Consider the following 111087-nt stretch of genomic DNA (forward strand, 5'->3'; position numbering starts at 1 on the left):
GTCTCCGTCATTGGCTTGCCCTGCACTCAACATCGGCCGGAGATTGCTCCGGCGAAGCTGGCTCTGGCTTTGCCCTGCGCAAGGCAGCGGCCTTTTCAATCAGACCAATCAACCCGCCAGGTGCAAATAGCACGATCGCGATCAGCATCAGGCCGATCCAGAACAGCCAGAAGACGGGATCATCCTTGGCCAGCGCATCCTGGACGATCATGTAGGACGAAGCACCAACGAATGCGCCGTAGAGACGGCCACGGCCGCCTACAACAAGCATGATCAAGACGGCGCCGGCCATCTCCAACCCAAAAACCGAAAGGGAGACAAACTGCGACACCTGGGCCGAGAGCCCGCCTGCGACTCCGGCCAGCGCCGCGCTTATGGTGAACGCGATCAACTTCCGTCTCATCACAGGCACGCCGATCGCCTGCATTCTCACCGGATTGAGACGAATACCGACCAGCGACCTTCCGAACGGCGAACCAACCAACGTGCGCACAAAGAGCCACGACAGGAACAGGACGGAAATGCAGTAGACAGCGGCAACGTGCCCGAAGATATCGAACCCGAACATCCCGAAGAGCGGCGAGATCTCAATGCCCTGAAGACCGTCATGCCCGCCCGTGATATTCGCAAAACGGTTGGCAAGCTCTCCGAACAGCAAAGTCAAGGCGAGGCCGAGCATCAGAAGCGTAAGCCCTCGCGTGCGCAATATCACGATGCCGGATAACAAGCCGGCAATCGCTGCGGCAAGGCCGGCGCAAATCAATCCACTGATCGGTTCCGGCCATCCGTTCACGGCGAGCAGGCCGGCCATATAGGCCCCCACTCCGAAGAAGGCGGTATGGCCTAGAATGATAATGCCGGCGTAGCCCACCACGATGTCGTAGGAGAGCGTAAACAGAATCATCACGATCACCTGCGACGCGAAAGGCAGGTAGGTCGGGAATACAAGCCAGACGGCAGCGAAGGCGAGCCAAGGTGTTGCTTCCCAAAGTTTGAAGGGGTGCGACCGCACCACAAACGCGGTGGCCTGCTCCTTGCGCGGATCCATATCAGTGATCCTGTACGCGATTGAGCAATCCGCCGGGACGCAGCAGCAGAAAGCCGAAAAGCGAGAGATAGATGAAGAAAGCGCCGAATTGCGGCGCAATGATCTTGCATGCGCTGTCGCCGATCCCGAGCAACAGCGCCGCAACAAACGGACCACTCACGGTGCCCAATCCGCCGATCGATACGACAATGAGAAAGTAGGCGAGATTCTCCAGCGGATAACCTGGCGTGATCGCAATCATATCGCCGCCGAGACCGCCGCCGATCGCCGCCAGCGCACTTCCCGCGGCGAAGACGACGGAGAACAGTTTTTTGGTATCGATGCCGACTGCCTCGGCCATCGCACGATTGTCTACCGTCGCCCGTATGCGCATGCCTGTACTGGTTCGCTCGATGACGAGCAGCAAGGTGACGAAAATCACGATCCCCATCGCAATGAGAAAGACCCGGTACAACGGGAAGGCTCGCAGACCGAGGTCGAGTTTTCCGGTGAGAGCCGCCGGGACAGCCACGGTCTGCGGTATCGGGCCGTAGATGTAGTGTGCGACTGCGGACGCGACGAAGATGAGCCCCATGCTCAGCAGGACCTGATCGAATTCGCCCGCCCTGTAGACCTTGGCATACAGAACCCGTTCCAGAACGACGCTCGCCGCCGCCACGATCGCCGCAGTCAGGATAAGAGCCAGGGTAAAGGGAACAGCGAAGCGATTAAGAAAAGTAATGAGAAGATAACCTCCCGCCATCGCGAATGCCCCATGTGCGAGGTTGGCGATTCCCAAGAGCCCCATCGTGATCGATAGACCGACGGAGATGATATAGAGAACCATCGCATAAGCGGTTCCCGTAAAGAGGATGCTGAGCAGAATGTCTGACACGTGTCAGCAAGCTCCAGTAGCGGGAAGCGCCCGATGATCCAACAGCCGATAGCGCATCATTCGGGGTTAAAAGTTTTCCAGGGATCTTTCGACGGGGCCTCTTCTTCAAAAGTCACATTCGCTGGCTTGCCATTCACCATCTCAACCTTGTTCATCTTGATCGGCTGGACAATATCGCGGGTCTGCGGATCGATCGAAACATTGCCTCGCGGGCTGCTCGTGGCTTTCCAGTTGGAGAGCCATTTCAGGAGCGACGGGCCATCTGCGCTCGGTCCGAGTTCTTTGACGGCCGTATAGATCGCCGACATCGTATCCCACCCGGATACGGCCGTGACGTTCGGCAGCGAATTCTCGCCGTACTCGGCCTTCCAGGCCTTCACGAACTCGACATTGCCGGCATCCTTGTTGGCAGCCGCGTATGTCGCAGCGCTGATGAAGCCGACAACATCGGGAGGCATATGCGGTAACTCGTCATCCAGTGCATTATCACCGGGGCCAATCAGCTTAACGCCTGCGTCCCGCAAACCGGCGTCATTGAACGCCTTTGCAGCCGATGGCATGCGTCCGTTGTTAACAAAGATGAAGACGGCTTCAGGCTTCTCCGTCTTGAGGCGCTCCATGAATGGAAGATAGTCCGTTGTAACCATCGGGGCTCGAACCGCACCGACAACCTTGCCGCCGTTCTCCTCGAAACCTTTCTTGAAGGCAGCCTCTGAGTCGATACCGGCCGCGTAGTCGGCGACAAGAATCGCAGCGGTTTTGATGCTGTTCTTGGCGGCCCAGACTCCCATCGGGTAAGCCGTCTGCCACTGGGTATAGGAAAAGCGAACGAAATAAGGAGACGATCTCGTCAGGCTGGAGGTCGTTGCGTTCATCAAGGCCACGGGAACCTTGGCTTCCGTTGCAATCTTTGCCAGGGCGAACCCCTGCGGGGAGAGCGCAATACCTGTAATGATCTTGACGCCGTCGCGGACGATAAGCTCCTGCGCGATGCGCCGTGTGTTGTCCGGCACGCCGGCGTCGTCGCGCCGAATGACCTGTACAGAAGGCACTTCCTTTCCGTGCACCTTCTCGTAGAGTCGGGCGCCTCGATCAAGGCTATCGCCGAGAGCGGCGAACGGACCCGAGAGCGGCGCAAGCAAACCAACCTTGAGGACGCTTTCCGCGGCGGCAGGTGCCGCCGTTCCCAATGAAGCCGCAACGACGATCGCAGCGCTCACCAGAGCGGACAGTCGAACACGCATGAGCAGAGCTCCTCTGTTCCTCATTCCCGCCTGACTCGGTCGTCAGCGCATATTTAAAACTATCCGGAAGCGAACCACGAGGTGCAACCTAGAAAAAACTCACGAAGATGAATGCGAAAAATTCATCGTCGGAGCAGAAGAACTGCCGTTTCCGTAAGCTTCTTCCGCTCAATCGTCGAGCATTCCGCTCAACACGCAATCAATCTCGCTATAGCGTTCAGTCACGAGCATTCGTGATTTTTTTGGCGCTTATCGACCGCCTGAACTTGTATTACGCGTGTTCGATATCGATGCACGCGCGAGATCGGAAGTAGAATGCCATATGCTGGTCCCAATGACGCCTTGTATTATGAAGATGTCGGACACGGTCACCCGATCATTTTCATACCGGGCTTCGGCGGCGTGGGTTCGTTCTGGAGCAAGCAGACCGAATTCTTCAGAGAGCGGTTCAGGGTAATTACGGTCGATCAGCGCGGCGCCGGCGCCAGCGTACGCAGTCGGCAGAAATATTCACTCGATCAGATGACCGAGGATGTTCAGATCGTGATAGACGCCGCCGGGATCGATGCAGCCGTTCTGGTCGGCCATTCAACGGGAGGAGCCATCGCCCAGACATTGGCGGCGTGGACTCCGGATCGCGTGTCCGGACTTCTGCTCTCGTCAACATGGTGCAAGCCGGGCAACTATTTTCGCCGCGTGTTCGAGTTCCGGAGGTCCCTGCTTGAAATCGGTGCGACCGACTTATTTCACAAGGCCGGCATCTTCTTCCGCTATCCACCCGACTATGCCGAGGCGCACGACAACGCATTCGAGAATGGTGGCGCCGTCGATGTTGATATTACCATCGCCCGTATCAATGCGATTCTGGAGACAGACCAGACTCCCTTGATGGATCGAATCAAGGCGCCTACCGTTGTTGTTGCGGCGCACGATGACTGTCTCATCCCGCGTTACATGTCGGACGAAGTGGCTCGACGCATTCCGGGCTCCAAATACGTCGTTCTTGACCACGGCGGCCACTTTCTCCCCGAAACCCGCAGCAGCGACTACAATACCTTGCTCGATGACTTTCTTGGGAGTCTCGATCTGCAAACGTCCCCTAATACGGAGCGGAAGCGCTCCGCGAGCTAACCGGGGTAGCCACTCCTCATGAGGGCCGCATAATGCACGAGGTCACAAGCGATCAATCGTCAGAAGCCGCCCGCGAATTTCAATTTGATGAATTCGGCGAAGCCCGCGTACTTGGCAAATCCGATTTTATCGGCGTCAGCGATCAGATAGAGATCGCGCGCCTTTTTATCGGAGTATTGACCAAGCAATTTGACCAAGCGCCCGCTTTTGAGATCGTCGTTGACCAGGAATGCCGCGAGCCGGGCGATACCGAAACCATCGATCGCCCCCCTGTAGACGGCGCTGCCGAAACTGATGAAGCGGGATGGAGGAACGAGATTGAGCTCCTTGTCGTCGACGATGAATTGCCAGTGCGGATGCGTTCCAATGATGAGACAGTTGTGCGACTGGAGATCTTGCGGATGCTCGGGTGCTCCATGTTTCGCGATATAGCTCGGCGCCGCGCATACCGTCCATGGATTGGCGGCAAGCCTCATCGAAACCTTATTCTTGTCCGACGAGGGCAGCGATTGAACAGTAAAGTCGTAGTCGACATTGGAGCCGAGTTCGGACGGTATGAGCTCAATCCGCATCTGGGGATTGGCCTGCAGATATTCCGTGACGAAACCGACCAGCTTCCTTTCCAGAAGCGCGGCCGGCGCTCCGACCACAAGCTGGCCGACCGGAACCGGCGAGAATTGCCCAAGGTCATCGGCCGCCACGGCAATCGCCGACAGCAACGGCTTGATACGCTGAAAATACGCTTCTCCGGCGGCGGTCAGCTCGACCTTCCGAGTTGTCCTGGAGAGCAACTGAACGCCGAGTCTGTCTTCCAGCAGCGCGACCCGCCGGCTGATCGCCGAAGGCGTCAGGCGCAGCCGCCGAGCCGCACCAGCAAAGCCACCACTTTCGGCAACCAGAACGAAAACCTCAAGCTCCGACGCCATCCTTGACCCAGCCTTTCCTCTTCAATTTTTTCCGCTTATCGGGCTGTTTCACGAGGGAAGATGATGCGCTTTCCCAGAGACCCGAAGATTGCCTTGAAACAGGCGTTCACGACAATATCGAAACAAGAACACCGGTCCATTCCTCAGAGGCTGAATACCATGGCTAATCAAGAAAAAATCGCAATTTTGGGCGGCGGAATCTGTGGTCTCGCACTCGCCCTCAATCTGCATCGCCGGGGTCTTAGCTGCCGCGTCTATGAGCGCGTGGCGGAAATCAAACCTCTGGGCGTAGGCATCACGCTGCTGCCGCATGCGATGCGCGAAATGACCGCGCTGGGATTGGGCGATGAACTCTTCGCCGCTGGCATCGAAAATCACGAGAGCGCCTTCTTCAACCGCTTCGGACAACTGATCTACAAGGAACCGCGCGGAAAGTACGCAGGCTACGACGTTCCTGAGATCGGGATTCACAGAGGCCGATTGCACGTGATTCTTGCCAAGGCTGTGCGGGACAGGCTCGGCGCCGATGCGCTCCAGGTAAACCGCGAGGCCGTGAGCGTTGAGCAGGACGAGAACGGCGTAACCATCCACTTCAGAGAAACTTCAACCCGGCACCAACTCGAGAGCGTACGCGCCGATGTGGCGGTTGCTTGCGATGGCATCAATTCCGCGATCCGAAAGCAGTATTACCCAAACGAGACGCTCGCATTTGGAGGAATCAATAGCTGGCGCGGGGTCACGCGGCGAAAGCCCATCCTGGGAGGTCACACTTATATGCGCATCGGCTCGATACGCACCGGAAAGATAGTGATCTATCCGATTATCGATAATGTGGACGACCAAGGCAATCAGCTCATCAATTGGATGGCCGATATCAAACGTGACACATTCGAGCAAAACGATTGGAATCAGCCGGGCAATCTCGCAGACTTCCTGCCGGTCTATGCGAACTGGAATTTCGACTGGCTCGACATTCCACAAATGATCCGCGACTCGGAGCAGATCCTGGAATATCCAATGGTTGACAAGGAGCCGATCGACGTCTGGACCTTCAGTCGTGTAACGCTCGCCGGCGATGCCGCTCATCCGATGTATCCGCGCGGCTCCAATGGCGCTGCACAGTCGCTGATTGACGCACGCACGCTCGCCGACGCGTTGCTCAAATACTCCGACCCGATGCAGGCTTTCAAGGATTACGAAGCCGCGCGGGTCGTACCCGCCGCCAACGTCGTTCGCACGAACCGCGAATCTCCGCCGGATTTTATCAACACCACAGTCGAGAAGCTGGTCGGCGATAAACCGTTTGAGAATCTGGACGACTACATCAGCCAGGACGAGCTTCGAAAGCTGTCTGAAAACTACAAGCGTATAGCCGGCTTTACGATCTCCGATGTGGTCGCCCCACGATCTGATTCCTGAAAAATGGCTGCGCTGTTTCAATCCTGATCGACCACGCGGTGAGCACCTCTATGCCCTCACTCCCTCGACTAGCGTTCATCGGCTGGGGCGCCATCAACTCAAGAGTCGGCGAACTCCTGAGGGAACGCGAGTCTCCGGTTGACATCGTTGCCGTCGCGACCGGCAAATTTTCCGGCGCACGCGCCGCATGGCCCGACAGCGCAGCATTGCTATCAGCTCCAGACGACCTGATCGCACTCAAACCCGATCTGGTGATCGAGGCCGCGGGCCGTGCCGCGATCTCGCAATGGGGTCCTGCCGCGCTCGTCGCCGCACCTGCGGTCATTTTTGCATCGACCAGTGCATTCAGCGACGACGGCATACTTACATCGCTTTCCGATTTGGCGGAACGTCACGGCAGCAAAATCGAGTTGCCCTCAGGGGCGATCGGCGGCATGGATGCGCTGACAAGCGCCGCGATTCTTGGCCTGGATGATGTCGTGCATCAGATCATAAAGCCGCCCGATGCCTGGAGGGGAACGGCAACCGAGCAACTGATCAATCTAGACCGCCTGACGAAACGCACTGTCTTTTTTTCGGGGAACGCGCGGCAGGCGTCTGCGACCTATCCGCAGAACGCCAACGCGACAGTCGTCACGTCGCTGGCGGGTATCGGCCTGGACCGTACCCGCGTCGAAATGATCGCGGATCCCTCCACATCGACGAACGGTCACAGGATCGTTGCCCGTGGTGCGTTCGGTCAGATGGAGATAACCCTGGAAAACAAACCACTGGCAACCAATCCGAAGTCGTCAGAATTGACAGCACTTAGTTTGGTTCGGCTGATCGAGAATCGCGTCAGGAATTTCATCATACATTGAGAACGTCTAAGCTCTTTTAAGCATCGTCGTTGCCAGCTGCGTGTCGGCAAGGAGCAAGACTCTGGTTACGTCCAGCCCGTGGTAACAGCGGCGAGCGCATAGAGTGGTTGATCATTCTCGACCGAGGTAGGCTCATCGGCACAGGCCGCGCTGAGCATGAAACTGAAAAAGCAGAAAGATGCCTTGAAGCGCATATCGCCGCGCGTGGCATCTACATTACTGACCTACACATCCACGCCAGCATCAAGATGAAGATGTGCGATCTTCTCTAAATGCGCATCAACGGGATCAACCCCTGGGTCTGCAGTTTATGTAGAGTGAGTGATGCCCCCAGCTGGAGGGCGGGGCTTCTCGATCAATTGAAACCCCCTCACATCCGTGATGAGGAATGTTGATGGCATCATCGCAGTTTCTGCAAGCATAGATGAGCGAGGGGGCCGCTTTCCCGAACCGCACGGCCGTGGCGGTAACTCCATGGATCGTTATCCGTCTCAAAAAATAGATTTATCTTGAAGTTTGGAAATATGCACATTATGGTTTCCGCCTTCGACAGATGGTTCGCGGCCAATCCTTCAGGATTGCGCCGCTCTTTTGTTCAAGGCGCCGATGGGACCGCTCGCTCCTGAGACCGATCAAATCGCTCCAACAAAATGGAGCCCTACTGTAGTGGCAGAGCCATGTGCGGTGGTTTCCAACGAAGATGTGAACTCCGAATATCGGCTGTTGATTGTGAGCTGTGGTGAGGAGGCGGCCAGAGCCACGCCTGGGCAATTCTTCCAATTGCTTTGCCCTCACCCTTCGGCCGAGCAGCCATTCCTGCGGCGTCCCATGAGCGTTTATGGAGCCGACGTCGCGCGCCGTCAGGTGCAGTTTCTCTACAAGGTGACAGGTGCCGGCACGCGCGGGCTGAAAACTCTCAAGCCCGGTAACGAACTCGATATCATGGGGCCTCTAGGCCAGGGCTTCACGCTCGACCCTCGGTTTCGCAGCATAGTCGCGATCGGTCGTGGTGCCGGCTTGGCAACGTTAGCTCCACTGGCCGAGGCGGCGCGCGCGAAGGGCATTCGCGTGACGGCGATCCTAAGCGCGAGGACGCCAGACCTGCTCGTTTCGGTGAGACGCTTTCAGGAGCAAGGCGCAGAGGTCATCACCGTCACAGATTTTGAGGCGACGAGCGGTCCAGCGAACGTGGAACGGATACTTCGCGCGCTCATCACCGATGGCGCATGCGACGCATTCTACACGTGCGGATCAAACCGGCTGTTGCGGGTTCAACAGCGGCTTGCGGTCGAATTTAATCTAAACGGTCAGATCGCGATGGAGCAGCAAATGGCCTGCGGAATTGGGCTTTGTTACTGCTGTGTCCGAGATTTCAATGTCTCCGGAAAGCTGGTCAATCGCCGGGTCTGCTGGGATGGGCCGATCTTCAATATCTTGGAGGCGCTGCCGTGAGCATTGTTCCGCAGCCAGACCTGAGTGCGAAGGTTGGTGGCCTCCATTTGCGAAATCCGATCATGCCGGCATCAGGCACCTTCGCGGAAGGGCTGTCTAAAGTGATGGACTTCGACCGCTTGGGAGCAATTGTAACAAAAACGATCACGCGAGAACCCAGGTCTGGGAATCCTTTGCCTCGGGTCGTCGAACGGCCGGGAAGTCTGATCAATGCGATCGGCATCCCATCGAAAGGTGTGACTCAGTTCATCCGAGACGTCATTCCCTACTACGCCGGCTTTGATACACCGCTTGTAGTGAGCATTTCGGCGCCAACCGCTGAAGGCTTTGCCAGTTTGGCCGAGGAGCTTTCGCTGCCCGGCGTCGCCGCGATCGAAGCGAATATATCGTGTCCCAACATCGAAGAAGATGGCAAGGCGTTTGCCATGCGAGCGGCTTCAACCTCGACGGTGACGCGGTTGCTGCGTGACGCGACCAATCTTCCGCTTTGGGTCAAGCTAACGCCGAATACCGGCGACATCGCCGAAGTGGCAAAAGCTGCTGAGGATGCCGGCGCGGATGCTGTTGTTGTGGCCAATACCATTCTCAGCATGGCGATAGACCTGAAAACATTTAAGCCGGCACTCGGCAATATCATGGGCGGTTTGTCCGGGCCCGCCATCAAACCGATTGTCCTTCGCCAGGTTTTTCAATGTTCTCGGGCGGTCAAAATCCCGGTCATCGGGTGTGGTGGGATATCCACTGCAGATGACGTCGTAGAGTACATGCTGGCCGGCGCGACCGCGGTGCAAGTCGGTACGGCCACATTTATCCACCCTTCCGCGATGATGACGATAATCGACGACCTTTCAGCCTTTTGCCTCCATCGCGATATTCCGAGAGTATCGGAGCTTACAGGCAGGGTTCTCATCGAAGAAGCCGACGAGGCTGACCTCGCGTGGGTGGATCCGGTATGATTGTAAACACGTGCGATCCAGAGGTCGTGTCGGCTGATGCTGAACTTGCCAATGATATTTTCGACGAACTCCGTCGGCGAACATCGGATGGCATTGGCATATCAAGGGACAGTTACGGGGCCCGAGAATCCCTTGCGCTGGACATTGTGGAAAATAGAGCGCGGCATTTCGGGCTGGCAACCGAACGCGATGCCGCCGCAAACCTCGTTGTAACGCTTCATGGACAGGCTCCGAATCTTCCGTACATCGCCTGCGGTTCCCACCTCGATTCGGTTCCACAAGGCGGAAATTTCGATGGAGCTGCGGGTGTAATCGCAGGCCTCGCAATTCTAGCGGACCTCAAGAGAAGAAACGTTCGACCTCGCCGCACCGTGAAGTTGTTTGCGCTACGCGGAGAAGAAAGCGCCCGTTTTGGCAGAGCCTATATGGGATCCAGCGCCCTCTTCGGTAAGCTGCGAGAGGCTGATCTAACCACTCAGGATTCTGGCGGACGGACCCTATCCGAATGCATGGCCGATGTCGGAGTGGATATCGCGCGAGTATCCAGACAAGAGATGCTTGTTGATCCTTCAGAAATCGCTGCCTGGATTGAGCTTCACATCGAACAAGGCCCAGTTCTGCTGGCGAGAAATCTACCCGTTGGAATCGTAACTGGCATTCGCGGCAACATCAGGCATCGTGCGATTACCTGCATCGGCGAGGCCGGCCATTCGGGTGCCGTGCCTCGATGGTTACGGCACGACGCCGTGTTCGCCACTGCTGAGCTTGTGACTCATCTTGACCGCCACTGGCGAACCCTCCTGGAAAGGGGGCGCGACATCGTCGTTACATCCGGGATTGTCGAAACCGATGCTCGGGAGCACGCGATCGCCCGCATTCCGGGAACTGTGCGCTTTAGCCTGGATATTCGCAGTCAACACAAGGAAACGCTCGAAGCGTTTTACGATCTCTTCCTCTCCGAATGCGCGATGATATCCGAGGAACGCGGCGTCGAATTTCGGCTAGATCGGCGCATCGATTCCGCCCCGGCTGCCATGGATCAGGATTGGATCAAGCGCCTGAAGACGTCAGCAGACCGTCTTCAGCTTTCTAACGAAGAAATGGCGAGCGGAGCTGGTCACGATGCTGCGGTATTTGCGAGCGCGGGAGTACCGAGTGCGATGATTTTCGTCCGGAACGAGAATGGCTCGCACAACCCAAACGAAAAAATGGAAATGGCAGACTTTTTGGCAGCGGTTTCCCTGATGAGGTCCGCCATAGAGGAGGCGGCGCAATGAGCCTTCATCGACTTTTCGATACTGTATCTGCAGCTTCGCGCGCATCGAATTGCACAATAACCATCCGTCGTCCCGATGACTGGCACATTCATCTCAGGGATGGCGAAACCCTGAAAGCTGTCCTTCCCTTCACGACAGCACAGTTTGCCCGCGGCATTGTCATGCCTAACTTGATTCCGCCGGTCACAACCCCGAAAGAGGCTGCAGCTTACAGAGATCGCGTCCTAGCCGCGCGTCCAGGAGGCAACGACTTCACGCCCTTCATGACCTGCTATCTCACGGACGAAACCTCTTCCGACGACATTGAGCGGGGCTTTGCAGAACGGATCTGGATAGCGGCAAAGCTTTACCCCGCAGGCGCTACAACGAATTCGAGCCATGGGGTGACGTCACTGAAGCGCATTTCTGCCGTCCTGGAACGAATGGAGAGGATCGGTATGCCGGTCCTGATCCATGGCGAAACAATCGATCCGCAAGTCGACATCTTTGACCGAGAAGCAACATTCATCGAGCGGGATCTCCTGCCGTTGATGGCGCGGCATCAAGGATTGCGCATCGTTCTTGAACACGCGACAACGACCGAAGCGGTAGACGTGGTTCGGGCCAACGCCACGCGTATGGCGGCGACCATCACACCGCATCATCTTGTCATTAATCGCACATCTCTGTTCCAAGGGGGACTTCGCCCTCACCTGTATTGCCTTCCCGTCGCGAAGCATGAACGGCATCGTCTGGCGCTTCGACGAGCTGCGACGTCGGGCGATCGATGCTTCTTCATTGGCACCGATACAGCACCGCATTTTAGAAGCCGCAAGGAAGCAACCTGTTGCGCTGCGGGCATCTTTAGTGGCGCAACTGCCCTCCAAACCTACGTCCAGGTCTTCGATGAAGAAGAGGCACTCGACCGGTTCGAGGCCTTCGCGTCGCTAAATGGCGCCCTCTTCCACGGAATTCCGCCAAACACAGGGACAATCACCCTGGAGCGCAAACCGGGCAGAGTCATCGCCGAGGTGGGCATCGAGAACGAAGAAATCATGGTCTTTCGCGGCGGTGAAAATTTGCCTTGGTCGATCAGCAGGATTTCTCCATGACAGCAGAAGAAGTCGGTCGCCGCGTCAGCGAGCTTCTGTTCAAGGCGGGAGCAATTCACTGCAATCTTTCGCAGCCATATATGCTGGCTGGTGGATGGGCCAGCCCGGTGTATATCGACGTCCGCTTGCTGTTTGGTGAGCACGACATGCGCAATCAACTGGTGACCTTGGTCAGTGATTATCTCATTGCTCACTTTCCTGCTAACGCGTTTGATGCCGTCGTAGGAGCCGAGACTGCGGGAATTCCGCTCTCGGTATCCTTGGCTGACCGAAACGGCTTCGATCTCCGGTACGTGCGAAAGCGCCCGCTAGGCATTGGAAGAGACGCTCAAGTCGAGGGCGGGTCCGTCGATGGTCTACGCGTGCTTCTCGTGGATGACATCACGACCGATGGATCCAGCAAGCTTAACTTCGCCCGCGGGCTGCGCGCCGCCGGGGCTCACCTCGAACATGTCTTGAGTGTTTTCTTTCATGATGCATTCCCTGGTGCGAGAGATCGACTGGCCGAGGCCGGACTGAACCTGCACGCCCTCGCAGGATGGAACGATCTGCTTCGAGCGGATTCTGGCACTCTTCACGAGCACGAACGGGCGGAGATCGAGCGTTTTCTCGCTGACCCCGTGGTCTGGTCGGCCAGGCACGGGGGCCGTGTCAGCGCCAGCAACCGATGGTAAAAGAGAAGGGGGCAGCAGCTCGAACATTTGAGGACCGCTATGGTGACCGAACCAACCGTGCCGCCCTCCTCTAGCGAGCCAATTAAGGTTCCCGCGACCATAACCATCGAACGGGAACGTGTTCCCACGAGAAGCGAGCGAGATCTTCTCGGCGAGATGGATATTCCCTCGGACGTCTACTGGGGAATCCACTCACTTCGCGCAATTGAGAACTTCCCGATTACAGGAATAACTGTCGGACGCTTTGGCGAACTCGTCCGCGCTCTGGTCTATGTGAAGCAAGCGGCGGCACGTGCGAACTGTCGACTCACCATCTCTCGAAAACAAAAGCGAATGCGATCGAAGAGGCCTGCAAGCTGATCGTATCAGATGAAAAATATCTCGATCAGTTTGTCGTGGACGCCGTCCAAGGAGGAGCCGGCACGTTGGAAATCCTCGGCGAAAAGCGAGGGGACTACTCGTCGCTTCATCCGAATGACGACGTCAATATGTCGCAATCCACCAATGACGCCTATCCGACCGCTGTGCGTTTGGCGATCATTCTTGCAACAGATCCACTGATTGCAGCCTTGGATGAGCTGGCTTACGCTTTCAAGGCCAAGGCAGTTGAGACCGCGGACGTTGTTAAGATTGGGCGCACGCAGCTTCAAGACGCGGTACCGATGACCGTTGGCCAGGAGTTTGATGCCTTCTTCGCGACGATTAAAGAAGACGTTGGACGCCTCAACGACGTGGTGCGCTTGTTCTACGAAGTCAATCTGGGCGCGACAGCAATTGGCACAGGCATCAATGCCGATCCGCGATATGCGGCACTTGCTGTCGAGGAGCTTTCAAGGATAGCGCACCGGCCGTTGGTCCCCGCCTCCAATCTTATCGAAGCCACCTCCGATATGGGCGCATTCGTGCTGTTCTCCGGGGTCTTGAAGAGGATTGCCGTGAAGTTGTCCAAGATCTGCAATGATCTTCGACTGCTGTCGAGCGGCCCGCGCGCCGGCTTTGCTGAGATCAAGCTGCCGCCGGTCCAGGCGGGTTCGTCGATCATGCCTGGAAAGGTGAACCCCGTCATTCCAGAGGTTGTCAACCAGGTTGCGTTCATCGTCATCGGCCACGATCTGACGGTGACCATGTGCGCCGAGGGAGGCCAACTGCAACTCAACGCGTTCGAACCGACGATTGCGTACTGTCTGCTTTCGAGTCTCCGCCTGCTCACTGCGGCCATTACCACATTGACGACGAAATGCGTCGTTGGGATCGAAGTTGACCACGAGCGTTGCCAAGCGCTCGTTGAGCAATCCGTCGGTCTTGTGACCGCGCTCGGCCCGATCCTTGGTTACGACGTCGCGTCGAAGGTTGCGAAAAAAGCCCTGGCGGAGAAGCGAAAAGTGGCTGACGTCGTTCTCGGGGAGAAATTACTCACACGCGAACAGCTCGAAGCCTATTTGCGAATCGAGACGATGACAGCTCCGTCCAGAGTGAGCGCAAAGCCGGGACGTCGCCCCTCTTAGGACGCCCGTCGTACTGCACGGAGACCAACACCAGAACGACTTAGGACGGCGCGCAAGACACTGGCTGCTTCGCTTCCCTTGTGTGCACTCCGCCAGAGGTCAGTCACCAGCCTCTCGTACAAACGCACCGGCTCTTCGTCGCTCGTTAGCATCGCAAAACCGGTCCGGATGTTTGGCAGCTCGCCACCGAGCCTAAACGGACTAAGGCCGAGGAGTGTTCGCTCCGACGTTCGAAATAATTGGAACGTAACGTTGGGAAGAGCTTCCTCGATAAGGCCGATCTGAACTCCCATAGGGTCGCTTTCGATGAGCGAGATCAGATGCTCGACCTCGCGACGAGCAGCCACACGTCGCTTTGCTACTTCTTCCGCCGGGAGATTGAAGCGGCCGACGACCCCGAGTTTCAGCCACCTTTCAATTTCGGGCAAGTTCACAAGGTTGACTACGCTCAGGTGGCGTTTTTGCCTGCCGCTCTTTCGATCGTCGAGGATCCCAATGATCTGATCGATCTCCGCGATATATTTCTTTGACGCCTTCTCCGGCGCCGGCGCCGCCTCGATCAGAGTCTGCTTGAGGTGCTTGGAATAATCTTGGGAAGTCAGGAGATACGACATCGGCGGAAAGTGAGCGATCACCTGCTCGGACTTCTGCTCGATTTGCCTCATCCGTTCAAAATAGCTAACCGCGTTGGAATAGTACTCTACGCCGACGCCCAAAAGCGAAGCCACCGAAGTCTCGAGTACCGCCGCCAAACGATCGAGAGTCTCGATCTTGACGACGTCTCCGGCTTCTACGCGATAGACAGCAGCCCGTGAAATGCCGAGCTTTTCCGCGATTTGATCGGCATTCAGGCCCTTTCCCAAACGGTAGGCCCGAAGCCGCTCGCCGATTTCGATATAGCGAGCATCCATATTCAGCTCCGTCTCAGATTTGAGACGAAGCTATCCGAAAAGCTGTGCGGGACGAACAGTTTTCGGCACCTCTGCCTGGTTTTTGCGTGGATAGCCTAAACCAATTCGACCGAAGCTATTTCATTCAGCGCATTCATTCTGATATCAGGAGAGAGAGCGATCTTTGTCTCGGCATCCTCGACGACCCTTAGCAGTCGACGAAATGTTACCTCAGCCAGTTCGGTGGGAAGAGCCTCGCCGTTGTAAGTATCGATGAAGGGATCGACCATCGTCGATAGGAGCTTGTAGAAAGCTCGGTGCTCTCGATCGGACCCGGCCATGGCGTTGGTCCGCTCTTTGAAAGCTTTGTAGGTCCGCAAGCCCGGATGCTGTGCAGCGAGCCAATCGTGAAGTTCAGACACGGTACAGTCCCTCCTCATTCCGAGAAAAGAAACAATCAGGATATCACGGAATAGACGCGCGACAAGCGATAATAGTTTGCTCGACGTCAGTGACGCTGATGTGAATGCGCCTCCTTTAGTAAAGTTCTGCAGCGGCGATTTCATTCAAGACCGCCAATTGAGTTTCGATCGGTGATCCGAGTGAACGTTCTGCCTCGGCCACTAACGTAAGCAGCCTTTGGTAAGCGCGCTCAGCGAACTCAATCGGCAATGGTTCTTCATCAAACGTCGCTGCATATCCCGACGCCAGGTTGGACAGTAATCGATAGATTGCGCGATGGGTCGGATCGTCATTCGCTGCCTGCAACAGCTTCTCGTTAAGGGTCCGGTAAGTTCTTAACCCCGGATGCTGGTGACGGAGCCAGTCATGCAATTCACCCATTCGAGCCTCTCACAAGAAAGAAACGACTAGATTATCAAACGCGAGACTTTCATCAAATCATTTTTGAGACATGTCGCAATTATGACTTTTCGGTTGCGCTGGCGTTACTCTGGCGTTCTGCAACTGATCCTGAAATGTCTGGAAAAACTGATCCGCTTACTTTTTCGCCGTCCTCCCTGCCGGCAGGAAGCTCCATCTCACCGTCCATGTTGAATGCCATTGCCTTCCTCCAGTTTTGTTATGCTCAACGTTCGACAAACCAGCGAACGTCCGCGGATTGTTAACGCTTGGTCCCGCTGAGGGCTCTGGAGGCGGCTTGAACGGCATCGACAATCGCTTGATAGCCCGTGCAACGACAGTAATTGCCCGAAAGAACCTCACGGATCTCTTCGCGGGTCGGTGTCTCATTGCGCCGCAAGAACTCCGAGGCTTGCATGATCATGCCAGGAGTACAGAAGCCGCACTGCAACGCGGCGCGCTCGAAGAAGGCCTTCTGAAGAGCAGCGACTTCGGGACCAGGGCTTGCAGCGTCGATTGTCGTTATGTCCGCGCCATCCGCTTGAATGGCCAGCATGAGACATCCGCGAACCACGCTATCATCGACGATGATGTTGCAAGCTCCACAGACACCGTGCTCGCATCCAATGTGGCTTCCGGTAAGCGCCAATCCGTGGCGCAAGAAGTCAACCAGCGACTGGCGGGTGGTGGTTGATGCCGACCTCGGCTCGCCATTGACGCGGACCGAAATCGTAACAGTATCCTCCGCCTCGACTTTATCCATGTGTGACCTCGCTGAACGCTTTGGCGGCGCAATGAGTAAGAAGCTGCTTTGCAAGGTACAGCCGATATGTGGCGGGATATTCTTCACTGTCTGCGCAGTCGAGCACCGTGGAAAGGAGAGCGACAGCCTGATCGATCGCAGCAGTGTTGGAGAGCTTGGTCCCCACGATCGCGGACTCCACCGTTGCGATACGTCTGGGAAAGGATTCGATTCCCATGAAAACGACACGGCAGTCCGTCACCACTCCCTCCAAGCATCGAATGCCGAAAACAAGGCCCGCCATCGCGAAATCGCCATGCCGCCGCGCAATCTCGTGAAAGGTAAAGCGCCAGGATACGTCAGGAATTGGAATGTCGACGCGCACAATCAACTCGTTCGGCTGTCGATCCGTATCGTAAATTCCCTGAAAGAAGTCGGTGGCCGACACTGACCGCGTGCCGTCGTTCGAGCAAAGAACGATGTCGGCATCGAGACATACCATGCAGGCCGGCATCTCGGCAGCCGGGTCTGCCAGGGCCAGACTTCCGCCGAGCGTGCCCCGGTTGCGAACAGCCTCGTGCGCGACGTGGCGGAGAGCCTGAGTTAACACCGGAACATTTTGCTGAACCAGCTCAGATCGCAGAACCTTATTGTGACGCGCACGTGATCCAATGCTGAGGGTCGTGTCTTTGACAGTGACCGCATTCAGGTCCGGGACAGCATTGATATCGATCAACAGCTGTGGCGAGGCCACACGGAGATTCAGCATCGGCACGAGGGTTTGCCCCCCGCTCAAGACAGCTGCGTCATCGCCATGGTCGTGGAGAAGCGTCAACACCTCGCCGAGAGTTGTCGGCTTGGCATAAGCAAACTTAGCAGGCTTCATGAAACGGCGCCTTCCTCGAATGCTCCTAAGGCACCCAATATCGCGACGGGGGAAATAGGAAGAGTGTCGACGCGGCCGCCAAACTGATCGAGCACATTGTTCACTGCATTGAGTATCGCGGCTGTCGACGCGCAAGTGCCGGCCTCCCCCGCTCCCTTGGCACCAAGGATCGATCCGGAATACGGCGTCTCAACGTGCGCGATGACGATGTCCGGCGTATCAGCTGCCATCGGAAGGAGGTAGTCAGCAAGCGTGCCGCTCGCATACTGTCCGTCTTCGGTGTATCGGCAGTGTTCGTAAAGCGCCTCTCCGATACCCTGCACAACCCCTCCTCGGATCTGCTCATCAACAAGCAGCGGATTGATCACGCGGCCGCAGTCCTCGACGACCCAATGTTTGAGGACGGCCACCTTGCCGCTCATCTTATCGATCTCAACGAGCGCCGCCTGGACGCCATTGGTCGGGAGAAAGGTATCGCCATCGCGGCCACCCATATCGGAGACCGTAAGTTGTGGACGAACGTCCTTCGGAAAATCGTAGGGGCGAAATTGAATCGCGTCGGCAAGATCGGATACCTGCATCCGAACATGTCCGGTTTCCTTCTCGACGATCTCGCCGTTCGATAGATCGAGCTGATCCGGGTGAGCCTGAAGCAACGCGCCCGCTGCGGTGAGGAGTTCAGATTTGAGCTTGCGGCCCGCGCGCCAGGCGACCTCTCCTGTGATCGCGGCTCCGCGGGACGACCACGCGCCTCCACCATGCGGCGCAGATTGCGTGTCTCCAAGCTTGACCCTGATGCGACCGATCGGAAGGCCGAGTGCATCTGCAAGCACCTGTGCAATGCCTTGTTGAATCCCTTGCCCGATCTCCGCCGCCGAACACTGCGCGGTCACGGTACCTGAAGGGTCCATCGAGACAACAACCGTGTCGAGTGAAGATACCGGCACATTCGAACGGCCGTAGCCTTCCGGGCCCGTCGCTGTAAATTCGACAAAACTCGCCAGGCCGAATCCAACCAGCCGACCCTCCTCTCGCCACGTTGCGATCGACTGCTTCAAGTTCGTGTAGTTGCAAAGCGCAAGGAGCTTATCGAGACACTTTTCGTGTGACAGGTCGAGCATTCGCGCCCCGGTCGGGCTCATCCACGGCATCTCGCTGTCAGCAACGAAGTTGCGTCTCCGAAATTCGATTGGATCTTCACCGCGAACTTTCGCCGCTTCTTCGACGAGAGATTCTGTGATCGCGACCGCAATCGGATGCCCCACCGACCGATATTGACCGGTCATCACCTTGTTCTGCAGAAGCGACCTCAAGCAAGCACCGTATTGCTCGATCTTGTACGGTCCTCCCATGGCGCGAAGCGCGCTCATCCCCTCCGCCGTACTCGATCGCGGATAAACAGAATAAGCGCCAAGCCCCTGGATGTCGTCGACCTTCATAGCGGTGACGCGACCATTTGCATCGAGCGCGAGACTTGCTTCGACGATGTGTTCTCTGGCGTGGATGTCGGAGAGCATGCTTTCGATGCGATCCGCGATATATTTGACCGGCTTTCCGATGAGCTTAGAGGCCGCGCATACGGCCATTTCCTCGGGATAGATATGCATTTTCACGCCGAAGCCGCCGCCGACATCCGGACAGACAACCCGGACGTCGGTAATCTGCATCCTGAGAAGCCGAGCGATGATGAGCTGAAGCTGATGAGGCATCTGATGGGAGGCAAAGACCGTCATTGCCTCTTCGATCTTGTCGTATGAAGCAAGAATGGCTCTTGGCTCCAGCGGAACACCCGTCTTGCGGTTGAACGTCAAACGACGGCTCACGACTTGTGCAGCTTGCTCGAACGCCACATCTAATCCAGCGGTTGATTGCTTGAATTCGAAGGCCAGATTGGATTGTGCATTCGCATGAACGCGCGCAGCTCCAGACAACGCCTCTTCAAGCGAAGTTACGGCCGGAAGATCCTCAAATTCGATGGCGATCAGTTCGAGTGCGTCTTCGGCTTGTGCGCGGCTCTTGGCGAGCACCATTGCGATCGGCTCGCCTTGAAAAACGACATAGTCGCGCGCGAGAGCCCGTTGCTCGGGGGAGAACAGATTGGGGGCGTTTGAGAGAACGCACTGCCAGGGATCGATGGCCTTTTCAATTTCGTCACACGTCAATACGGCGACGACCCCGGCTGACAGTTGCGCATCAGCGATGTCGGTAATCTTGAATGATGCATGCGGGCGTGGGCTGCGCAGGAATGCCGCATGTAGTTCCCCACTTTGCGAAATATCATCAACGTAGCGACCGCGCCCCGCCACCAATCTGCGGGTAGCCTCTCGCGGCATAGGCCTTCCGATGAATGGGGGGGCGTTTGCTTCCTTGGATTCGCTCATCATTGCACACCCCAAAAAAGAAGAATCCGCAGCCTAAGCTGCGGATTCAATTGGTCTCGGCTCTTTAGATTGAAAGATCGGACCCTTTGGTTTCACGCAACAGAAGGAGCGCCACCAAAAACACCAAGCCGTAGGACGTTAGCGCAAAGACACTGATCGCACTCGACAATGTGGTCGTCGCGGCTAGCGCACCAACGAGATAAGGAAACAATCCGCCAACTGCACGACCCGCATTGTATGTAAAACCAACACCAGCTCCCCGAACCCGAGTGACAAACATTTCATTCAAGCAGGCCATAAGAGCTGAGTAGTATCCAACCGCGAAGAAGCCGAGCGGAAATCCGAGCAGCAACATTTCCGCGTCAGTCAACGGAAGGTGGGTATAGATGTATACAGAAGCGGCTGCGGCTGCGGAGAAGAATAGAAAGACATGCCGTCGGCCAAACTTGTCGGAAAGCCAGCCGCCCGCGATATATCCTATGAAGCAGCCCCCGATTAGGGTCATCAGGTAAGGGGTCGAAGCCAAGATGGAGATCTTCCGTTCACTCCGCAGGAATTGCGGCACCCAGGTCATCAGGGCGTAAAATCCCCCCTGCGCGCCAATCGTCAGAAAAGAACCAGTGAGCGTGGCGCGAATGTTCGCTGCATCGAAAATACGAAAGAACGAGACGGCCGGCTCCTTGCTTCGCGCCAAAATCGCGACTTGAGGCTCCTTGACGTTTCTCCGGATGAAGAAAATCAGAAGAGCTGGAGCCGCTCCGACGAAAAACATGACCCGCCATGCATACTCTGGGGTCAAAGTGGCGAAGCAAATGGCCTGTACGATGAGCGCAAGACCCCATCCAACTGCGTAGCTGGATTGGTAGAAGCCCATAGCTCGGCCACGGGATTTACTTGCAACAACTTCAGACAACGTGACAGCCGCTACAGCAGCCTCACCGCCAAAGCCGACGCCGAGGCATGCTCGAGCAATTGTAAGCTGATCGACGTTTTGGGCGAGCGCAGAAGCGAGACTTCCGATCGAAAATATCAGGATTGTGAGCTGCATAGTCCGAACACGGCCGATCCGGTCTGACAGAAACCCCGCTAGCCAGCCACCTACCGCGCTGCAAAGCACGGTCAATGACACGATTCCACCCAGCGCTTTCGGATCCGTGCCGAAAGCGGTAACCAGCGTGCCTATCGCCAACGGGAACAGCATGAAGTCCATGCCGTCGAGCGTCCAACCAGCGGTGCAGGCCCAGAAGGTTCTGCGGCCCTGCCCGTTCATGTCCCGATAAAATTGAAAAATCGAGTCCGGCTCGCTCACCGGTAAAATCCCCGCCTCATCGATATTCGCCATTACCTTCCCCCGTTTTGTCTCAGCCAGACCCCACAAATCCATTGGGCCGCAGGCCATGCCCATTGCTCGGTGGATACTTGGATGATATTATTCTTGTATCCAATGATACAGCAAGATGAAATTTGGGTCCAATTGCCGGCTTTGATGCACAACATTTCATCAGATCGGTGGATTTTGGCGCGTCCCGCCTAGAGCGGCCAGCGAACTGCGGTGCAAAAATCGTGCAATGTGGCAAGGTCGCCTTGGGAGGTGCAATGACAAAAGCTAAGACACACCAAGTACTAATCACTGGGAGATGCTACCGGTGAATCCTGCCAAGCCGACGTCCGTTGACGTCTCCGCAAATTGGGCAAGCGAACGAACGCTCTCGCCCTTGGAGCAGGCCTATAACTTCATCCTAGAGAGTATTCTCTCTGGGGAGCTCGCTCCTGGGATGCGCATCCCAACTGAAGCAGTCGCGGAGCGACTAGGCATCAGCCGAATGCCCGTGCGAGACGCACTGCGGAGGCTCGAAGGCGACGGAGCAATTACAATCTATGCCAATCGGGGCGCGACCGTGGCTGAGTACTCCAAAGACGAAGTGATCCAACTCGTAGAGATGCGAGCGGTACTCGAAGGCTTAGGTGCTCGCTTGGCAATTTCGAATGTTACTCAGCGGGAGCTCGAAGAGATTCGTCATCTTCAAAGCAGAATGGACCGCTCTGCTGACGATCTCAGTCAATGGATCGTGCACCATGACGCGTTTCACAATTACATTACGTCGCTCAGTGGTCGGCCACTGCTAACCCGGCAGACAAAGAAGATGCGACTGATGCTCCGGCCGTACTTCCGCGAACACCACGCCGCGAATCAGGAATTGGAGATCCCAGGTTTCGAGCATCAACGCATCGTCGATGTCTTAATCGGCGGACAGCCAGATGAAGTTGAGCAAGAAGTCAGAAACCACGGAATAGCCAACGTCGGCAAGGTTACAAAATTGATGGACCGCTGAAGATCGATTTAACGATCTCTTCCCACTAGGCAGTGGTCCGACGAAAGAAAATGCGAGAATGCTGAACGCAACGAGAAAAACCCTGATCAAGGGTGGGCGCCTACTCGATCTCGATGAAGACTTGGACCAACCCCCTCAACTCGATATTCTGGTTGATCAAGGAGCAATCTGCTCCGTGGGTCCTTCCGCAAGTACCGCGACCGGCGACGACATCCATGTCATTGATGCGACGGATCAGCTGCTCATTCCTGGCCTAGTGAACACTCACTATCATTCGCACGATACCTTGCTGAGGGGGATGTTCGAACAGCTGCCGTTGGACGCGTGGATGCTCTACAGCGGTCCGGGCCAGTTTCCACACTTCTCGCGTGAAATCATTGAGACGCGCACCCTGCTTGGCGCTGCGGAATGCCTGTTGAATGGCATCACGACTACTCAGGATATGGTTTCATTTTCAGGCAACGATCAGGGGCACGTCGAGCAGCTTCAACAAGCCTATGAAGCGGCGAAGATGCGGGCTGTTCTAGCGGTTCAGATATCTGATCGTGCTGGTTGTGACTGCGTAGCATTTTGGGATTCACTTCCTGATCGAACGCTTCGATGTTTACCTGCCGCACCAGATTCAATGGCGCAGCTTCGATTTGTGGAACACGCGCTCGAAAGGAGTTCGAATCTCGTGAGCTGGGGATTGGGCCCTTCGGCTCCCCAGCGATGCTCTGCCGAAATGCTCACGCGGATCGCTCAACTCTCTACCGCTAATAAGCTTCACGTCTTCACTCATACTTACGAAGCACGATCGCAGGCCGTTCTGGCACGATTGAAGTATCCGCAAGGTTCGTTGATCGAGCACTTGGACCGCAACGGATTACTCAACGAGCGGCTTACTATTGCCCATGGCGTATGGATCACGGAATCGGAGATCGCGCGACTTGGAAAAGCCAAAGCGAGTCTGGCGTGCAACCCAATCAGCAATCTAAAATTACTAAACGGTTTTGCACCGATAACCAGATACGCCACCTCTGGGGTAACGATCGGCCTTGGCTGCGACAACTGTAGTGGCAACGACTCCCAGAACCTTTTCGAAGCCATGAAAGTTTTCGCTCTCATGTGGGGCATGTATTCGGGCCACGATCAAACATCCGCCGCCAAAGAGTCTTTCAAAGCGGCCACTATCGGCGCAGCACGGGCAATCGGATTGGGGGATAAGATTGGTCTCATCCGACCGGGTTACCGAGCCGATCTTGTCGCGATCGATTCTTCACAGCCAAATTACAGACCGCTCAATAGCGCGATAAGGCAAATCGTTTACGGTGAGACTGGAAGATCGGTCAGCATGGTTATGGTCGACGGCGTCATCGTTGTCGACGGCGGACGACTGACGTCCTCAGTTCTCCAGGATCTCAAAATTCGAGCGGAGCGTGCGCGCGATGAGTTGGCTCCCCACATCAGAAACATCCAAGAGCGAAATGCCGCGCTGCTACCGGATCTCTTCGCGGCTTACGAACAAGCGAACTGTTATCCGCTTGAGTTCGATCGCTTCTCGCTCCGTACGGGTTCGAATCGAGATACATGAAGGAACCGGACCGGGACCAAACTCTCTCTCTGTCGAGCCCATCTGGGGCGATGGGAGGAAGATACCCAGCAGCAGCGACAATGGAGCTGGACTACATATAAATTCGACTGCCGACGATGTTTAATGACCGCGGCGGACATCACGATAATGCGTTCAGACAGCGCATCTGCTTCGGACGAGCCGCCGTTGAGCATTTGTATGAATGCGAATTCGTCACCTCCCAGCCCGGCGATGACGTCTGTTTCACGACAACAACGCGAATGCGCGACGTGACGGCTTGCGGCAGCGCATCGCCGACCGGATGGCCCCGCGCGTCGTTGACGTTCTTGAAGTGGTCCAAATCGAGAAATAGCACCACGTACGACTGATCCCGCGTCGCCAGGAGCGCCGCGGTTTCAAGCCGGTTGCGAACTCCGTCCGATTGTCCGGGCCAGTAAACCCATCATGCCGCGCCATGTGGGCGATCTGAGCCTCAGCGCGTCAGCGCTCGGTCGCGAACTCAGCCGCCCGTTCGAACTCGCCAGACATCAGTGCACATCAGTCGGACAACTGACTCCAGTTGTGCTCTTTCTTTATCAGTTGGCGGACTGACAGATCGATTGAAGGTCCCCACGAGGCGCCGATATGCTGATATACTTTGTCGACCCATCGATCGCCTCCACCAAAAATTCAAACTTCAAGAATCGTAACTCCAAGAACCAGAGATCAAGCAGCTCGACGCCGAGTGCGATCCAGAATGATGCGTCCGACCATATAAACGAGAGTTGCCACAACGACGGCCGTAGCGGAGAACAGGAACCATTGTCTCAGATAGAAAAAACCCCATTGGTCAACGCGAAATCTAGCCAACGGACTCGTGGTTGCGGTCGTATCGAGCACTAGCAACAAAAAGCCGGCCGGGGCCATTACGATAAAACTTCCGATCTCAGCCGGTGAGATCGGGCGAATGGGCGCGCTTAGACGTGCGTTCTTCCGAACCAAAGCTATCAGGATAATGACAGGCCACGTCCACAGCGCGGCGCACATGAATCCAAAGCTAGCGGCGTCTCCTGGGCCCGCGAATTTTCAGTACCAATTCATATTGAGGGAGTAAGGCAGGCCAGATCGGAGCTACTCTAGTGACCAGCCATTGCGACTGTTCGATATTCGGGGCCAACGCGTTCGATGAGCCTAGATACGCGAACAGCAAAGGAACGAAGACTCCCCAATAGAGAGTCTTCATACACGTTGGCCCGACCAAATCTTTGAGTGCAAGAGTACCGCGTATACCTTGATCCGCGCGATCGTGGGAAGGTGTCGCCGGAGATTTTGCAGGAGGCCGTTCAAGAGCATTGTTTTCATTCACAGACAGCATCCAACTGCAATAGCCAAGAAACAATCGCTCGAACTGAAAAAGCCTCTGGAGTTATTTCCGTCTCTGCTGAAGCAGCTCATTATAAACATCAGCGTCTGCGGCGCGCAATTGCGGGCGATTAGATGCTAGTCTCCGCATAACGCAAATGTTCTATACGCGTTGTCAGGACAACGGCATCGACTGACTCGGATTTGCAAAAGCCTTATCAATGGCGCCAACTGGATAGCTTTTACATATTTGCTTATCAGTGCGCCAACTGACTCCATTTGTACTATTTCTTTATAAGTCGGCGGACTGACTCCACATCTACTATTTCTTATCAGTTCGTCGAGCGTGGGAGCTCCGGAACCATCGGGGCGTCACGCACGAATGTCCGCTTGCAGTCGCCGCAACTGGTTTTTTAGCCGCCTCGGTGGCAGCGATACGCAACGTCGCAAGCTCGGCGATGAGCGCCGCATCTCCGTCATCGTCGGGAAACGGATGTCTCTCTCTTGGAGCCGACCTGCGAAATGAGAGATGCGGAGATCATTGCCCAAGCTCTAATAAAGAAAGTTGGAGAGATGCACGCCTCAGGCCGTTGAGGCGCTACAAATTCAGCAGAACAGCTTGCCCTGCTCCGCGGCTTCTACCAGGGCCGCAACTTCGGGCTTCGTCAAGCGACCGGCCAACGGCCCGTCCTCAAGAGGCCAATCAAGCAGTTGCTTGAGCCAACGCGCGCGAACACCTGCCAGCTTTTTTTCAACCTCTTTAGCCGAGATCTTGAAGACCTTCGCGCCGCCGTCAATCATCATGCCAAAGAAGGCTATCATCGCGGTATCGTTCGCGTTGTGCTTCCTCCAAAAGGGAAGCCACGCGACCGCTGGCTAACCCGCGACGAGGCGGCTCGCCTACTGCGCATATGCTGGCGCGCTCGTGAGTATCAGACGATCCATCGTGGTCCCAACAAGGGCACGCAGATTGAGACAGATCGCCGACCCCTTCGGCATCTGGCGCGATTCATTTTGATGGCGCTTTATACTGGCACGCGTTCCAACGCCGTAACGACTGCATCGATCACGCGCGGCGAAGGTAGATCGTTCGTCGATCTCGACAACGGCATCTTCTACCGACTTGCCGAAGGCCGTCGAGAAACGAAGAAGCGACAGCCCCCAGTACCAATCCCCCCTCGCCTACTCGCTCATTTACGTCGCTGGCGCGACAAGCGCATCGTTCGCGATTTTGTCGTGGAGTGGAACGGCGAGCCAATCACATCGTCGGTCAAGACGGCGTTCAACAGTGCTGCCGCGCAAGCCGGCCTCGCCGATGGCGTGACACCACATACTTTACGGCATACAGCCGCGACGTGGTTGATGCAGGCCGGCGTCGATAAATGGGAAGCTGCTGGCTTTCTTGGCATGTCGGTTGAGATGCTTGATCGAGTTTATGGGCATCATCACCCAAGTCACCTTCAACAGGCGGCAAGATCTATCGGCTATCGGCCAGCGGGCGTTTCGTTGGCGGTATCGTTGGCGAAGCGGGACACTTCCGCCGCCACCACCTCACAAGCCATTGAAATCGTTGGTGGGCCCGGCAGGACTCGAACCTGCAACCAGACCGTTATGAGCGGCAGGATAAAAGTGCGCTCCATTGATTTTGCTTGGTTTTCATCCCGCTTCGCGACTGTTTGTTAGCGCCATTTCAGATCGTTTCTGGTGCGAAACTGGTGCGTCAATTTAGATCATCTAATTCGTTGTAGCTGTCCCAAAGACCGTGGGTGACGGTATCTCCGCGCGTTGCGCTTCCGTCATCAAACATTGGCGTGTCCAACGACTCAGGCCCCCACTTATCGTGGCTATTTTGAAAATCGCGGTTCACGTATTTCTTTATCTTTGCCCGGATATCGGCAACCTTCAGGTTTCCCTCCATAACGTCCAGCATCACGGTCGCAGTGACATCGTCTTTCATGTCGCGAGACAAGTGACGGGGAAGGAGCAATTGAATTTCCGCCAAAATCTCTTCGGCCGTAGGACCACGCTTGGACAACTGCGTCGCATTGATTGATGGCGTATAATCGATGTTCTTAAGGTTTTTTCGGATTATACGCTTCCACCGTTTATCGATGTCAGGGTGCCCTCGACGAAATCTCCGAATTGAAGCGCTGGAAGCTATCTTCGGGTACTCTGAACTTAACTTCTTTCCCAGAATGTCGTTCATGCTGCGCCCGGCCAAAAGCGCTTCTTCCACTAGGAAGGCTGTTGATGCGGAAATCGTATTGGCCTTGGTTCTAGCACAAGCACGACAAAATCTTTCATCGCGAGGTCCAATTCGTAGATTTGCCCCCGAATATGGATGCCCTTTTGGACAATGAGACTTCTTCGGCCGAGGATTGGCCGTCGGCCCTCTAAGTTTACGCGCAGCGGAGCTAGCCCTCCTACATGCCCGGCAATCTCGAGCGCCTTTCGGCGTTATGTAGAGATTTTCCCCCGAATACGGATGTCCCTTTGGGCAGTGCGTTTTTGCTAGATTGATTTCGGTAAGGCGCTTGCGGCCCATGCCTTCACTCCGTCGTTAGCGGGTGTAATGCATGTCAAACGCTGCTGATGATTCGTGGCCAGTTTGAGTCAGGGATAAATCAGTGTCATTGCAATGGCGATCACTAGGAGCACCGCCATCGCTATCGCCGTCAACATGCCGCGTCGTTCGAGGTGTTTGGTCATTCGCACACCGCCGCTTCGTCAGGGCTGAAATCCTCCGTCGGGGACGTCCTCGTCGGCTGGTACAAGCGCCCGCCTCTGCTCCTCCGCCAATACGGCAGTTAGTTCGAGCTCCGACAGCCCCTCGATTCCATCCAAATGCGGGTTGAGCACGCGAATGGCTTCAATGACAGCATCTCTTTCCATGGTCAGATCTCCTCTCTGACGCATAAGACGTCCTGGACCTGCAATTTACAAATTGGAGTATCGCCTTCCCCAACAGCTACTAATTCTAGGGGCTTTTGTTCTCTATTTGTTCCGTGCTTTATTAGAGGAAATCCAGGGCAAAAAGAAGGATCGACCGCCATGACCCGCGAGGAATACGTCCGATCTTACGCCAAGGAAAATTGCCTCTCTGACGAATGGGCCTACGCGCTCGGCATCATCGAAGACAAAGGTAAAACCCTCATTGCGCTTCCGTGCGGATGTTGGACCCACGACTGTCCGGGTTGGACCATGGTGACGCCAGACATGGTGAACGGCCATCTTGAGGCCTTCGCGCCGAAGAAGCTTCGCGAGGTGTTTAGAGAGACTATGGATGAGATAGAGAAAGCCAAGGCATGATGATCGGCCGCGACCATGTCACCGCGCGTAATCTACATTCCGCTCTCGGGCGGCGACCGGAAGCATCAGAAGCGGGAGCTTGATAAGGCGCGCCGGTCGTATGCGGTTCTGAGCCAGCGAGAGGTCGAAGCGCGGACGGTCGGGGAAAGGATGCTGAAGGATGCACAAGAGCAGCTTCAGCTTGCCGACAAACTGAAATGCGAAGCCTGGAACGCCATCATGTTTTGCGGCGGCCCCGCTACGAATTCCCCGACGATCGCTCAAGCCATGAACGGCGGCTTTCCCCTGCTCCGGGTCAAATGCAATCGGTGCTCGGCGGAGCGTGATGTTGACCTTCGCAAGGTACGTCGGCCGCTCGACAGTCATGCTCACCTGATGGAAGCGGCCCTATTTTGCGAGACATGCACTGAGACGCGCGGGCGCCGTCAGCGGGCGCATATCCTGTGGTTGAGGGTTGAAAGTGACACAGAATGAAGATCACCTTCGGGGAAATGCGCGGGATGAATGTTACCGGCATCCTTGTCTATTGCGCCGATTACCACTGCAGCCATCTTGTCAAAATGGACGCATCTCAATGGCTGGATGATGTACGGTTGTCCGACATTGAGCCCAAGTTTATCTGTCGGTCCTGCGGCCACCGCGGGGCCGACGTCCGCCCAGACCATCCCACCGATCACAAACTCCACTCTTCCCGCTGAAACGAGCAAGCCGAAATGTGCAATCTCTATTCAATGACGAAAAACGTGGATGCGATCCGCAGGCTGTTTGGTGCACTGAACCATTCCGTCGGCAATCTTGCCTCTATGCCTGCGATCTTCCCGGACAACGAGGCTCCGGTCGTTCGCTACAACGACGCTGAGCGCGAGCTGGTCAAGATGCGCTGGGGCATGCCCTCGCCGCCGCAGTTTGGCGGGCCGCCGATCACGAACATCAGAAACACCAATTCGCCTCACTGGCGCCGCTGGCTGAAGCCGGAAAGCCGTTGCCTAGTGCCCTTCACGAGCTTCTCCGAATACAACGATGTCGCGAACCCTAAATCCATTAAAAACGCCGACGGATCACCGCATCCGATGGCTGGCAAAAAGGATGTGGTGTGGTTTGCGCTGAATGAGGAACGTCCGCTCGCGGCTTTCGCTGGCATCTGGACTCCATGGACCGGAACACGCGGCACGAAGGCCAATCCGATCGAGGGCGATCACCAAGTCTATGGCTTCCTGACCACCGAGCCGAACGCGATCGTCGCGCCGGTTCACGCTAAGGCCATGCCGGTCATTCTAACCACCCAGGAAGAATGCGACGTGTGGATGCGCGCGCCCTTTGATGAAGCCAAAGATCTACAACGCCCTCTCCCGGACGAACAGCTTATGATCGTTGCCCGTGGCGCGACGAAAAAGGACGGAGAACTTGAAGCCGCCTAACGCCGTCTACAAAGTTATCCCCAACCCGGATAAGGGCAATCCTTGGTTGGCCGTCGATGATGATGGGCTCATACAATGGTCGAGCAGCGACGAGCAGTTCATCCGGCGCTTCGCCAGAGACATAGGATTCCGGCATTGGGTGCTTGAGCAGTGCATCAAGGGTGAGCAACTGACGATGAAGCTAAGAGGACAGCAGACTTGACGTCCCTCGCCGGAATCGGGTCGAACTCCCGGCATGAAATACAAAGAAGAACGACCGTTCGCGAAGCCGGAAGCTGCTGCGTTGGAATTGCTGCGGATTGTCCGCGCGTTCATTGCGGCGAAGAACGACCCCGCGGTGAAACACACCTACGCAGGAATCACAAACGCTGAGTTCATCCAGAGATCAGGCGCATCGGTAGCAGAATGGTCTGCCGGCATTTCTTATGGCACAGAGCATGGCTGGTGGACCATGGATGGCGGCGGCCGGATATTCCCGAGCGATACCGCGCCCTGACTCGCAAAACCTCGTCTGAATCCCCATTTTATCAGCACCCTGTTTGAACTGCGTTTGGGGGGTGTTGATTGGCTTGGAACAAGGAATTTGACCGGCCTGTGAGGCTCAAGGACGGCAGCGAGTTGCGGACGCTGACGGACGCACGCAACTACATCCTAAGCCTGCCAGCAGATCAGCACCGCACGCCGGCTGTAGAGGCGGCCATCGAAGCGCTACTGATGGCCGCGACCAAAACCGGCCCCATCCTCCATGCTCAGATCGGCATGATCCAGCTCATCCACGGGAAGCCCGATGGTACACTGAAGCGCGAAAAAAAGGTCCTCAAGATCCGGAAGCGGCTGGCAACATGACCGACGACAAACCGAGCGATGCGATAGCTGCGGTGAAAGCCAAAGACCGAACAGGAACACAAAAACAAGATGCCGGTTGATCGGGATGGAGATTTTCTCATGAACAAAGACAAGCAAGGCATCACGCTGGACGAGAAAGCTCAAGAGCAGCCTGCTGATAAGGACCGCGCCCAGACGGCACACAAGACCGACAACGCGCCTAAAAAGGAGGAAGACCGGAAGGATCGGGAAGACGGATAGCCTGGATTTCAATCATGATGAAGGCTTATGACAAACCGAGCGACGGCATTCCGACGGGTTGCGAGCCGAAGGCTGATATGGAGCACTTCATGGAATGCCCCGTCTGCCAGAAGTTCTTCGACATGCGCCGGCTGGACAAAGTGATGGAACACGTCCATGGCGGGAAGATTGAAATGATTGAGACGTTCGGTCCGCCTACGCGGAGGAACTGATGGCATCACGCGAAAGAGATATCGCTAGTCGGTATACCAAAAAGACACTTGCTCACATCAAGTGGCTTCACTCTCTGCCGCCGCTGCAGTCCATCGCGGTCCGGCGGCGCGAAACCCTACGACATTGCCTTCGGTTGCGTGAAATGATCAGGGACGGTTACCGGTCACCTGACCTCCCAGCCGATGAGTTTCTTGAGAGTGCGCAAGAGAGCCTAGTTCTGCTTCGGAAGGCTCGCGCGTTCGCCAAGAAAGCCATGCATTGAAAAAACCGCGCCCCGGTTAAGGAGCGCGGCTTACGTCATGAAATAAGACAAGTAGGAAACAGCGACCCTGCGCCTTTGGCCGTGGATAAGCCACGCGACAAAAAGCCCCTATTTCAGCCGAACACCTGCTCCACCGGGCCGCGTGTCGCCTTCTTCAATAAAAAGGACCCCGGCCTTTGCGAAGGCGGCTTGAACCGCGTTGATAGTGCTCGACTTCGGATCACCGCCGCCTCGCTCGATGTTCTTGATCGTGATCAATGCGAGCCCTGTCCGCTCGGCCAGATCGCTCTGCTTCCAGCCGATCAGCGCGCGTGCAGCTCGAATCTGGCCTGGCGTAATCATTTCTAAGAGGTAGTCGGCAGCAGTCGCCACAGCAATCAAAACAGCCCCCAGGTATATTGAGCCCGCCAATCTTACTATATACCTCAGGTCTATTTGTCAAAACCTCAGGTACGCTGTAATTTCCCTAGTGTCGCCTTCGACAGACTCATAAAAAGCTGGGGTAATTCATGAGGAAGTTTTGCTTGGCCTTGAGCGCGTGCGTTCTGGCCATAACGCCGGCGGTTGCTGCTGATTTGCCGCGCGCTGCTCCCACCGTCACAAATTGGACTGGTGTTCATATCGGCATCAACGGTGGGTACGGCTGGGGTGACGTGCTCACCTCGAAGGGCTCGATCACCGGTGGCGGCGTAACTGCTCTCCTGCCCGACGCTACGGCGAAGATGTCCGGCGGGTTCGCTGGCGCCCAGCTTGGCTACGACCTGCAGATGGGGAATTTCGTCGTCGGCGTTGAAACGGACTTTCAAGGCGCCGCGATCAGTCACGTCGACACCGCTTCCGCTCTCGGCGTTACCGTCACCGAGAAGTACACCCTCGACGCATTCGGAACGACGCGTGCACGCGCTGGCGTCGCCTTCGATCAGTTGATGGTCTACGGAACGGCCGGCGTGATGTATGCCGCCGCATCGGCGAAGCTGACGATCCAGCCGCCGGCAGGCCAGGAGCTTGGCGCTACGAACTCGTCATGGCATGTCGGATACACCGTCGGCGCCGGTGCTGAGTGGGCATTCGCCCGAGATTGGACGGCGCGCGTCGAATATCTCTATGCGGATCTCGGCTCAGGTTCCTATGCGCTCGACACTCAGTCGATCCCAAACATCACGGCAAGCCTCGACGCGAAGATGCAAATCAACTTGGTCCGCTTCGGAATCAACGCGCGTTTTTGATCCCCCAGAAGCGCGAAAAGCCCGCTCTCGGTAAAACGAGGGCGGGCTTTTTCTTTGGTGCGGCGTCTTTCAGTAGCGACGCCAAATCAACCACTCGATGCCGTAAGCGATAACGCCACTGGCAATCAGCGATAAAACAAGTTGAGCAACCGGATTCATTCGACCAACACCCGGGCTGTCCCGCCCATGCCGAGGGCATTCGCGCCTGCCCGACCTAGATCAACGCAACGACCGCGCACGAATGGCCCGCGATCCGTGACCTTGGCGCTGATCGATCGACCGTTCGCGTGGTTCGTAATCGTGACGAATGAGCCTAGCGGTCGCGTCTTGTGTGCGACGGTGTAAGGGCTGTTGGCGTATGTGTTGAAGATCGCACCGGAAGCCGTGCGGCGACCGTGATATCCGTCCCCAACACCATACTGAGATGCGATGCAGGTTTCAGCATGGGCAAGCGACGGCGCGCACGGAAGTGCGACCGCAAGTGTGATGCGGAACATTCGATTTTCCTGTTGGTTTAGTAGTCGTGGGAATCCGCTGTTGGAACAGCCAGCGGACACACTGGCCGGTCAGGTCGTCACAACCCTTACTGGCCTCCTTGTTAGGGCGCGTATCTTTTGATATTCAGGTTCCGCCAACCCCTACTCGCATAGGGTGGCGCTCAACTTCGGCCCGGCCCGCATTGTTGATTGAGCGGTCGGGCCTTCTTTTTCCGACCTGGCCAGGGCACGCGCATAAGTGCGCCGCAAGAAGCAGTCTGATCATTTGAGATTCCTATTGGCTGAATGTAGGCTGGCGTGCCCGCCGTCGTTCCACGCACGGTCACGGGATGGCGGCAAAATGCCCGGCTGGCACGACGTGCTACCTGGATTTTTTGGGGAACTATTTTGACTGGAAGAGCGTTTTGAGGCCGTCGCTGAAACCTGAAAGCGGCGACATCGGCCCGGTCGGACCCCTGTGATGAAGGACTCCGCCGACCGGGCTCATTTAAACATTGGGCTTTGTCCGACGTTTAGGTGAGAGCTATGAAGCACGTTACCAGTCGAACGTGGATGCCGGACGACGAACGTCGATTGCTAGAAATGTCCAGAAGCGGAATTTCCGCGATGCGAGCAGCCGTCGCACTGCGACGGTCAACCGTAAGTGTCAAAGCCAGGGCGAAACAGTTAGGCGCGCCTTTCCCTGATGATCGAGTCTTGAAGCGTGAGCGCAGAGCACGCGAACGATCAGATAGCTCGATTGAGGTATAGCGCCCCACCGCTGGGACTGCTGTACTGAAAGGATGTTCGACGATCTGCTATTCAAAGTGTCTGTGACGCTTCTGGGAGCGCTTCCTGTCGTTCTGCTTGCTCTCGTGCTGTTCGCCTAGACTCGGCTAATACTGGCCTTCAACGCTCGCCCGCTGCGCAGTAATCCAGCCGTTACCCTTGCGCAATTCCCGAAAGTCGTCCTCCAGCGCGGTGACGCGGCGATCGGTATCAATCTGGCGTTGCTCGGCCACCCGGATCGAGCCGTTCATATTTGCCACTTCCTTCAGAACATCGACCAGCTTTGTGATCTCAGTTTGCATGGCCGTCATTCCCGTTTCGATTTTCGTGAGACGTCCAGATAATCCCCACCCCCCGCCGAACGCACGCATGACGACGTTGAAGGCGAGCGTAACCGTCGCCACAGTGACGACATTCCAAACCGGGTCCATCAGCCCAATCCTATCTTGAAGGTTTCTTTTTACGCTTCGCAGCTGCGCATGCTCGCGCAACGTCGCGATCACCGATCGATTGAACGGCCACTTGAGCTAGGGCACTGTTGGGCGCGGCCTCGATTTCAGCCGCGATCTGATTTTGAAACTCCTGCGTCCATGTGCGGACGGGAGGGCAAACCGCCGGCGGTGTCGTCGGCGGGATTTCGCAAGTCAGCATGGCGAACCCGAGCGCGAAGCCGGTGCATGTGATCGCTGTCATGCTGAGCCTTCTTTCAGCCGCTTGATTGCGTCCGCGGCGGACTGTGGAGCATCGGCCTGGGCCTGTAGCTCGGCCTGCTGCGCGTCGATGGTGGCTTGCTGGCTGTCGATCGTCGCGGTTGCTGTCGCCAGATCGGAGGTGTTCTTGTTGGCCGTGTATTTATCCCACGCGCTCAGCAGGAATTGAGACAGCCACCCGAGGAGTAGACTGGCCCCTTGCGAGGCCAGCCATGCCGTGATCGTCGCGCCCACGTTACGCGCTCGGTGCAGTCGCCGTCGTGGTGGTGTTCGCCACCTGCGGCAACAGAGCGAGGATCTTCTGAGCGATCGCATCCGGCGTCAGGCCGAAGTGAGCGACCGCGTCTGGCGCCGCCTTGAGAACGTAGTTGACGGCATCAGCAACGAACTGATTGCCGACATCGATCTTAGTTCCGGAAAGCTGGTTGCCGAGTTGGTTGAGCACGAGGCCGGCCGCGTTGGTCGCAGCAGTCTGCAAGCTGGCGCGCATGCTGTCGTCGATCGAGACGCCAAGCTTGGTCTTGAGCAGGTTCAGCACCCAGCCCACGAGGAAGGTGATGACGGCGCCGATCGTGGCGATGATATACGGCACGACGCCGGACCAGATGTCACCCACCGCGATGGTGGTATCGGCCATAGCGGACGAGATGAAGGCAGCAGTGAAGAGGACAGCGCAAAGCGCCGCCTTAACAGGACGGTTCATAGTTCACCTTTGATGTTGATTGCGCAAGGAACCCGCTTGCACTCGGGAACGTTGTTCAGCTCTCCGCGTTTAAGCGGAGGCTGAAGGAGATCGGGATGCGAGAAGAGTTCGGCGTTGGCCAGGTCCTCGGAGAAAATGAAAACAGTGAAGCGCGCCGAGTAATCGCTACGATTGAAGGGCTTACTTATTCAATCTTCGCGTTCACCATTCTGTGCCTCGTCTTCTACGTCGCCATTAGGCACTCGAGGCCAATGGCCCACCTTCTGTTTGGCTAAGCCATTAACGGCACGTAGGAACATCAAGAACAGTTGCGCGTCCGCTCTCCGAAACTTCTGGAGACATTCATGCAGGCGCGTAACAGAGTTTTAGTCGACGGCTTAATCTTTGGCAGTATCGCCGGATTTTCCGGTTTGATCATCCTGACTCTCATCGGATACTATTTCGATTTCGGCTCGATGCAGTCGTCCGTCGATCGCTTCATGCCGTAGCGATGAGCCCATGGTCTAGGAATGAGGAAGCTAAATATCGTTCTCAGCATTGCTCTCGCCGTGGCTGTCGCAATGCTGCTGGGTATCGTGATGATCGCTATACTGGTGTACTTCTTCCCTGACTTAATTGTCGGTATCGCTCCTCCGGCCTCCCGCTAACTCAAGCCTCGCTCGACACCGGATTCCCGGCGCTGGTCACGATCGGCAGATGCTTGACGCCGATGTTCGCCGGCAACGACGCACCCTTCGGCCAGTAGAAGCCGACAAACGCATCCTCGCGATAAGGCGAGACGTTCACCTCGTCGTTCTGGTTGCCGCCGCAGCAGGCCAGCGTGCCACCGCGCGTGCGGCCGGCGACAAACGTCACATGCCCACCGCCGTTGCGGGTCTTCACTGCGATTGCACCGAGCGCCGGACCGGCAAGCTTAACCACCGGCTCGCGTTTCGTGTCACTGTAGGATAGCGCCCAAAGCGGCACGCTCGAGGGTTTCTCACCCGCCTTGGCGAGACAGAACGAGACAAAGCCAGCGCACCAAGGCGTCGAATCGTGCTGATAATCTGAAGCTACCGATTTGATGTCAGCGACTAGCTCCGGGTTATCCTTGGCGCCAGGTCCTTCCTTGAGGCCAATCTGATTTAGAGCCACCGTCAACCAGAGTGGCGGAGCATCTGTGACCGCTTTCGGCGCCAAGGCATCAAGCACCTTTGCGGTCGCGAGGTCGATCACACCGGTGACCGGGAGACCGGCCTTCCGCTGGACCTCCTCGACGGCCGTATCCGTCGCCTGACCGAAATAACCGGTGCCGGTCAGCGGATACCCGGCCGCCTTCATGGCAAGCTGAGCTAATCGAACGGGATCGCCAGATGCACCCATGCGTAAGGGCAATCCGGCCACGAGAGTGGCAAGTGTCATAGTCTTCTCCGATTGTGAAAGGCTGGCTGTTAGAGGGCGCCAGCTGCCCGGAAGAAATCGTCGATCTGCGCTGCGGACATTTGCTGCGCCGTGCCGATCGCGATCGTCAGAGGATGGTCGCGCTCGAACACCGTCGCACCCGAGAGCAACATCTCTGCATTGAATTTATCAGCGGGCTCAAGCCCATCGACGAATGTCTGTAGCGCGGACGGGATAGCTCCGGTTTTCACCGCATCGAGCGCTTCTTGATTGGTGATGCGCCCCTCGATCGCGAGCTCCTGGAAGAATTGACGATCAGATATCGATCCAGGAACCGGCAGCGGCGCCGGCGGGGGATCGTAAGGAACGACCTGCCCGTCGGTGAACTTGCGATAGCCCTGATTCTCGACCAGTTCACGCCACTGCTCGTATGTAATTTCGACGGTTCTCTCTGGCTGCTGAGGAAACAGGTCCTCGATATAGAACGCCGTGGGGAAACCATCTGCGTTGAACGATGCCCAGATTTCCATGATGTCAGTTTCCTATCGCGAAGAAGTAGACGGTTTCACCTGTGTTGCCCGCACCCCCCGATGTGTAGAACCGAGGAGCTAGCGTAAAACCTGTCTTGCTCAGACCTGACTGAGAGGCGGAGTAAATGACGCCGGTGTCACTGCCACTCAGCATCAATTGCAGGTTGAAGCAGTTGTTCGGAAAAGCAGTTGCAAAGGTCTTTGCGCCCGCGCCTGCAGTCGTTCCCCATTGAAAGATGAGACCGTTCGGCAGCGTTAAGATCCCTGTCGACAGCAGGACGTTCCCGCTATCCCACGGCGTCTTTCCCTGGAACATCGCGGATCGAGCAGCCGCCTCGTTACCTGCCGTAAACAATGCATCACCAATGGATGTCGCGCCAAGGTTCGCTCTCGCAGTCGCCGCGTTCGCGAGATCGGACAGATTATTCCCTGCCTGAAGCGCGCTGCCTCCCGGAACGAACGCAAAACCGCCCGACCAATCAGCACTGGTGTTGGAAAGCTTGAAGTACAGCGTTGGAGTATTTCCGTGGGACGAGTCCGATTCCACCAGCACCGACGTGCCCTTGGCCGCACCGTCGAAGGTCGCTCGGCCCGCGAGGTTTGCAACGATTTCTTGAGGTGCAAAAGCTTCGCCATGGTCGCCCTGCGGTCCTTTGAGATTGGTCTCGACCGACCAAACGCCCGCCGCTTTCTTGTAGACGTCGCCACTCACGTTCTCGAGGTACTGATCGCCATCTTTTCCGAGACCTGGAGCAGGCGCGCCCGTGCCCGACAGAAAGCCCGCACCATCCTCACCGGGATCACCCTTCTCGCCGACAGCCGAATAGAAGATGACGTCATAACTGCCCTGGTCGTTCGCCCAGAGCCGGATGGCGGCATTAGAACGTACTTCATACGGATCGGCGCTCCCATCAATCAGCGAGGGTGACGTGATCGACACCGTGCCGGCCCCGATGTTCTTGATCCAGACAGCCCAGCCATCGACGAACTGACCATTCGCACCCGCCGCCGCGAGAGTTGCTGCCACCGCCGTCGCGCGGTTGTACCTGATGACGTTCTCACGATCGTCGACGCCGATCGCATCCGTCGCGTTGACAACTGTCCGCGTTCCGCGCACACCGCCCAAGGTGTAAAAGGCGATCAGGTCACGGACCTTGGCCTGGGTGATGGCAGGGTCATAGCGCAGCGGCGAACGCAGGTTGAGCACATAGGCGGCGCTGGCCTGGTCAGCGCCAGTCCAGGGCAGCGCGAGCTTCAATTGACCGTCGTCAATGACCCCTTTGACGAGAGCGCTGCGGTCATCGATCCAGATCTCGTCAAGCTGCTCGGCAACGGCGAGCCAGAACGTTCCCGTCCCGGTGACGACGTCGCTTCCAGCCGTGACCGATACCGTGCCGGCATCGTAGATGCCGCCAAGCACATCAACCATTTGAATGTCCTATTAGCTTTGAGTGGTGACAGCTAAGGCCGCTTGGATCAGCTCGATATCCGCCGGGGTCTTGGCAGCATCGACCGCCAATAAATGACGTTGCCGCTCTAATTCGCGCTGGCCCGACGAGTCCGGCTTGCTCAAGATCACATCGGCGAATTGATCGACGGTCATTGAGCGAAGCTTTGCCTCCGCCGCTAACGGATCGTCGTCACCCAACACCCGCCCCGCCTTCACGGCCGCCGCGGTCGATCGCTTGGCAGCGTGCGCCTGGTCGCGGTGAGCGTTGCGGAGCATGTCATCGTTGAAAGCCTTGTTGACGGCCGTCACAGCGTTCGCGCGAAGGATCGCCATCGGGTCGAACGTGAGCTTCATCCCTCGACACCTTCATATTGTTGCACCCAGTCCCGATACGGCCACTTCCGCAGGGTGACTCGATAGAGCCCCGGCGTCGGCGCCGGCAGCCACAGGCCAGGCCCGTCATATTGCTGCCGCGGCGTCAGCACGATCTGCTGACCAGCGAGGCTCGCGGTCACCTCGAGCTCACACTCTTTCGGGATGCCCGAGATCCGGACAAGATCGTTCCCACCGGCCTTCACACGCGGCCGGTCGATCTGGATCGGCAAGATCGGCCGATGGCCAACCGTGAAGGCGCCATCAACTTTCTGGACCCAGTGAAGATCAAGGTTCGCATAGCGCTGCGCGTTGTGTTGAACGAACTGATCGCCGCGATCCATCAGGATCTTGTCGTGGCCCTCGTGGTCATAAACCTTGCAGCTTTGCGTGATCTGACCGGTGTCGCGATCAAAGATGCTGAAAACATTTCCTCTGGTCATGAACCGTCCACCGGATTCTCAAAGATCGCGTACCAAATGCGGACATCGCCGGTCCACACGCGGGAGCCAACGGTCGCCGTGCCATAGACATTGCCGAGAAAGACAGAGGACGTTCCAGCGTTGCTGTATGTCCCTCGCAAGTAATCTGCGACGATATTGCCCGCGCCAACAAAATAGGTGAGCCGAGGCGGCGCGATCTTGACGTTCATGTCGTCGGGAACGCCGGCGGCATCCACGAACAACTTGCGCGCGGCGCTCAAGACATACGGGGACTTGGAGAACGCCCTGTTGTACGGAATATTGACTGTGGCCGGCAGGTTGATCGCGCCGCCGTTTTCATCGATCTGGCTTGTTCTGCCGACGAGATCCACAACACCTGTCTTGTGGATGCGCTGCGTTTCGTAACGGCTGTCCATTACGACACTGCCGTCCGGCGCGAATAGCAGCAACGTACCAGGCGGGTCATTGAACGAGAACGTCTTGACCTTTGTCACGATGGCAGCGGCCGATTGATAACCATGAAATGTTCACTCAAGGCGGGCCCGCTTCCAGACTGCTGAATGACGATCTGCCCCACCTGTGAGGTGATCTGCGAGTTCGTCCACGGGCCCCATGTATTATCGAACGGTCGCACGTAACCGAATCCTCCGCCGAGCAGGCCAGTCGATATCAGGTTCGGAAAAACGAGCGCCGCATATGGCAGCCCGTGGACAACAGTTTGCGGAAACGGCGGCGCGGCCACCCCTCGGAGTGCGATTTGAGGGAGTGCACCGGAGAGATTTAGCAGCAGCTGATCGGCGGAAGCGGTTCGGGCATCGACACCCAACGGAGACACGAACACACCAAATTCAGATCCTCGCGGCCCGAAGATGATCTGCGGGATCTTGGTCACGACGGCGTCCCGAGCGGATAGGCCCAGATCATATAGAGGCAGAGCGGCGAAACCGGTTTCGGCGGAAATGCCGGAAAACCGCCAGACCCTAAATTCTGATTAAACGGAGCTGAAACCTCAAGTAAGTAGGGCTCGACGATGATTGTATTCGGAACGGTCGTCGCGAAGTACGAACGAGACCCCGAAAAGGATGAGCCACTGCCAAGCTGCACCAGCTTGTCGTCGTAAATAATCTTGTTGCCCGAGTCGTAACGCCGCTCCTCCCATATCGGCATGTAATTGAGCCCGGTGGCCACCTGCGCCGGTACCCAATTCCATCCGCTAGTCCACGACTCCTGCCCTGCTCCCTGCGGCACGTGCGTCTGAAATTGAACGGAATCGGCCATCGCCACTCCGATCTTTTTCAACTTCAGCAGATTGAGCCAGTTCGAGTCGAAGCTGCGACGGGAGTTGTCGTTGTCGTCGGCGGTGTTCCGAACATCAAACGGATAAAGCGATGACTTAAGCCCGCGCCTTCCGTCCCCGTATGGACCTAGGAGAATGCGACCGACCAGTGCCATCAGACGTTTTGATACCCAATGAGAGCGCCGCCCGAATTGAGCTGCCACTCGATCATGCCGTCAGAACTGCGGATCGTGCCGGCGGTTACCGTGCCAAGGTTAGCGGTCAGAGCTTCGACGGAATCGATCTCGATATTATTGGCCTTGATGCCGCCGTCAGCGATCATGTCGCCGCGGAAAACGATGTTCGCGACGCCGCCCGAAGTGCCGATCGTGAAAACAGGGACCGGCTCGCCGCCGTTGATGCCAGGCGCAGCGACGAAGAAGTTCGTAGCGACCACCACGAAGTCACCCGTCTCGCCGTTGTTGTACTGGATCGTCCCGGTGACGAAACCATTGTTGTCGATCGTGTTGAAGACGGCGCCCGTCAGCTTGCCGTCGATCCCCAGCGCGATCTGTGCGGTTTCGGAGATGGTGACGCCTTGCGATGAAATCAGCGTCCGGACAACCCGGTTCGCCAGCTCGTTCGCGGCGTCTTGCTCAGCTGCAGATGCGGCGATCCGCTGATTGATGAAGCTGATGCCCTTGAGATCGCCGGGCACCTTATTGGCGACGTAGTCCTTAATGCCCTGCTTGAGACTTTCCTTGTCGACCGTATCCGGTGCGATGGTGATGGTCGGAGCCTCGACATCCTTGAAGGCGAACGCACCACTCCGCTGCGCTGTTGCCTGCACGCGCAAGCGTAGGTTCGCTCGATCGACAACGGACGAGAACTTGTTGGCGCTGTTTTCGTAAATCTCGGTCCAGGACGCGCCAGTGTCATAGGACACTTCAGCCGTGTAGTAGCGCGCGCCCGGAGCCGGATTCCAAGAAGCGTCCAGGATAGGCTCAGCCACGCCTTGCCTAAAGTTCGCATTGAGGAACACGACATCAGGCGCCCGCGAGTCCGCCGGGAATTGCGGCGTCGGCAGCGCAGGCGGCGTTCCGAGGTCCGTCTCGTCGTGAACGCGAGGATCGTCGACAACGAAGTTCAAGGTGCAATTGTCACCATTCGGCTGACCAGTGAGCAGCAGACAAACGCGGGACTGGTCTTCTCCGATGCCGAGCTCGAATGACGGATACTCGCCGCCGTCCTCCCGTGCCAGCGCCTGGTCGAGGGTGACGCCTTGTGTGCTTTCGACGTTCACCAGATCCTCGGCATCGATTACGGCGATGCTATCGTCGTCGCCCTTCCCGACCTTAAACGGTCCAATGAACTTTCCATTCGCACGACGCACGCGCATATATTGCTGGCCGTCATCAACCCACACGGGCACAGGATCAAGTGTCAGCTCAATACCGCTCCTCGCCAGCACAGCCCCGGCCTGCCCATAATCCTGCGGGAGTTCCGACTGGAGGCGGACCGTTGAGCCGAACGTTAGGGCGCGGCCTTCATATTCCGTGCCGATCTGCACATTTTCACGCCGATACAGCGCCGATCGGTAATAGAACGCGGCTTCGCGAAACGCATGGTCGCGATTGACGATGCCGTCGATCTGGATCGGCGTCGCATTGGCCGAGGTGAACGTTCCGCTATTCGGCGGATACTGGACCTGCGCCGGACGCCAGGTGTCCTCGTCGATATATTCGAGCACGACTGCGTCAGGATCATCTTCGCCGAGCATGGTCATGGAGATCTGCGTTGTCCCGCGCACGATCTCCCGATCGGTCAAAAGCATCGTCGGCACGTCCCGCCATTCATCGCGAACGGCGGACAGCACGTCACCCAGCCAACAATGTTTGCAGCGCGCCACCATCAAGGCCTTGTCGAAGGCCTCGGCCGGCGCCACGGCCGCATTGAATGTGTAGTCGAAATGATCCCCGCGCGCCTCTGACTGCTCAGCCAGACTTACGATCGTGTTGAAATCGACCTTCGGCAACGTGACGCCGGCGCCATATTGGGCATTGGTCGCCATGTCATAGAACGCCCAGATCGGGTTGCGCGATGGCTGGTTCACAAAAGCAGCCGTCTCACTGTCCCAAACCGGTAAGATCCGTGTGCGGAGCACGCCAAAGCGAAATGAGCCCTGCGTTGTTTCAGTCGCCTTGATCCTGATCGCGATGGTGCTGACGTCGGGAAACGAATTGTTGCCCTTCAAGAATGAGCGCAACCCGGCCCACACCACCTCGTTTGTTCCGGAATTGCCCCCGAGCGGGGCACTAGTGCGTTGGAAACGAACCTCGTAGCGACCATTGCCGACGTCGACTTTAACGCTGTCTCGGATCGGTGACCGGCTGTTATAGGTCCGTGCGGTCGAGAACAGCGTCGAGAAATCGCCGAGGGGCGCGCCGGCGTCATTAATTGGCCGATACTCCGCCACCAGGCCAACGGTCGACGCCCCAAGTTCACCCGTGTCCTGGTTGACGGTGAAGCACCCCGCCGGGAAAACGAAATCGACAGCGATCGACTGCGCCTGAGTGCCGGCCGGATTGGCGACAAAGGGACCAATCCACTGAGTGACGTTAGGGTCAGGCAAGCTCTGCCCGGTGACCTCGGCAGCCTGCGAGACGTTGATCGGGAAAAGAGTGACGTCCTCGCCAGGCCCGTAAAATGCCACCTGCAGGCTGGAGAACGTCGGCGAGACACCATCGGTCGGATTCCAGCAAGGTGTATCGTCGACGAACATCTCTTCGTAGGAGAAATCGCCCATGCCGACGCTGAGCAGGATGTTCTGATATTGGTCGTTCCCCACGAATTCAGCCCAGGGCGTCGCGGCGAAGTCGGGGAATACCTTTTCGCGGCCGTAAGGGACGGGCAACGGCTGACCAAGCTTGGCGGCATTGCCCTGCGCCAGTGCCGAATAGATTTGGCTGACGGTTGCATCCGGTGCGTTCGTTGCGCCCAGCTTCGGAGCCGTCAACGAATTGATCAGCAGCGAACCGCCGAGCGCAATTCCTGCCGTGGCGATGCCGCCGACGATCGTCGCCGCGGCGCCGGTGAGACCAAATGCCCCGGCCAATGCCGGGCCCGCCCACATGGCGAAAGCGGAGACCGCAACCAGCGCCACCAGGCCGAGAACCTGTTTGCCGCCGCTGTTCTGTCCGCCACCTAGAGGCTTAGAGATAAAGCGGACATTGTCGTTCGCCGCGATGCGTGTCTTGCGCCAGTCGCGACGCAGAACAGGTTGACCATTGATTTCGAGAATGGTCGGCAGGCCGTTGCGAAACTGCCATCCGTATCGAGCGTCTCTTACTGCCCAACCGTGCCGGCTAAGGAATGCAGCCACCGTCTCACGCGGCTTTGGCACCGCGCGCGCGATCTCGTATCCAGGCAGAGCAATATGCGTCACCGGCCGGCGCTGATTGTTCCGCTTCCGGCGATCGCGTGACCGCAGGGGCGGCGCCACGGGCTGCAGATGTGTCAATGGTGCGCGCATGATTTCCGTTCGTAAAATAGAAGCTGCTTCCAGCCGATCTGCCTAAGCGCGAGAGGTGTCTCGAAACACACGCCCCGCTTTTGATCGCAGTGAAGGACTCTGCCTTCAGGCCTCAGCCAAACACCCACATGGCCAGGACCCTGAAAACGCCCCATCAAGCACAACGCGCCATTACCGGCCGTGACCAGGCCGTGCGGACCGTCCGGCACGAGCTGCCAATTCACGTGCTCCGGATGGTTGCTGACCGTTCGCACCATCCACTTCCATGACCGCTCGTCCGGGACCTCGATGTGAGGGAGCACGAGGTCAAACAGCTCGCGCTGCACATGACCCGCGAAGTCCCAGCAATTACCACCCTTCCACGACCAGGGCTGGCCAATCAGCGGCGACAGAAACTCCGATCGCGTCATCCGGGCAACAGGCTCGAAAACTGGTTTGTGGTGTAGTTCTTGTCCTGCTTCGGAAAGCGCTTCGATGTCAGCATCGACACCACTACGTTCCCCGTAATGGTCGCCGCCACCGCTTGCACTTCCTTCAGGAGGAAGGCGACCGGACCATAAGCTGGAGACGTCAGGTCACTCGACAGGTACTGTCGATAGAGGATTGTGATGTACGCGCGGACCTGCAGCGCTTCACGGATCTTCGGCATCAGAAACCGGTTGACGTTGTCGATCGACACCTTTGACTGAGGCACTTGCCCTTGACGAACCTCCGGCCAGCCAACAGCAAGCGGACAAGCCGTGAAGAGAACGGACTGACCGGCATCAAACGGCGCACCGGCCTCGATCGAGAAGTTCATGTCGTCGCCAACGTTGGCGACGATCCGCACCGGAACGTCAAACGACGGATGCCAGATTTCCAGCGTGTCGTATTGCTTCACGCTTGGCGGGCACGACGCCTGTGCCTCTTCCCAGGCTTCAGTAAATGTCGGCATGGTCAGGAAGCGCAAGCTCGCGCTTCGACCGCTGGGTGCTTATCACAATGTCCCACGGACAACTCACTTTCATCCGAGCGATTGCTCGCTCGGTTTCGGATGAGACAATCAACAAAATTCAGCGGAAGTAACTCTCGTAGACATAATCATGATTGCCGACAGCTACGGCGTCATATTTGTCTTGCGCTCTTTGTTTAAGCAGGACGCGAGTTTTGAAGTTCGCTCGTATCGTGAAGTAACCAGCACGACTTCGCACTTTTTCAAAATTAAGAGATTTGGAGTTCGGATTGTTGATGAAGTTTTTTACGGCCTGCGTCGTGTCTTCGGCGTCAGCCCGAGACAAGCGTTTCAGGGTCCGCAGGAAGAGACCTGTAAAAGTCACCTCCATGATAGCTACACAAACTGCTTTCGAAGAAACTCTTCTGCGGAGTTACCATCGGTAAATGAGGGCCCTGTGCTCTCACGATCAAACTCGGATTGAAAGGCAAGGAGCGCATAGTAAACATCGATGCAGGCGTTGTATTGAGCAACGCGGATTTTTTCGACGCGTCGCATTAGTTTCCGAACGAATTTTCCAGCAGAAGACGAAAGCTTCGAAATTTCTTCGATCTTCGTCGCGAACTCGGGCTCAACGTGCATCGGGGTGCTGAAGTCCCTGATCATCCCTTCGAACAGATCATTAAGTGGAAAGAATAATCTTCTAACCACATCCAGTTTTTCTTCTTCCTGGATGTCCTTAATGCCGGCGTCCGCTTGGCTTAAGACCTTTCTAAGGCCAGCGACAAGGCCAATGCGCCACTCGAGAGCTTCCTGTTCGAAGCTGCCGACCCGCTTTTCCAAAGACTTCAAGTCACCGCTTACAACCGCAAACGCTAAATCCGCCTTCGGAGGCGGAATTAACATCAATGCAAAATCAATCTGCGCTGCCAAGGCGGTCATGGTACTCATGATCTTCAATATATATGGTCTGAACTCATTACTCAAATGGGCAAAAAGGAAGCTGAAGCGGTTTGCCCAGACGAGAGGGTTAGAAGTGCCGCTTCGGACTGGCTAGACATCGTACACGCGCAGCTTCATGGCAACTTTCACGGCGCCCGGCACATAGAAGGAATCCGTCGGGCGGCCATCGGCCATGAACTGGCAGACTTTCGTTGCAAAGTCTGTTCCCAACCAGACCGGCGCAGTGAAGCGAGCCGTCCCGAGGCTCAAGGTCTCTTTCCACCACGCGGTAAAGACTTCGAACTGAGCGGCGTACATAATGATGGTCTGCCCGAGCGTTCCGACGTTGTCGCCCGGCCGCGCGCGCTGGCGTTGATTGCCGCCTTCCATGTCAGTGACGATCGGCGCCAGGACGCGAGAGATCGGCTGAAAGCCGTCGACCATCGGCGCGAAAGGCACGCCATCGGGCCATGTTGGCAGGGGCATTATCGAGCTCCGAACGCTTTCGACTTGCTGGCGATGGCGTCGGCCAGTTTGCCTCCGCTCATGACATTCGCGCTCGCGGCCTCTACGACAGCGTTCGCGAAGTCGATCGTGATGTCTCGCCCACCACTGCCGTTGTCCTTCTGCGTAACCGTTGGCTGAGAGGACGCACCCTGAATATAGACGTTCGTGACCGGCGCCTGACCGCCACCCCGTGCCATCGCCATCGAGACATCGGCCGGGATGATCCGCGTGCCCTCGGGCAAGTCGAGAATTTCTCCGCCCTGCTCGTTCACGCGTGTGAGACCGCCGCGCCAGTTATCGGTGCCCGAAGCGTTAGCCCCGATGGTCGGTCCGATCGGTGAGCTGTAGCCGCCACCCACGAGCGCTGTCGAAGGCAAGGCGTTCCCGGGATTGAAGCCGAACATCGACATAAGGCTGCTTTCGATACCTCCGCCGACGCCGAATGAACTCATCGCGGCCTGCAGCGCGCGCATGACCGGCGTGACGATCGTCATCTTAATCAACATCTCCTCGAGCGCGCGGATGATGACGTTTTTCGTGTCGCTCATCGCTTGGCCCCACGATTTCGTATGGTCGGTGGCGTCAGCGAGACCGGTGACGAGATTGTTCTCCATCGCCGAGCCCACGCCCTTCATCGCATCGTTGAAGCGGATCGCCGCTGCCTCACTGCTGCCGAGAGCCGCCGGAACATCATTTCCGTAGATGGACTTCAGCTGTTGCGCGATCTGGACGTCTTCTGACGATAGGAGCGACGTATCACGATCAAATTTGATGCCTGACGCGACCTTCGCTCTTGCAAGCGCGTCCGCAGCTGCCGCGGCCTTGTCCCCCAGTCCGCTCATCTGTGCTTGTGCGGCCGCTGCGGCCGGGGTTAACCCGTCCTTTAACCCCGCCGCAGTCAGCTGCGCGATGGCACGGGCGCGTTCCTGTTCAGCCGCACTCTGCCCGACCGCCGAGGCCGAGGCCTTCGTTACTTCGATATATTTCAGAAGGGATTCTTCGGCCCGATCGTAGGCCGATATCGTTTCTTCGACGGCCTTTTTGTCAGGATCGCCGGACCTGTCCTTGAATACCGCATTCTGGACGGCATTGGTTTCGTCACGCGCCCGCATGAGATTGGCGGGATTGTTCATCTGCGCAGCCAGCTGCTGGCGTGCAACGTCCATCTGCCACTGCGGATCGTTCTTGTCGGTAACGACGCCATAGCTTGCAGCCGCAGCCGCCCGGCTCTCTGGCGTTGTGGTCAGATTGACGAACTTATCGATCAGTGAACTCGGAATGTTCGCGAGCTTGTCGACAAACTTGTTCAGCCAGTCGAACGCCGTGGCGATCGCTTCGACGATATTGACCCAGCCTTCCCTCATCTTGAGGCCGAGGCCGACCAAAATGTTCTGGATCGGATGCCATCGCTCCGAAAGGATCTTCTCCGCTGCGTCGAGGCGGTTCTGAAGCACAAGCGCGTTGCCGATGTCAGCCTGCGAAATCAGCTCGGTCGACTTGATGGCATCCGCCGATGCCAGCATCTTGTTCAGATAGTCCTGATCCTTCGCGAGAGCCGCCGTCGCCGCGTCGCCCAGGAACGTCTTGGACACATCAAGCGCGGCGAGTCTTTCGCCGTTCTGCATTGCCTGGTCGATCAGGCTGACGATGGCGCGAAATTTCTCTTCGGTCGTATTGGCGCCGGCAAACTGCGCCACGCCCGTATTGCCCTGAAAGTTTCCGGCTTTGGTCAGGGCATCGAGCCGGTTCTGACCGTCGCTACCGCCTAGCTTATCAGCGGAAACATCCGAAAGCTTTTTGAGCGCAGCCTGAAGGTCGTCAACCGGCAGCTTGGCGTCAGCCGCGGCCTTGCTGATGCGCTGGAAAAAGTCCGTCGACAGGTCCGATTTGCTCGCCTTATCGGCAAGCGCGACATATTCGGCGAGTTTTTGCCCGCTCAACGTCCAAGCATCGGTGACGAGGTCGATCGCCTCCTTGATCAGCTTGTAGGTGACATAGAGAGGAAAGAGCACCCGAGCCACAGCACCCAGGACGCTGACCACCGCGACGCCGATCGCGACCTTCTTGGCCCATGCCTCGGCAGCTTCGAGCGCGCCCTCTGCAAGTTGCTTCAGCCCTACGGTGACGTGACTGTTCTGTTCTGCTGCGTCCCGCGCGTTGTCGTTCGCGGACCGCATGCTTGTGGCCAAATTGTCGTTTGCCGCAATAGCTGCGGCTGCAGCCACCTGAGCAGCGGCCATCGCACGGGTGAAATCCACCGCACCGGTATTGTCCGAAGTAACGACCAGCTCTGTGATGACTGGAGCTTCATTCATCTGCGGGATCCGTGGCCGATCTTGCTTGTTCAACTCGATAGAGGTTATCGAGCATCTCGATGGTTTCGATTTCCCAAGGCGACAGACGGCTTCTCGTCAGCCGCATGAAAGCCTCGATATCTGCCCACGATATTGGATTGATCCCGAAACCGTTCGAGGTCCGACGATTGGCGAGGCGCTGGAAAGTCAACCAGAGGTAAGAAAGCGCTTCGGGAAACGGCGGGCAGTACAGTTCGGCCTGGTATTTCGCGCGCCGTTCCGCGTTTCTGGTGCGCTCGACGAGTCCGCGCAAGATCTCGCGATAGGAGACTCGGTTCTCATCGAGCTTGTCGAGAGCAAACGTCCGCTCCGCGAATGCCCTCAGGTCTTCGCGGAGGCCGGCATAAAAGCCCGTTCAGCGCCGAGATAGTCGACGATCTGCTGCAGATACGCTGACATCGTCGGTCGACTAAGCAGCGATACGGCGGCGTCGTCTGAGAACGAGATTGTTTCGCCGCCGATCTTTACGGGAGTCCATGTCACGATGCGTGAGACCACCCACTGGAACGTCTCTGCATCGGCTTCGGCTGGCGAACGTTCCTCGGCCTTGTATTTCCGGCCATTGACCTGGGCTTGTTCAATGGCGGCTTGCTTGTGGAGCTGCTCGCGCCGCATGCGCTCCTTGAAGGCGAGTGTCTTCGGATGCGCGGGGCCGGCCATCGTCAAAACCCAGCCATTCGGCGAGCCTGTGCCCGGTTTCATCATCTTGAGCTCAGCGGTATCGCCAGGAAGATCGCCGTCGAGATCTGCAACCATCGCGTCAGTCATTGCTTGTCCTTCGAGTTAAATAGGCCGATCAGGCGGCCGTGGTCTGGAACTTGATCATGGAATTGTCGCCTGACGCCGAAGTGTCGACACCGACCAGCGCGGCCGGCACGGCGATCGTTTGAGTGCGGCCACCGCCTTGCTTGGACAGCGCGGAGGTGTTGACGCCGCCGAGCGTGAAGTTCGGGACGGTGATCGAGATGAAGTCTCGCGGTTCGACCGTATTGTCGACGGCGAGGACATGAAGCGAATATTGGGTCTCGTCTGCGAAGTCCTCGAAGATGTTGAGATCCTTGCGCAGCATCGTCAGGTTCATGCTTACCTGAAGCGAACCGGTAAAGACGTCCGGCGCGTATTTGATCGCTCCCGAGCCGAACACGTCCGGCGCCTGTGGCTGGATATCGAGGGTCAGATCCCATGACGTCAGTTCAACCAGGTCCTGACCACCGAAGCGGATGGTCGCATCGACAACCGCCATCGGCTCAGTGTTGGTGGCTACCGGATTGAGGAAGAAAGGTGCTTCCGCACCCTTCTTGATATCGACGCGCCCGGTCCCGACACCGCCGGGATCGAACATGATGATCCCGTTCGGGCCCATCGAAAACTTGCCGTTGCCCCAGACGAAATCGCGGAGAATGATCGAGCCGTCGATATCCCGCTCGTGTTCCTCGATCGTGTCATAGTACGGCGTGAGGACTGCCGGATTGATCAGCCGCTTCCCGGGCCGGACAATGGAAAAAGCTGTGTCCGGCGTCGCGTTCACGGTCAGCGTGTCGGCCGTGGTGAGTGTGTCGTCAGTCACACCTGTGAGGCGAATGTTCCGACCGTTATTCTCCTGGTCAGCCAGGTTCGTTGCTCGAATGACGTCGCCGACCCGGAAACCTTCATCGAGCCAGGATCCGCCCCCGGCCACAATCGAGTTAGCCCCGATGGCGACGGAAGTCATTTCCGTGTTCGATACCGATAGCGCCGCAGAATCCCACGGACCGCGCATCAACGCTTGAAGGATGTCGTCGTGAGAGCCAAGCGAAAGCTCGGTGCTGTAGTCGTTCGCTGTCTTCTGCGTGCCATGTCGGCCGCGCGTGCTGAGGCCATCCTTCCGGATCTCAGCGGATGACGTCGACGCCTTCGTCAGCTGGGCGCCATTGCCGCCGGTTGTGCGAATGATTTTTGCGTCGGCGTTGGTGACTGTCTCGCCGAGCGCGGTCTGACGCTTGCGAGCGACATACGCATTAAAATTCGTCTGATAACCCATCTGCGTTGCTCCTATGCGGGCTCAGCCGCGGTAAAAAAATTCAAACGGGACGTAGCAGGTGACGCGAAACCAGTTTCCGTTGTCAGCGTCCGATGCGCCGCCGTCGCTGCGCGGCGACATCGAAACGACCTTCGATCCCTGCCCGTCCTCGTAAAAGGTCTTGGCTCGGAAGATCTCGCCCGCTTCAAAGGCCAACCGCTGCGCGTCTTCGGTGCCGTACCCCTCGGGCACGAACACATGGACGTAAATTCCGCCGCGATAGAGCCAGATATTGTCGCCAGGCGTGCCGGCTCCGCGCAGGCTGCTGTCGTTTCCGAGAACTTCGAAATAGACCCACGGCACTGGCACGCGCTCGCCATTCACCTCGTCATGAGGTGGCCACGGATTGATTGCGTGCCCATTGGCATCGCTCTTTGGCTCGTTCGGAAAGGCGATAGGCGTCTTGCGATTCCCGTCGTCGTCAATCCAAAACGAGATGAACCGCGCGCGAATCGCGGAAACGGCTCCTGCATAATCTGCCATGTGCTATCGCGCCGTGATCTGTAAAGCCGGTTGACGCGTCAACCATTCTGGACGCAGAGCCGGACTGCCGCCGCGTCGCGTCCCAGCTGCTTGGCCTGCCGGCGAATTTGCGTAAGCCTCTATCGATCCGAACCGGACCGGCATGTAGAGAAATGAGATACTTGCCGTGTTTCCATAGCGACCTTGGACAATCTGGGCCGCTTCATCGTAGGTGTATCCCGGCACGGTGAACCCGTCCTCGATCTTTCGAGCGTATGGGACAGGATTGCTGATGTGCACGACCTGCCCTGCGCGGAGGCCTGTCACGCTCGTCACCGCTTGGCCATCAACGAACACCATGTGGCTGTCACGATAGAGACCCGGATGCGGATCACTTCCGCTACCAACGGGCGACTTTTCCTTCAGCGTCTTCAAGGCAAACGCGACGACGTCATCCAGATAGGAGTATCGATATCGGATCACGCTGGCCTGACGGCGAGCGTTCTCCGCAAGGACCGCAACTTGATAGACCGTATACGCAAGGTCTGTGGCGGCGATCACCCCGTCGATGGTCCTGACAACCGACGACGGTCGGTAGGCCTGAACGATTTCCTGATTTTTCTTCTCGGCAGCGAGAAACATTTGCTTTTGAACGGTAGCAAGCGCCGTCTGCGTCGCCACGAGAAACTGATCGGCCACCGTCAGCCCTTCGCGTGAATATCGAGGGCTATCAGAACGCCAGCAACGCGGCGGGTATTATCATTGATGCCCTTAATCGACTTCTCCTCGCCACGGATGACGAGTTTATCGTCGACGCTCAACGGAAACAGCGAGCTAAGCGGCACCATCCCAGCCGGTACCTCGGCATCAGGATCGTTAAGCGCGATCACGTTGATATCGCCTTGCGCCACGGCTCCGATGATCTGGGAAGGCGTGTATCCCGAAACCCGCGCGCGAACCTGTGCCTGAACCTTTGTTCGACCGGGCCCTGTACCACTCCAGCGGCGAATGATGATGTCCTCGCCGATCTCGGCCAAGAACGACCGGTGTTGTTCGAGAGCCTCTGCCGCGTTCATGCGAACACTCGATATGACCCGAGCAAGGCGTCGACAGTGGCGTCGATCGCAGCCGCTGCATTACCGCCAACGACGTAATATTTCGATCCAACGCCGTCGACGGTGTCCTGACTGAGGAACAGATTGCGTGCCGACAAAGAGCGCAGGTTACTGACCATAAGGGTGATGGCCTGCCGGATAGGTTCGGGAACATCCTCCGGATCGTCGCCATAGCCTGCAGTAAACTCGATTTCGACGGCCCCAAGTTGGCAGCGCGTCGACGGCCATGAAAAGCCATGCGCCGGAACAAGCTCGGCCCTGTAGCCCTCGATTGTTCGGTAATTCTCTTCTGGGACCGTTTGCCATGCGCCGTTTGTGTCGACATATCGAACGCTGTCGACGCTGATCAGTGGCGGCAGCGGGATACTGATCGGTTCGCACGGGAAACGGCCGTCGATCGTCAGTTTCCATGATTGCTGCATCAGGCAGCGCTGAAGCCGCCCATCACGACCGTCCAAAGTCTGGCACGCGGCCGTGATGAAAGCCTCAATGACATCATCAGACACCTCTGAACCGATGCTGAGGCGAGATTTCACCTCAGTCGCGTTCAAAGGCTCCTCGGCCGGCGCCGTGACCAGGATAAGGGGCATCAGTCAACCAGGATGTGGATAGCGCCGTTCTTGGCCGCACCGCCCTGCGCAACCACGACCTTCACACGATCGCTTGCGAGCGCGATTTTATCGCTGACGGCGGTCCCGCTGGCTGCGTACAAGAGCGCGGCGCCGGACTGCGAATGCGTCGGAGCGCGTGGATAACGCACAGCGGATGCGTTGACGTTGGACTCCGCCCAGATGCTTTCGCCTGTGGCCTCGGCCGTAAGGGTGAAGTCAACACCATCCGTGAAGGCGTTGGTCCCGTCCTTCACGTACTGAACGCTATGGATCTTGCCGGCGATGCGCGGCGAAAAGGCAGTCGCGTTTCCGCTCCCGTCAGTGGTCAAAGGCACTTTAAAACGACGCATTGTCATTCTCCTGATTGGCGCGACGCGCCTGTGAGGGTTGAGGCTGACGACTTACTTGTCGCCCTTGCCTTTCTTTCCGTTGTCAGCCTTGTTCGCTGGCGCGTCCTCGGCCTTGTTTTGCGGAGCAGGCTCCGATTTCTGGTTTTCATCGCCTTCTGTCACGACGGCCTCCTCAGCCTCTGGAACGTCGAGGCGCTCGAACTTGCCGGCGTGCTTCTTCAGAAGCTCATGGCCGAACGAGTCGCTGACGTGAAACTCTTGCCCTGGCTTCAGCGTGTCAGCGCTGACGGAGCTGATGTGGAATTGGTCGAGTGCCTTGAGCTTCATTGTCTTGCTCCGATGAAATTGTCTGCCCTACCCTATGAACGAAAAAGCCCGCCGGTTTCCCGACGGGCTTTCGTTTTCGCTATTTGCTTCGCTGCTCAAGAGCCGAGCGCCGCGGTGAAGGTGCCCTTCACGAAGGCCTCAGGCCGATAGACAGCGAGAGCAAGGCGCTCTTCCGCGCGGATAGTGACAAGGTTCTTGCGGAAGTTGTCGCTATCTTCAGTGCTGAGTTCGACGTTCGCGTCTTCACGATCGAAGATCTGCGCACCAAGATTGAACGCGCCGGTAAGGAAGCGGTCCAGCGCCATCGCCTGGGTTTCCACGACAGGCAAACGCCACAAACGCGGATCGCTTCCGCCCTGTGGATTGGCAAAGAGATAAGCGCCCTCTTCCGTCTTGGTTAGTTCGATATCGGCCCAATCCGCCGGATTCAGCACGATGCCGTTTGACGGCAGTTCGGCCAAAAATCCCTGCAGGATCGAAAGCCGAATGACGTCAATCTTAGTCAGGTTTCCGGCCGAAGTCGGAATGATTGGAGCGACATAACTCGAAGCCTGGGTATAGATACCATTCAGATCAGTACCGGTGCCCGGGCCGTTCAAAAGCTGCCCCTCTTCGACATACTGCAGACCGTAGCGCAGGCGTCCGTCGATATAGGACTGCAGCTGCGGAACGTCGTCGAGGATCTGCTTCGTTGCGATCACCCAGTGAGCAATGGTCGAGACCACGCTCGTCATGATGTCGAACTTGATGCCGGACTGAGGCTTCGTGTCGCCTGCTGTTTCCGACACCGTCGCCGCGGCATTGGTGAAACCGGTTTCCTTCACGTACTGGATAGCATTCGAGGAGGTCCGGCCCGGCGTCAGGAGATCGCGGATCGTCATGCGGCGCTGAGGCGGCGCAATGATGCCCGGTTGACGCTGAGGAACGATCAAGTCGCCGGCTGAGCCGTCGGCATCTGTCGTCAAGGCAGAAATGATGGCCTTCAGCTTCACCGAGACACCGCCGCGGCTTGGCTTGGACTTAAGGAACGACTTGACGTCGTCGTTATCGGTGAACTGCTCGCCGATAGACTTCTTACGCTCCGGACCACCACCCATGCGAAGTGTGGTCATCTTCTGCTCGATTTCCTTGACCTGCGCACTCAGTTCGTTGTGCTTGATCAGGGCTTCATCGGCCGACTTCTTCGTCTCTTCGGTGACCTTGCCGAGATTTTTGACCTCGGTCTGGGTCGTTTCGGCCGACTTTTTCACCTCATCCGCAGCCGTTTTAAGCTGGGTGGCGAGGTCGGTGATCTGCTTCTCGAGTACAGCCATGCCGGCGGCACCCTCAGCCGCATACATGCTAAGATTGTGAGCATGCGCCGATGCGAACGACACATCAAAGGCGAGCACCGCGACAACGGCAATCGCCACGAGGACGGCAAAGCCCGCCCATGGAGCAAAACGTTTCATTGAATGATCCTTCAGGATTTGGAAGTGATGGCTTTGAGCGATGCGATCGCATCGCCCATTGACTTGACGATCGCCTCTGAACCTTCGGAATCACTCCGAACGGCTTTCGCATAACCGACAGAGGCGATCTGCACGGCCATGGCTTTCGGGACGCCTGCCTCGCGCAGGATGTCCTCAAATTCTTTGATTGATGGCGGATCGCCATCGCGCAGGCGCTGCGCAAAATCTGCGAACCGGCCTTCAGACTTCACACTGTCGACGCGCGCGCGCCGATTGGCTGGGAACGACACGATGGAAGCTTCGAGCAAATCCAGCTTCAGGAGCTTGCGTGGGTTGGTCGCGTCCGCTGGCGTCACGTCTACTTCACGGTAGCCGATCGACATACCCTGGATCGCGCCGGCCTTGAGCATGATCAAAGCCTCATCGGCGCGCTTCACGCCCTTTAGAAGCTGACCCTTTCCGTTCAGGCCCTTGCCATCGTCGCTGAGCTCGTTCCAAACGCCGATCGGCTCGTCCGGGTTATGCTGCCACAACATGAGCGGCTTGGTGCCTTCGCGCTTGTGCTTGGACAGGCTATCGGCGAAGGCGCCCGGCATTACCACTTCGTTGTAGCTGTCTCGCACGCCGAACACCGATACGTAGCCCTCGATTTGGCCTTCGTCGTCAGCCGCTTTGACCTGAAAGGCGAATGATTTCGTCTTCATGCCGCTTCGTCCTCATTCAAACGAGGGCCACCGTTGTGACCGATCATAGATTTCATCTTCGCCTCGATGATCGACTCGACGTCACCACCGAACAGCATGCTCATCAGCGCGGATCGAAGCTGCTGCTCCGGAGAACCCGTAGCTTTTCCGAGTTGATCGAGAGGAACGAGATTCGACTGAACTGTCAGAACGTCGCCACCTGGCATCGGTGGCTTGTTGTCCATGGCGCGTCCTTCGTTGCGCGTCATGTATCCATTCTGGCCAAGCGAAGCGAGCAACGCAGCCCGTCCAACGCTGTCGGCTCGGAACAGACCCTCGAACAGAAACTCAGCGTAAACCTTGCCCAGTAACTGCCGAGGCAGCAGACGCTTTTTGATCGCCTGCTCGATGCGCGTGAGATACGGGCGAAGGCCGAGGACGTACCAGCCGAGCATGATTTGCTCGATACCGGATCCCCACATCGTTTGACCTTGCGCGGCGTGGCCGACAAGAACCGGCGGGATACGAAGCCACCGGCAAAGATCCTCGATGCTGAAGCGCCACGTCAGGAGCATTTCAGCATCCTTTGGCGGCAAGCTCACTGATTTGACGTCGAATCCGTGCTCAAGGAGACCGGCGTTTAGACCTTCACCGCCGAGATAGGGATCGATGAACGCGGAACGGAAATCCTTCCGTTGGTCCGGTGTCATCGCCTTCCCGCCAGGAGGCTGAGTAAAGAAAATGGAATTTTTCATTCCATTTCGGAAATACGTGCCGGCGGATGCCGCTATCGCCTCCGAAAATCCCAAGCTCTGCCGAGCATAAGAGAGCGTTGACAGACCACCGCCCTCGCCGTCATCACCAAAGCCGCGGATGTGGAAGACATCGTCTTCCGTGAGGTCCGTATAACGCTTGCCCCGGAGCGTGAACGAATATCGGATTACGCCAAACTGATCGCGACGACGATTCATGACACCGGGATCGGCCGGGATCGGCGTCAGCGAGATGATTGATCCGTCGCTTCGCTTGTCCTTGAGGGAATAGGCATTGCCGTGAATGCAGAGGTCAACAACCTGGCCTTCCCAAAATTCGGGAGCGGTCTGGTCTTGGTTCGGGCTTTCGTGGACGATGTCATAAAGCCAATGGTCGGTTGTCGGCTTTTTGCTACCATCCGTTTGCCTCTCGTAAACAGCGCACGGCAAAGCCCCGATGGTTTCGCCATATAACCGGACACCGGACCACCACGCCGACATACGCATGGCCGAGTCTGGGCCCACGTCATAGCCCGTAAAGGTGTCACCCTTTCCGCGACGAGAGTTCTCCGGGTCCTGCACTTTGAGTGCAGGTTTCCTCCACAACCGAGAAAAGAAACTCATTTAGCGACTACTCGCCAAGGCGTCCCGAAGCCACTCGTCATAGTCAGGCCCCTTGTCTTCCGTCATGAATGCGGCGCCGACAACCATCGCGATGGTAACGATCCCGTCGATACGGCCGCGCGATCGCTTCTTGTCGAAACAGCGGTTATCCTGACCGTCGCTGTCGACCTTCGCGTTACCGGCGCACATGGTGGTGACCGGTGAACTGTCGATGACGATCTGCTTTTCAAGAATGACGTCCTCGAGCTTCTCGATCGACGTCGGCATCGTTAACTGCCGGTCCTCAAACATGCGCTTCTTGCCTTGCGCATGGGAAACGAGCTTAAGGCCTTCACCCTGCGGCTTGTCCTTGCCCTCGAACTTCCAAACCGCCAGCCCTATCTCTTCGCAGGCCGTCATGAAGTCCGCCATGCCGGCGGGGTCGAAGGCGAGGAATTGAACCTCGTGCTCTGCAGTCAATGCGTCGACTTGCTTGGCCGCGAAGGTCTTATCGATCGTTGAGCCGTTCAGAGCGGTGAAATCGATGTCCGGGCTGTCCGCCCATTCGACATATGAAGCCAGATCGCGGCGCGCTCGATCGACAAGGCCGTTCTTTGTCGTCCAGTACCAAGTTTTCACCTGTATCGGCCGCAACACCGGGTCTTCGTTCTCTGGATCGGCTTCCCAGGCCGCGGACAAAGACGTCAGATCGTTCTTCTTCGAGAGATCCAGCGAGAGCCAACACTTGCGCCCTTTGAGCTTTGAAGGGTCGACCTTGCCCTGAACGCTCATCCAGGCTTGTTCGTCATCCATCCAGAACGCTTCGACGCCGGTCGGGATGCCGAAGTAAAGCCGTTTGACCGATAGAGCCGTCGATGCCAGTTGCTTTGCGGTGTTCACCTCGCCGCGGATGTTCTCGACGGGAAAGGTGATGCCGAGCGCCGGTAGTGCTTTCTTCCAGCAGGCCTCGTCGTCGAAAACCTTGTCGTGGTCCTTTTTGTCTACGCGCGCGATAAACGCGAATGCCTCGTCGTCGGTGACCTTCCCGCGGAGCACCGCCTGATAGAAGTCCGAGAGCTCGGTCCCGACAAGCTGCGTCGATGCCGGCGTATTGGTTCCGAGAAGCATCAGCGCGTCACCGGCCATCTTGGCGATAGCGCGCTTCCATGTCTCGATCGAGTAGATGGTCTTGAACTCGTGAATTTCGTCCGCGAGCACTGCGACGGGGCGAGGTCCTGAGATTGCCTCCCCGTTCGCCAGCGCCTGAAACTTAGACTGCGTATCCGGATGTTCGATCTTCCAGGCGTTGTCGCCCTCACCGCGAATGACCACCTCGCCGCGGCTTTCAAGAGTGTCCGTCTCGTCCTCTTCGGCGCCCGGGATGTTCGCCCGGCACATCGCAACGGCATCCTTGAATAGAACGTTCGCCGTCGCCTTGTCCTGTCCGATGGAATACACCTCGGCGCGCGGCACGCCGTAGTAACCCATCATGTAAATTCCGATTCCGCCCATCACGGGCGACTTCGCCTGACCCTTCCCTGTCTCGAACCACCCGTTACGAAACCGCAGCCTGCCTGAGGCTGTGAGCCATCCGAACAACGATCCGACGCTGAACAGATGCCACGGCAGGAGATCGAATGGCTGACCAGTCCGCGGGCCAGCCGTGATCGCCAGAACCGACGGGAAGAATTGGACAGCGCGCGCCGCCTTCTCTTCGTACCGCCAGAAAATTCCTCGCTTCTCGCCGTCGACGATGTCGCGAAGGTGCCGCTCGCCAGCGAAACGCTGCAGGTCTCCCGCTACGATTCTGCCGTCGACCAGATCCCGCGCGAACGCGGTGACCGGATCACTTGGGTACTGCCTTGAGGAAATTATCCGCGGCGCGCGGGGCTTTCTTACCACGTACCACCTTTGTCGCCTTGCCGCGGCGAACTGGCGAGATGCCCAGCTCTGCCTCTGCGACCCGGATGTTCTCGTCGGCCTGGCGCATCACGATCCAGTGTGGATTGTATTGGGGAACCTTGCTGCGCTTGGCCTTGATCACCGGCCCGTGTTCGGCAACGTGGCGCGCCATGCGCTCATACTGGACGCGAAACTCAATCAGCCGGCGGATGGAATGGCCGTTCGATGCCGTCAGTGTCCCGGCCTCTCGCATTTCCCGGATCACCTCACCCCACTGCTGTTGCGCCAGCGCGATGTCATCTTCGACCGCGTAAAGTGAGCGCCAATCTGGCTCGGGTGGAGTGCCGTCACCGCCTTCAATCATAGGGAATGGTGAATTTGTCATGCGTCAGAGGGCCGATACCCTCCCCTCTGAAATTTCTTTTCGGTGCGAAGGCAACTCCCAGCGCGGTAGGCGCCTCCCAGAACCTGAACTTTTGACCCACCCCCCGGGGCAGAGGGGTAAAATCATCCTGCCCAAAGATGTCACACATCAATCGTGATGATGGATCTACTGGACTAAGAGGCTACGCGCTGATTAAATTGGATCGTTCTAACGTAGCGTAATTTGAGTACTGATTGAATTTGCTCATAGTGCGACCTCCAGAGGCCAGTCGAAAGACTGGCCTTTTCCCTTTGCCTAACGTCGCGCATTCCATGGGTGATGAGGGTCAATCGGCCTGCCGTTGATGTCCGTGCCGATAGTATAGCCTCGGTTCTCTTCAGCCTTGATCGTGCTGTCGTGATGATCCTTGCAGGTGCTCTCATGATTGAGAGGATCAATGAACAAGGACCAATCGCCTTTATGTGGCTTGCGATGGTTGACCGTGGTGGCTGGTGTTGTCTTGCCTTGGCTCAGGCAGCGCTCACACAAGGGCTGACGTGCAAGCTGCTGTGGCCTCAAGCCGGCAGGACCGCGCCATATGCGCAGGTCGTACCATTTGCGATAGGGGTTCTCTTCTCTGCGCTTGGCGTCACGATCACGCGCGCCCATCAGGCTGCAGTGAATGGCTGCTCGGGATCGGCATGGTCCATGACGAGGTCGACCGTCACCGTCTCCACATCATCGGGAATGATCCGTGTGCGAGTCAGGCCAGAGACCTCACGCCGCGCACGAATACGCGCCTTGCCACCATCAGTGTACGTCCGACCGAATGACAGCACGATCACGTTATGTGATTGATTGCCCGGGGATTCCATATCTATCAGCCGATCGCTTTAACGGTTGTGAAAGGACGCTAGAGCTACAACGCGGATAACACTCTTCACGCCTAGGAACGGACAACGATCGGTTGCATTGTCCGCCCGAGCGGGGAGTTAAAATGCAGCGATATAAGATCAAACGAGCCGGTCGCGAGTTTGTCGTCTGCTCTGGTGAAAGCCGGATACTGAAATACGCCACCAGGCAAGAAGCACAGAAAGCAATTAGAGATGCGCAGGAAGGCCCCAGCAGTCAGCGCATGACCAAAAAACAATCGATCAACTTTGGCTGGCTTCTCGGTGGAGTTTTGATAGCTGCCCTTGTGCTGCTTTACACGTTTCACCAAGGCCAAGCGCATGAGATAAGCAAAACCGTTTCTCATGCTTTGATTTGAAGACGCTCCGCGCGTCCCATTCCCTCTGCGGGGAAATCGCGCCCTCGATATGATCGAGGTCAGATGCATCGTCGCTGTCCACTTATCTGCATCTGATGGTCGGCGTTGCTTTGAAAAGCCTAGGTAATTAATGGGGGCACCGACACTAATCGTTTGGTTGCTGTGGTGATTAGCACCTCGACCGCAGTTGCGTTAGGACTGCCTTGCTGCGCGTCGAACTGTATATCAGCGGCTTTCAACGCCTTCATCAGGATTAAAGCTTCCAACGGAGGCCTATTCAGGTCCGGAAAAATAATGGCAATGCCAGATGGTGGCTTACGACCTACTCCAAAAACGCTGCCCGTTTGAGCTGTCCATCCGGCATCAGCAAGTACTAACCGGAAGTCCTCAGCATATTGCTCGCAATCGGCAGCGATCTCAGCTGGTACGCGAACAAAGTACTGCCTGCCTGCCGAAGTATCTTTTACCGAGGCCACTATCTTCGCGCACTGCTCGGGCGATAAGCGGCGCCCCTCGAGACGCACTACCCGCTCGGTCAATTTTGCCTCTAACTCTACTAAGCGAGCCTTGACTTGATCGGGTGAAGCTCCTGCTAATTTATCTCTGTAGTCGGAAAGTTGCCTGTCTGCTAACGCCAGTTCCTGTTTGAGAGTACCGATTTGGCTATCCTGAAGATGGCCGCGAAACCACCAACCTCCGAAGGCCACCGCCAACAAAAGAGGAACCACGACGTGAGGTGCGTCAACGACAACCCTCAAGCCATCCGTCCAGGTTTTCGGGTTGGAAAGGTCCATGATTCCCCCTCAAAAGCAGGAGGATGCCACGACCTAAGACAGCAGTTAACCCATTTTGAAAGTTATCAAGGAGATCTGGCTGACCATGTGGGCCAAGCCAACACTCTCTCGACGACTGGACACTTCTATTTTCCGACCGCCGCGCGATTGTCTTTCATCGACCCACCCGGTCCGACGGGCCAGTTCCGAAACGGCCCCTTCGGAATGACCACGGGTTGGCCACTTCGAACGTAAGAGGATGGTGAACCGCCTCCAGCGCACTAGGCGGCCCGCCTTTTGCGCCTTGACTGATTCAGCGCAGCTAGATGCTTCTCGAAGGCATCGATGGCCTGCGGCGACGTCAGTAAATGCCGAGACCTGTCGCCGATGATCTGCGACGTTGGCGACTTGCTGGGCTCGTCGTCAGGGATTTTGATTGTGCCAGTAATCTGTAGCTGAATAGGCTGTTGTTGTCTCAGCCAATATTCGTCGGGAAGGCGCAACAAAGTGCGTTTCTTGCAAAGAACAGCCGCCGTATGGTCCATCATCGCTTGAATGCGACGATACGCTGTTGCTTTCGACCATCCCGAACTTCGGCAAAGAGCGGCGAAAGAGGCCCCTGTTATCTGACAGCATGACCAAGCCCACACCATACGACGATCAGTTTCGTCCTTGATGATTTCGGCGGTCCATCGCATGACCTCATCATGGCGGCTGATCGCCGCCGATGTTGGCGGGATGCGCCGGAATCGCATTTTCCGCTCTTCTTCAAGCCGTTTGGTGCCCCACCCGTTCATGTCCTTGAACGTGTGCTCATAGGCCGGCCAGTAACCGCTGCTCTTGACGCGTCGTTCGCCCGGCATTCTGCGCTCAGTATCCATCGCCTCGACAAACCGCGCCCTGACGATTTCTGCCGACCATTCCGTCATATTTAAGCTTCCTTATTCGAGGGCTGTGCAGCTCCCTCCGCCTTCAGTCGCGCCTCTCGGAGCCCCGCAGGTTCTATTATTTGAACGAGCCCCAGAACCTTGTCGGATAATACCCGCCTCTCAATCCAGACCGTCTGCTGCTGCTTGTTCAAATGATCGGTTGCATACCATCCGATCCTTCCATTGGGCCCGATAACTGTCGGCATGATGTGGAATCTCGCAGGATCGCTTCTGGTGTAGAGGAATTCGCGATGCGGCCCTTCGCCCACGGTGCGCATCAAAATAGATTCGCCGTCCATCTTGCGCTCACTCGCGACTTCGTATTTTGCGATCGGCATTCGCAGCAATTCAAACTGTCGGAATACTACTTTGAAATCGGCGGTATTCGATAGCGCGTCAGTTTCAGGCTGGATTCCATCCTTCTTGGCAAGCTTTTCCCGCTCCTCATCCCGTTGCTTAAAAGCCCGCAGCGCCTCGTAGCAAGCCACAACCCAAGTCTCAGCAAACACCAGCTGATAGTTTGACGCGAATGGATCTTGAGCTGCGCGTGCGAGAAACTCATCCTCCATAGCGCGCATTACCAGATCAAGCTCACCGACACGCTGAACTCCCATCAACAGCGGTAGAATTCCCGAGCGGCCCGCGAGGGCGCCAGCTAGGTCAATCCATGCCCGGTTTTCCGATAGATATTTTGAGCGAGCGAGGTGGAAGGATCGTGCGATCAGGTCAGTGACAGTGATCGTTGGGCTTGCCTCATTATCGGCTGCCGATTTTTCGCTTTCATTGTCTGGCATTTTTTTTCTCGCTCATGCTTTGCTAGTTCCAGATCCCTTTTCAGGCCATTCTCATCAGATCCCAGATGCCTTCAATGGAGACTTTAATGAAGCCGATTGATTTGCTGACCACCTTCCTGACTTCCGTTCGACCGCCTCAGGGCGTCGCTATTGAGGTGATTGAAACCGAGCCACACCACGAATTTAAAACGAACTGGGAAGGCTACCTCGAGCAGAAACCGGTCCAAATCGAAGTGCAGACAAGGTTTGACAGTGCGCTCAAGGAGCTTAAGCGCCAGCATCCAAAATTGGATTGGAGCGGCGAAACAGAACATCGCGAAGGCAAGCGACGCATCGCTCGCTGGCTGTTGGAAGTCGAAAGCCCCGACTCTGGGGAAAGCTAAAACTCCAGCTTGTCCCATCAGGCAACTCCTCGTGCTCGATCAGTTGGAGCGTGCGGGTCAACCTGCGCTTCCCTCGTCGGGCTGTCTCCCTTCTGTGTGTCTCCACCCCGAGATATAGATAGTAGTGGCGGAATCCGAACTAGGCCCGTAGTGGCGGAATCCACCACTGGTAACACCTCACTTTCAGTGCGTTTTCCGCCACTGAAATCTGGCGTTTTCCGCCACTGGCGTTTTGTTTTTGAGGAAAGTGATCGAGCGAGTTTGGCGCGACCTTCCGCCTCTTCTATCGTCTCGATCCGCCGCCATTCGTTCGTCTCGGCGTCCCGGTTCGTTGGCCGATATGTCAGACGGAAGAGGTTCGGGGATCGGTGTTCTCCGTTTCCGGAGCGACCCGGGACGGTGATTTCAAGGAATCCCAGCTCCACGCATTCATTGATGGCCGATTTAATAGCGTGACGATGAATTCCGTAGCGCTCGAAATCATCGAACGTAACCGGGAGAGCACCATTATCAGCGCCACCATGGTGCGCTAGTTCTACTTCGACGCGACTGAACACTCGATGCGCTGAAAGGCTCAGTGCTCGGTATGCTGGAGATTCCAGCATCTCGATGGGACGCGGCGTAAATTGACCGCTGATCTTTGTGCGGCGATTAGACCGACGGCCCCCGCTCATGCTGCACCATCGGGCTGGAAGCCTACGTCATGCGCTGGATACTTGCAGATGATCCATTCCGTAGGGCCAGAGCTATCGCCCTCTCTACGGCGCTCTAAAAGCCGCGCATCGACCAATTCCTGACGGGCCTCGACGACCTTGTGCCGATACGCTCCGGTACATCTCATGCCATCTGCGATGGAGTGATTGATGGAGCCGTTGTTTGTTCCGTTATAGAGCCGACAGATGTCGCGGTAGATCGCTCGGGCGGTCGGTGAAAGTGCTGCAGTCTCACTAACCGGAAATGGAATGATCTTCGCGGTCATCCCCGCCGGCCTCCCCGGTTCGTTCCGCCTGAGGCTTTCCCCGGGGCTTGAGCCAGGGTGCCAGCCACAGCGCGATCATTGTTTTGATGAAGAAGCCCCGCGGCAAGTTCCTTTTCTGCGCGGGCTTTGTTGAAAGCTCGGTCGGCATTGACCACCTTCTTGATCTTGCGACGGGATGACTGGTCGAGCGGCGCGGTATCTAGCGACAAGATGGTCTGCTGCCATTGCGCTTGCGCGGCGACGGCTCTTGAGAGGTTGAGATTGACCTTGAGAGCCCGCCACCAGTCGGGCTCCGCGTCGGCCATCAGCATTTCGAGGATCTCATCACCACTCTCGCTGTGGAGCAGCACCATGAGTTCCTCAATCGAATAGTCCCGATGGTTGGCCGCGCGGTGTTTGGCGGCATGCTCCTTGAGGCCGAGCACGTCAGAAATAAGTGACCATGTTTTCTGAGGTTTGAGGCTGCTGAAGAAGTCGGTCAGAGCACCGTGAATCCACGAAAACGTATCTGTTTCGGATAATCCGTATCCATTTCGGGTTGGTCCAGATTTGCTGGTTCGCCCTGTCAATGCGTAGGCTTTGCTCATCGGTTCAGTCACCCATTGGAGCAGTCATGAAAAACGGAAAACAAAAGCGTCCACACTCCGTGCGGACGCGGGCATCATTCGGCGCCGACGCTGTCCGAAGGCAGCGGGCGATCAGGGACTTCTTTCGAGCCGAGGTTGATGCGCTGAGAATGTTCGGAGATCGATTTGTGCAAATCCGTCGGCTCAATGGGCTTACCCTCCATTGAGGGAGCATCAAAAAAAACGTTGTCCGGAAGATTGATGTTTCTCCGACGCGCCTCTTCTCGGATTTTTCCCAGCTGCTGAATGTCAGGAAACGTAGAGCCGGTCTCCCACCGAGAAACCGTGCTTTGCCGTACATCGCAAATAGCGGCGAAGTCTGACTGCGTGAGCTTGAAAATCGAGCGACGGACGAATTCGATTGGCTGCATTGCCTCAAATTATGCGCGAAAACATAATTTTGCAAGCTTCATCCGGATGTGCATCAGTATAAATCCAATAATAGATGAGGGGCATCCATGGTGGATGGTGAGACCTTTGGCGCGCATGTTCGCCGTCTTCGAATTGCCGCTGGCTTAAACCAGACCGAATTCGCCTCACAGTTAGGAGTAGAACAGGGCACTGTCTCGCGCTGGGAGAGCGGAGCCTCGCCGTCTTTTGAAAATGTGGCCCTTCTCGCGACCTACGCTGATGTGCGAGGTCTTGAATTTAGGTTTATGAATGAAGTCGTCCGGAAGGCCGCCCTCGAAGAAATGAAGAAAATTCTTCCTTTCGTCAAAATCGTTGGCACGCTTGAAGATGATGATCTGGTTACAATGAAGACAGCCAAAGAGCTGGAAAAGGCCGAAGAAATCGAGGCCCCTGCCCGTTCAACCCCTCAAACAAAGGCTATTTTGGTTAATACCGGCGAGCTTTTGCCGTTAGTGCCGGTACGATCGGTGATCTACTTCCACGATGCTGCAGCCGCCCCCGACAAATTCGAGGGTAAAGAACCTCTCTTGGTGTTTTTCAAGAATAAGACCGTAAGGCTGGGGCGGCTTATGCCAGCCCCTAACCGAAAATATTATTTCCTCGGACAACGCCTTCCTTGGCTTACGGACTTGGTCGAATCGGCGCGGCCTGTGCTGGGAATACGGTTTCGACAATGAATATGCATTGACACATATTATGCGCTGGCGCATTATCCCTCCAAGCATGGAGGTCGACGTTGCACACCCCACTCAATTCCAACGACCAAATTCTCATCAAAGCGGCCTCTGATCTCAAAGAGATCATGGTCATCCTCGACGTGGCGGAGGAATGGGATAAGCGGCTCGCTGGCTGGTTTGACCGGCACGAGACTGTTATTGCTCTCATCGAGCAGACGCCTGCCGACAGCCCGATAGGCTTAGCGGCAAAAGCCAAAGCCCTCATCGCGGAAGGTTCGGATTCCGAGCCGCGCACGGAGCTTGAGCGGCTCGCGCTCAACCTCGCCGACAACATCCTCAAGATTATTCCTTGAAAACTGATTTCCGCTCTTTGCGGAGCGTACCGGCGCGTCCGGTTTTCGGAGGTACCTATGCTAGCGATATCGCAACCAGTGAATGCTGCCCCGGCGGCGGGGAAGGACGCTCAGAAGCGGCAGCGCTCAACGCGCAAACCATCGCCCTCCTCCAAGAGTAAGGCTGCTCAACCCGAGAGTTACGCGTCACAGGATCTGGCAAGCCTTGTCTCGCTTTGCGCCAAGAAACGAAAAGCTAGCAAGACGGCGTATAAGGCAGCGGAAGAAGCTGGCAACACCGGCGACGCAGCATTCCAGTTTGAAATTGCGGAAAGAGGCAGGGTGTCGATGATCAATGCGATCATCAATCATCCAGCAGCATCGTTAGCGGATATCGTCGCCAAGTTCTCTGTCATCAAGGAGTTCGCTGAGGAAGAGGATTACCTTACCAACATGAATCACACCTCACAGTACTCGTTCACCGAGCGCATGATGTGGTCCATTGTGGGCGATCTCTGCTCTCTTCCGAGTTCTATCCCGGCAATTAAAGCACCTCAGACGGAATGCTATGCTTCAACGATCGCCGATGAATTTCGACAGGCGATCGACAAGGTAACTCCAATCGAGGAGAACCCGAAGTACTCGCCCCAACGAAAAGATGCGAGCGTTCGCCTCCTGAGCGATCAAGCAGATATGCTGATGAAGGCGGCATCATTCGAACGCGCCTCGAGCCCACGAGGAGCGCTGTTTCAGATTTCCGTCGCCATGGGCCTCGTTGAACTCGCCATCAATAACCGCGAGTGGTTCCCAGAAAGCGATGGACTGATCGATATCCCCGAGGGAGTCGACAAGCTCCGTCACGACATTCGTCGACTGCTCACGTCCGCCAGCCAAGCGTTAGCCGCGATCACAAACGTTCCGGGTAAGGAATACTGCGCTGATTACTTCCTGACGCCAGACCCCTTCAAACTCCTGGAGAACTAACATGGGTCGGCTGAACTGGCAGCGCCCTCGCCGTGTCTACACGGCTTGGTATGATGATCCGGAAGCGCGGCTTGCCGAGACGGCTCCGCGTCTCGCTGAGAAAACTAAGCGACGAATCGGACGCCCGTCCAACCGACCGCCGCAACCTCTTCTGAACATCGATCAGGCTGCTGCCGAGCTACTCGATGTACGGTCCTGCGTTGTGCACACGGACGGCGCCTGCGAACCTAACCCTGGTCGTGGTGGCTGGGGTGTATCTATCGAGGCGAATGGCCAGACTTTGGTTGAACTCTGTGGTGGTGATCCGTCCACCACCAACAACCGCATGGAAATGACTGCGGCAATCGTAGCACTTACGGTTCTCCCACTCGCCTGTCAGGTCACCCTGCTCAGCGACAGCCAGTACGTCATCAATGGAATGACCATCTGGTCGGCTGGCCGTAAGCGAAAAATGCGCAACGGGAAAAAGCCGGTCCCAAATGTGGACCTTTGGCGGACGCTAGACGCACTCGCTGATGGAAGGTCCATAACATGGCGCTGGGTCAAAGGGCACAACGGACATCGCGGCAACGAGCGAGCAGACCACCTCGCATCACTAGCCATACGACAGTCCGTCTAGCCCCCTCGTTCGGATATCGAAATGACAACAAAACAGCGCATTTCAGTCGGGCGAATCAGCTTCGAAGCGGCGACGCGGACTTCACCGCGTTCAACGCTTATTGGAGCAAGGTCATGAAGAATAGGATTTCAGACTTAAACGATCATCTGTTCGCCCAGATCGAGCGACTTGCAGACGAAAGCAAGACACCCGATGAGGTCGAGCTCGAATGCAAGCGTGGCAATGCCATCGTCGCGGTTGCTGACCAGATCCTGCGTCGTACTGCTCTCCAAGTGCAGGCTGCGAAAATTGTCGCTGATCATGCCGGCAATGATCCAAGGCCTTATCTTCCACAACTTGGCGGTCCAAGCGGCACAGCGGCTCCTATGATCGAGGGGCGCAAGCAATGAAACCTCTCCCCTTAAACGAACAGGAACTCTCCTTCATCAAGCGTCACAGCAAAATCCCTCGACGCGAACTTCATGAGAAATTCAGTAAGGAGTTCGGTCGCGCAGACATCAGCATCGAGCAGTTAAAGCACTTATGTAAGTCCAGAGGCTGGCATAACGGTCGGTCATGTCTTCAGAAGTGCGCGATCGGTCGGGAGCGCGTCACCGCAGGTTTCATCGAAGTGTGTGTTAAGAACGAGAAGCCGGGGAAGCTCTCGCGAATCTTCGTTCTAAAACACCGCTTGCTTTGGGAGCAGACGCACGGCCCGATTCCGGACGGAATGTATTTAAAATGCAAAGGTGACCAGTTGAACACCGATCCATCAAATTGGGATTTGGTAACAGCCGCCATGCTGCCACGCCTCCAAATCCACGGCGTAAAATATGCGGCCGCGCCTAGCGAATTGAAGCCCACCATCATGGCCTTGGCCAGGCTTGAGCAGCAAGTTCGAGAGACGCGAAAAGCTCATCAGCAGAGAGAAAAATAAACCGCATCACATCTAGACGCGGCGTCCAACCCATTGTCGCCGCGTCTATCCATCAGCAGAGATCCCATGCAAGACGGCGATAAAATCGATCGAAGCGCTCCCCTCAGGCTTGCCGAGGCCGTCAAGATCGCGTTTCCTAAGGGGGGAATGACGGTCGCCGGACTGCGGCGCGAGATCGCCCGCGAACGGCTCGACGTGGAAGTTATCGCCGGCAAGCACTTCGTTACTTTGGCGGCAATTGAGGAGATGCGGGAACGATGCCGCGTAAAAGCAAAGGCGCCAGACTTCACCTCAAGGGCGAACGACGCGACAAATCAGGAAGCATCACTCACCGATCCACCTGGATCATCCGGGACGGCGCTCGGGATGTCTTCACAGGTTGCGCTGAGAATGAGATTGCAGAAGCAGAGCAAGCTCTCAGCAACTACATCGCCTCAAAACACAAGCCAAAACGCAAGGCCCAGGACATAGAAATCATCCCGGTTGGGGATGTGCTCGCGATCTATCTGGACGCGACGTTAGAAACTCTCCGCGATCGCTTCAAGGTCACTGAAGAAACTGAAGACGACATTGCCGCAATTCGGAAGTTCAAGGCGCGCATCGGCCGCTTGAATGATTACTGGGGCGCGAAGATGCTCTCCGACGTTGATGGCGACGAATGCCGATCTTACAGAACCAAACGTGGGAATCGGGGTGGGGCGCGGCGCGACCTTGAAGACCTGCGCTCGGCTATCGGTCATCACTCTGCCGAGGGCTACCACCGCGGCGTGGTGAAGGTGACGCTTCCTCCGAAGGGCGAGGCGCGCGACCGTTGGCTTACGCGAGACGAGGTCGCGGCTCTCATCTGGACTTGCTGGCGGCATCGCGAAATTCAAACCGTCCATCGTGGTCCCATGAAGGGGCAGAAGATCGCGACGGACAAGCGGCCACTCCGTCACTTGGCACGCTTTATTCTGATCGGCGCCTATACGGGCACGCGCGCGAGCCCCATCGCATCGGCTTCTCCGATCCCGGCGATAGGACGCTCATACATCGACCTGGAGCGCGGTCGCTATTATCGGCGCCAGCAGGGAGCCGCGAGGACGAACAAACGTCAGCCCACCGTGCCGCTGCCTCCTCGCCTACTCGCTCACCTTCGGCGCTGGCATCGTATCGAACCGGATGCAAAGCACTTCGTCGAATTCAACGGCAAGCCAGTTTCTTCGGTAAAGACCGCATTCAAAACAGCGGTGCGTCTCGCCAAGATCTCGATAGCGGAAGGCAATGTCTCGCCGCACACGCTACGCCACACGGCAGCGACCTGGCTCATGCAAGCAGGAACAGAACCTTGGCAGGCCGCCGGCTATCTCGGCATGTCGCTGGAGGTATTGCTCAACGTTTACGGTCACCATCACCCGGATCACATGGCGGATGCGGTGGAAAAAATTGCCCAGCGCCCGGCGAAGCGAGAACGTAAGAAGGACGTATCTGGTGCGGTAACTGGTGCGGTAGTGAAATTCGCGAAGAAGAAAAAGTAAGTTATGCCTGATTTTATTGGTGGGCCCGGCAGGACTCGAACCTGCAACCAGACCGTTATGAGCGGTCGGCTCTAACCATTGAGCTACAGGCCCCGCCGACCCTAACGGGCAACGGTGCATTCACCCCATACAATGACCGCCGCCGCTGAGCAATCGGCCTCTGGGGAATCGAGGGCAATTTGTTCATCGCCCGGGTGATCAGGCGATCTCGTTCGCCAACTCGCCGATGGCGTCGTAAACCCGATCGAGTTCGGCAGCCGTCGAACAATAAGGCGGCATGATGTAGATGGTATTGCCAAGCGGCCGAACCAATAAACCGCGATCGAGAAAGCCTCGATAGAGTCGAGGGCCGATGTCGGCCATGTAACCGGCATCCCCAGCAACGATATCAAGGGCGGCAATGGTTCCGATCTGACGGACGTTCGCAAAGCGCGGATTGTCGCGGAATCCATCAAGTCGTCTCATATGCGTCGCGGAGATTTGAGCGATCCGGTCCATCACCGGCTCACGCTCCCAGACCTCGAGATTTGCGAGCGCTGCCGCGCAAGCAATCGGATTGGCTGTGTAGGAGCTTGAATGGAAAAAAGTTCGAGTTCGATCCGTGGAGTAATGCGCGTCAAAGATATCGCCGCGGCAAAGCGTGACCGCGAGCGGCACCGATCCTCCCGTGAGACCTTTGGAATAGCATGCGATATCCGGCACGACGCCTGCTTGCTCGCAGGCAAACAAAGTCCCCGTCCGCCCCCATCCCGTCATAACTTCGTCGGCAATGAACAGAACGCCGTGCGCTTCGCATATGCGCTTCATCTCCGCGAGGACCGACGGCGGATAGATCAACATCCCACCAGCACCCAGCACCAAGGGCTCGACGATCAGCGCCGCAATCCCGCCGCTGCTGCAGGCCGTCTTCAACGCGTCAAACGTAGTATCTTCGCGTCCCTGCTGCGGAAACGGGATGCGCTCGACATCAAACAGCAGAGGATCATAGGGTGCATTGAAAACGCCACGCTCACCAACAGACATTCCGCCGATGGTGTCGCCATGATAGGCGCCTTCCAATGCCAGAATGCGGCTGCGTTTTTCGCCGCTGTGTCGCCAGAAACCGAGAGCCATCTTCAGCGCGACTTCGACAGACGTGGATCCGCTATCGGAGAAGAAAACATATTCAAGCTGCGGCGGCGTGATCGCAACGAGCCGTTGGGCAAGCTGCTCCGCCGGCTCGTGGGTGAAACCGGCAAAAATAATTTGATCGAGACGATCCGCCTGATCCTTGATGGCCTTCACGATATGAGGGTGACGATGACCATGGGTCACAACCCACCACGATGAAATCGCATCGAAAATCCTGCGGCCATCTGCCGTCTCAAGCCAGGCCCCCTCACCTCGCGAGATCATCACGGCGTCTGGAAACACAGCATGCTGCGTGAACGGATGCCAGACCGGCGACTTTGACGTCATCCCGCAGCTCCGTTTAGAAAATCCTCGACAGCGAAGTTCTCAGCGAAAGCTTCCCGCAGGGTATCGCGCGTCAGCACCGCCAGCGAAGGAAGACGGCCGAGCCGCTTCACACGTCCCATCTCCGCGATCGTTCGCTCTGTGTCCGGATTTTCCTCGCCGATGAAGGCAACGCCGAGAAGCGGGATCTCGCGGCGACGCAATGCCTCGACAGACAGCAAGGTGTGATTGATCGTGCCAAGCGCGGTGCGAGCACAGAGCACCACGGGAGCTCCCCATCGTGCCATCTGATCGATGTAGGTCGTCTCACGCGTCAGCGGCACCATCAGACCGCCCGCGCCTTCCACCACCACGGTGCCGGACACAGCCGGCAACACGAGCCTCGCCGAATCAATGGCGACACTGTCAATTTCAGCGGCGAGATGCGGAGACGCTGGAGTCTTCAGCCGGTAGAGCTCGGGCAGAATATGATTGGACGGAATTCCAGACAGCCGCAATACAGCTTGCGTGTCAGTCTCTTCCTCTAGACCTGATTGAATCGGCTTCCAATAAAATGCATTGAGCGCACCCGTGAGTGCAGCCGAGAAAACCGTTTTGCCAATGCCGGTGTCAGTGCCGGTGACAACGATGTGTTGGTTCATGCCACTGCCCGCATTTCATCTGACAATGCAGCAAAAAGATCCGCAACAACGGCCTCATTCACATTCAACGTCAGAGCAATCCGCAGACGCGCAGTCCCTTCTGCAACCGTCGGAGGACGTATCGCGCGGATGTCAAAACCTCGACGCTGCAAGGCTGCCGCGAGTGCGACGGCTGCCTGATCGGCGCCAACCACGACGGGGAGAATATGAGAACCTGACGGCTCGATATTGCAGCGCCGGCGCAGCTCGCTTCCTGCAAATTCAACCAGGCGGGCCAATCGCTCACGTCGCGAGGAATCGGTCCGGGATATTTGGAGCGACGCACGCGTCACAGCAGCAATCAACGGAGAAGGAGCCGTTGCAAAGATAAACGGACGCGAACGATTGACAAGAAAATCGCGAATGGTCTTCGGGCCGACGATGAAACCACCGACCGTTCCCAAAGCCTTTCCGCAGGTGTGCAAGGTCAGAACATTCTCGCGCCCTTCAAACGTCGCTGCGAGGCCTCGACCATCCGGCCCCAACACGCCGGTTGCGTGCGCCTCATCGATCACGAACATCGCCTCGTGCCGATCTGCCACCGCTAGCAAGTCGTTCAGGTTCGGTCCGTCGCCGTCCATGCTATAGAGGCTCTCGACCGACATCCATGGCCTGCCCTTGCCACCCGCAGTTCGCCAACGCCTGATGGCGTCATTGAACCCATCGGCATCGTTATGGGGCGCACTGACATAGTCAGCGCGGCCACGCCGCATTCCCTCATGCACACTTGCATGGACAAGCTCATCGTGAACGACGAGATCTCCGCGTTGCGGCAGTGTTGAGAAGATCGCAAAATTCGCAACGTAACCGCCGCCGAAATAAAGTGCAGTTTCAGCGCCGAAGTACGCCGCAGCTTCGCTCTCCAGTGCCTCGTGCTCGGCGTGGTTGCCTCGCAGCAGCCGCGAACCGCCAGATCCGATCGGCACACCGCGTGCGATCGCATCAACAGCTGCCTGTCTTAGCTCATCGGATTCCGCGAGCCCCAGATAATCGTTTGACGTGAAATCGATCCCCAAACGCTCGCGTAACGAGCGCAGCCGCCCTCGCCCAGCAAGTTCGCGCAGGTCCGTTTCAAATTGATCATGCATCATGGTTTGTCCCGGGCAGCCCAAGGCTCGCTTGTCCCGTTACGGGAGCCCGCCCCAGCGGTCAACGTCTAACAGTTATGCGAACGCCATACGCTGGCGCGCCCGCCACAGGAGCATAACCACGATAGTAATGTTGAGGGCGTTCCAGCCGAGACCGTTCAGGAACGCCGCGGCGTAGGATCCAGTTGCGTCGAAGATCAATCCTGACACCCACCCGCCAAACGACATACCGATCACGGACGCGAAAATGACGATTCCCACACGGGTCGCAGCTTCACGCGCCGGCATCGCTTCCCGCACAATGATGGCGTAGCTCGGCACGATGCCGCCCTGGAACAAGCCGAACATCGCAGAGATAACATAGAGTGACGTCAGGCTGTCGAAGAACAGATAGAACAGCAGGGCGACGCCCTGAGCGATTGAGCCGACCAGCAGCGTCCGCAAACCGCCGATGCGATCCGCCAGGAAACCCGATCCGATCCTGCTGATAATTCCGAAAGCCAACATCAGCGACAGCATTTCCGCGCCGCGCGCGACCCCGTAACCAAGATCACCGCAGTATGCGACGATGTGCACCTGCGGCATCGCCATGGCGACGCAACACCCGATAGAAGCAATCCCGAGTAGCGCGGTTAGAGCGTTGGTGCTCATGCGCAGGTCAACACGCGGAGCAGCGGCGTTCGCGTGGGTGCGCACAGTTTCTTTTCCAATTTTCCAGCGGAGCAAAAGCGTGACAATCGCCATGACAATCGCACATCCGATGCCGATCGCGATGTGAGTGACGCGCCAACCAGCGTGAGCGGTGCCTCGCTCCACGATCGTTGGCCAGAAGGTCCCGGCGATGTAGTTTCCGCTAGCCGCGATGGTCACAGCAAGGCCTCTGTAACGCTCGAACCAATGAGACGCTTCCGCCATCAGCGGTCCAAACGTGGCGGCCGCGCCCAGCCCGATGGCAAAATGCATGAGGTTGAACTGCCACAGGGCGCCGGCATAACCCGCACCGACATAGCCCAATCCCAGCGCGGCGATGCCGATCATGATTGCGGGAACGATGCCGAATTTGTCGGAGAGCTTGCCCATCAGCACACCGCCGACGCCGAAACCCATCATGGCGCAGGTGAACGCCAGTGAAGCCGCAGCCCGGGTCGCTCCGAATTCGGCTTGCACCGTCGGGATGACCACCACCACAGACCACATACCCACACTGCCGAGCGAGCCGATGATCAGGGCAATGGCCAGCCGCACCCACGCTGCACGCGAGTCAGGGGTGAATGTCACGGGGTGAGGTCCAGAATCGATGGAAATAGCCACGGGCGCAACTTCTCCGGCCCAGCCTCCCCGGTCAAGTTATTCTCCGGATGGCCGTTATGCGAGAAAGCTGTTCTCGCGAAAGCCGATTTCATCTCGCAGCGCACGCCTATTAACCATTTGCTAACCATAAGCTGGGCAAATTTTGCCGAGTGAAGTCGAGTGTCGTCGGTTGTCAAAACGGGAGATGCCCGTGGATGCCAGTGCGGTGCCTCACCTTCGGAACGGTGGTCCCTTGGCCGCCGCTCAAGCCTTTGGGGCTCACGAACGACATGCACGAGGGGACTCTGCGACAATGGTTGATCTGACAGCTGGCCAAGGCACGACGACAGGGTCCGGATTTCCCAAAATTTCCGACATCGGCACCATGCTCAAGCGCGGCGATCTCGCGCTGGCGTTCGGTGTTCTCACCATCCTTGTGGTGCTCATCCTGCCGCTGCCGCCGGTGGTGCTGGATCTCTTCCTGGCGATCTCGATCACGCTCTCGATCCTGATCCTGATGACAGCCTTGTTCATTCAAGCGCCGCTGGAATTTTCTGCGTTTCCGACGGTCCTGCTCATCTCGACCATGTTGCGGCTGTCGCTCAACATGGCCTCGACGCGCCTGATCCTGTCGCACGGCCATGAAGGAACCGCTGCCGCCGGCCACGTGATCGAGGCATTCGGCAACTTCGTGATGGGCGGCAATTTCGTCATCGGAATTATCGTCTTCACGATCCTCGTCATCGTCAACTTCGTCGTCATCACCAAGGGTTCGGGCCGTATCGCCGAAGTGGCAGCCCGCTTCCACCTCGACTCCATGCCGGGCAAGCAGATGGCGATCGACGCCGACCTGTCGGCCGGCCTGATTGACGAAAAGACCGCCAAGCAGCGCCGCAAGGAGCTGGAGGACGAAAGCGGCTTCTTCGGCGCCATGGACGGTGCGTCCAAGTTCGTCCGCGGTGACGCGATCGCCGGCTTGCTCGTGGTGTTCATCAACGTGATAGGCGGCATCATCATCGGCGTGGCCCAGCAGGGTATGGGCTTCGCGGACGCCGCCCGCACTTACACCCTGTTGACGGTCGGCGACGGCCTCGTCACGCAGGTGCCGGCACTGATTGTTTCGACCGCGGCCGGCCTTCTGGTTTCCAAGGCCGGCGTCAGCGGCGCCGCCGACAAGGCCATGATGAATCAGCTGTCGGGATACCCTCAGGCGCTCGGCATGGCATCGGGCGTGATGCTCGTGCTCTCCCTGCTGCCCGGCATTCCGATGTTGCCATTCCTTGCTCTGGGTGGCGGCGCGGGCTACTTGGCGTGGACCGCACAGAAGCGCAAGGGCGCAGCCAAGGTCGAGGAAGCCCGGGTCGCAAACGAGCCTGCCGTAGCTGCCGCAGCGGCCGCCGCAACCGCCGAAGAGCCAATCTCGAGCGCGCTCAAGATCGACGATCTGAAGATCGAGCTGGGTTATGCGTTGTTGCCGCTGGTCAACGGACCCGACGGCACCGACCGGTTGACTGAGCAAATCAAGGCGCTGCGCCGGTCGCTCGCTATTGAAATGGGCTTTGTGATGCCGGCCGTGCGAATTCTCGACAACGTCCAGCTCGAAGCAAACACCTACGTCATCAAGATCAAGGAAGTCGACGCCGGCACCGGACGTATCTGGGCGAACCAGTTCATGGTCATGGATCCCGCCGGCAATCAGGTTAGCGTCCCCGGGACACACACAACCGAGCCGACTTTCGGCCTGCCGGCAACGTGGGTCGAAGCTTCCCTCAAGGAAGAAGCTTCCCTCAAAGGCTACACGGTTGTGGATTCGGCGACGGTGCTATCCACGCACCTCACCGAGCTGCTCAAGAACAATATGTCGGATCTTCTGTCCTACGGCGAAGTTCAAAAACTGCTCAAGGATCTGCCGAAGGAACAGGGCGAACTTATCAAGGACATCGTTCCTACTCAGATCAACGTGTCCGGAATCCAGCGTGTGCTCCAGCTTCTCCTGGCGGAACGCATCTCGATCCGCGATCTCTCGACAATTCTCGAAGGCATCGCCGATGCATTGGCCTTCTCGCGCAATCCTGCAACCATTGTCGAACACGTCCGCGCAAGGCTGGCACGGCAAATCTGCGCGCAGAACACGTCGATCAACGGCTATTTGCCGCTGCTCGCGCTCAGTGCGAAGTGGGAACAGGCTTTCGCGGAATCGTTGGTCGGCACGGGCGACGATCGCAGCCTCGCCATGCAGCCATCCAAACTCTCGGAGTTCATGACCGCTGTACGCGACAAATTCGAGCAAGCGGCACGCGAAGGCGAAGCCCCCGTGCTCGTCACCTCAGCTGCCATCCGGCCGTTCGTCCGGTCGCTGGTGGAACGGTTCAGGTCCCAGACAACGGTGCTGTCACAGGCGGAAATTCACCCCCGCGCCCGCCTGAAGACGGTCGGCAGCATCTGAAAAGGCGGCAAAAAGACCCTTCGAGCCTGCGACATATTCGTCACAGACAAGCCTTTCATTGATTTCTGCAAATAAAATCGCGCCCCGACCGAACTCGGCCGGGGCGCAATTATTTGAATTCATTATATAAATTTTCATTGGTTTAAAAATCTCTCCCCAGTTCAAGAGATTTCACTCGTTTGTGAAGCCGGCTTGGAAACAAATCCCTGCCACTTACGTTTGTATGCACGAGAACGACGTTGAACCTGAAAGCAGGCGAGCGGGACAAAAGTTCAACTGCACAAGGTGGCGGGAGGCTTTCGATGAACCATTCGTTTTATAGCGCGGATCGGATGACGCATCTCAAGATCGTCGTCGTCGCTCTTGTCGCTGCAATCGGTGTCGCAGGGTTGGGCATCTCCGCCCGCCTGACGTCCGATGATGGTCTGACGCAAACCGCTCGCGCGAATGGTCCAGCAATCAAGGCGACCAAAGCCGTTGTCATAACGAGTTCAGATCAGCAGGTGATCCGCTAACGAGTTTTACGAATTCATAAGGCTCTCTTCCCCGCCCCCCGAAGTCGCCTTATGGATGCTCAGAAGACCCCAAGTCTGAGACCAGAAAACGCCCGCTCCCCACGGGCGTTTTTTGTTGCCTTATGAAATCGTGATTAGCGCGCGGGCAACGAAGGCACGCTCTCGATCAGCTTGCCGCTGTAAACAATCGGGCCCGTGGGAATGCCTGCGGGCGAACCACCTTCCGGCTCCAGCGTAACAGCAAAAGTCGCCTTACTGATCATATCGGTGTCATAAGACGTGGCCGAGGGGCGGATCGTGAAATCGCTGCCGCCAATCACACCAAGCGACCATGGTCGCTGCAGCCTGTCCGAGACAAGCCAAAGTTCGTAACTCTTGCCCGGCTGTGGCGTCGCGCCCACTTTCCGCACTGTAAAAGTGTTCGTCTTCGTATCGACGGTCAGAATGAATGCCGGCGCTGATCCGTTCTGCTGCAACAACGCAACCAACTGCGCAGCTTGCGGAGCAGGAGGAGCCGGAACCTCCACGATCTGCACCTTCGGCTTCACACGAAGTCCCCCGGGGAGCAGGTCAGGCCGATAAGCCTGCAGCGCGATCACGCCTGCGAGCCCCGCCGCCACCGCGCTCATGATCATGCCGAACGCAAATCCGCCTCGCCTGCGATCGGCCAACTCGACCACATTACTTCTCTGCTCGCTGACATGCGGTGCAGCCACCGGCTCCGGCACGATTTCCGGAGGCGTGCCAGCCGTCATCGCCTCGAGCTCTTTCACTGTGGCGCTTGTTTCTTCGGGCGCCGCAGCAACAGCGCTCGCCTCAACCGGATGCTCTGCGACGACAGCCGCTTCGCTCGGTTGCTCGGCAACAGGTTCAGGCGCGACCACAGCCGGCGTCTCAGAAGTGATCTCTTGCGCCGGCGGTTGTGCCGGCTCTGGAGGCATCGGAGTCGATCGATTAATCTCCGCGACGACGGATTTAATGTTGTCCCAGAGATGCGGTGGTGGCTCGACCGGGGAGACCATCTGGTGCAATGGCGCCAGTTTGCGATCCCACGCATCAACCACTTCCATGAAACCGTGATCGACGATCATCATGGTTTCAACGAGCGCGCGCTCGTCGGCATCGAGAGTACCAAGAGCGTATTCCGCGGCGAGCGCGATATGGTCTTCGCTATAGTTCATGCTTGACCACCGTCATGCCAACCCGAGGCATTCGCGAATCTCCACCATGCTACGACGCAGCCATGTCTTGATGGTGTTCAAGGGCGTGTCGAACTTCTTCGAGAGCTGCTCGCGACTCCAGCCGTTGTAGTAAGCAAGCAGCACCAGCCTCTGGCGTTGCGGCTCAAGCTGGCCGATGCAGTCCATAATCCGCTGCAGCTCTTCAGTCATGTCTTTCCGGGCAAGCGGATCAGGTGTGTCGGCGGCCACATCCATCGCACTAGGCTCTTCTTCGATCGAAATCTCGCTCCGCTTGCGAACGACATCGATCGCCCGGTTGCGCGCTATTGAAGCCATCCAGGTGATTGGAGATGACAAGCCGGGATTGAACTGTCCCGCGCTGTTCCAGATCTTGACGTAGGCGTCCTGGATCACCTCTTCCGCAAGATCTTGACGTTTCAAGATACGAAGGACGACCCCATAGAGTTTCGCTGATGTTGCTTCGTACAGGCGCTCAAAGGCGGCCTCATCACGTCTTGCGACAGACGCGAGCAGCGAGGAAAGCTCAGCCGGCGTTTGCATTCAATGTCCTCAATCCAGATCCATCGGTCGCCGCTTGCAGGATCGGGTACCAGATTCCTTCCTTTCGTATCACATCTGACCAGCGAGGACCGTAAACCCCAAAGATATCCGCAAGAAAGAAGGCCCGAGCCATCACCGGCTCGGGCCTCATGTTCCTGACAAACAAGCTCAAAATCTGCGTCCTGCCCGACGGCAGACACAGCAATGGTACAATCAGCCGAGGTAAGAAGCCCCCGACGGGACGGTTTAGGCCATCGCTCCGATGCGGGCGCGCATCAACCCGATGCTGTCGAGATCGGCCTGTTCGCGGGCGTTTTCCTCGGCACGTTCACGCGCCTGATCCCGCTCATCGAGCAGTTCGACCTTCTTCAGCTCCTCGAAGGCCTCGCCGAGAATGGCCTTGGCATCTTCGAGCTGGACCCGCAGCTCATCTGCCGACCGGACCAAATTCTCACGGCGCTGGATGGCCGCCTTGGCATAGGTCGGATAGGCGAAATGCGACGGGTCGTTGATACCGGCGCGTTCCTGTTCGTGCTGGATTTCGCGCTCCAGATCGGACGACATACGCTCGAAGTCCGCGATCATTCCCTCGATCTGTGCGACCCTCCGGCGCTTTTCGTCGACCTGAAATTTCTTCAGGCGGATCAGCGTTTCACGTGACTTCATCGACTCATACTCCCCAGAAGTCCCAAGCTGGAAGCGGGACACGACCGGCTCCCCCCAGGGCCCCTCCGGTCAAACACAGGTGACGCGGATCATGGCGCGACAAAGTTAGCGTTCCGTTTCCAAGATTTGCAGGATTTGCTCTAATTGCTGATATCCCTGCGTTAAACCGGTGGCCTCGTCCTTGGCCTGCCGCAGAAAGTCCTCGAGGGGTTCGTGCAGCTTGATCGCCTCATCCACTTCAGGGCTGGAGCCGGCCCGATACGCTCCTAGCCGAATCAATTCCTCCATATCGGCGTAGGTCGCCATGGTCTGCCGCGCCCGCTTGATGACCGGCAGATACTGCGGATCGGCGGACTTCGGCATGGTTCGGGAAACCGATTTCAGGACGTTGATCGCCGGATAGCGGCCTCGCTCGGCGATGGATCGCTCCATCACGATGTGCCCATCAAGAATACCGCGGACCGCGTCCGCCACCGGTTCGTTGTGATCGTCGCCATCGACCAGCACCGTGAAAATGCCGGTGATAGTGCCCTCTCCCAGTCCGGGCCCCGCCCGTTCAAGCAGCTTGGGGAGTTCAGTGAATACGGTCGGAGTATAGCCTTTGGCGGTTGGCGGCTCACCTGCGGAGAGGCCGATTTCTCGCTGCGCCATCGCAAAACGTGTCACCGAGTCCATCAGGCACAGCACATCCTTGTCTTCATCACGGAAGTATTCGGCGATGGCCAGCGTCAGATACGCCGCCTGACGTCGCATCAAGGCCGGCTCGTCCGACGTTGCGACCACCACGACGGAACGCGCCAAGCCCTCTTCGCCGAGATCATCCTGGAGAAATTCTTGCACCTCGCGACCACGTTCGCCGACCAGCCCGATCACCGAAATATCAGCGTCGACGTTGCGAGCGAGCATCGACAACAGGACGGATTTACCGACGCCGGAGCCTGCGAAGATGCCCATGCGCTGACCGCGGCAGCACGTGAGAAATGAGTTGAGTGCCCGTACCCCAAGATCGAGTGGCGGACCAACCCGCTTTCGCGAGTGGGCCGGAGGCGGCGCGTTACGGTAAGGCACCGGAGATGCCCCATGCGCCAACGGCCCCTTGCCATCGATCGGTTCACCCATCGCATTAATGACACGGCCAAGCCATGACGCCGAGGGGCGCACTTGATTAGCTGCATTGGCAATGACCGCGCGGCACCCGCGGCGCACACCATCAAGCCCCGCGAACGGCATGACGACGGCATTGTTGCCGCTGAAGCCAATCACCTCGCAGGGGATGAAACGGTTGCTCCCCGTCTCAATAACAATGCGTGCACCGACCGACATGGCGTGGATCGGCCCCGCGATCTCCACCATCAACCCACGTACACCCACAACGCGGCCATAAATATTGACGCCATCGATGTCGGAGATCTGCTCGGCGAGAGCTTTCATTGCGAAAACCTTAAGTTTCGACGATTCCGAAGCTTGCCCTTAACCCTGTGTTTACCCGCATCGTTAATCATTGCGTCACTGTCTTTGGTGACTGAGCGCGCTCGGCCTTTGTAAAAAGGAGTGAGTCGCAGGAGTCGGTTAAGTCCGTCTCTTAATGTGGAGCTTGAACTGCAGGGGTACAAAAAGCTGCTTACGCGCAACATCTTAGTGCGATTCGACGAAAATTGCACGAATGAGCTTGCAGAGACGAATCAGCATTTGTTAACCATATGCAGTCAGGATCCGAATCAGTTGTTCAAAGGCGTTTTTCCAGTGCCGCGACTAGCGGCCGGCCTGACGCCCAAAAGCGGCGGACTATAGGGGACTGGCATGCGCGTATTGCTGATTGAAGATGACAGCGCCACTGCGCAGTCGATCGAGTTGATGCTCAAATCCGAGAGTTTTAACGTCTATACGACGGATCTCGGAGAAGAAGGCGTCGATCTCGGCAAGCTTTATGATTACGACATCATTTTGCTCGATCTGAACTTGCCGGACATGTCCGGATATGACGTTCTGAAGCAGCTTCGTGTCTCGAAGATCAAGACACCGATTCTGATCCTCTCCGGCCTTGCCGGCATCGAGGACAAGGTCAAGGGTCTCGGCGTCGGCGCCGACGACTACATGACCAAACCCTTCCACAAGGACGAACTGATCGCCCGTATCCATGCGATCGTCCGTCGCTCCAAGGGTCACGCACAGTCGGTCATCCAGACCGGCGATCTGGTGGTCAATCTCGATACCAAGACCGTCGAAGTTGGTGGCCAGCGCGTCCATCTGACGGGCAAGGAATACCAGATGCTGGAGCTGCTCTCGCTCCGCAAGGGCACCACCCTGACCAAGGAAATGTTCCTCAACCATCTCTACGGTGGCATGGACGAGCCTGAACTGAAGATCATCGACGTCTTCATCTGCAAGCTGCGCAAGAAACTCGCGAACGCTTCGGAAGGCCGCAACTTCATCGAGACGGTCTGGGGCCGCGGCTACGTTTTACGCGAACCGCACGAAGACGACGTTCGCATTCCAGCCTAATAGCGGGTTGTATCGGGGCCTGTACGGCCTTTCCTCCCGGACTGAACCCCGCCGCAAATGGCGGGGTTTTTGTTTTGGGGGGTCGAACCCAGTTCGCGGTTGCCTAGACTGATGCTTGGTGAGTACCACCAAGCTGCAGGAAGTCTTTAGTCAGGGGCATGGGATGATTTTGCAATCGCTCGCCGGCTTGCCGGCCTTTATTGTCTATTTTTGTACCGGCCTTGTGGCCATCAGCCTTTTCCTCTTCGTCTATACGCGAATCACGCCCCACGACGAATTCAAGCTCATCCGGGAAAATGTCCCCGGCGCAGCGATTTCGCTGGGATTTAGCCTGCTTGGCTTCGTCCTGCCGCTGGTCAGCGCCATCATCCATTCCGCCAATGTGTTTGATTGCATGATCTGGAGCGTCATCGCCCTGATCGTTCAGATCATCGTCTACTTCGTCGTCCGCATCCCAGTCCCCAACCTGTCGAACCGGATTGCCACCGGTGAACTGGCCCCCGCCATCTGGCTCGGCGCAGCTTCCCTCGCCGCTGGCGCGTTGAACGCCGCCTCCATGACGTACTGAAAGTCTTTACGATGAAACGCTCGAGTCAGGTTGCGCTCCTTCTGATGGGAACGACGGCCGTCGGCGGGACGGCCTATACTGTCATGCCGAGCGAGAGCTGCACGACCGAACGACCTGCGATTGTCGCGCCGGGCGCGACGCCCCCGGTCGAGTGCAAACCACGCAGCAGCAGTTCATCGTCGTCATCCGGAGGCAGCTACCATTCCAGATCACTGTGGGCCAACCATTTGTTCGACAGCGATTCATCGTCGTCCATCAGATCAACCAGCACCAGAAGTACCTCCAGTAGTTCCACCGACAGCGGCAGTCACGTCACGCGCGGGGGCTTCGGTTCGTTTGCCCACGCGTTCACGTCGCATTTCTCGAGTGGCGGCTAACCAGCCATGCAACGCATTTCCTGCCCTGAACGTGACGACTGGCAATCCACCGCAGCAGCGATGGGCTTTCATTTCCACACGATCGATGGCGAACGCTATTGGGACGAAAGCGCCTATTATGCCTTCTCGCTCGATGAGATCGAAGGCGACATTGAAGCGCCAAGTGCTGAAATCGAGTCCATGTGCCGCGAGCTCGTCAGCCGCGCCGTCAGCGATGATCGCTATCTCCGGCTCCTCAAAATCCCGGAACCGTTCTGGACCTATATCGCGGCAAGCTGGAAACGCGGTGACCCAAGCCTCTATGGCCGATTTGATCTGGCTTTCGATGGAAAAGGACCGGCGAAGCTGCTGGAATATAATGCCGATACGCCAACGTCGCTGTTCGAGGCAGCGGTCTTTCAATGGACGTGGCTCGAACAGGCCATCGAACGGCGGATCGTTCCAGCGCGCTCCGATCAATATAACTCACTGCATGAGAGCCTGATCGATGCCTGGAAAAAAATCGGAAAAGATCGCCATCTGCATCTCACAGCCGTGATGGACAGTGAAGAAGACGCCGGCACCGTTGCTTACCTGGAAGACGTCGCGCGCCAGGCCGGCCTTTCGACGACCCTGATTGATATTGAGAGTATCGGCGCGCGGGACGACGGTCAGTTCGTCGATATGGACGACTGCACCATCGAATTCGCATTCAAGCTTTACCCGTGGGAATGGATGATGCGTGAAGCCTTTGGCGCAAAGCTCAAAGGCGCATCCACCCGATGGATTGAACCACCATGGAAGGCCATCCTCTCCAACAAGGGGATCCTGCCGCTGCTATGGTCAATGTTTCCGCGGCATCCGAATCTGCTGCCGGCTTATTTCGACGATGATCCGGCTGCAGCCGAACTTGGGACCAGCTATGTCCGGAAACCCCTATATTCACGCGAAGGGGCAAATATATCCATCATCACGTCGGGGAGCGTTTTGGAGGAACAGACCGGTCCCTACGGGTCCGAGGGCTTCATTCGCCAGCAGCTGACGCAGCTCGGAAACTTCTCGGGCAACTATCCTGTGCTCGGAAGCTGGATCGTGGACGGCACGCCGCACGGGTTATCAATCCGCGAGGACGAAAACCCGATTACCGGTAACAGCTCACGTTTCCTGCCCCACGCGATCGTTTAAGCATCGCTTATGCAGAAAATTGTCCGCTTATCTGCCGACCGCCATCGCAGGCGTTGATACCGAAGCCGGACGCGCTGCTGCATTCGGCAGATAAACGCCGCGACGCTGCGGACACGGCCGATAAACGTCGGTGAGACCCACAACCGTTTCCGCGGCGCCGAGGAAAAGGTAGCCGTCCGGCTCATGGGCTTTGAGCATCCGATTGAAGATATCGATCTTTGTCGCCTGATCAAAATAGATCAGCACATTGCGACAGAAGATGATGTCGAAACGGCCCAGATGGGAGAAGTCCTGCAGCAGATTGAGTTGGCGATACTGAACCATGGCGCGGATATCGGGATTGAGCTGCCACAGATCGCCGACCTGCTTGAAATACTTGACCAGTAGCTGGATCGGCAGGCCGCGCTGGACTTCGAACTGGCTGTAGATTCCCGACTTGGACTTCTCCAGGACCTCTTGCGACAAATCTGTTGCAACGATCTCGACGCGCCAGCCGCTGAGAGCCGCGCTCATCTCCTTCACGATCATCGCAAGCGAATAAGGCTCCTGGCCGGTGGACGCAGCAGCGCACCAGATGCGCAAGCTGCGACGGCTGGCTCGTGCGGCCAGCAACTCGTTCAGAACCGTATCCTTAACATGGTCGAACGGAACCTTGTCGCGAAAGAAGAAGGTCTCATTCGTGGTCATTGCCTCGACCACATCGACCGTAATCGCCTCGGAGCCGTTCTTGATCTTCTGAACAAGATCGCTGATCCCCGAAAGACCCGCCTTGCGAGCAAGTGGAAGCAGCCGGCTTTCAATGAGATATTGCTTGTCCGCAGACAACAGCAGCCCGGAACGATCCTTCAGTATCTTCCGCAGGTAGTCATAATCTTGAGGCGTCACCCGCGAACTCCTGAAAACAAACGAACCAATTTTGGTGCAATCTGGTCAATCGGCAGAATAGCAGCGCAAACTCCCGCGTGAGCAACGGCGCCAGGCATGCCCCAGACCACGCTGGTGGCTTCGTCCTGTGCAATGACGTTGCCGCCCGCCGCGACGACTTCCTTGCTGCCGCCGCAACCGTCCGAGCCCATGCCGGTCAAAATCACAGCGAGAATGCCGTTCTGCCAGACGTCGATAGCTGACGAAAACAGCGGATCCACAGCCGGCTTGCAAAAATTGATTTGCGGCCCATCGGTCAACGCAATCACGGGATTGCCGTTGGAACGCGCGACCCGCATGTGACGTCCGCCCGGAGCAAGATAAATCTGTCCCGGCTTGATCGCCTCGCCATCAACAGCCTCATGCGCGGGACGGCCGCTTGTCCGGGCAAGATGCTCCGCAAGAATCGTCGTGAACGTTGGCGGCATGTGCTGAGTGATCAGCACAGGATAACGATCGATCACTGAACCAATTCCGGCAATTAGTGTCATGAGCGCCTGAGGACCGCCGGTTGACGATCCAATCAACAGCACACGTGGGGTTGCCGAACTAAACGGGCGGGTCGTCACCTTTGACGGCGCAGCAGTTACAACTGGCGCAGGTGGCGTCCGTGATAGCGGCGCCTTTACCGGCTGTGCCGATGGAGAGAGTGACGGAGACGGAACAGTCGCCGGGCGACGCACACGCGCACCGAGGTGACGGATCTTTTCGATCAGGTCCCGCTTGAAAACGTCAGCGGCAGCAATCTCGCGGGTGCTTTCTGGTTTCGGAATGTAGTCAGCGGCTCCGAGCGACAGCGCTTTGAGGCTAACCTCCGCGTTCCGGCGCGTCAACGTGGACGCCATGATGATGATGAGATCGCGCTTCTTCGTCAGTAATAGGGGCAGCGCCGTGATGCCGTCCATGTCCGGCATCTCGATATCGAGCACCACCACATCGGGCGCAACGCGTTCGAGCTGATTAACCGCATCAAGCCCGGTGCGGATCGAGGCGGCAACCTTCATGTCTGCTTCTGCCTCGATCCAGCGGGAAATCAATCCGCGGATGACGGCAGAATCATCGACGACCATCACACGTAACGGTTCGTACCGTTGTGTGGTCAACCCGGGGGACGCCGCGACTGCAACACTCATTTTTTTTATCTGCTCTTGTAGCAACACGGCGTGTAAGACTTGAACGGAGTGAAACGCCGGAATATCCGGCGCTTTAGATCTTAGATCAGGCCAACCTCATGAAACTTCGCCGTGACGATGTCCTTATCGAACGGCTTCATGATGTATTCATTGGCGCCGGCGTGCAGTGCCCGCGCGATATGCGCGACGTCATTCTCGGTTGTGCAGAACACAACCTTAGGCTTGTCGCCGCCGGGCATCAGGCGAAGATTGCGCAGAAATTCATAGCCATCCATGACCGGCATGTTCCAGTCGAGAAGAACGGCGTCCGGCATTCCGTGCTTGCAGACTTCGACGGCCTTCTCGCCGTCTTCCGCTTCCACGATCTGGAAATCGAGGCCTTCCAGAATGCGTCGGGCAACCTTTCGGATGACGCTTGAATCGTCAACGATCAAACATGTTTTCATCGTAGCCTCTATCTCTGCGGTCCCGGTTTGGGCCGTTTCCTTCAGATTTTGTTATCCCGCCTGTTCCCGGCGGTATTAGGCCGCCATCATGTCGGGCGCGATTTCCAACACGCGATCGACATCCAGAACGACCATCAATTGTCCGTCCAGCCGATGAACACCACCGGCCATTTTGGCCATGCGCGGATCGAGATTGACCGGGTTCACTTCGCGGCTGTCATTCGGCAGCTTGAGAACCTCACCAATGTTATCGATCAGAAGTCCATAGGACTCTCCGCGCATATCGACACCCACCGCCATTGGCGGCCGGCCATTGTCATGCTTCGGCAAACCGAGCCGTGCGCGCATATCAATTGCAGTGACAATGCGGCCGCGCAGATTGAGAACGCCAGCGACATCGTCGGAAGCCAAAGGCACACGTGTCAACCGATCGGGCATAAACACGTCTTGCACACGGGAGATCGGCAGACCGAACAACTGCCCTCCGATCATGGCGGTGACGAATTCGGTGATGCCAGCGTCCGGGCCGTTAACTGATTCATTCATCGTCATATCCCTTACGCCGCCTGCTTCACTTCAGCGGTCTGTTCCTTCAAAGCGGCAATCAAGCCAGGGCGGTCGAATTTCGCCACGTAGTCGTGGAAACCGGCCTGCCGGCCTCGCTCAATCGCGGCGGGCGAAATCAGCGACGACAGCGCGATGATCGGCATCGTTTCCATGCGGCGATCGGACCGGATCGCCTCGGCAAATTCGAAGCCATTCATTTCCGGCATTTCGATATCAGTCAGGATGGCGTCGAAGTGCTGACCCGTGCGCAGCACGTTGAGACCTTCCTGTCCGCTCTGTGCGACGGAAACACGATAGCCTGCGGCCTTCAGCACCGGCGCTAGCATGTTGCGGAAGAACGCGGAGTCGTCGACCAGCAGAACGGTCTGCGCGGTCGTTGACGGACGCATTTCCTTGCGTGCGAACCAATCGGCGAAAGCCATCGGCAGGAAGTGGCCGACATCGATCACTTCGGTCGCCTGCCCCTTCACCACCGCGGAGCCAAGGATTCCGTCCTGCGTGCTGGCGACTTCGATGCTCAGGTGCTCTTCGACGATGTCGATGATCTCGTCGACGACGAGTCCCATCGAACGTCCGTCATCTGCGAAAACGAGGATCGGCTGGACCCCGCTTTCGCGGATCGAGACATCCTCAATCCGAACCAGCGGCATGAGCTGCTCACGGTACTGAACCATGTGGCGGCCGTTCGAGAACTCGATCTTGTCGATGGCGATCTCTTCAAGCCGCGTCACGAGCGCCAATGGCACTGCCTTGGGCTGCGAGGACCCTGCCCGGAACACGAGCAGCGAGGTGAGCTGGCCATCCGCGTTGGAACGTGTCGCAGCATTCTCGTCGTTGATTTCGCTTTGTGAGGCAACCGATGTGCCGAGCGACTGGGCAATGCCGTTCGGGTCGATGATCATGATCACCGCGCCGTCACCAAGGATGGTGTTGCCGGAGAACATACCGATGTGACGAAGCTTGGTGGACATCGGCTTGACCACGATTTCTTCGGTATGGAACACGCCGTCAACGACGATGCCGAAGGTCTGGCTACCGACCTGGGTGACCACGATGAAGCCGTTTTCCGGATCGCTCGACGCACCGTCATCGATCCTCAGCAGCTTCTTCAGATGCATCAGCGGAAGCAGCTTGTTGCGCAGGCGCAGAACCGGCGTGTCCTTAATGCGTTCAATGCGATGATCGGAGTTCGCGCGCGCACGAACGAGTTCGACCACCGAGAGCTGAGGAATCGCGAAGCGGTCGCCGGCTGCTTCCACGATCAGTGCCGATACGATCGCCAGCGTCAGCGGGATCTTGATGGTGAAGCTCGAACCTTCGCCCGGCACGGACTTGACGTCGATTGTGCCGCCGATCTGATCGATGTTGGTGCGAACGACGTCCATACCGACACCGCGGCCGGATACGCTCGTGATCGCAGCTGCCGTCGAGAAGCCCGGTGCAAAGATAAACTTGTGGATCTGGGCCTCGGTCATCTTTTCGATCTCGGCCTCGGTGGCCAGACCGTTGGAGACCGCCTTCGCCTTGATGCGCTCGGTGTTCAGGCCGCGGCCATTGTCCGCGATGCAGATGATGATGTGGCCGCCTTCGTGATAGGCAGATACGCGAATCGTGCCTTGTTCCGGCTTGCCGGCGGCAACACGGTCAGCGGTCGATTCCAGGCCGTGATCCGCGGAGTTGCGCACCATGTGCGTCAGCGGATCCTTGATCAGATCGAGAACCTGGCGGTCGAGTTCGGTGTCGGCACCGTGCATTTCGAGCTCGATCTGCTTGCCGAGTTCGCTCGACAGATCGCGCACGATACGCGGCAGCTTCTGCCACGCATTGCCGATCGGCTGCATGCGCGTCTTCATGACGCCTTCCTGCAGCTCGGCCGTGACGTTGGAGAGACGCTGCAGCGGGACCTTGAATTCGGAGTCTTCGTTGCGCCGGCTGATTTCAAGCAGCTGGTTGCGGGTCAGCACAAGCTCGGACACCATCGTCATCAGATGCTCGAGCGTATCGACGTTCACGCGGATCGACTGGTTGGCAACCTTGTCGCTGTCGCCACCTTCCGCCGCTTCGCCACCTGATTTCTTTGGTGCAGGTTTGGCAGCTGCTGGCTTCTTCGGGGCTTCGGCCTGAACAGGCGCGGGCGCGGGTGCAGGCGCTGGCGCAGGTGCAATAGACGGCGAGGCGACTTCGGTTTCAGTTTCCCGGAACGCGCGCTCCAGTTCGTCGAGCGATACTTCGCCAGGACGCAGTTCGCGCTCCAGCGTCTGAACGATCAGCGTTCCTTCCGTCTCAGCCGGTGCGGCGGCGACGGGAGCAGGAGCAGCGGCGGCCGGCGCAGCGGCGGCATGCTCGCCTTGTTCGACCATGCGTTCAAGCGCGTCGATCAGATCGCGATCGGAACCCTCGGGCTCCGCTTCGGTCGCTTCAAGCTGGCCAAGAATGTCTTTGATTCGATCGATCGTCGTCAGGATCAGCGTCACGGCTTCGCCGGTCACCGGCATGCCGTCGCGGAATTTTCCCATCAGCGTTTCGGCGGCGTGCGCCAACGCTTCCAGTCTCGGCAATCCTAGAAAACCGCAAGTCCCTTTGATTGTGTGAACCAGACGGAAGATATTATCGAGGATCTTCGCGTTGTTCGGGTCCTGCTCAAAACGCACCAACTGATTATCGACGGTGTCGAGACTCTCGTTGGTCTCAGTCAAAAATTCCCGCAACAAATCGTCCATGAACGCAAGCCTTCACACAAAAGGGTACGCACAATACGCCCCGTGGATTCAGGCCAGTTTCGATGCAAAGCGTTTAATATTGGTTGAGTAAATGAAAAAGAACGCGCTCAACAAAGCACTAAAGGCGATTTGTCGGCGGCGGAGCACCTCCAACCGCCGTTGATTAAAAATTGATGAAGATGCGATCAGGATGTCGCGACAACCACCGCTTCGGTCTCGGGCGTCAAGGTGACCTTGAATCCACAGGACTGCGCGAGCAGCGCTGTGTAATAAGGCTGAACCCCATGCGCGGTGACTGAACCTGCGTTGTCGAGCTTCAGTTGTTCACCGATGTTCTGAGGCTCGCGTGCGTATGTCCCGGCTGCGCGAATACGAAATCCCATCGTCTCACCTTCGCCGACCGGATCGATGATGAGCTCGCCGCCGCGTGGGATAGCTTGCTGCGCAATCACCAGCATGTTCAGCAGCAACTTGACGCGATTCTTCGCCATCAGCACATGCGGCAGATTCCAGGTTATCTTGGTTTTCTCATCCTCGAGATGGCCGCGTGAGATCTTCTGAGCTTCGCCGAGGTCGATCTGTGAACCGGCTGATCCCGCTGCCCCGTAGGCAATGCGGCAGAACTGTAGTCGTGCCGACGTCGATTTCGCGCTCTTGCGGATCAGATCGAGCGCGAATTCGCGATCGTCTTCTTTGTTACTGCTGTCGAACACCTCTAACCCGTTGACGATCGCGCCGATCGGATTGATGAGGTCATGGCAGACGCGCGAGCACATCAGCGCTGCAAGTTCAATTGCGTCTGGGGCGGGACCGGGAGTTGGTGTGTCAGACATGCTTTTCCTAGGCCTTTTCTGCAACGTCCTGCGATCAGGACACGCGAAGCGGATACTGGTGGATTCCCGTGATGCTGACACGGCGAATCACTCATGCTTTATGTTTGATACACTGCCGCCGCGGTTGCTGCCACCGAGGCAGAGGCGAGAGAACAGCAGGCTGGACATGCAAATGTGGGAGCGAAAGACCTACCAATGACGGAGATTTCCATAGCCGGGCCGGCGATCGATGCCGATGGCGCAGCAGCACTGATGGAGCCGCTGACGGACATCGTCGCCAAAGCCGGTGCGGCCATCCTCGCCGTCAGCCGGGCTAGCATGCAAATCGAAGGCAAGTCTGACGGATCTTCTGTCACAGAAGCAGATATGGCCGCCGACGGCGTGATCGCAGAGGGACTGGCAAAGCTTATCCCTCAGGTGCCGACCCTGTCGGAAGAGCGGACCCATCTCGCCCGGCGCCCCTACAGGGACAGTTTCTTCCTCATCGACCCCCTGGATGGAACCCAGGAATTCGTCGCCGGCCGCGAGGAATTCACAGTCAACCTTGCGCTGGTCACTCGGGGCGAGCCCCTCCTCGGCATCGTCGGTGCGCCCGCCTTGGGATTGATCTGGCGGGGACTGGTCGGCCGCGGTGCAGAACGGCTTAGGGTCACAAAGGACGGCGAAACGAGCACGGCCGAGTCCATTCGAACCCGTCCCCATCCCGGACAGGCTGCCCCGTGGATCGTGACCGTTAGCCGGTCTCATGGCGATAAACGAACCGAGGCCTTTATTGCGGAGCGGCCCGGCGCGGTCCGGCAAATCCTCGGCTCGGCGGTGAAGTTTTGTCGGGTTGCCGAGGGCGGCGCCGATATCTACCCGCGCCTCGCTCCCACGTCAGAATGGGATGTCGCAGCCGGTCACGCCGTGGTGACGGCGGCTGGCGGAAAGGTCACGGACAGCAAAGGCGCCGCACTCCGGTTCGGCGAAGCGCGTGAGGGATTTCTGGTCCCGGAATTCATCGCATGGGGTGATCCGGCGATAGCGGATCAATAGTCCGACAACGTCGCTCGCAAAGCGGGCCACTCACCAGTGGCGAGCTTGAGCGTATTCTCAGGATTGGCGGCGAAAGCTGCTAGGCTTTCCTCGCGGCTGAAGAGATAGAGGCGCCCCCTCGAAACCATCCAAAGCTGGGCTCGGCCTGCAACGGCCTTGCCTCTTGCGACGTCGACCGGATCATACCCGCCGAATTGCGGTCCGTAGATATCCGGACGCGCGACAAACGCTGCGCGGTTGGCTTCGTTGCGAAAGCGCCAGATCGCCCCATTTTCAGAGACCTCGACGTCCGGCTCCCCTTTGGCTGCCTTGGCATCGGTGAAATAGGCGACCGGATCGAAGCCATCGATGGCCAGGCCCGAATGGCGGTTCACGACCACCTGCTCGGTCTCCGCGGCCAATAGCGCCGGGCACGATCCCACGAGCATTACAGCCCACGCAAAAGCCGCGAGCGAGGCAAATCTGAGGCGTAACCCTTTATTTTCTTGCCGCTGTAACGTCATAGTTGATGCTGATAACCAATCGAGTCGGGGACGTGGGACCGCAGCTTAAGCCGATATCGGTCAGCAAGGCGTTAAGCGATGGACGTATGACCTCGCCGTTTCGAGCGCGCTCTCACTTCGGTGGCTCACGCGCTAGCCCAAGGGGTCTTTAAGGGGTCTTTCATGAGCTTCGGTTCGCGCATTCTGGCTTTGATCTTTGCGGCGACGATTTCCCTGACAGTGCCGGCAGCAGCCCAGCAACGCTCAGGTGGCGGTACCTTCAGCCCCGACGAACTGGTTGGAGCGGGACACCGGTTCTTTGGCAATGTCTCGCGGGGACTGGCTTCGGTCATTGAGCGCGCGGTGAGCCAGTGGGGGCTGCCAAACGGCTATGTCCTCGGCGAAGAAGGCAGCGGCGCCTTTGTCGCGGGACTTCGTTATGGCGAGGGCACCCTTTACACCAAGAACGCGGGCGATTTGCGAGTGTACTGGCAGGGTCCGTCGGTTGGATTCGACTGGGGCGGCGACGGCGCCCGAACCATGGTGCTGGTCTATAACCTGCCCGCGACCGATGCGATCTACCAGCGCTTCGCCGGCATTGATGGCTCGGCCTACATCATCGGCGGGTTCGGCATGACGGCACTGACAGCCAACGGCATCGTACTGGTTCCGATCCGCTCCGGTGTCGGCCTGCGTCTCGGCGCCAATATCGGTTATTTGAAGTTTACTCCGCGGGCGACCTGGAATCCGTTCTGATCTTGCACGTCACGATTGGATTTTAAGACAGCGCCGTTGCGGCAAAGCCACGGATTCACGTTAAAGTATTGTTCCGCTAGCTTTTTCCCCTGCCTCCATGGCATGGTAAAAAACACGTAAATTCTGATGCAGGGGTAACGCCATGGTCGAACCGATCATGTATTTGGCGATCGGTTTTCTGGTGTCGATGCTGTTCGGTCTGATGATCGTTCCGCTGGTACACAATCGCGCGGTGCGATTGACCACCAAGCGCCTCGAAGCCGCCACCCCGCTCTCCATGGCCGAAATTCAGGCCGACAAAGACCAATTGCGCGCCGAGTTCGCGATGTCCGCACGACGCCTCGAAATGAGCGTCGAGCAGCTCAAAAATAAGACGAGCAGCCAACTGGCCGAGTTGGGCAAGAAGTCGGATGCGATCAACCGGCTGAAGATCGAACTTGGCGACAAGAACGCCACGATCTTTGCGCTGGAGGCACGTGAGAAGGCGCTGAAGAACGAACAGCGGGCCACGGAAGAAGAATTCACATCCAAGACCCAGGCGCTGCGCGCGGCCGAACAGGAACTGGCTGACAAGCGCGCTGAACTTGGCAAGCTGACCAGCGAATTGTCCGAACGCTCAGTGACGGCAGAGAACCGGCAGACCGAACTGTCTGCCGTCCGCGGACAGGTCGATGAGTTGCAAAATCGCGTCAAAGGCGCCGAGCGGGACTACACCGAAACCCAGCAGCGGCTGGCAGCCCAGCGTGGCGACGCCGACACCGCTACACGCGAATTGGCGGAGGCGCGCGGCAAGGTCGAGAATCTCAGTGCACGCGTGAGCGATCTCGATCGCCAACTGCTGGTCCAGTCCAAGGAAGCCGACTTACTGTCCGGACGGGTGACCGATCTCGAGAGCCGGTTTGCGCTGCAGGGCAAGATCCTCGCGGAGCGTGAATACGAGAACAACTTGCTGCGCCAGCAGGTTGAAGGTGCGAAAAAAACCGAAGGGCTGTTGCGCGAGGAGATCACTTCCGCCTCTGGAACCGGTCAGTCATCGGTTCTCGAGAAACTGAAAGCCGAGAAGGCTGCAATCGAAGAACAGCTCGGCGTCGCCCGCGACGAACGCGCCAAGGCACAACGTGAGCTCAACCTCGTCCATCAGCAGGCGGAAGCTGCGTGGTCGACCGAACGCACAGAAAATGCCCTGCTTCGGGAGCGGATCAACGACATTGCCGCGGAAGTCGCCAAGCTTGCGGTGACGCTTGAGGGCCCCAATTCTCCGATTGAGGCCATTCTCGCCTCTGAACCGGATAAGCCAGCCATCAGCGCCATCGTCAGAGGAGCCGCCGCGAACGATACAGGCGTCAATGGGGCTGCCGCAGAGGCGCGCGGGACCCTCGCGGAGCGCATCCGGGCTCTTCAAGCGCATGCCTCGCGCGCGCGCCAACCCGGCTAACCTCTCATCCAGCGATATATCGGAAATTCTGGTCTCAGTGCCTCGCCCACGCTTGACACCCCGGCCTGCGGTTCCGTAAATCGCGGTTCGAAAGGCCGTTCGGTCACTTCGGGCGCATAGCTCAGCGGGAGAGCGTTCCCTTCACACGGGAGAGGTCCAAGGTTCGATCCCTTGTGCGCCCACCATTCCTTATCCCCGATACGTGTCTCACTTGGTCACGGCAGCACGCCCTTCCTCGCTCACATTCGGTGACTAGCTCGGCTCGATGACACGAGTCACAGCAACGAATGTTGGATGCGAAGAAGCTGCTCGACCGGTTCTTGAGCGTTGGTCAATTCCCGCACGCTATCCAGCGCCGTGGCGATGGCGCGAAACAGTCCCCGCGTTCTCTCACACCGGGAACTTGCGGACCGGTCAATGAGCGCAGGTAAGTTTTTTGGAACGCCCGCAACTCAATTGCGTTTGCAGGGCGCCGCATGTGATCCATGCGGTTGAGGCCCGGCCCGTCTTGGTGATGCGGGACGCTGTCCTGGTCGGGCCCAACCTTCCACGCCTATCCGCATGACGTTCGCTCAGAAAGCCCTTCGCTCAGGTGAGACAAGTTCGGATCGATCCAGGACATCGCGGTAACGCGCATTGTTCTGAGTGTCTGGAGACATCGCCTACACAACGTTCCCCAGATAGATCTTCATCGCGTCGAACCTCACGAAGATCCCTGTCGGAGGATATCCAAACGCGTCGATCGCGCGAATTTATCTTCACGCGCAGCAATTATCTTAAGGCCCCGTTAAGTTCGTCGGGAACTTCGCGTCCGTATCATCCTTCAATTTACCTACCCTCAGTACGCTCGAAGTCGGCCTGCCAACTTTTTGGTGTGCAGCACAGGCCCGCCAGAACGTACGGATCCTTGCATGAGTCTCGCAGCCGCGCTGATCTACTGGGTGATTATTTCGATATGGCTTGCCGTGCTTGGCACTGTCGCCGTCGCCTACTATAGAAATCCGCAGACGTTCGGGACCACCCGACTGCTTCTCATTGTCGTCAGCATCGACACCGTCCGCAACATTACCGAAAATCTCTATTTCGGCCTCTATTTCGGAGCGCAGTACGGACTCTTTTCTGCATCGATTGTCCCGGTGCTCGGAAAGCCCGGCTTTCTGATTATTCCAAAACTGATGAACGTGATTGCCGCGTCGGTCGTGCTTGGCCTGTTGTTGCTCCGGTGGCTGCCGCTGGCTATGCGCGAACGTCTCAAGGCCGAGAGCGACGTGCGCGAAACATCGGACGCGCTCGCACGCGAAACGGAAGAGCATCGGCGCCTTTTCGATACGTCCGTCGATCTCATTGTCGTCACCGATCGCGACCGCATCATTACCCGCATCAGCCCGAGTTGCGCATCGATGCTAGGTTACAAGCCTGAGGAAATGATCGGACGTTATGGCGGAGATTTCATCTCGCCGGCCAAGGTGTCGCCTCTCAAAAGCGAGCTGGAGCTCTGCGCTCAAGGCAAAGCCATTCGCAATTTTCCATCTGAGTTCGTCCACAAAAATGGACATACGATTGCCGTTGCACTGGCTGGTGTCTGGTCCGAACGTGCCCAGCGCTTTTTCATCATTGGCCGCGACATGACTGAACAAAACGAAGCCGAGAAAATGCTCGCTGCATTGGCTCACTTCGATCAGCTCACAGGTCTTCCCAATCGCAATAGTCTGCTGGAGGACCTGAGCAAACTTGGTAGCGACAAGGCACCTGCGATATGCATCGCGATGTTCGATCTGGATGGTTTCAAGAACGTCAACGATACACTGGGTCATTCCATCGGCGACAAGCTGCTGACCCAGGTCGGTCAGCGTATCGAGACACTCACCCCTGAAAACGGTCGGGCATATCGCCTGGGAGGCGACGAATTTGTCTTGATCGATCGAGATTCTCGCGACCTTCTTGGATTCTCCAGCATCGTCGACAGCGTCTTGAAGGCGATGGAATCCCGCTTTGAAATCGACGGCCACGCGATTTACATCGGAGCAAGTGCCGGCATTGCGATCGCTCCAGCGGACGGTTCAAACGCCGAAGAATTGATCGGAAACGCGGATCTTGCGCTCTACGACGCAAAAGCCGCCGGCGGACGCAAGTATCGGCTTTTCGCACGCGCGATGCGGGCAAAGGCACAAGCAAAACATGAAATGGAAGGTGAACTGCGGCGCGCTTTTGCCAATCGGGAATTCGTGCTGCACTTTCAACCTCAATTCCGGCTCAGCGACGGCGCGATCGTCGGTGCCGAGGCTCTGCTGCGATGGCAGCATCCGCAACGAGGGCTGTTGGCACCTGCAGCCTTTATTGATGCGCTTGTTCAAAGCCCGGCGGCCCTGGAAGTCGGCAACTGGATTTTGCGGACAGCTTGCGAGACGGGAGCGTCCTGGATTGCCAAAGGCCTCAAGCCTGTAAGAATGGCGGTGAATCTGTTTCCAGCCCAATTCCACGATGAAATTCTATCCACTCAGGTCGACACCGCTTTGAGATATAGCGGGCTACCTCCAGAGCTGCTCGAAATCGAAGTCACGGAAAATATCGCCCTCAACAATGACGATTCCAGAATCACATCGCTGCAGTCGCTGAGAGCAAAAGGTGTCGGCCTTGCATTCGACGACTTCGGAACAGGCTATGCATCACTGAGCTGCTTGACGCGCTATCCCTTGACGCGTCTTAAAATTGATCGCGCCTTTGTTCAAACGATCGACAAGGATCCATCCGCCGAAAGCACCGCTGTGGCGAGTTCGATCATCGTGATGGCTCGGAATCTGGGATTATCGGTTACCGCCGAAGGTGTTGAAACGGCTGCCCAGGAGAAATTCCTGCAGACAAAGGGCTGCCACGAAGCTCAGGGCTTCCTTTATTCGCGACCGCTTGCGATCGACCAATTCGAACGTTTTCTGGCGCAATGGCCGGCGGAAAAACTCACCGCCTGATCAAATTCATAGAATGCTCGACGCTTCCGCCCCGGACTTATGGGAAGCCAATGAGCGTCAATGACGAAAACATTACTTCTGGGCGTCCAGCGCGCTTTGGACTGACGTGTATTTGCCTTTAATTGAAGTTCCAAGACCGTTGACCGCGCTGATGATGACAAAGGCAATACCGCACGCGATCAATGCATACTCGATCGCGGTTGCAGCGGTCTCATCTCGCAAAAATCGACTAAATAAATTCATTGCGCAGTCCTTGCATAGGATGCCCCTGCAGCGCCAACGCCTTCAAAGGTCATAGGCAATCTAGATATAAGAGACTGCGGAAGGTTTAATTTAACGTGTCGTAGTCCCGGAGGAACGGAGAGCACGTGGGGGTTACCCACGCCCCCCCCGGACGTCATCGAGAAACCAGCGGACGATTCGTCCGTCGTCGACGTCCATAGACGCCCGCTGGCTCGTTGATCGCACAGATTACATGACGACTTCGATCAGGCGCGGGCCCTTCTCTTTCGTCGCTTCAGCGAGGGCCAGGTTGAACTCATCCGCCGTCGTGACCGAGCGGCCGGATACGCCCATGCCCTTCGCAAGAGACACCCAGTCGAGGGCAGGATTATCCAGATTGAGCATCGCAAGCGCCTTCTGACCGGGCTCTCCGGCATCCACGCCGGCAAACTCGCCCTTCAGGATTTGATAAGAACGATTGGAAAAAACGATGGTGGTCACGTCCAGCCCCTCGCGGGCCTGGGTCCACAGTGATTGCAATGTGTACATGGCACTGCCGTCGCCAACCATGCAGATCACTTTGCGGTCAGGACATGCCACCGCAGCGCCGGTTGCGACCGGCGTCGAGAACCCGATCGATCCGCCCATGTTCTGCAGCCAGTCATGCGGTGCTGCAGCCGCCGTCGGTGGGAAAAATCCACGCCCTGTGGTGATCGATTCATCGACGACAATTGCATTTTCAGGAATCGCCATGGCTATCGCCTGCGCAATGGATGCGTGATTAAGTGCACCGGTCGGCTTGGCAAGTTCCATGAGCTTTTGCGGCACGATATCTGAAGCCTTGGCGCCAACAGCATCAGCCAGCGCATGCAGCGCTGCGACGGAGTTTTCGCCGGCTTCACACATGCGATGAACTTCGCAGCCCTCCGGCTTCAGCAGGCTCGGCTTGTTCGGATAGGCAAAGAATGCAACCGGATCGGAAGTCTCCACCAGAATGATGTGACGGAAATTCTTCAGGATCGGAACCGCTTGTTCGATCACATAGGGGATGCGATCGATCGAGAAACGGCCACGACCGCGCGCCATGCGCGGATTGTAGGTCTGGCCCATCACTTTGCATCCGGTCTTGCCGGCAATCTGCGAGGCAAGCTTCAATCCTTCTTCAGTCAAACCCTTGCCGGTCAGCAGCAACAGGGTTTGCTCACCGTTACGGAGAACACCGGCAGCTTCCTTCACGGCCTGAGCTGAATAGCTCGCACGCTGAGAATTTTCAGGCACCTGAGCAATACCGTCGGCCTCGTTCCATGCCGTGTCGGCCGGCAGAATGAGCGTCGCGATCTGCCCTGGCGCCCCATTGGCAGCGGCAATCGCGGCCGCCCCATCTCGCGCAACGGATTTCGCATCCGGGGAGGTCCGCACCCAGGCCGACATCGGGCGAGCGATCCCCTCGATGTCAGAGGTCAGCGGAGCGTTGTACTCGATATGATAGGTCGCGTGCTGTCCGACGATGTTGACGATGCCGGAATGGGCCTTCTTGGCATTGTGCAGATTGGCGAGACCATTGGCGAGGCCGGGTCCGAGATGAAGCAGCGTCGATGCCGGTTTCCCGAGCATGCGGTAATATCCGTCCGCCGCACCGGTCACGATTCCCTCGAAAAGGCCAAGCACGCAACGCATCCCGTCCACTCGGTCGAGCGCTGCGACAAAATGCATTTCCGAGGTTCCAGGATTGGTGAAACAGACGTTCACATCCCCTGCGACCAGTGTTCGCACCAGACTTTCCGCACCATTCATCATCTCACTCCCATTCGCCCTTCGCGATTTCGTAACCCGCCAGATCAATCATTCTTAGGACCACCCGTCAAAGGATGACCGGCCCGATTCGTCACAGATGTCATGCATATTCGTGCGGGAAGGGGTTTTTCCGCAACGCCGTTTCTGGAAATCGTGCCATCACGTGGCCGTGGCTTGCGAAGCGGCCCGATTTGTGGCCTGTCTGGCATATTCGCGCCAATCGTCACATGCCGATGCTATGATCCTTTTGCTGATATTTCCGGCACTGTCGGGCGGCTTTTTATGAGGATTCTGATGACGCGCTTTTTCACTGTTGTCGTAACTGCCGTGACCCTGATCGCCGGCACCGGGGTGGCCATGGCGGACCCGGAAATCAACCCACTCTTTCAGCTTTTCGGCGGCGGCGTCCGTAGCGGTACCGGCCCCATTCCCCGCACAACCGTGGATTTTCCCAACAACTATGCCCCTGGCACGATCATCGTAAACACTAGGGAACGGCGGCTTTACCTGATCCAGAACAGCAGTCAGGCGCTGCGTTACGGTATCGGTGTTGGCCGCGATGGCTTCCGCTGGGGTGGCGTGCACAGGATTTCGGCCAAGAAGGAATGGCCGAGCTGGACCCCGCCGTCACAGATGCTGCGCCGCCGTCCAGACCTGCCGCGACATATGGTCGGCGGTCCCGACAATCCGCTCGGCGCGCGGGCCATGTATCTCGGCTCAACGCTTTATCGCATTCACGGCTCGAACGAACCTGAGACCATTGGACAAGCGGTTTCCTCAGGCTGCTTCCGCATGGTCAATGAGGACGTGATCGATCTCTATAATCGCGTTCAGGTCGGAGCGACCGTTATCGTCAAGAACTGATCACACGGAACAACGGAAGGGCCGGCCTTGGTGCCGGCCTTTTTTATTTTCAGGCATGCAACGACCGCTCTTGCACGCAGTCACGGGTTGCGGCTACCTCAACCCACAATGCAAATCTTTCCAGAACTGCGACGAATGGCGTTCGGCCTCACCGCGTTGTGTGGTGTCGTGCTTGCCACCACCCTTTTGCCGCCCGCTTACGCGGAGAGCATTGCCGCGAAGCAGCACAACGACAAAAAGGTTTTTACCGACAGCCAGATCATCGACGGCTTCATGAAGACCGCTTTCGGAGCGGAATACCATCTCGCTGGCCGCGTCGACAGGATTCGCAAATATCATATGCCGGTTCGCGTCTTCATCGACGGTTCCAGCCGCATCGACCGGCGCGCGCAGATCGGCAAGGTGGTCAACGATATCGCCAAGCGCGTGCAGCACCTGGACATCGCGATCACCACCAAGCGCGATGACGCCAACACCATCGTCACACTGGTGCGCGACCGCGATTTGCAGAAAACGATCACGTCATTTTACGGTGCAGAAAAGGCAAAAGAGATTAAGGAGTCTCTCGATCCTCAATGCTTGTCAGGCTTCCGCAAGAACGACGAATACGAAATTCAGCGCTCCGATGTCATTCTGACCGTGGATAGCAGCGACTTTGTCTTTCTCGACTGCGCTTACGAAGAATTGCTGCAATCACTGGGGCCGATCAACGATACCGACTCCGTCCCATGGACGATGTTCAATGACGACGTGTCGATGGGCTTTTTCGATATCTACGACCAGTACATTTTGAATATTCTGTATGATCCGCGCATCAGAGCCGGGATGACCGTCGATGAAGCACGCGCGATCCTGCCGGATATTCTGCCGGATGTACGGGCATGGGTCGCCAAGACCAATCACCTGCCGCCGCAGTAGCCTATCCAGATCCGTGAGACTGCTTTTCGAAGCTCGCATTCCCCTTCATCAGGACTAGCCGCGCAAAACAGACCAACGCTCATCGAAGGCAACCTTCGATGAGCCGGGTGGTCCAAACACTATGATGACTTATCGAAAAGCTCCCGACCGATCAGCATGCGGCGGATTTCGCTGGTGCCGGCGCCAATTTCATAAAGCTTCGCATCGCGGAGCAACCGCCCCGTCGGATAGTCATTGATATAACCATTGCCACCGAGCAACTGGATCGCATCCAGTGCACATTGCGTGGCACGCTCCGCCGCATAAAGAATGGCACCGGCCGCATCCTCGCGCGTCGTCTCGCCGCGATCGCAGGCCTTAGCCACAGCATACACGTAAGCCCGTGATGCGTTCATCGCGACATACATGTCCGCAACTTTGCCCTGCACGAGCTGGAAGCTGCCGATCGGCTGACCAAACTGCTTGCGCTCATGAATATAAGGCATCACCACATCGAGGCATGCTTGCATGATGCCAAGCGGACCTGCCGCCAGCACCGTGCGCTCGTAGTCGAGACCGGACATCAGAACGTTGACACCACGCCCGACCTGACCAAGCACGTTTTCTTCGGGGACTTCGCAATCCTCAAACACCAGTTCCGCAGTGTCCGAACCGCGCATGCCGAGCTTGTCCAGCTTCTGCGCCGTTGAAAAACCCTTCATGCCCTTTTCAATGATGAATGCGGTCATCCCGCGTGGACCTGCGGCCGGATCGGTCTTGGCATAAACCACCAGCGTCTCCGCAGTGGGACCGTTGGTGATCCACATCTTGCTGCCGTTGATGATGTAGCGATCTCCCTTTTTGTCGGCGCGCGTTTTCATCGACACCACATCCGATCCCGCGCCGGGTTCGGACATCGCCAGCGCACCGACATGTTCGCCGGAGATCAGTTTCGGAAGATATTTCCGTTTCTGCGCTTCGTTGCCGTTGCGGCGGATTTGATTGACGCAGAGATTTGAGTGCGCGCCGTAGGACAAGCCGACCGACGCCGAAGCTCGGGAAATTTCTTCCAGTGCAACGCAGTGTTCGAGATATCCGAGCCCGGAGCCGCCGTACTCCTCCTCGACGGTAATGCCGTGCAAGCCGAGAGCGCCAAGCTTGGGCCACAGATCGCGCGGGAACTTGTTGCTTTTGTCAATTTCATCGGCGCGTGGCGCAATTTCGTTGGATGAGAAATCGCGGACCGTCTCGCGAATCGCGTCGGCGGTCTCCCCAAGGTCGAAATTGAAAACACTGTGCGCGTTTGAAATCATGTCTCTCTCCCCGGGCGGGTTTTGGCTAACCGTTGTTTGGCGCGACAATGCCACGCGCCGACGACGGGGAGAAGAGGTGGAATGCGCGAGGCCGCGTGCGACCTCGCGCAATAAAAGCATTCGATACCCGACAGGGACGCTGGCTATTCGGAGACTAAGCCAGCGCGCGTGAGGCTTGCCTGACCTTGCGGGTCGATTCATCGACTGACTTTGCAGCCCGGGCGATGTCATTGATGTTGGCGTTGATGTCGTTGACGCCCTTCGCCGCCACCTGCATGTTCGACGAGATGCTTTGGGTGACCGACGCCTGCTCCTCGACCGAGGCCGCAATCGCCGCGGAAATTTCATTAACGCGGGAGATGGTCTGGGTGATCGTTTCGATCACATTGACCGCACTCGCCGTGGTCCCCTGGACTTCGGCGACCTGACCACTGATTTCATCGGTCGCCTTCGCGGTCTGGGTAGCGAGGCTCTTGACCTCGGCAGCGACCACGGCGAACCCCCTTCCCGCTTCTCCTGCCCGCGCCGCCTCGATCGTAGCGTTCAGCGCCAGCAGATTGGTCTGATCTGCAATGCTGTTGATGAGTTTGACTACGTCGCCGATCTTCTGGGCTGCGGCTGCAAGCCCCGAGACGATGGCATTGGTTTCATTGGCCTGCTGCACCGCCTGCTTTGAGATGCTGAGAGCATCCGCCGCCTGACGGCTGATTTCTCCCACCGATGCCGCCAGTTCTTCCGTACCCGATGCCACCGCCTGCATGTTGGATGATGTTTGCGTCGAAGCGCTGGCCGCCGACGTCACCCGCTCCGATGTCGAGGTCATGGCGTTGGTGATCTGGGCGAGATCCATATCGATCGACTTTTGTACTTCTCCTCGCCGGATTCGCTCTTCAACCTGCGCGGTCGTATCGGTGGCGAACTTCACCACTTTGGCGAGCTTGCCGTCCGCCCCGAGGATCGGGTTGTAGGACGCCTGAATCCAGACTGGCTTTCCGCCCTTAGCGACACGTTTGTATTCAGCCGATTGATAAGTGCCGCGGCGAAGCGAATCCCAAAACTCGCGATATTCCGCGCTGTCACGATAGGCCGGTTCAACGAACAGGCGGTGATGCTTGCCCTGAATTTCGTCCAGCCTGTATCCGAGAGTCTTTAGAAAATTGTCATTGGCTGTGATCACCGTTCCGTCGAGATTGAACTCGATCACCGCCTGCGATTTGTGAATCGCATTGATCTGGCCCTCGTAATCGGCATTTTTCAGCTTTTGCTGCGTGATGTCGGTGGCAAATTTTACCACCTTGAAAGGCTTGCCGCTGCGATTCAGAAGCGGATTGTAGGACGCCTGGATCCAGACCAGCCGCCCTCCCTTGGCCATCCGCATATATTCTCTCGCCTGATACTCGCCCCGGCGAAGAGCGTCCCAGAATTCACGGTACTCCGCACTTTCCCGCAACTCGGGCGTAACGAACATGCTGTGATGCTTGTCCCGGATTTCCTCCAGCCGATACCCCATGGCGTTGAGGAAATTCGAATTGGCCGTGATGATCGTGCCGTCGGTGTTAAACTCGATGACGGCCTGCGATTTATCCAACGCGTCTAGTTTTGCACTAACTTCCTGAGATGATTTAAGAAATTGCATCTTCTGTGCCCCGTCAGAATCCGCTCTGCGAACAAAACTATGAATAGAATTCGTTTAAGTTGAATTGACGTGAACGGTTTGTTCATGGGTTCCATCTGGGGAACCGGTTTCTTTTTGAGCTTTCCGGGCGCCTTGCTCTCGCCCCCGCCAAGCGCTGTAATTCCGGATAGAGAGGTCGCGGATTAAAATCCTATGGAGAGGGCGCCGATGCACGGAACCATGAGACTTGCCCGCGACCAGCGTCTGCAGGCCGCCCGGGAAAAAGCCTACGCAACACCCTTGTCCGAATTTCATCCCGGGCACCCCGAGCTGTTCCGGTCAGATACGCTTTGGCCCTACTTCGAGCGCCTGCGTCGCGAGGAGCCAGTTCACTTCTGCTCCACCAGTCCGGTCGGCAATTATTGGTCGGTGACCAAGTACAACGACATCATGCATGTCGATACCAATGCCGCGATCTTCTCGTCGGATGTCCGTCTTGGTGGAATCATGCTGCGCGACGTGGACGAGCGATATCAATGGCCCAGCTTTATCGCGATGGATGAGCCCAAACACGGCCCCCAGCGCAAAACCGTCTCGCCGATGTTCACGCCGACCCATCTCGACAAGCTGGCTGTCCTCATTCGCGAGCGTTCTGCGGAGGTGCTCGACCATCTCCCGCGCAACGAGACGTTCAATTGGGTCGAGCGCGTCTCGATCGAACTGACGACACAGATGCTTGCCACGCTGTTCGACTTCCCCTGGGAAGATCGGCGCAAGTTGACGCGGTGGTCTGACATCGCAACAGCGCTGCCAAAAAGCATGATCTATGACAGCGAGGAACAGCGACTCGCCGAACTCGGTGAATGCAGCGATTACTTCACCCGGCTGTGGAATGAACGCGTCAATGTCGAGCCGCGCAGCGACCTGATTTCAATGATGGCGCATAGCGATGCGACCCGGCATATGGATCGCGACAACCTGCTCGGCAATCTCATTCTCCTGATCGTCGGTGGCAACGACACCACGCGCAATTCGATGACGGGCTCCGTGCTTGCCCTGAATGAAAATCCAGATGAATACGATAAACTGCGCGCCAATCCCGCGTTGATCGACAGTTTCGTCCCGGAAGTCATCCGTTGGCAGACGCCGCTGGCTCATATGCGACGGACGGCGCTGCAAGATACCGAACTCGGCGGAAAGCTAATCAAGAAAGGCGACCGCGTCGTGATGTGGTATGTCTCGGGCAATCGCGACAGCGAGGTCATCGAGAACGCAGACAGCTTCATCATCGACCGTGCACGGCCACGGACGCATATGGCGTTTGGCTTCGGGATTCACCGCTGCGTCGGCATGCGGCTCGCCGAGCTCCAGCTCAAAATCGTCTGGGAAGAAATCCTGAAACGCTTCGACAATATCGAGGTTGTCGGCGAACCGAAGCGCGTGTATTCGAGCTTCGTGAAGGGTTACGAGACCCTCCCCGTTCGCATCAATGCGTAAGACCAGGACCTGAATGTGAGCACATTAAATCCGCCAGAGCTGGCGGAGAAAGTTACCAATCACGGATTTACAAAGGCAGCGGGCGTTCGTGTGGTTCATCTTGAACCGGGCAAGGTCGAACTCGCCCTCCCCCGCCGGGACGATCTGCTGCAATTCGCCGGGCACTTCCACGGCGGCGTCATCGCCGCACTCGCGGATCAGGCTGCCGGCATTGCCGTGACGAGCAAGCTTCCCCAAGGGAAGATCGGCGTCACTGTCGAGTTCAAGGTCAACTTCCTGGCCTCTGCCGACGGCGATGAAATCATCGCCAGGGCCGAAGCCATCCAGGTCGGCGGCACCATCGGAGTGGCGACGATCGAGATCTTCACCAAGAATGAAAATTCAGAACGCAGATGTGCGTTCGGCACGGCTACCATGCGGGCCGTCGATCTGCCAAAACCATTCTCATGACCCAGATAGAACCTAACGATTTTTCCGACATCCGAGAATCCGTTGCAAAGCTCTGCGCGCAGTTTCCCGGCGAATACTGGCGCAAGCTCGATCGCGACATGGCGTATCCGCAGGAATTCGTCAAAGCACTGATCGACGCCGGCTATCTCTCTGTCCTCATTCCTGAGGAATACGGCGGTGCCGGACTGAAGCTTTCGGCAGCGGCCGCGATCATGGAAGAGATCCAGCTATCCGGGTGCAACGGCGGCGCCTGTCACGCACAGATGTACACCATGGGCGTACTGCTACGACACGGCAGTGATGCCCAGCGCGCGAAGTGGCTGCCACGCATCGCCAGCGGCGAGCTGCGCCTGCAGGCCTTCGGCGTGACCGAACCAACCAGCGGCACCGACACGTCTTCACTGAAAACTTTCGCCAAACGCGAAGGCAATGGCGACTACATCGTCAACGGCCAAAAGATCTGGACCAGCCGCGCGGAATATTCCGACCTGATGATCCTGCTGGCGCGTACCACGCCGAAAGACCAGGCCGCGAAGCGCACCGATGGTCTCTCAGTCTTCCTGGTCGATATGCAGGAAGCCAAGAAGGCCGGCGGGCTTTCGATCCGGCCGATCCGTACCATGATGAACCACTCCACGACGGAAGTGTTCTTCGACAATCTGCGTGTGCCTGCCGAAAACCTGATCGGCGAAGAAGGCAAGGGCTTCCGCTACATTCTCTCCGGCATGAACGCCGAGCGCATTCTGATCGCCAGCGAATGCGTCGGCGATGCCAAGTGGTTCATCAACAAGGCCAGCACCTACGCTAAGGAGCGCTCGGTGTTCGGCCGCCCGATCGGGCAGAACCAAGGCATCCAGTTTCCAATCGCCAAGGCCTACGCCAACATGCGCGCCGCCGAATTGATGGTGCGGGAAGCGACACGGCTCTATGAGGCCGGCAAGGATTGCGGCGCGGAAGCCAACATGGCGAAGATGCTGGCTGCCGATGCGTCCTGGGAAGCCGCTAATGCCTGCGTTCAGACCCACGGCGGTTTTGGCTTCGCGGAAGAATACGACATCGAGCGGAAGTTCCGCGAAACTCGGCTTTATTCCGTTGCACCGATTTCCACCAACCTCATTCTGTCGTTCCTGGCCGAGCATGTCCTGGGCATGCCGCGCTCCTATTGAGACCGTCCATGTTGCCGCTTGAAGGATTGACCGTTATTGCCGTCGAACAGGCGGTCGCAGCTCCGTTCTGCACATCGCGTCTTGCGGATGCGGGCGCCACAGTCTTCAAGGTCGAACGACCGGAAGGCGATTTCGCACGTGGCTACGATGCCGCCGCCAAAGGCCAGAGCAGTTATTTCGTCTGGCTCAACCGCGGAAAGAAATCGGTCGTCATTGATCTTGCAAGCGACGAAGGCCGCAAGACGCTCGAGAAGCTGATCGCCGGCGCCGATGTAGTGGTGCAGAATCTCAAGCCGGGATCGATGGATCGCCTCGGCTTCACCCGCGAGCGGCTACGCAAGGATTATCCGGCACTGGTCTGCTGCACGATCAGCGGCTACGGCGATGACGGCCCCTACGCGGAGCGCAAGGCGTACGACCTTCTGATCCAGGCCGAGAGCGGACTGGCATCGATCACCGGCGGTCCGGAAACTCCGGCGCGCGTTGGCTTGTCTATCGTCGATATCGCGACGGGCGCGACAGCCCACGCTGCGATCCTCGAAGCCCTGATCGCGCGCTCTCACACCGGCCAAGGTGCTGACATCCGCATCTCCATGTTCGACGTGATGGCGGACTGGCTGACGGTGCCGCTCTTGAACGCGGAAAACGGCAACACGCCCAAACGTATGGGGCTCGCCCATACCTCAATCGCCCCCTACGGCGTGTTCCGCTCCAAGGACGGCCGCGACATTCTGATCTCGATTCAGAGCGAGCGGGAATGGAAAAAGCTCACCGCCGATGTCATGTCGATGCCGGATTTGCCGAATGATCCGCGTTTTGCCAACGGCGTTGAACGCGTTCGCAACCGCGCGCTGACCGACAAGACGGTCGGCGATGTGTTCGCTTCCATGACACGCGACGAGCTTCTCAAGCGGCTGACGGATGCCGATATCGCCTTCGCTGAAGTCAACACCATGAGCGATCTCTCGGTGCATCCGCATCTGCGGCGCATCGAAGTGGATACGCCGAATGGCCCGGTTTCATATCCGGCGCCGGCGGCGATCGTCATGGGCGAAACACGCCCCTACGGCGCTGTGCCTCCAGTCGGCAACGCGACTGATGAAATTGCAGGCGGAAAGAAATCATGAGCGACAAGCTGGATATCGAACATCTACGGCAATGGATCGGCCGGACCCAGAAGGCCTCCGACATCGTGACGGCGCAGCTCGTCAAAGCACTGCGCGCAACATTGTTCATGGATATCGGCAACCCAGTAGAAGGCGAAGCCGCGCCATTCACGACCCATTGGTGCCTGGCTCAGCCGGTGGCGCCGATGAACGAACTCGGACCGGATGGACATCCCGCCCGCGGCGGCTTCCTGCCTCCTGTTCCATTGCCGCGGCGGATGTGGGCCGGCGGACAGTTGGAATTTCTCGATGCGTTGCGCGTGGGAGATGACGTGACACGTTCGTCGCGCATCGCTGACGTGACCTTGAAGACCGGTAGCACTGGCGCGCTGTGTTTCGTCACCGTCGACCATACGATCACGACGCGTCGCGGCGTCGCAATCCGCGAACGACAGGACATCGTCTATCGCGATGTAACACCCGCCGGAGCACAGAAAGCACCAGCGGCGCCCTCTCCCGGCCCCACGGCGAAGCATCGCGAAACGCACATGGCCGATCCCGTCCTGCTGTTTCGCTATTCAGCACTGACGTTCAACGGCCATCGGATCCACTACGACCGTGATTACGTGACCAAGGTCGAGGGCTATCCGGGGCTCATCTTCCACGGCCCGCTCCAGGCAGCATTGCTGGTGGAGTTCGCAGCCAAGCTGCATGGCGGCAACGCGCCGAAGACATTTTCATATCGCGGCGTACAGCCTCTGTTCGATGGCGCCGAATTCAGCGTCAATGCCGATGATGGCGCGAATGAAATGGCTGTGTGGACCGCGAATGCGGACAACGTTCCGACCATGAAGGCGACGGCAAGCTGGTAGCTCTGCGCTACTTCTTGCCGTGTCCCTCGCGGGCCGCAGCCTGAAGCTTTGCCATGCCGCCGATCCAGCGATCGTAGTTATCGGTCTTCTTCCGCATGTAATCGATCACTTGCGGATGCGGCAGGATCAGGAATGCCTCGCGATCGATCCCCTGCAACGCGGCCACTGCAACATCTTCCGGCATGAGATCGCCGTCCCCCGATTGCGGGCCTTTTGGCAGATCGCGCAACATGTTGGTT

General features: G+C 57.6%; 124 protein-coding genes, 2 tRNA genes and 2 pseudogenes (2 of these 128 only partly in view). 50 read left to right on the top strand and 78 right to left on the bottom strand.

Translation table 11 applies throughout. The features are described 5' to 3' along the window. The 4 genes in view from ACZ5C3_RS23615 to ACZ5C3_RS23630 are tightly spaced (at most 56 nt apart) and all read right to left on the bottom strand, a layout consistent with a single transcriptional unit that may run on beyond the window. A protein-coding gene (locus ACZ5C3_RS23615; RefSeq protein WP_464033521.1) for an ABC transporter ATP-binding protein crosses the window boundary here: on the bottom strand, positions 1 to 11 show its beginning. Its footprint begins 748 nt before the window's first position; 11 of the gene's 759 nt are visible here — the first part of the coding sequence; the start codon lies at positions 9 to 11; its stop codon lies beyond the left edge, outside the window. Further along, complete coding sequence (locus ACZ5C3_RS23620; protein WP_464033523.1) at positions 8 to 1048, bottom strand: branched-chain amino acid ABC transporter permease; 1041 nt, start codon at positions 1046 to 1048, stop codon at positions 8 to 10. The genes ACZ5C3_RS23615 and ACZ5C3_RS23620 overlap by 4 nt, the downstream gene beginning before the upstream one ends. Position 1049: 1 nt before the next feature. Beyond that, positions 1050 to 1922, bottom strand: coding sequence for a branched-chain amino acid ABC transporter permease (locus tag ACZ5C3_RS23625; protein WP_464033525.1), 873 nt, complete (start codon positions 1920 to 1922; stop codon positions 1050 to 1052). Positions 1923 to 1978: 56 nt separating this feature from the next. Continuing rightward, positions 1979 to 3166 carry an ABC transporter substrate-binding protein gene (locus ACZ5C3_RS23630; RefSeq protein WP_464033526.1) on the bottom strand — a complete coding sequence of 396 codons (1188 nt, stop codon included), beginning with the start codon at positions 3164 to 3166 and terminating at the stop codon, positions 1979 to 1981. A gap of 315 nt (positions 3167 to 3481) precedes the next feature. On the opposite strand from ACZ5C3_RS23630, the gene ACZ5C3_RS23635 reads away from it, so the two are divergent. Then, positions 3482 to 4297, top strand: coding sequence for an alpha/beta fold hydrolase (locus tag ACZ5C3_RS23635; protein ID WP_464044320.1), 816 nt, complete (start codon positions 3482 to 3484; stop codon positions 4295 to 4297). Between the two features lie 59 nt (positions 4298 to 4356). On the opposite strand, the gene ACZ5C3_RS23640 is transcribed toward ACZ5C3_RS23635, so the two are convergent. Beyond that, positions 4357 to 5223 (bottom strand): LysR family transcriptional regulator, encoded by an 867-nt coding sequence (locus ACZ5C3_RS23640; protein ID WP_464033531.1) that lies wholly within the window; start codon positions 5221 to 5223, stop codon positions 4357 to 4359. A 159-nt stretch (positions 5224 to 5382) separates the two neighbouring features. On the opposite strand from ACZ5C3_RS23640, the gene ACZ5C3_RS23645 reads away from it, so the two are divergent. The 8 genes and pseudogenes from ACZ5C3_RS23645 to ACZ5C3_RS23680 all read left to right on the top strand — a co-directional run bounded on the left by ACZ5C3_RS23645 (position 5383) and on the right by ACZ5C3_RS23680 (position 14457). Then, positions 5383 to 6642, top strand: a complete 1260-nt coding sequence (locus ACZ5C3_RS23645) for a flavin-dependent oxidoreductase (RefSeq protein ID WP_464033532.1) — start codon at positions 5383 to 5385, stop codon at positions 6640 to 6642. Positions 6643 to 6692: 50 nt separating this feature from the next. Beyond that, the gene (locus tag ACZ5C3_RS23650; protein WP_464044321.1) at positions 6693 to 7502 is read left to right on the top strand and encodes an aspartate dehydrogenase; all 810 of its coding nucleotides are present in this window, start codon (positions 6693 to 6695) and stop codon (positions 7500 to 7502) included. A gap of 828 nt (positions 7503 to 8330) precedes the next feature. Further along, positions 8331 to 8954 carry an iron-sulfur cluster-binding protein gene (locus ACZ5C3_RS23655; protein WP_464033534.1) on the top strand — a complete coding sequence of 208 codons (624 nt, stop codon included), beginning with the start codon at positions 8331 to 8333 and terminating at the stop codon, positions 8952 to 8954. Then, the gene (locus tag ACZ5C3_RS23660) at positions 8951 to 9910 is read left to right on the top strand and encodes a dihydroorotate dehydrogenase (protein WP_464033535.1); all 960 of its coding nucleotides are present in this window, start codon (positions 8951 to 8953) and stop codon (positions 9908 to 9910) included. The genes ACZ5C3_RS23655 and ACZ5C3_RS23660 overlap by 4 nt, the downstream gene beginning before the upstream one ends. After that, positions 9907 to 11187 (top strand): allantoate amidohydrolase, encoded by a 1281-nt coding sequence (locus ACZ5C3_RS23665; RefSeq protein ID WP_464033537.1) that lies wholly within the window; start codon positions 9907 to 9909, stop codon positions 11185 to 11187. Before ACZ5C3_RS23660 ends, ACZ5C3_RS23665 begins: the two co-directional genes overlap by 4 nt. Further along, positions 11184 to 12278 (top strand): dihydroorotase, encoded by a 1095-nt coding sequence (gene pyrC, locus ACZ5C3_RS23670; protein WP_464033539.1) that lies wholly within the window; start codon positions 11184 to 11186, stop codon positions 12276 to 12278. The genes ACZ5C3_RS23665 and pyrC overlap by 4 nt, the downstream gene beginning before the upstream one ends. Next, the gene (locus tag ACZ5C3_RS23675) at positions 12275 to 12952 is read left to right on the top strand and encodes an orotate phosphoribosyltransferase (RefSeq protein ID WP_464033540.1); all 678 of its coding nucleotides are present in this window, start codon (positions 12275 to 12277) and stop codon (positions 12950 to 12952) included. Before pyrC ends, ACZ5C3_RS23675 begins: the two co-directional genes overlap by 4 nt. Before the next feature lie 39 nt (positions 12953 to 12991). Then, positions 12992 to 14457, top strand: a pseudogene (locus ACZ5C3_RS23680) (aspartate ammonia-lyase). Here the strand turns inward: ACZ5C3_RS23680 and ACZ5C3_RS23685 are convergent. The 8 genes from ACZ5C3_RS23685 to ACZ5C3_RS23720 all read right to left on the bottom strand — a co-directional run bounded on the left by ACZ5C3_RS23685 (position 14454) and on the right by ACZ5C3_RS23720 (position 21559). After that, the gene (locus ACZ5C3_RS23685; protein WP_464033542.1) at positions 14454 to 15368 is read right to left on the bottom strand and encodes a helix-turn-helix domain-containing protein; all 915 of its coding nucleotides are present in this window, start codon (positions 15366 to 15368) and stop codon (positions 14454 to 14456) included. The pseudogene ACZ5C3_RS23680 and the gene ACZ5C3_RS23685 overlap by 4 nt on opposite strands. A gap of 95 nt (positions 15369 to 15463) precedes the next feature. Further along, complete coding sequence (locus ACZ5C3_RS23690; RefSeq protein WP_464033544.1) at positions 15464 to 15769, bottom strand: hypothetical protein; 306 nt, start codon at positions 15767 to 15769, stop codon at positions 15464 to 15466. A gap of 115 nt (positions 15770 to 15884) precedes the next feature. After that, entirely contained in the window at positions 15885 to 16190 is a 306-nt protein-coding gene (locus tag ACZ5C3_RS23695; protein WP_464033546.1) for a hypothetical protein, read from the bottom strand. Positions 16191 to 16269: 79 nt separating this feature from the next. Continuing rightward, positions 16270 to 16410, bottom strand: a complete 141-nt coding sequence (locus ACZ5C3_RS23700) for a hypothetical protein (RefSeq protein WP_464044322.1) — start codon at positions 16408 to 16410, stop codon at positions 16270 to 16272. Positions 16411 to 16470: 60 nt separating this feature from the next. Next, entirely contained in the window at positions 16471 to 16971 is a 501-nt protein-coding gene (locus tag ACZ5C3_RS23705; RefSeq protein WP_464033548.1) for a (2Fe-2S)-binding protein, read from the bottom strand. Beyond that, on the bottom strand, positions 16964 to 17836 hold the full coding sequence (locus tag ACZ5C3_RS23710; protein ID WP_464033550.1) for an FAD binding domain-containing protein: 873 nt from the start codon (positions 17834 to 17836) through the stop codon (positions 16964 to 16966). The genes ACZ5C3_RS23705 and ACZ5C3_RS23710 overlap by 8 nt, the downstream gene beginning before the upstream one ends. Then, positions 17833 to 20169 (bottom strand): xanthine dehydrogenase family protein molybdopterin-binding subunit, encoded by a 2337-nt coding sequence (locus ACZ5C3_RS23715; RefSeq protein ID WP_464033552.1) that lies wholly within the window; start codon positions 20167 to 20169, stop codon positions 17833 to 17835. Before ACZ5C3_RS23715 ends, ACZ5C3_RS23710 begins: the two co-directional genes overlap by 4 nt. 112 nt (positions 20170 to 20281) lie before the next feature. Continuing rightward, positions 20282 to 21559 (bottom strand): MFS transporter, encoded by a 1278-nt coding sequence (locus ACZ5C3_RS23720; protein WP_464033554.1) that lies wholly within the window; start codon positions 21557 to 21559, stop codon positions 20282 to 20284. 304 nt (positions 21560 to 21863) lie between these two features. On the opposite strand from ACZ5C3_RS23720, the gene ACZ5C3_RS23725 reads away from it, so the two are divergent. Both ACZ5C3_RS23725 and ACZ5C3_RS23730 read left to right on the top strand, forming a co-directional pair. After that, positions 21864 to 22550, top strand: coding sequence for a GntR family transcriptional regulator (locus ACZ5C3_RS23725; protein WP_464033556.1), 687 nt, complete (start codon positions 21864 to 21866; stop codon positions 22548 to 22550). A gap of 58 nt (positions 22551 to 22608) precedes the next feature. After that, positions 22609 to 24123: an amidohydrolase family protein gene (locus ACZ5C3_RS23730; RefSeq protein WP_464033557.1), complete on the top strand. Its 1515-nt coding sequence runs from the start codon at positions 22609 to 22611 to the stop codon at positions 24121 to 24123. 139 nt (positions 24124 to 24262) lie between these two features. Here the strand turns inward: ACZ5C3_RS23730 and ACZ5C3_RS23735 are convergent. Beyond that, positions 24263 to 24520: pseudogene (locus ACZ5C3_RS23735) on the bottom strand (diguanylate cyclase domain-containing protein); the annotation flags it as partial. Positions 24521 to 26175: 1655 nt separating this feature from the next. Here ACZ5C3_RS23735 and ACZ5C3_RS23740 point away from each other — a divergent pair. Then, a complete protein-coding gene (locus ACZ5C3_RS23740) occupies positions 26176 to 27147 on the top strand; it encodes a site-specific integrase (RefSeq protein WP_464044323.1) in 972 nt (323 codons plus the stop codon). 37 nt (positions 27148 to 27184) lie between these two features. Here the strand turns inward: ACZ5C3_RS23740 and ACZ5C3_RS23745 are convergent, their stop codons facing one another. Continuing rightward, positions 27185 to 27670, bottom strand: a complete 486-nt coding sequence (locus ACZ5C3_RS23745) for a hypothetical protein (RefSeq protein WP_464033561.1) — start codon at positions 27668 to 27670, stop codon at positions 27185 to 27187. Between the two features lie 521 nt (positions 27671 to 28191). Continuing rightward, positions 28192 to 28356, bottom strand: coding sequence for a hypothetical protein (locus ACZ5C3_RS23750; RefSeq protein WP_464033562.1), 165 nt, complete (start codon positions 28354 to 28356; stop codon positions 28192 to 28194). Between the two features lie 159 nt (positions 28357 to 28515). On the opposite strand from ACZ5C3_RS23750, the gene ACZ5C3_RS23755 reads away from it, so the two are divergent. From ACZ5C3_RS23755 to ACZ5C3_RS23790, 8 genes are all read left to right on the top strand, one after another. After that, the gene (locus ACZ5C3_RS23755) at positions 28516 to 28773 is read left to right on the top strand and encodes a hypothetical protein (protein ID WP_464033564.1); all 258 of its coding nucleotides are present in this window, start codon (positions 28516 to 28518) and stop codon (positions 28771 to 28773) included. A gap of 150 nt (positions 28774 to 28923) precedes the next feature. Continuing rightward, positions 28924 to 29247 (top strand): hypothetical protein, encoded by a 324-nt coding sequence (locus tag ACZ5C3_RS23760; RefSeq protein WP_464044324.1) that lies wholly within the window; start codon positions 28924 to 28926, stop codon positions 29245 to 29247. 239 nt (positions 29248 to 29486) lie between these two features. After that, on the top strand, positions 29487 to 30191 hold the full coding sequence (locus ACZ5C3_RS23765) for an SOS response-associated peptidase (RefSeq protein WP_464033568.1): 705 nt from the start codon (positions 29487 to 29489) through the stop codon (positions 30189 to 30191). Beyond that, entirely contained in the window at positions 30178 to 30393 is a 216-nt protein-coding gene (locus tag ACZ5C3_RS23770; RefSeq protein ID WP_464033570.1) for a hypothetical protein, read from the top strand. The genes ACZ5C3_RS23765 and ACZ5C3_RS23770 overlap by 14 nt, the downstream gene beginning before the upstream one ends. Before the next feature lie 33 nt (positions 30394 to 30426). Continuing rightward, positions 30427 to 30687, top strand: coding sequence for a hypothetical protein (locus ACZ5C3_RS23775; protein ID WP_464033572.1), 261 nt, complete (start codon positions 30427 to 30429; stop codon positions 30685 to 30687). Positions 30688 to 30755: 68 nt separating this feature from the next. Then, positions 30756 to 31037, top strand: coding sequence for a hypothetical protein (locus ACZ5C3_RS23780; RefSeq protein WP_464033574.1), 282 nt, complete (start codon positions 30756 to 30758; stop codon positions 31035 to 31037). 99 nt (positions 31038 to 31136) lie between these two features. Beyond that, on the top strand, positions 31137 to 31277 hold the full coding sequence (locus ACZ5C3_RS23785; protein WP_464033575.1) for a hypothetical protein: 141 nt from the start codon (positions 31137 to 31139) through the stop codon (positions 31275 to 31277). Positions 31278 to 31291: 14 nt separating this feature from the next. Further along, the gene (locus ACZ5C3_RS23790) at positions 31292 to 31489 is read left to right on the top strand and encodes a hypothetical protein (protein WP_464033577.1); all 198 of its coding nucleotides are present in this window, start codon (positions 31292 to 31294) and stop codon (positions 31487 to 31489) included. A 371-nt stretch (positions 31490 to 31860) separates the two neighbouring features. Here the strand turns inward: ACZ5C3_RS23790 and ACZ5C3_RS23795 are convergent, their stop codons facing one another. Then, the gene (locus tag ACZ5C3_RS23795) at positions 31861 to 32124 is read right to left on the bottom strand and encodes a helix-turn-helix domain-containing protein (protein ID WP_464038418.1); all 264 of its coding nucleotides are present in this window, start codon (positions 32122 to 32124) and stop codon (positions 31861 to 31863) included. Between the two features lie 137 nt (positions 32125 to 32261). Here ACZ5C3_RS23795 and ACZ5C3_RS23800 point away from each other — a divergent pair, with 137 nt between their 5' ends. Next, the gene (locus tag ACZ5C3_RS23800) at positions 32262 to 32978 is read left to right on the top strand and encodes an outer membrane protein (RefSeq protein ID WP_464033579.1); all 717 of its coding nucleotides are present in this window, start codon (positions 32262 to 32264) and stop codon (positions 32976 to 32978) included. Positions 32979 to 33133: 155 nt separating this feature from the next. On the opposite strand, the gene ACZ5C3_RS23805 is transcribed toward ACZ5C3_RS23800, so the two are convergent. From ACZ5C3_RS23805 to ACZ5C3_RS23820, 4 genes are all read right to left on the bottom strand, one after another. After that, positions 33134 to 33475 carry a septal ring lytic transglycosylase RlpA family protein gene (locus ACZ5C3_RS23805; protein ID WP_464033580.1) on the bottom strand — a complete coding sequence of 114 codons (342 nt, stop codon included), beginning with the start codon at positions 33473 to 33475 and terminating at the stop codon, positions 33134 to 33136. An 875-nt stretch (positions 33476 to 34350) separates the two neighbouring features. After that, positions 34351 to 34674, bottom strand: coding sequence for a hypothetical protein (locus ACZ5C3_RS23810; RefSeq protein ID WP_464033581.1), 324 nt, complete (start codon positions 34672 to 34674; stop codon positions 34351 to 34353). Positions 34675 to 34932: 258 nt separating this feature from the next. After that, the gene (locus tag ACZ5C3_RS23815) at positions 34933 to 35187 is read right to left on the bottom strand and encodes a hypothetical protein (RefSeq protein ID WP_464033582.1); all 255 of its coding nucleotides are present in this window, start codon (positions 35185 to 35187) and stop codon (positions 34933 to 34935) included. A gap of 1 nt (position 35188) precedes the next feature. After that, positions 35189 to 35656, bottom strand: a complete 468-nt coding sequence (locus ACZ5C3_RS23820; protein ID WP_464033583.1) for a hypothetical protein — start codon at positions 35654 to 35656, stop codon at positions 35189 to 35191. A gap of 344 nt (positions 35657 to 36000) precedes the next feature. On the opposite strand from ACZ5C3_RS23820, the gene ACZ5C3_RS23825 reads away from it, so the two are divergent. Both ACZ5C3_RS23825 and ACZ5C3_RS23830 read left to right on the top strand, forming a co-directional pair. Then, complete coding sequence (locus tag ACZ5C3_RS23825) at positions 36001 to 36144, top strand: hypothetical protein (RefSeq protein ID WP_464033584.1); 144 nt, start codon at positions 36001 to 36003, stop codon at positions 36142 to 36144. 21 nt (positions 36145 to 36165) lie between these two features. Next, the gene (locus ACZ5C3_RS23830) at positions 36166 to 36303 is read left to right on the top strand and encodes a hypothetical protein (RefSeq protein ID WP_464033585.1); all 138 of its coding nucleotides are present in this window, start codon (positions 36166 to 36168) and stop codon (positions 36301 to 36303) included. A 1-nt stretch (position 36304) separates the two neighbouring features. Here the strand turns inward: ACZ5C3_RS23830 and ACZ5C3_RS23835 are convergent, their stop codons facing one another. The 30 genes from ACZ5C3_RS23835 to ACZ5C3_RS23980 form a co-directional block, all read right to left on the bottom strand. Beyond that, positions 36305 to 37057 carry an NlpC/P60 family protein gene (locus ACZ5C3_RS23835; protein WP_464033587.1) on the bottom strand — a complete coding sequence of 251 codons (753 nt, stop codon included), beginning with the start codon at positions 37055 to 37057 and terminating at the stop codon, positions 36305 to 36307. Between the two features lie 29 nt (positions 37058 to 37086). Next, a complete protein-coding gene (locus ACZ5C3_RS23840; RefSeq protein ID WP_464033589.1) occupies positions 37087 to 37566 on the bottom strand; it encodes a hypothetical protein in 480 nt (159 codons plus the stop codon). Positions 37567 to 37570: 4 nt separating this feature from the next. Further along, positions 37571 to 38995, bottom strand: coding sequence for a gp53-like domain-containing protein (locus ACZ5C3_RS23845; protein ID WP_464033591.1), 1425 nt, complete (start codon positions 38993 to 38995; stop codon positions 37571 to 37573). 12 nt (positions 38996 to 39007) lie between these two features. Beyond that, positions 39008 to 39370 carry a hypothetical protein gene (locus tag ACZ5C3_RS23850; protein ID WP_464033592.1) on the bottom strand — a complete coding sequence of 121 codons (363 nt, stop codon included), beginning with the start codon at positions 39368 to 39370 and terminating at the stop codon, positions 39008 to 39010. After that, positions 39367 to 39831: a hypothetical protein gene (locus tag ACZ5C3_RS23855; RefSeq protein WP_464033594.1), complete on the bottom strand. Its 465-nt coding sequence runs from the start codon at positions 39829 to 39831 to the stop codon at positions 39367 to 39369. The genes ACZ5C3_RS23850 and ACZ5C3_RS23855 overlap by 4 nt, the downstream gene beginning before the upstream one ends. Next, a complete protein-coding gene (locus ACZ5C3_RS23860) occupies positions 39828 to 40325 on the bottom strand; it encodes a hypothetical protein (RefSeq protein ID WP_464033595.1) in 498 nt (165 codons plus the stop codon). Before ACZ5C3_RS23860 ends, ACZ5C3_RS23855 begins: the two co-directional genes overlap by 4 nt. Further along, the gene (locus ACZ5C3_RS23865; RefSeq protein WP_464033597.1) at positions 40322 to 40723 is read right to left on the bottom strand and encodes a hypothetical protein; all 402 of its coding nucleotides are present in this window, start codon (positions 40721 to 40723) and stop codon (positions 40322 to 40324) included. The genes ACZ5C3_RS23860 and ACZ5C3_RS23865 overlap by 4 nt, the downstream gene beginning before the upstream one ends. Then, positions 40720 to 41283, bottom strand: a complete 564-nt coding sequence (locus tag ACZ5C3_RS23870) for a hypothetical protein (protein WP_464033599.1) — start codon at positions 41281 to 41283, stop codon at positions 40720 to 40722. The genes ACZ5C3_RS23865 and ACZ5C3_RS23870 overlap by 4 nt, the downstream gene beginning before the upstream one ends. Next, complete coding sequence (locus ACZ5C3_RS23875; protein WP_464033601.1) at positions 41283 to 44639, bottom strand: host specificity factor TipJ family phage tail protein; 3357 nt, start codon at positions 44637 to 44639, stop codon at positions 41283 to 41285. The genes ACZ5C3_RS23870 and ACZ5C3_RS23875 overlap by 1 nt, the downstream gene beginning before the upstream one ends. Continuing rightward, complete coding sequence (locus tag ACZ5C3_RS23880; protein WP_464033603.1) at positions 44624 to 45049, bottom strand: hypothetical protein; 426 nt, start codon at positions 45047 to 45049, stop codon at positions 44624 to 44626. The genes ACZ5C3_RS23875 and ACZ5C3_RS23880 overlap by 16 nt, the downstream gene beginning before the upstream one ends. Further along, positions 45046 to 45573 (bottom strand): DUF1833 family protein, encoded by a 528-nt coding sequence (locus ACZ5C3_RS23885; RefSeq protein WP_464033605.1) that lies wholly within the window; start codon positions 45571 to 45573, stop codon positions 45046 to 45048. Before ACZ5C3_RS23885 ends, ACZ5C3_RS23880 begins: the two co-directional genes overlap by 4 nt. Before the next feature lie 393 nt (positions 45574 to 45966). Next, entirely contained in the window at positions 45967 to 46521 is a 555-nt protein-coding gene (locus tag ACZ5C3_RS23890) for a hypothetical protein (RefSeq protein ID WP_464033607.1), read from the bottom strand. A gap of 102 nt (positions 46522 to 46623) precedes the next feature. Continuing rightward, the gene (locus ACZ5C3_RS23895; RefSeq protein ID WP_464033609.1) at positions 46624 to 46998 is read right to left on the bottom strand and encodes a hypothetical protein; all 375 of its coding nucleotides are present in this window, start codon (positions 46996 to 46998) and stop codon (positions 46624 to 46626) included. Then, complete coding sequence (locus ACZ5C3_RS23900; RefSeq protein WP_464033611.1) at positions 46998 to 49334, bottom strand: hypothetical protein; 2337 nt, start codon at positions 49332 to 49334, stop codon at positions 46998 to 47000. Before ACZ5C3_RS23900 ends, ACZ5C3_RS23895 begins: the two co-directional genes overlap by 1 nt. Then, complete coding sequence (locus tag ACZ5C3_RS23905; RefSeq protein ID WP_464033613.1) at positions 49327 to 49626, bottom strand: phage tail assembly chaperone; 300 nt, start codon at positions 49624 to 49626, stop codon at positions 49327 to 49329. Before ACZ5C3_RS23905 ends, ACZ5C3_RS23900 begins: the two co-directional genes overlap by 8 nt. A 68-nt stretch (positions 49627 to 49694) precedes the next feature. Next, on the bottom strand, positions 49695 to 50141 hold the full coding sequence (locus ACZ5C3_RS23910; RefSeq protein ID WP_464033616.1) for a hypothetical protein: 447 nt from the start codon (positions 50139 to 50141) through the stop codon (positions 49695 to 49697). A gap of 28 nt (positions 50142 to 50169) precedes the next feature. Further along, positions 50170 to 51393 carry a phage tail tube protein gene (locus ACZ5C3_RS23915; protein ID WP_464033618.1) on the bottom strand — a complete coding sequence of 408 codons (1224 nt, stop codon included), beginning with the start codon at positions 51391 to 51393 and terminating at the stop codon, positions 50170 to 50172. A 21-nt stretch (positions 51394 to 51414) separates the two neighbouring features. Next, entirely contained in the window at positions 51415 to 51915 is a 501-nt protein-coding gene (locus ACZ5C3_RS23920; RefSeq protein ID WP_464033620.1) for a hypothetical protein, read from the bottom strand. 3 nt (positions 51916 to 51918) lie between these two features. Further along, on the bottom strand, positions 51919 to 52593 hold the full coding sequence (locus ACZ5C3_RS23925) for a hypothetical protein (protein ID WP_464033622.1): 675 nt from the start codon (positions 52591 to 52593) through the stop codon (positions 51919 to 51921). A 2-nt stretch (positions 52594 to 52595) separates the two neighbouring features. Further along, a complete protein-coding gene (locus ACZ5C3_RS23930) occupies positions 52596 to 52970 on the bottom strand; it encodes a hypothetical protein (RefSeq protein ID WP_464033624.1) in 375 nt (124 codons plus the stop codon). Continuing rightward, on the bottom strand, positions 52967 to 53599 hold the full coding sequence (locus tag ACZ5C3_RS23935; RefSeq protein WP_464033626.1) for a head-tail connector protein: 633 nt from the start codon (positions 53597 to 53599) through the stop codon (positions 52967 to 52969). The genes ACZ5C3_RS23930 and ACZ5C3_RS23935 overlap by 4 nt, the downstream gene beginning before the upstream one ends. Beyond that, complete coding sequence (locus tag ACZ5C3_RS23940; RefSeq protein ID WP_464033627.1) at positions 53599 to 53970, bottom strand: hypothetical protein; 372 nt, start codon at positions 53968 to 53970, stop codon at positions 53599 to 53601. Before ACZ5C3_RS23940 ends, ACZ5C3_RS23935 begins: the two co-directional genes overlap by 1 nt. A gap of 51 nt (positions 53971 to 54021) precedes the next feature. After that, positions 54022 to 54297, bottom strand: a complete 276-nt coding sequence (locus ACZ5C3_RS23945; protein ID WP_464033628.1) for a hypothetical protein — start codon at positions 54295 to 54297, stop codon at positions 54022 to 54024. Between the two features lie 95 nt (positions 54298 to 54392). Continuing rightward, on the bottom strand, positions 54393 to 55748 hold the full coding sequence (locus ACZ5C3_RS23950) for a phage major capsid protein (protein ID WP_464033629.1): 1356 nt from the start codon (positions 55746 to 55748) through the stop codon (positions 54393 to 54395). 11 nt (positions 55749 to 55759) lie between these two features. After that, complete coding sequence (locus tag ACZ5C3_RS23955) at positions 55760 to 56452, bottom strand: HK97 family phage prohead protease (RefSeq protein ID WP_464033631.1); 693 nt, start codon at positions 56450 to 56452, stop codon at positions 55760 to 55762. Then, on the bottom strand, positions 56449 to 57807 hold the full coding sequence (locus ACZ5C3_RS23960; protein WP_464033633.1) for a phage portal protein: 1359 nt from the start codon (positions 57805 to 57807) through the stop codon (positions 56449 to 56451). The genes ACZ5C3_RS23955 and ACZ5C3_RS23960 overlap by 4 nt, the downstream gene beginning before the upstream one ends. Beyond that, positions 57808 to 59688: a terminase large subunit gene (locus ACZ5C3_RS23965; RefSeq protein ID WP_464033635.1), complete on the bottom strand. Its 1881-nt coding sequence runs from the start codon at positions 59686 to 59688 to the stop codon at positions 57808 to 57810. Continuing rightward, complete coding sequence (locus ACZ5C3_RS23970) at positions 59633 to 60052, bottom strand: P27 family phage terminase small subunit (RefSeq protein ID WP_464033637.1); 420 nt, start codon at positions 60050 to 60052, stop codon at positions 59633 to 59635. Before ACZ5C3_RS23970 ends, ACZ5C3_RS23965 begins: the two co-directional genes overlap by 56 nt. A 315-nt stretch (positions 60053 to 60367) precedes the next feature. Beyond that, complete coding sequence (locus tag ACZ5C3_RS23975) at positions 60368 to 60721, bottom strand: HNH endonuclease (protein ID WP_464033639.1); 354 nt, start codon at positions 60719 to 60721, stop codon at positions 60368 to 60370. Further along, entirely contained in the window at positions 60721 to 60927 is a 207-nt protein-coding gene (locus ACZ5C3_RS23980; protein WP_464033640.1) for a hypothetical protein, read from the bottom strand. The genes ACZ5C3_RS23975 and ACZ5C3_RS23980 overlap by 1 nt, the downstream gene beginning before the upstream one ends. Positions 60928 to 61049: 122 nt before the next feature. Between ACZ5C3_RS23980 and ACZ5C3_RS23985 the strand changes: the two genes are divergently transcribed. Then, on the top strand, positions 61050 to 61322 hold the full coding sequence (locus tag ACZ5C3_RS23985) for a hypothetical protein (protein WP_464033641.1): 273 nt from the start codon (positions 61050 to 61052) through the stop codon (positions 61320 to 61322). 119 nt (positions 61323 to 61441) lie between these two features. On the opposite strand, the gene ACZ5C3_RS23990 is transcribed toward ACZ5C3_RS23985, so the two are convergent. From ACZ5C3_RS23990 to ACZ5C3_RS24000, 3 genes are all read right to left on the bottom strand, one after another. Next, positions 61442 to 62116 (bottom strand): hypothetical protein, encoded by a 675-nt coding sequence (locus ACZ5C3_RS23990; protein ID WP_464033642.1) that lies wholly within the window; start codon positions 62114 to 62116, stop codon positions 61442 to 61444. A 260-nt stretch (positions 62117 to 62376) separates the two neighbouring features. After that, positions 62377 to 63024: a DUF6362 family protein gene (locus ACZ5C3_RS23995; RefSeq protein WP_464033643.1), complete on the bottom strand. Its 648-nt coding sequence runs from the start codon at positions 63022 to 63024 to the stop codon at positions 62377 to 62379. Between the two features lie 2 nt (positions 63025 to 63026). Further along, entirely contained in the window at positions 63027 to 63818 is a 792-nt protein-coding gene (locus ACZ5C3_RS24000) for a hypothetical protein (RefSeq protein ID WP_464033644.1), read from the bottom strand. Between the two features lie 86 nt (positions 63819 to 63904). Here ACZ5C3_RS24000 and ACZ5C3_RS24005 point away from each other — a divergent pair, with 86 nt between their 5' ends. Beyond that, on the top strand, positions 63905 to 64201 hold the full coding sequence (locus ACZ5C3_RS24005; protein WP_464033645.1) for a hypothetical protein: 297 nt from the start codon (positions 63905 to 63907) through the stop codon (positions 64199 to 64201). A 670-nt stretch (positions 64202 to 64871) separates the two neighbouring features. On the opposite strand, the gene ACZ5C3_RS24010 is transcribed toward ACZ5C3_RS24005, so the two are convergent. From ACZ5C3_RS24010 to ACZ5C3_RS24020, 3 genes are all read right to left on the bottom strand, one after another. Continuing rightward, positions 64872 to 65180: a hypothetical protein gene (locus ACZ5C3_RS24010; protein WP_464033646.1), complete on the bottom strand. Its 309-nt coding sequence runs from the start codon at positions 65178 to 65180 to the stop codon at positions 64872 to 64874. Further along, complete coding sequence (locus ACZ5C3_RS24015) at positions 65177 to 65767, bottom strand: hypothetical protein (protein WP_464033647.1); 591 nt, start codon at positions 65765 to 65767, stop codon at positions 65177 to 65179. The genes ACZ5C3_RS24010 and ACZ5C3_RS24015 overlap by 4 nt, the downstream gene beginning before the upstream one ends. 74 nt (positions 65768 to 65841) lie before the next feature. Then, a complete protein-coding gene (locus tag ACZ5C3_RS24020; protein ID WP_464033648.1) occupies positions 65842 to 66177 on the bottom strand; it encodes a helix-turn-helix domain-containing protein in 336 nt (111 codons plus the stop codon). 87 nt (positions 66178 to 66264) lie between these two features. Here ACZ5C3_RS24020 and ACZ5C3_RS24025 point away from each other — a divergent pair, with 87 nt between their 5' ends. From ACZ5C3_RS24025 to ACZ5C3_RS24055, 7 genes are all read left to right on the top strand, one after another. Next, positions 66265 to 66894 (top strand): helix-turn-helix domain-containing protein, encoded by a 630-nt coding sequence (locus ACZ5C3_RS24025; RefSeq protein ID WP_464044325.1) that lies wholly within the window; start codon positions 66265 to 66267, stop codon positions 66892 to 66894. A 59-nt stretch (positions 66895 to 66953) separates the two neighbouring features. Continuing rightward, positions 66954 to 67247 (top strand): hypothetical protein, encoded by a 294-nt coding sequence (locus ACZ5C3_RS24030; RefSeq protein WP_464033650.1) that lies wholly within the window; start codon positions 66954 to 66956, stop codon positions 67245 to 67247. 78 nt (positions 67248 to 67325) lie between these two features. After that, a complete protein-coding gene (locus ACZ5C3_RS24035) occupies positions 67326 to 68210 on the top strand; it encodes a hypothetical protein (protein ID WP_464033651.1) in 885 nt (294 codons plus the stop codon). Positions 68211 to 68367: 157 nt separating this feature from the next. Next, the gene (gene rnhA / locus ACZ5C3_RS24040; RefSeq protein ID WP_464038419.1) at positions 68368 to 68829 is read left to right on the top strand and encodes a ribonuclease HI; all 462 of its coding nucleotides are present in this window, start codon (positions 68368 to 68370) and stop codon (positions 68827 to 68829) included. Between the two features lie 113 nt (positions 68830 to 68942). Further along, entirely contained in the window at positions 68943 to 69218 is a 276-nt protein-coding gene (locus ACZ5C3_RS24045; protein WP_464033652.1) for a hypothetical protein, read from the top strand. Next, the gene (locus ACZ5C3_RS24050; protein ID WP_464033653.1) at positions 69215 to 69745 is read left to right on the top strand and encodes an HNH endonuclease; all 531 of its coding nucleotides are present in this window, start codon (positions 69215 to 69217) and stop codon (positions 69743 to 69745) included. The genes ACZ5C3_RS24045 and ACZ5C3_RS24050 overlap by 4 nt, the downstream gene beginning before the upstream one ends. Before the next feature lie 257 nt (positions 69746 to 70002). Further along, the gene (locus tag ACZ5C3_RS24055; protein WP_464033654.1) at positions 70003 to 71262 is read left to right on the top strand and encodes a tyrosine-type recombinase/integrase; all 1260 of its coding nucleotides are present in this window, start codon (positions 70003 to 70005) and stop codon (positions 71260 to 71262) included. 17 nt (positions 71263 to 71279) lie between these two features. Here the strand turns inward: ACZ5C3_RS24055 and ACZ5C3_RS24060 are convergent. From ACZ5C3_RS24060 to ACZ5C3_RS24080, 5 genes are all read right to left on the bottom strand, one after another. After that, positions 71280 to 71355 (bottom strand) — tRNA-Ile (locus tag ACZ5C3_RS24060). Between the two features lie 105 nt (positions 71356 to 71460). After that, a complete protein-coding gene (locus tag ACZ5C3_RS24065; RefSeq protein ID WP_464033655.1) occupies positions 71461 to 72720 on the bottom strand; it encodes an adenosylmethionine--8-amino-7-oxononanoate transaminase in 1260 nt (419 codons plus the stop codon). Further along, on the bottom strand, positions 72717 to 73358 hold the full coding sequence (gene bioD, locus ACZ5C3_RS24070) for a dethiobiotin synthase (protein ID WP_464033656.1): 642 nt from the start codon (positions 73356 to 73358) through the stop codon (positions 72717 to 72719). The genes ACZ5C3_RS24065 and bioD overlap by 4 nt, the downstream gene beginning before the upstream one ends. Next, positions 73355 to 74485, bottom strand: a complete 1131-nt coding sequence (locus ACZ5C3_RS24075) for an 8-amino-7-oxononanoate synthase (RefSeq protein ID WP_464033657.1) — start codon at positions 74483 to 74485, stop codon at positions 73355 to 73357. The genes bioD and ACZ5C3_RS24075 overlap by 4 nt, the downstream gene beginning before the upstream one ends. A gap of 75 nt (positions 74486 to 74560) precedes the next feature. Beyond that, the gene (locus ACZ5C3_RS24080) at positions 74561 to 75796 is read right to left on the bottom strand and encodes an MFS transporter (protein WP_464033658.1); all 1236 of its coding nucleotides are present in this window, start codon (positions 75794 to 75796) and stop codon (positions 74561 to 74563) included. Between the two features lie 190 nt (positions 75797 to 75986). Here ACZ5C3_RS24080 and flhA point away from each other — a divergent pair, with 190 nt between their 5' ends. Continuing rightward, positions 75987 to 78221, top strand: a complete 2235-nt coding sequence (gene flhA / locus ACZ5C3_RS24085) for a flagellar biosynthesis protein FlhA (protein WP_464033659.1) — start codon at positions 75987 to 75989, stop codon at positions 78219 to 78221. A gap of 302 nt (positions 78222 to 78523) precedes the next feature. Then, positions 78524 to 78736 (top strand): hypothetical protein, encoded by a 213-nt coding sequence (locus ACZ5C3_RS24090; protein ID WP_464033660.1) that lies wholly within the window; start codon positions 78524 to 78526, stop codon positions 78734 to 78736. A gap of 134 nt (positions 78737 to 78870) precedes the next feature. Here ACZ5C3_RS24090 and ACZ5C3_RS24095 read toward each other — a convergent pair whose 3' ends face one another. The 4 genes from ACZ5C3_RS24095 to fliI form a co-directional block, all read right to left on the bottom strand. Beyond that, a complete protein-coding gene (locus tag ACZ5C3_RS24095) occupies positions 78871 to 79917 on the bottom strand; it encodes an anti-sigma factor (protein WP_464033661.1) in 1047 nt (348 codons plus the stop codon). A gap of 12 nt (positions 79918 to 79929) precedes the next feature. Further along, positions 79930 to 80478, bottom strand: a complete 549-nt coding sequence (locus ACZ5C3_RS24100) for a sigma-70 family RNA polymerase sigma factor (RefSeq protein ID WP_464033662.1) — start codon at positions 80476 to 80478, stop codon at positions 79930 to 79932. Positions 80479 to 80724: 246 nt separating this feature from the next. Then, complete coding sequence (gene fliJ, locus ACZ5C3_RS24105; RefSeq protein ID WP_464033663.1) at positions 80725 to 81144, bottom strand: flagellar export protein FliJ; 420 nt, start codon at positions 81142 to 81144, stop codon at positions 80725 to 80727. Positions 81145 to 81249: 105 nt separating this feature from the next. Continuing rightward, positions 81250 to 82575, bottom strand: coding sequence for a flagellar protein export ATPase FliI (fliI, locus tag ACZ5C3_RS24110; protein WP_464033664.1), 1326 nt, complete (start codon positions 82573 to 82575; stop codon positions 81250 to 81252). Between the two features lie 369 nt (positions 82576 to 82944). Here fliI and ctrA point away from each other — a divergent pair, with 369 nt between their 5' ends. From ctrA to ACZ5C3_RS24130, 4 genes are all read left to right on the top strand, one after another. After that, positions 82945 to 83646: a response regulator transcription factor CtrA gene (gene ctrA, locus ACZ5C3_RS24115; protein ID WP_424627853.1), complete on the top strand. Its 702-nt coding sequence runs from the start codon at positions 82945 to 82947 to the stop codon at positions 83644 to 83646. A 163-nt stretch (positions 83647 to 83809) separates the two neighbouring features. Beyond that, a complete protein-coding gene (locus tag ACZ5C3_RS24120) occupies positions 83810 to 84214 on the top strand; it encodes a DUF350 domain-containing protein (protein ID WP_464044799.1) in 405 nt (134 codons plus the stop codon). 11 nt (positions 84215 to 84225) lie between these two features. Next, positions 84226 to 84591: a hypothetical protein gene (locus tag ACZ5C3_RS24125; protein ID WP_464033665.1), complete on the top strand. Its 366-nt coding sequence runs from the start codon at positions 84226 to 84228 to the stop codon at positions 84589 to 84591. A 6-nt stretch (positions 84592 to 84597) separates the two neighbouring features. Next, positions 84598 to 85755: a glutathionylspermidine synthase family protein gene (locus ACZ5C3_RS24130; protein WP_464033666.1), complete on the top strand. Its 1158-nt coding sequence runs from the start codon at positions 84598 to 84600 to the stop codon at positions 85753 to 85755. A 27-nt stretch (positions 85756 to 85782) separates the two neighbouring features. On the opposite strand, the gene ACZ5C3_RS24135 is transcribed toward ACZ5C3_RS24130, so the two are convergent. From ACZ5C3_RS24135 to chpT, 6 genes are all read right to left on the bottom strand, one after another. Further along, entirely contained in the window at positions 85783 to 86640 is an 858-nt protein-coding gene (locus ACZ5C3_RS24135) for a CheR family methyltransferase (RefSeq protein WP_464033667.1), read from the bottom strand. Continuing rightward, positions 86637 to 87812, bottom strand: a complete 1176-nt coding sequence (locus tag ACZ5C3_RS24140) for a protein-glutamate methylesterase/protein-glutamine glutaminase (protein ID WP_464033668.1) — start codon at positions 87810 to 87812, stop codon at positions 86637 to 86639. The genes ACZ5C3_RS24135 and ACZ5C3_RS24140 overlap by 4 nt, the downstream gene beginning before the upstream one ends. 80 nt (positions 87813 to 87892) lie before the next feature. Then, positions 87893 to 88258, bottom strand: a complete 366-nt coding sequence (locus tag ACZ5C3_RS24145; RefSeq protein ID WP_424627856.1) for a response regulator — start codon at positions 88256 to 88258, stop codon at positions 87893 to 87895. A gap of 75 nt (positions 88259 to 88333) precedes the next feature. Beyond that, positions 88334 to 88804 (bottom strand): chemotaxis protein CheW, encoded by a 471-nt coding sequence (locus ACZ5C3_RS24150; RefSeq protein ID WP_424627857.1) that lies wholly within the window; start codon positions 88802 to 88804, stop codon positions 88334 to 88336. Positions 88805 to 88815: 11 nt separating this feature from the next. Beyond that, on the bottom strand, positions 88816 to 91545 hold the full coding sequence (locus tag ACZ5C3_RS24155; RefSeq protein ID WP_464033669.1) for a hybrid sensor histidine kinase/response regulator: 2730 nt from the start codon (positions 91543 to 91545) through the stop codon (positions 88816 to 88818). A 185-nt stretch (positions 91546 to 91730) separates the two neighbouring features. After that, positions 91731 to 92378 (bottom strand): histidine phosphotransferase ChpT, encoded by a 648-nt coding sequence (gene chpT, locus ACZ5C3_RS24160; protein ID WP_464033670.1) that lies wholly within the window; start codon positions 92376 to 92378, stop codon positions 91731 to 91733. A gap of 195 nt (positions 92379 to 92573) precedes the next feature. On the opposite strand from chpT, the gene cysQ reads away from it, so the two are divergent. Next, complete coding sequence (gene cysQ / locus ACZ5C3_RS24165) at positions 92574 to 93413, top strand: 3'(2'),5'-bisphosphate nucleotidase CysQ (protein WP_464033671.1); 840 nt, start codon at positions 92574 to 92576, stop codon at positions 93411 to 93413. Here the strand turns inward: cysQ and ACZ5C3_RS24170 are convergent. Then, positions 93407 to 93787 (bottom strand): YHS domain-containing (seleno)protein, encoded by a 381-nt coding sequence (locus ACZ5C3_RS24170; protein ID WP_464033672.1) that lies wholly within the window; start codon positions 93785 to 93787, stop codon positions 93407 to 93409. The genes cysQ and ACZ5C3_RS24170 overlap by 7 nt on opposite strands. A 291-nt stretch (positions 93788 to 94078) precedes the next feature. Here ACZ5C3_RS24170 and ACZ5C3_RS24175 point away from each other — a divergent pair, with 291 nt between their 5' ends. From ACZ5C3_RS24175 to ACZ5C3_RS24190, 4 genes are all read left to right on the top strand, one after another. Next, a complete protein-coding gene (locus tag ACZ5C3_RS24175) occupies positions 94079 to 94651 on the top strand; it encodes a DUF1134 domain-containing protein (RefSeq protein ID WP_464033673.1) in 573 nt (190 codons plus the stop codon). Positions 94652 to 94793: 142 nt separating this feature from the next. Next, on the top strand, positions 94794 to 96086 hold the full coding sequence (locus tag ACZ5C3_RS24180) for a coiled-coil domain-containing protein (RefSeq protein WP_464044326.1): 1293 nt from the start codon (positions 94794 to 94796) through the stop codon (positions 96084 to 96086). Between the two features lie 110 nt (positions 96087 to 96196). Continuing rightward, positions 96197 to 96271: transfer RNA gene (locus tag ACZ5C3_RS24185), tRNA-Val, on the top strand. A 726-nt stretch (positions 96272 to 96997) separates the two neighbouring features. Continuing rightward, complete coding sequence (locus ACZ5C3_RS24190; protein WP_464033674.1) at positions 96998 to 99052, top strand: putative bifunctional diguanylate cyclase/phosphodiesterase; 2055 nt, start codon at positions 96998 to 97000, stop codon at positions 99050 to 99052. Positions 99053 to 99124: 72 nt separating this feature from the next. Here the strand turns inward: ACZ5C3_RS24190 and ACZ5C3_RS24195 are convergent, their stop codons facing one another. Continuing rightward, positions 99125 to 99295, bottom strand: a complete 171-nt coding sequence (locus tag ACZ5C3_RS24195; protein WP_464033675.1) for a Flp family type IVb pilin — start codon at positions 99293 to 99295, stop codon at positions 99125 to 99127. A gap of 228 nt (positions 99296 to 99523) precedes the next feature. Continuing rightward, on the bottom strand, positions 99524 to 101068 hold the full coding sequence (locus ACZ5C3_RS24200) for an acetolactate synthase large subunit (protein WP_464033676.1): 1545 nt from the start codon (positions 101066 to 101068) through the stop codon (positions 99524 to 99526). A 294-nt stretch (positions 101069 to 101362) separates the two neighbouring features. Between ACZ5C3_RS24200 and ACZ5C3_RS24205 the strand changes: the two genes are divergently transcribed. Both ACZ5C3_RS24205 and ACZ5C3_RS24210 read left to right on the top strand, forming a co-directional pair. Beyond that, positions 101363 to 101932, top strand: coding sequence for a L,D-transpeptidase (locus ACZ5C3_RS24205; protein ID WP_464033677.1), 570 nt, complete (start codon positions 101363 to 101365; stop codon positions 101930 to 101932). Positions 101933 to 102067: 135 nt separating this feature from the next. Continuing rightward, positions 102068 to 102850 (top strand): DUF2927 domain-containing protein, encoded by a 783-nt coding sequence (locus ACZ5C3_RS24210; RefSeq protein ID WP_464033678.1) that lies wholly within the window; start codon positions 102068 to 102070, stop codon positions 102848 to 102850. A 119-nt stretch (positions 102851 to 102969) separates the two neighbouring features. Here ACZ5C3_RS24210 and ACZ5C3_RS24215 read toward each other — a convergent pair whose 3' ends face one another. Together ACZ5C3_RS24215 and ACZ5C3_RS24220 are read right to left on the bottom strand one after the other, a co-directional pair. Continuing rightward, positions 102970 to 104142, bottom strand: a complete 1173-nt coding sequence (locus tag ACZ5C3_RS24215) for an isovaleryl-CoA dehydrogenase (RefSeq protein WP_464033679.1) — start codon at positions 104140 to 104142, stop codon at positions 102970 to 102972. Between the two features lie 154 nt (positions 104143 to 104296). Beyond that, complete coding sequence (locus tag ACZ5C3_RS24220) at positions 104297 to 105778, bottom strand: methyl-accepting chemotaxis protein (RefSeq protein WP_464033680.1); 1482 nt, start codon at positions 105776 to 105778, stop codon at positions 104297 to 104299. 207 nt (positions 105779 to 105985) lie between these two features. Here ACZ5C3_RS24220 and ACZ5C3_RS24225 point away from each other — a divergent pair, with 207 nt between their 5' ends. From ACZ5C3_RS24225 to ACZ5C3_RS24245, 5 genes are read left to right on the top strand one after another with little or no spacing between them, the layout of a single operon-like run. Next, positions 105986 to 107254, top strand: coding sequence for a cytochrome P450 (locus ACZ5C3_RS24225; protein WP_464044327.1), 1269 nt, complete (start codon positions 105986 to 105988; stop codon positions 107252 to 107254). A 15-nt stretch (positions 107255 to 107269) separates the two neighbouring features. Next, entirely contained in the window at positions 107270 to 107704 is a 435-nt protein-coding gene (locus tag ACZ5C3_RS24230; protein ID WP_464033681.1) for a PaaI family thioesterase, read from the top strand. After that, positions 107701 to 108870: an acyl-CoA dehydrogenase family protein gene (locus tag ACZ5C3_RS24235; protein ID WP_464033682.1), complete on the top strand. Its 1170-nt coding sequence runs from the start codon at positions 107701 to 107703 to the stop codon at positions 108868 to 108870. Before ACZ5C3_RS24230 ends, ACZ5C3_RS24235 begins: the two co-directional genes overlap by 4 nt. 8 nt (positions 108871 to 108878) lie before the next feature. Next, the gene (locus tag ACZ5C3_RS24240; RefSeq protein ID WP_464033683.1) at positions 108879 to 109997 is read left to right on the top strand and encodes a CaiB/BaiF CoA transferase family protein; all 1119 of its coding nucleotides are present in this window, start codon (positions 108879 to 108881) and stop codon (positions 109995 to 109997) included. After that, positions 109994 to 110848 carry an HTD2 family dehydratase gene (locus tag ACZ5C3_RS24245; RefSeq protein WP_464033684.1) on the top strand — a complete coding sequence of 285 codons (855 nt, stop codon included), beginning with the start codon at positions 109994 to 109996 and terminating at the stop codon, positions 110846 to 110848. The genes ACZ5C3_RS24240 and ACZ5C3_RS24245 overlap by 4 nt, the downstream gene beginning before the upstream one ends. A 7-nt stretch (positions 110849 to 110855) precedes the next feature. On the opposite strand, the gene ACZ5C3_RS24250 is transcribed toward ACZ5C3_RS24245, so the two are convergent. Then, positions 110856 to 111087 carry the end of an SDR family oxidoreductase gene (locus tag ACZ5C3_RS24250; protein WP_464033685.1) on the bottom strand. Its footprint extends 566 nt past the window's final position, so 232 of the gene's 798 nt are visible here — the last part of the coding sequence; the start codon falls outside the window, past its right edge; it ends in the stop codon at positions 110856 to 110858.

This window comes from Afipia dichlorophenoxyacetatis (assembly GCF_055386385.1).

Coding starts and splice junctions, on each gene's coding strand:
- ACZ5C3_RS23620 (WP_464033523.1), bottom strand. CDS start 1,048: ATGGATCCGCGCAAGGAGCAGGCCACCGCGTTTGTGGTGCGGTCGCAC.
- ACZ5C3_RS23630 (WP_464033526.1), bottom strand. CDS start 3,166: ATGCGTGTTCGACTGTCCGCTCTGGTGAGCGCTGCGATCGTCGTTGCG.
- ACZ5C3_RS23635 (WP_464044320.1), top strand. CDS start 3,482: ATGCCATATGCTGGTCCCAATGACGCCTTGTATTATGAAGATGTCGGA.
- ACZ5C3_RS23640 (WP_464033531.1), bottom strand. CDS start 5,223: ATGGCGTCGGAGCTTGAGGTTTTCGTTCTGGTTGCCGAAAGTGGTGGC.
- ACZ5C3_RS23645 (WP_464033532.1), top strand. CDS start 5,383: ATGGCTAATCAAGAAAAAATCGCAATTTTGGGCGGCGGAATCTGTGGT.
- ACZ5C3_RS23650 (WP_464044321.1), top strand. CDS start 6,693: ATGCCCTCACTCCCTCGACTAGCGTTCATCGGCTGGGGCGCCATCAAC.
- ACZ5C3_RS23655 (WP_464033534.1), top strand. CDS start 8,331: ATGAGCGTTTATGGAGCCGACGTCGCGCGCCGTCAGGTGCAGTTTCTC.
- ACZ5C3_RS23665 (WP_464033537.1), top strand. CDS start 9,907: ATGATTGTAAACACGTGCGATCCAGAGGTCGTGTCGGCTGATGCTGAA.
- pyrC (WP_464033539.1), top strand. CDS start 11,184: ATGAGCCTTCATCGACTTTTCGATACTGTATCTGCAGCTTCGCGCGCA.
- ACZ5C3_RS23675 (WP_464033540.1), top strand. CDS start 12,275: ATGACAGCAGAAGAAGTCGGTCGCCGCGTCAGCGAGCTTCTGTTCAAG.
- ACZ5C3_RS23685 (WP_464033542.1), bottom strand. CDS start 15,368: ATGGATGCTCGCTATATCGAAATCGGCGAGCGGCTTCGGGCCTACCGT.
- ACZ5C3_RS23695 (WP_464033546.1), bottom strand. CDS start 16,190: ATGGGTGAATTGCATGACTGGCTCCGTCACCAGCATCCGGGGTTAAGA.
- ACZ5C3_RS23700 (WP_464044322.1), bottom strand. CDS start 16,410: ATGGCATTCAACATGGACGGTGAGATGGAGCTTCCTGCCGGCAGGGAG.
- ACZ5C3_RS23705 (WP_464033548.1), bottom strand. CDS start 16,971: ATGGATAAAGTCGAGGCGGAGGATACTGTTACGATTTCGGTCCGCGTC.
- ACZ5C3_RS23710 (WP_464033550.1), bottom strand. CDS start 17,836: ATGAAGCCTGCTAAGTTTGCTTATGCCAAGCCGACAACTCTCGGCGAG.
- ACZ5C3_RS23715 (WP_464033552.1), bottom strand. CDS start 20,169: ATGCCGCGAGAGGCTACCCGCAGATTGGTGGCGGGGCGCGGTCGCTAC.
- ACZ5C3_RS23720 (WP_464033554.1), bottom strand. CDS start 21,559: ATGGCGAATATCGATGAGGCGGGGATTTTACCGGTGAGCGAGCCGGAC.
- ACZ5C3_RS23730 (WP_464033557.1), top strand. CDS start 22,609: ATGCTGAACGCAACGAGAAAAACCCTGATCAAGGGTGGGCGCCTACTC.
- ACZ5C3_RS23745 (WP_464033561.1), bottom strand. CDS start 27,670: ATGAACGACATTCTGGGAAAGAAGTTAAGTTCAGAGTACCCGAAGATA.
- ACZ5C3_RS23750 (WP_464033562.1), bottom strand. CDS start 28,356: ATGGAAAGAGATGCTGTCATTGAAGCCATTCGCGTGCTCAACCCGCAT.
- ACZ5C3_RS23755 (WP_464033564.1), top strand. CDS start 28,516: ATGACCCGCGAGGAATACGTCCGATCTTACGCCAAGGAAAATTGCCTC.
- ACZ5C3_RS23760 (WP_464044324.1), top strand. CDS start 28,924: ATGCTGAAGGATGCACAAGAGCAGCTTCAGCTTGCCGACAAACTGAAA.
- ACZ5C3_RS23765 (WP_464033568.1), top strand. CDS start 29,487: ATGTGCAATCTCTATTCAATGACGAAAAACGTGGATGCGATCCGCAGG.
- ACZ5C3_RS23775 (WP_464033572.1), top strand. CDS start 30,427: ATGAAATACAAAGAAGAACGACCGTTCGCGAAGCCGGAAGCTGCTGCG.
- ACZ5C3_RS23785 (WP_464033575.1), top strand. CDS start 31,137: ATGAACAAAGACAAGCAAGGCATCACGCTGGACGAGAAAGCTCAAGAG.
- ACZ5C3_RS23790 (WP_464033577.1), top strand. CDS start 31,292: ATGATGAAGGCTTATGACAAACCGAGCGACGGCATTCCGACGGGTTGC.
- ACZ5C3_RS23800 (WP_464033579.1), top strand. CDS start 32,262: ATGAGGAAGTTTTGCTTGGCCTTGAGCGCGTGCGTTCTGGCCATAACG.
- ACZ5C3_RS23805 (WP_464033580.1), bottom strand. CDS start 33,475: ATGTTCCGCATCACACTTGCGGTCGCACTTCCGTGCGCGCCGTCGCTT.
- ACZ5C3_RS23810 (WP_464033581.1), bottom strand. CDS start 34,674: ATGGACCCGGTTTGGAATGTCGTCACTGTGGCGACGGTTACGCTCGCC.
- ACZ5C3_RS23820 (WP_464033583.1), bottom strand. CDS start 35,656: ATGAACCGTCCTGTTAAGGCGGCGCTTTGCGCTGTCCTCTTCACTGCT.
- ACZ5C3_RS23825 (WP_464033584.1), top strand. CDS start 36,001: ATGCAGGCGCGTAACAGAGTTTTAGTCGACGGCTTAATCTTTGGCAGT.
- ACZ5C3_RS23830 (WP_464033585.1), top strand. CDS start 36,166: ATGAGGAAGCTAAATATCGTTCTCAGCATTGCTCTCGCCGTGGCTGTC.
- ACZ5C3_RS23835 (WP_464033587.1), bottom strand. CDS start 37,057: ATGACACTTGCCACTCTCGTGGCCGGATTGCCCTTACGCATGGGTGCA.
- ACZ5C3_RS23840 (WP_464033589.1), bottom strand. CDS start 37,566: ATGGAAATCTGGGCATCGTTCAACGCAGATGGTTTCCCCACGGCGTTC.
- ACZ5C3_RS23845 (WP_464033591.1), bottom strand. CDS start 38,995: ATGGTTGATGTGCTTGGCGGCATCTACGATGCCGGCACGGTATCGGTC.
- ACZ5C3_RS23850 (WP_464033592.1), bottom strand. CDS start 39,370: ATGAAGCTCACGTTCGACCCGATGGCGATCCTTCGCGCGAACGCTGTG.
- ACZ5C3_RS23855 (WP_464033594.1), bottom strand. CDS start 39,831: ATGACCAGAGGAAATGTTTTCAGCATCTTTGATCGCGACACCGGTCAG.
- ACZ5C3_RS23870 (WP_464033599.1), bottom strand. CDS start 41,283: ATGGCACTGGTCGGTCGCATTCTCCTAGGTCCATACGGGGACGGAAGG.
- ACZ5C3_RS23875 (WP_464033601.1), bottom strand. CDS start 44,639: ATGCGCGCACCATTGACACATCTGCAGCCCGTGGCGCCGCCCCTGCGG.
- ACZ5C3_RS23880 (WP_464033603.1), bottom strand. CDS start 45,049: ATGACGCGATCGGAGTTTCTGTCGCCGCTGATTGGCCAGCCCTGGTCG.
- ACZ5C3_RS23885 (WP_464033605.1), bottom strand. CDS start 45,573: ATGCCGACATTTACTGAAGCCTGGGAAGAGGCACAGGCGTCGTGCCCG.
- ACZ5C3_RS23890 (WP_464033607.1), bottom strand. CDS start 46,521: ATGAGTACCATGACCGCCTTGGCAGCGCAGATTGATTTTGCATTGATG.
- ACZ5C3_RS23895 (WP_464033609.1), bottom strand. CDS start 46,998: ATGCCCCTGCCAACATGGCCCGATGGCGTGCCTTTCGCGCCGATGGTC.
- ACZ5C3_RS23900 (WP_464033611.1), bottom strand. CDS start 49,334: ATGAATGAAGCTCCAGTCATCACAGAGCTGGTCGTTACTTCGGACAAT.
- ACZ5C3_RS23910 (WP_464033616.1), bottom strand. CDS start 50,141: ATGACTGACGCGATGGTTGCAGATCTCGACGGCGATCTTCCTGGCGAT.
- ACZ5C3_RS23915 (WP_464033618.1), bottom strand. CDS start 51,393: ATGGGTTATCAGACGAATTTTAATGCGTATGTCGCTCGCAAGCGTCAG.
- ACZ5C3_RS23920 (WP_464033620.1), bottom strand. CDS start 51,915: ATGGCAGATTATGCAGGAGCCGTTTCCGCGATTCGCGCGCGGTTCATC.
- ACZ5C3_RS23930 (WP_464033624.1), bottom strand. CDS start 52,970: ATGAACGCGGCAGAGGCTCTCGAACAACACCGGTCGTTCTTGGCCGAG.
- ACZ5C3_RS23935 (WP_464033626.1), bottom strand. CDS start 53,599: ATGCCCCTTATCCTGGTCACGGCGCCGGCCGAGGAGCCTTTGAACGCG.
- ACZ5C3_RS23940 (WP_464033627.1), bottom strand. CDS start 53,970: ATGCGTCGTTTTAAAGTGCCTTTGACCACTGACGGGAGCGGAAACGCG.
- ACZ5C3_RS23945 (WP_464033628.1), bottom strand. CDS start 54,297: ATGAAGCTCAAGGCACTCGACCAATTCCACATCAGCTCCGTCAGCGCT.
- ACZ5C3_RS23950 (WP_464033629.1), bottom strand. CDS start 55,748: ATGAAACGTTTTGCTCCATGGGCGGGCTTTGCCGTCCTCGTGGCGATT.
- ACZ5C3_RS23955 (WP_464033631.1), bottom strand. CDS start 56,452: ATGAAGACGAAATCATTCGCCTTTCAGGTCAAAGCGGCTGACGACGAA.
- ACZ5C3_RS23960 (WP_464033633.1), bottom strand. CDS start 57,807: ATGAGTTTCTTTTCTCGGTTGTGGAGGAAACCTGCACTCAAAGTGCAG.
- ACZ5C3_RS23970 (WP_464033637.1), bottom strand. CDS start 60,052: ATGATTGAAGGCGGTGACGGCACTCCACCCGAGCCAGATTGGCGCTCA.
- ACZ5C3_RS23975 (WP_464033639.1), bottom strand. CDS start 60,721: ATGGGCGCGCGTGATCGTGACGCCAAGCGCAGAGAAGAGAACCCCTAT.
- ACZ5C3_RS23980 (WP_464033640.1), bottom strand. CDS start 60,927: ATGGAATCCCCGGGCAATCAATCACATAACGTGATCGTGCTGTCATTC.
- ACZ5C3_RS23985 (WP_464033641.1), top strand. CDS start 61,050: ATGCAGCGATATAAGATCAAACGAGCCGGTCGCGAGTTTGTCGTCTGC.
- ACZ5C3_RS23990 (WP_464033642.1), bottom strand. CDS start 62,116: ATGGACCTTTCCAACCCGAAAACCTGGACGGATGGCTTGAGGGTTGTC.
- ACZ5C3_RS23995 (WP_464033643.1), bottom strand. CDS start 63,024: ATGACGGAATGGTCGGCAGAAATCGTCAGGGCGCGGTTTGTCGAGGCG.
- ACZ5C3_RS24000 (WP_464033644.1), bottom strand. CDS start 63,818: ATGCCAGACAATGAAAGCGAAAAATCGGCAGCCGATAATGAGGCAAGC.
- ACZ5C3_RS24005 (WP_464033645.1), top strand. CDS start 63,905: ATGAAGCCGATTGATTTGCTGACCACCTTCCTGACTTCCGTTCGACCG.
- ACZ5C3_RS24010 (WP_464033646.1), bottom strand. CDS start 65,180: ATGACCGCGAAGATCATTCCATTTCCGGTTAGTGAGACTGCAGCACTT.
- ACZ5C3_RS24015 (WP_464033647.1), bottom strand. CDS start 65,767: ATGAGCAAAGCCTACGCATTGACAGGGCGAACCAGCAAATCTGGACCA.
- ACZ5C3_RS24020 (WP_464033648.1), bottom strand. CDS start 66,177: ATGCAGCCAATCGAATTCGTCCGTCGCTCGATTTTCAAGCTCACGCAG.
- ACZ5C3_RS24025 (WP_464044325.1), top strand. CDS start 66,265: ATGGTGGATGGTGAGACCTTTGGCGCGCATGTTCGCCGTCTTCGAATT.
- ACZ5C3_RS24045 (WP_464033652.1), top strand. CDS start 68,943: ATGAAGAATAGGATTTCAGACTTAAACGATCATCTGTTCGCCCAGATC.
- ACZ5C3_RS24050 (WP_464033653.1), top strand. CDS start 69,215: ATGAAACCTCTCCCCTTAAACGAACAGGAACTCTCCTTCATCAAGCGT.
- ACZ5C3_RS24055 (WP_464033654.1), top strand. CDS start 70,003: ATGCCGCGTAAAAGCAAAGGCGCCAGACTTCACCTCAAGGGCGAACGA.
- ACZ5C3_RS24065 (WP_464033655.1), bottom strand. CDS start 72,720: ATGACGTCAAAGTCGCCGGTCTGGCATCCGTTCACGCAGCATGCTGTG.
- bioD (WP_464033656.1), bottom strand. CDS start 73,358: ATGAACCAACACATCGTTGTCACCGGCACTGACACCGGCATTGGCAAA.
- ACZ5C3_RS24075 (WP_464033657.1), bottom strand. CDS start 74,485: ATGCATGATCAATTTGAAACGGACCTGCGCGAACTTGCTGGGCGAGGG.
- ACZ5C3_RS24090 (WP_464033660.1), top strand. CDS start 78,524: ATGAACCATTCGTTTTATAGCGCGGATCGGATGACGCATCTCAAGATC.
- ACZ5C3_RS24095 (WP_464033661.1), bottom strand. CDS start 79,917: ATGAACTATAGCGAAGACCATATCGCGCTCGCCGCGGAATACGCTCTT.
- ACZ5C3_RS24100 (WP_464033662.1), bottom strand. CDS start 80,478: ATGCAAACGCCGGCTGAGCTTTCCTCGCTGCTCGCGTCTGTCGCAAGA.
- fliJ (WP_464033663.1), bottom strand. CDS start 81,144: ATGAAGTCACGTGAAACGCTGATCCGCCTGAAGAAATTTCAGGTCGAC.
- fliI (WP_464033664.1), bottom strand. CDS start 82,575: ATGAAAGCTCTCGCCGAGCAGATCTCCGACATCGATGGCGTCAATATT.
- ctrA (WP_424627853.1), top strand. CDS start 82,945: ATGCGCGTATTGCTGATTGAAGATGACAGCGCCACTGCGCAGTCGATC.
- ACZ5C3_RS24120 (WP_464044799.1), top strand. CDS start 83,810: ATGATTTTGCAATCGCTCGCCGGCTTGCCGGCCTTTATTGTCTATTTT.
- ACZ5C3_RS24125 (WP_464033665.1), top strand. CDS start 84,226: ATGAAACGCTCGAGTCAGGTTGCGCTCCTTCTGATGGGAACGACGGCC.
- ACZ5C3_RS24130 (WP_464033666.1), top strand. CDS start 84,598: ATGCAACGCATTTCCTGCCCTGAACGTGACGACTGGCAATCCACCGCA.
- ACZ5C3_RS24140 (WP_464033668.1), bottom strand. CDS start 87,812: ATGAGTGTTGCAGTCGCGGCGTCCCCCGGGTTGACCACACAACGGTAC.
- ACZ5C3_RS24145 (WP_424627856.1), bottom strand. CDS start 88,258: ATGAAAACATGTTTGATCGTTGACGATTCAAGCGTCATCCGAAAGGTT.
- ACZ5C3_RS24150 (WP_424627857.1), bottom strand. CDS start 88,804: ATGAATGAATCAGTTAACGGCCCGGACGCTGGCATCACCGAATTCGTC.
- ACZ5C3_RS24155 (WP_464033669.1), bottom strand. CDS start 91,545: ATGGACGATTTGTTGCGGGAATTTTTGACTGAGACCAACGAGAGTCTC.
- chpT (WP_464033670.1), bottom strand. CDS start 92,378: ATGTCTGACACACCAACTCCCGGTCCCGCCCCAGACGCAATTGAACTT.
- cysQ (WP_464033671.1), top strand. CDS start 92,574: ATGACGGAGATTTCCATAGCCGGGCCGGCGATCGATGCCGATGGCGCA.
- ACZ5C3_RS24175 (WP_464033673.1), top strand. CDS start 94,079: ATGAGCTTCGGTTCGCGCATTCTGGCTTTGATCTTTGCGGCGACGATT.
- ACZ5C3_RS24180 (WP_464044326.1), top strand. CDS start 94,794: ATGGTCGAACCGATCATGTATTTGGCGATCGGTTTTCTGGTGTCGATG.
- ACZ5C3_RS24190 (WP_464033674.1), top strand. CDS start 96,998: ATGAGTCTCGCAGCCGCGCTGATCTACTGGGTGATTATTTCGATATGG.
- ACZ5C3_RS24195 (WP_464033675.1), bottom strand. CDS start 99,295: ATGAATTTATTTAGTCGATTTTTGCGAGATGAGACCGCTGCAACCGCG.
- ACZ5C3_RS24200 (WP_464033676.1), bottom strand. CDS start 101,068: ATGAATGGTGCGGAAAGTCTGGTGCGAACACTGGTCGCAGGGGATGTG.
- ACZ5C3_RS24205 (WP_464033677.1), top strand. CDS start 101,363: ATGACGCGCTTTTTCACTGTTGTCGTAACTGCCGTGACCCTGATCGCC.
- ACZ5C3_RS24210 (WP_464033678.1), top strand. CDS start 102,068: ATGGCGTTCGGCCTCACCGCGTTGTGTGGTGTCGTGCTTGCCACCACC.
- ACZ5C3_RS24215 (WP_464033679.1), bottom strand. CDS start 104,142: ATGATTTCAAACGCGCACAGTGTTTTCAATTTCGACCTTGGGGAGACC.
- ACZ5C3_RS24220 (WP_464033680.1), bottom strand. CDS start 105,778: ATGCAATTTCTTAAATCATCTCAGGAAGTTAGTGCAAAACTAGACGCG.
- ACZ5C3_RS24225 (WP_464044327.1), top strand. CDS start 105,986: ATGCACGGAACCATGAGACTTGCCCGCGACCAGCGTCTGCAGGCCGCC.
- ACZ5C3_RS24235 (WP_464033682.1), top strand. CDS start 107,701: ATGACCCAGATAGAACCTAACGATTTTTCCGACATCCGAGAATCCGTT.
- ACZ5C3_RS24240 (WP_464033683.1), top strand. CDS start 108,879: ATGTTGCCGCTTGAAGGATTGACCGTTATTGCCGTCGAACAGGCGGTC.
- ACZ5C3_RS24245 (WP_464033684.1), top strand. CDS start 109,994: ATGAGCGACAAGCTGGATATCGAACATCTACGGCAATGGATCGGCCGG.